A 114808-nucleotide genomic window follows, 5' to 3' on the forward strand; every position below is an offset into this window, starting at 1 on the left:
GATAAAGTACTCTACGCCCACGCATCGCGCATCTTACACCATGAAACCAACCCCGGCTGCGCGCGAGCGCTGATGCAAAAGCACGGCGAGCGCTATATCTGGGTTAACCCGCCGGCGATCCCGCTCTCTACCGAAGAGATGGACAGTGTCTTTGCCCTGCCGTACAAGCGTGTGCCGCATCCGTCATATGGCAACAGCCGCATTCCGGCGTATGAGATGATCCGTTTCTCAATCAACATCATGCGCGGCTGCTTCGGTGGGTGCTCCTTCTGTTCGATCACCGAACACGAAGGCCGTATTATTCAGAGCCGTTCCGAAGAGTCGATTGTTAATGAGATCGAAGCGATTCGCGACACGGTGCCAGGCTTTACTGGCGTAATCTCCGATCTGGGTGGTCCAACGGCCAACATGTACATGCTGCGCTGTAAATCGCCGCGCGCCGAGCAGACCTGCCGTCGTCTCTCCTGCGTCTATCCGAGCATTTGCGAGCATATGGACACCAACCACGAGCCGACGATCAATCTTTACCGTCGCGCCCGCGATCTGAAAGGCATCAAGAAGATCCTGATCGCCTCCGGCGTGCGTTACGACATTGCGGTGGAAGATCCGCGCTACATCAAAGAGCTGGCGACGCACCACGTTGGCGGTTATCTGAAGATCGCCCCGGAGCACACCGAAGAAGGCCCGCTGTCCAAAATGATGAAGCCGGGCATGGGCAGCTATGACCGCTTTAAACAGCTGTTTGATACTTATTCAAAACAGGCGGGGAAAGAGCAGTATCTGATCCCATACTTCATCTCCGCACACCCCGGCACCCGGGATGAAGACATGGTGAACCTGGCGCTGTGGCTGAAGCAGCGTCGATTCCGTCTGGATCAGGTGCAGAACTTCTACCCGTCGCCGCTCGCCAACTCGACGACCATGTATTACACCGGCAAAAACCCGCTGAGTAAGATTGGTTATAAGAGCGAAGACGTGGTGGTGCCGAAAGGGGATAAACAGCGCCGTCTGCACAAAGCGCTGCTGCGTTATCACGATCCGAAAAACTGGCCGCTGATCCGTCAGGCGCTGGAAGAGATGGGGAAAAAGCACCTGATCGGCTCGCGTCGTGATTGCCTGGTGCCTGCGCCAACGCTGGAAGAGATGCGCGAAGCGCGCCGCCAGAACCGTAACACGCGCCCGGCGCTGACCAAGCACACGCCGATTGCGCATCAGCGTTCGAACGGTGGTACGGGAACGAAGAAGAACGTAAAACGTAAGACCGGTTAAACCTGTAACAATGCCCGGTGGCGCTGCGCTTACCGGGCCTACAGGTCTAACCCTCTCCCCACCGGGGAGAGGGCAGGGTGAGGGGATCACCCGCCAAACTGATCCGGGTCCGGCCCAAGCCGTTTGCCCTGATCCAGCTTCGCAATTTCACCCAGCTCGTCTTTATCCAGGCGGAAATCCCAGACGTCGAAGTTCTCGGCGATACGCGATGGCGTGACCGATTTCGGGATCACCACCAGACCGCTATCCAGATGCCAACGAATGACGATCTGCGCCGGGGTTTTACCGTACTTATCCGCCAGTTCACGGATGATTTTCTGGTCAAACACCCCTTCGCCGCCCTGGGCCAACGGGCTCCAGGATTCGGTCTGGATCTTGTGCGTGGCGTTCCATGAATGAAGCTGGCGCTGCTGCATCAGCGGATGCAGCTCAATCTGGTTAATCACCGGCGCGACGCCCGTTTCATCAATCAGGCGTTGCAGATGATGAACCTGGAAATTACAGACGCCGATGCTTTTTATCAGCCCCTCTTTTTGCAGTTCAATCATCCCCTTCCAGGCATCAACGTAATGGTCGATAGCCGGTACCGGCCAGTGCATGAGATAAAGATCGACGAAATCGAGCTGGAGTTTCTCCAGACTCTCCTGCAACGCTTCGCGGGGACGCTTTTGATCGTCGTTCCACAGCTTGGTGGTGATGAACAGCTCATCCCGGGGAACGCCAGCGCTGGCAAGCGCTTTTCCCACGCCGTCCTCGTTTTTATAGGCGGCGGCGGTATCGATAGACCGATAACCGACTTCCAGAGCTTTATGAATGGCGGAGACGACCTCGTCGTTACCGGCTTTCCATACACCTAGCCCCAGCTGGGGCATCACGTTGCCGTCCTGTAGCTTGATTACGGTTTGGTTTGCCATTTTTCCTCCTTCAGGTGCTCATCGCCGGAGGGAACCTCCGACGATGTGATGTGCATTAAGTCTGGACGAAATGTCAAAAAACGAAAGTCAGGAACCTAAAAACGCTTAACGTGCCGCTTCGTAAATACGACGGCTGACGTCCAGGGTGATGTCGCCATGCTCGCCGATCTGCGTCATGCCGTGTGCTTCCAGTTTCGCCAGCAGGGCAGGGATGGAACTGCCGTCCAGGCCGTAGCCAGAGAGACGCGTTGGCACGCCCAGGCTTTCAAAGAAGTGACGGGTGGCTTCAATCGCGGCATCGATACGCGCATCGTCGGAACCGTCGGTGATGTTCCACACGCGTTCGGCGTACTGGAGCAGTTTGGCGCGTTTAGCGTCACGTTTTTCGTTCCACAGCGCAGGCAGAACCACCGCCAGCGTCTGGGCGTGATCCAGACCGTGCATCGCCGTCAGCTCGTGGCCGAGCATGTGGGTAGCCCAGTCCTGCGGCACGCCTGCGCCGATCAGGCCGTTCAGCGCCTGGGTGGCAGCCCACATCACGTTGGCACGCACGTCGTAATTTTCAGGCTCTTTCAGCGCTTTTGGACCTTCTTCAATCAGCGTCAGCAGAATGCCTTCCGCGAAACGATCCTGAATTTTGGCGTTTACCGGGTAAGTAACGTACTGCTCAACGGTGTGAACAAAGGCGTCGACCACGCCATTCGCCACCTGACGCGCAGGCAGGGTATAGGTGTAAACCGGATCGAGGATCGCGAACACGGGCTGAACGTGTTCGTTCATAAAGGCCTGCTTGTCACCGGTGGTTTTACGGGAGATGACCGCGCCTTTGTTGGACTCTGATCCGGTGGCCGGCAGCGTCAGCACGGAGCCCATCGGGATCGCACTGCTGATGTCGCTGCCGCCCGTTTCCAGAATATGCCACGGGTCGATGCCGTCAGCGTAATGGGCCGCCGCCGCGATGAATTTGGTGCCGTCCAGCACGGAACCGCCGCCCACCGCCAGCAGGAAGGTGATTTGCTCATCACGGGCGATTTTTACCGCGTTCATCAGCGTTTCATAAGACGGGTTAGGCTCGATACCGCCGAACTCGCGCACGTCCAGACCTTCCAGAGCGCTGTACACCTGATCCAGTACGCCGGTTTTTTTCACGCTGCCGCCGCCGTAGGTAATCAGGACGCGGGCGTCCGTCGGGATTTGCGCGCGCAGGTCAGCGATAGCGTTTTTACCAAACAGAATGCGGGTTGGAGTGTGAAGATTAAAGTTGTTCATGGCTTGTTCCCTGTAGTGGGTAAAAAATCGTGGTGGCGCAGAAGGCAACCTGATGCTGCTCATTGTGGCGGGCAGGCGCTATCCTCTCAATGCACATTCCTGCCGATGTCTTGCCCATTTCTACAGCGCGCTGGAGAAACGGTAAGAAAATGCGCACACTGTCAGCGTCGTAAACCGTACCCGGAGTAACTGAAAATGAACCGTGATGCCATCTGCCGCCAGCTAACGTCGCAGATTAAAAGACTGATAGATAACGGAAATGATTCGGCTGAGCTGCTGCCGGATATCCGATTGCTCTACGGTACCCAGCCCGGAACGCGCACCCCGGTGATGTATCAGCCCGGCATCGTGTTTCTCTTTTCTGGCCATAAGATTGGCTATATCAATGAGCGCGTGTTCCGTTACGACACCAATGAATATCTGCTTCTGACAGTACCTTTACCCTTCGAATGTGAAACTTTCGCGACAGAGGAGGTACCGCTGGCCGGGATCCGCGTCAACGTCGACATCCTCCAGTTGCAGGAGCTGCTGATGGAGATTGGGGAGGACGAGCTTTTCCGGCCGTCGATGGCGGCAAGCGGTATCAACTCCGCGACCCTGTCGGAGGAAATTCTCTGCGCGATTGAACGCCTGTTAGACGTGATGGAAAGGCCGCTGGATGCGCGTATTCTCGGAAAACAGATTATCCGCGAAATTCTTTACCATGTGCTGCTGGGACCGGGCGGCGGGGCGCTGCTGGCGCTGGTAAGCCGACAAACGCACTTCAGCCTGATTAGCCGCGTGCTGAAGCGCATCGAGAGCCAGTACACGGAAAACCTCAGCGTTGACCAGCTGGCGGCGGAAGCCAATATGAGCGTCTCGGCGTTTCACCATAACTTTAAATCCGTCACCAGCACGTCGCCGTTGCAGTACCTCAAAACCTACCGTCTGCATAAGGCGCGGATGCTGATGATCCACGATGGCATGAAGGCCAGCGCCGCGGCGATGCGGGTCGGGTATGAAAGCGCGTCGCAGTTTAGTCGGGAGTTTAAGCGTTACTTCGGCGTCACGCCGGGGGAAGATGCGTCACGTATAAGAACCATACAGGGAGCGTGAGGGGAAACGGAGGCCGGGTAAGCGGTAGCGTCACCCGGCTTTTGTTTATGCGCTGCAATACTTTTTCTTAATCACCACCGCAATGGTACCCACCAGCCCTGCAACCAGCAGGAAAATCGGCAGGATCATCAGGAAAGTCATCACCTGGTCTTCATGGTGCTTAACGAAGGGGATCATATTCAGCGCGTAGCCGAGCGTGGTGACCACGCCCACCCAGAGCAGGGCGCTCAGCCAGTTGAAGAACTGGAAGCGGCGGTTAGAGAGGCCTGAAATACCCGCCATGGTAGGCAACAGGGTACGAACAAACGCCAGAAAACGCCCGGCAAGTAACGCCAGCAGGCCGTGGCGGTCAAACATGCAGGTCGCGCGCTGATGATATTTATGCGGCAGCTGCGCCAGCCAGCCTTTCACCACGCGGGTGTTTCCAAGCCAGCGCCCTTGCAGGTAGCTCAGCCAACAGCCGAGACTGGCCGCAGAGGTGAGGATCACCATTGTCGGTGCGAAGTCCATCACGCCCTTGCCGATTAACGCCCCCGCGAGCAGGAGCAGGCTGTCACCGGGTAAAAATGAGGCTGGCAGTAATCCATTTTCCAGAAACAGCGTCGCGAACATCACGAAATAGACAATCCCGACGACATGCGGGTCCGCCAGCGCGGCAAAATCGTGTTGCCAGAGCGCCGTGATGATATTTTGAATAACAGCCATGGACTTTCCTGTGGAACAGCAGATATAACGCTATTGTACTCCCAATTTTGCCTGTCGGGGTTGATCGCAGGCGCATCTCATACAGACTTTTCTGCTTGCGGTGTTCAGAATTGCGTCCGGGGAGTACATTTCAGCCAGCACTTTACACGATGCGCTCAAATCCTGCCGATAAATCCGCAATTAAATCGTCCACATTTTCCAGCCCGATATGCAGGCGGATTAAGGTCCCCTCGAAGTCCACCTCGCCGCCCGGGCGCAGGGCCGCAATCTGCTCCGGCTGGTTGGGCAGGATCAGCGATTCAAACCCACCCCATGAATAGGCCATGCTGAAGAGGGTAAAGTTATCCAGATAGCTTGCCAGTTCGGCGTCATTCAGGCGCTTTTTAAGAACGAATGAGAACAGCCCGCTGCTGCCCGTAAAGTCACGTTGCCAGTATTCGTGGCCCTTGCTGCCCGGCAGCGCCGGATGGTTAACGCGCTCCACCTGCGGATGCAGCGCCAGCCACTGTGCAATTTGCAGGCTGCTTTCGTGATGCTGACGCAGACGCACGCCGAGTGTACGGATGCCCCGGCTGGTCATGTAGGCGGTATCGGCATCCACCATCTGGCCCATCAGGTAGGCGTTTTCACGCAATTGATCCCAGCAGCGGGCGTTAGATACCGCCGTACCGATCATGCCGTCGGAATGGCCAATCAGGTATTTGGTCGCCGCCTGAATGGAGATATCGATGTCAAATTCCAGGGCTTTAAATAGCACACCTGCCGCCCAGGTGTTGTCGATCATGATGATCGCTTCCGGCGCTATGCTGCGCACCGCCTTCACGATGGCCGGGACGTCATGCACTTCCATGGTGATGGAGCCGGGAGATTCCAGGAACACAACGCGCGTGTTGGGCTGAATAAGCCCGGCAATACCGGCCCCAATCAGCGGATCGAACCAGCTGGTGGTGACGCCGAGCTTGCTGAGTATTTTGGTGCAGAAGTCCTGGCTTGGCTCGTAGGCGGTATTGGTCATCAGGACGTGGTCACCCTGTTCCACAAACGCCAGAATGGTATTGGCGACCGCCGCCGCGCCGCACGGGAACAGCGCGCAGCCCGCGCCGCCCTCCAGTTCGCACATGGCTTCCTGCAACGAGAAATGGGTTAACGTGCCACGACGACCGTAAAACAGCCCGCCCTTCGCGCGATTACGCGTAGCGATTTTTTTATCTTCAACGGTATCAAACACCAGCGAGGAGGCGCGCTGGATCACGCTGTTGACCGAGCCCTGTGTGTATTTCTTACTGCGTCCTGCCTGCACCAGCGTGGTCTCAAGCTGCTTTTTAGTCATGTTCGCTAACCCTATTTTTATACGTCTGGACGTCCAGACTACCACGATTGTCAGAATGTGCATCCGGATGCTTATCGAATAAGCAGAAAATATTATCAAAAATTCGCATAAGAAATTTTTACTGCGTAAGCGCAAGGAAAGTGAGCGAAAATTACGGCACTATGTAAATACTAATGAGAACTACTATCAATTCGACGACGTTTTGATATTATTACGTTCAGATTTTGTGATTTGCGTCCTGGAGATACAGAGTGGGTAATAATTTGATGCAGACGGATCTCTCCGTTTGGGGCATGTATCAACATGCTGACATCGTAGTTAAGATTGTGATGATCGGCCTGATTCTGGCGTCCGTGATCACCTGGGCTATCTTCTTCAGCAAGAGCGCCGAACTTCTTTCACAAAAACGCCGCCTCAAGCGTGAGCAGAAGCAGCTGGCGGAAGCCCGCTCTCTGGATCAGGCTTCTGATATCACCTCATCCTTCCATGCGAAAAGCCTGACTACCCTGTTAGTGAACGAAGCGCAGAACGAGCTGGAACTCTCCGCAGGCAGTGAAGATAACGAAGGCATTAAAGAGCGTACCGGCTTCCGTCTGGAGCGTCGCGTTGCGGCCGTGGGTCGTCATATGGGCCGCGGTAACGGCTACCTGGCAACTATCGGCGCCATCTCCCCGTTCGTCGGCCTGTTCGGTACCGTCTGGGGCATCATGAACAGCTTTATCGGTATCGCCCAGACGCAGACCACTAATCTTGCGGTCGTCGCGCCGGGTATCGCAGAAGCGCTGCTGGCCACGGCTATCGGTCTGGTTGCCGCTATCCCGGCGGTTGTTATCTATAACATCTTCGCGCGCATGATTGGCAGTTACAAAGCCACACTGGGTGACGTTGCCGCGCAGGTTCTGCTGCTGCAAAGCCGCGATCTGGACCTGAACGCCAGCGCCGTTAAACCGGTTCATGCGGCGTCCAAACTGCGCGTAGGTTGATTGTATGGCAATGCGTCTTAATGAAAATCTGGACGATAACGGTGAAATGCATGAGATCAACGTGACGCCGTTTATCGACGTCATGCTGGTTCTGCTGATTATCTTTATGGTTGCCGCACCGCTGGCGACGGTGGACGTGAAGGTGAATCTGCCTGCGTCCTCCAGCCAGCCGCAGCCGCGTCCGGAAAAACCTATCTACCTGTCCGTGAAGGCCGATAAGTCCATGTTCCTGGGCAACGATCCGGTAACGGATGCCTCGGTTATTCCGGCGCTGGACCAGCTGACCGGCGGCAAGAAAGACACCACCGTCTTCTTCCGCGCGGATAAAACCGTCGATTATGAAACCATGATGAAGGTAATGGACACGCTGCATCAGGCGGGATACCTGAAGATTGGTCTGGTCGGCGAAGAGAAAGCGGCCGCGAAGTAAAACGAAGGCTTTTGGCGTCTTCCCTGCCGGGGGGCGGCGTCGCCTTACCCGGCCTGCATTCCGCAACAATCATTGTTGACTCACACTGAAGGCGCCGTCGGCGCCTCTTCATCAAGCGCTACACAGGTCACGTTTGAAGTACGGTAATGACCTTCCGAGAGTTTTCGGGTCAGGCGCAGGGTGGCTGTCTCGCGTGCCAGCAGGTACTGATAGTTCGCCTCCAGTCGCCCGAGGATCTTCTCTTTAAGCTCAGGGCGCTGTTCAATAATGGCGTTCATCACCGCGCCGTAAATCTCCTCCTTGGCCTGCAAGGCGTAAATCTCCCGACGATTCTGCCATTTCAGGCGCACCAACGTGGCCGGAATCGAAACCAAATCCTGCGTAATTCGCGTCATCTCGTCATTTTTTATCTTTTTCAGGGCGTCGAGATTCTGCTTTAAGATAAATTCATCGCTTTTCTTATCATCTAAAGTCAAATAAACGTTATTACCGCTATCATCATTCACGTTAATCTTCCCCCAGGTTATAAAAAATGGGATTGTTTTTTTCACGCGTAATTAAATTAAGCCAAATTTCATTGCCGGCTTCATTTATTTGCTGCGTTTTCTCGGCCATTATTTGACTTAGCGTCTGGGCGTCTATTTCTCCTTCGGCCTGTAAATCATTCAGCAGATGAACTAAGGCTTCAATCTTGATGGCGCGAAATAAACGCTCTTTTAAATGGCGATCATGCTCTTCCAGCACCATATTACGGGATTTGCCGGTGCGCGAAACACCAATTAATATATCGGCTTCATAGTCGGAGAGTTTTCTTTTTCCTTGAGTGAAATTCGCCTCTTTATCTGCTTCCGTCGAAGGCTGTTCCACAGGCGTAATGTGGTACTTTGCCGGGACAATATTGTCGGGCAGCATTTTAATTTCCTTTAATTTCAAAAGGGTGGGGTTGGAAAAAGGGTGAGATTCGTTGACAATATCATGAGGCAATTTTAAAATCAAAAAAAATGGAGCCTACCCATGAACAGCATTTTCTTCACGGTCATAACGTTACTATTACTGACCGCTGGCGTGCTTTTATTGATGCAAGAGTTCAATAAAACGAAAGTGTCAAAAGACGCCAGTGAACCGCCGCAGCCTCAATTGATGTCGAAAGAGGAGGGGGAAGATCATTTTTCCGTATTGATGAACGCCGTGACGCCGGTCTGGTACTGGCGAGTGAATCACGAATATATCGATTTTCTCCATGCGACAATTAAGCGAATGAAAATGGCTGAAATTAATGATACGCCCGGCCTGTTCGACGCGCAGCGCCGTTGTAGCGACCTTAATTCGGCGGTCTATAAATATTACGACAATATCAAAAAGCGCTGTCTGAATGGCGAGAAGGTGTCGTACTCCGATTTAGACGTATTAAATCTGCGTCAGTGTTTTCGTGAGTTTAGCCTGGAAGCCTACCCGGAACTGGTCGCGCTGGTCTGGCCGGAGTATGCGCGTCCGGATGTGGATCCCAACGAGGTATAGTTGAGATATACTCAGCGCTGGTTTCGTTTGCAGACAGGATTTTATGGAACGCTTCTTTGAAAACGCAATGTATGCCTCTCGCTGGCTGCTCGCACCCGTCTATTTTGGTCTCTCCCTGGCGCTGATCGCCCTGACGATCAAGTTCTTCCAGGAGATATTCCACGTCCTGCCAAACATTTTCTCCGTGGCAGAAGCCGATTTGATTCTGGTTCTGCTGTCGCTGGTGGATATGACGCTGGTGGGGGGATTACTGGTGATGGTGATGTTCTCCGGTTATGAGAATTTTGTCTCTCAGCTTGATATCGCCGAGCACAAAGAAAAGCTCAACTGGCTGGGGAAAATGGACGCCTCATCGCTGAAGAATAAAGTCGCGGCGTCGATTGTGGCAATTTCGTCTATTCACCTGTTACGCGTCTTTATGGACGCTAAAAACGTCCCGGATAATAAGCTGATGTGGTATGTGATTATCCACCTGACGTTTGTGCTGTCGGCGTTTGTGATGGGGTATCTGGATAAGATCAGTAAGAAATAAATTCACCATGCCCCTCACCCTAACCCACTCCCACAGGGAGAGGGAATATCAATCTCCCTCTCCCTGTGGGAGAGGGCCGGGGTGAGGGCAGCAGGCCGCACTATTTATTTATCCGACGACGCCTGCCACAAATTCAGCTCACCATCCGCAACGTGCTGGTCAATCCGCGTCAGTTCATCTTCGCTAAAGCGCAGGTTATTCAGCGCCTGAACGTTCTCTTCCAGCTGCTCCGGGCGGCTCGCGCCAATCAGCACCGACGTTACACGCTCATCTTTCAACAGCCAGCTTAGCGCCATCTGCGCCATCGTCTGCCCGCGCGCGTGCGCCATCTCGTTCAGCAGACGAAGGCTGCTCAGGTTGGCTTCCGTCAGCATTTTCTCCGTCAGGCCGCGCACTTTTTTCCCTTCGCGCTGCATACGTGAACCGTCCGGAATACCGTTCAGGTATTTTCCGGTGAGCAGGCCCTGTGCCAGCGGGGTAAAGGCGATACAGCCCGTTCCGTTTTTCTCCAGCGCGTCCAGCAGGCCGGTCTTGTCGACCCAGCGGTTAAGCAGGTTGTAAGACGGCTGGTGGATCAAAAGCGGGATCTTCCACTCGCGCAGCAATTCGGCCATTACCGCCGTGCGTTCCGTGGAGTAGGACGAAATGCCGACGTACAGCGCTTTTCCGCTCTGCACCGCGTGCGCCAGCGCGGCGGCGGTCTCTTCCATCGGCGTGTTTTCGTCTACGCGGTGAGAATAGAAAATATCCACATACTCCACACCCATGCGTTTCAGGCTCTGGTCGAGGCTGGCGAGCAGGTATTTACGTGAACCGCCCGAACCATACGGTCCTGGCCACATGTCGTAGCCCGCTTTGGTGGAGATGATCAGCTCGTCGCGATACCCGGCAAAATCCTCCCGCAGCAGGCGGCCAAAATTCTCTTCAGCGCTGCCCGGAGGGGGGCCGTAGTTGTTGGCAAGGTCAAAGTGGGTAATGCCGAGATCGAAGGCCTTACGCAGCAGCGCGCGCTGGGAATCGAGCGGCTGAACGTGACCGAAGCTGTGCCACAGGCCCAGCGACAGTGCCGGTAAGCGCAGGCCGCTTTTGCCGCAGTATCGGTACTGCATGTTTTCGTATCGGCCGGTGTAAGGGTGCCAGGACATGATGTCTCCTTTCTTGTCGGTGAATTTTCGAAACAACGTTTTCATTCTATGCCGACTCGATAACAAAAAAGTATATTTTCTGCGGTATCTGCCGATAACGAGGGAAGTACTCGCCTCTGGGCGAATTCACCCTCACGGCAAGGAATACTCAATGAAGATGCTTCGTAATTTCACCATCCGTTTCGTCATGCTGACGATACTGGGGATCTTTTGTGTCATGTGGGCAGGCGTGGGGCTTTACAGCACCTGGTCTCTGTCTCGTGTTTCTGATGGTAATGACGTTGACCGCCAGCTGGTCCGGCAAATGACGGTGCTGAGCCAGGGCAACGATCAGTATTTCCGTTTCGTCACCCGCCTGAGCCGGGCAATGGAAGTTAAAGCGGCGGGCGGCACGCCGGACCTGGCTCCTGCTCAGCAGGCGCTGGATAACATGAGTAAAAAGCTGGCAGAGATGAAAGCTATCTCCCCCGGCCCGATGGATGAAAAGGTATCTGCACAGGTGATTTCCACCTGGCAGGCGCTGCTCGATCAGGGCGTGACGCCGCAGATGGCGCAGGCGAAGCAGGCGACGCTCGAAGGCTATCGTCAGCATGCCAACAACGTCACGCCGCCGCTAAGCCGTGCATTCGGGTCAGCGGCTGAGAACTTTAACAACACCGCGGCGAAGGCGCTCGACAGCACTCGCGTGGTGGTCGACGGCCTCACCAGCATGACCCGGACGGTGATTATCACCGCCACGATCGTGGGTCTGTTGATCCTGCTGTTCACCGACCGCTACCTGGTGGCGATACTGGTAAAACCGCTGGATCGTATCCGTCAGCAGTTCCGCCAGATTGCACAGGGCGATCTCAGCCAGCCGATTGAATCTTTGGGCCGCAACTGCGTGGGGCAACTGGTGCCGCTGCTGAGCGCCATGCAGGACAGCCTGCGGGAAGCGGTCAGCACGATTCGTTCCGGCAGCGAGAATATCTGGCGCGGGGCAACGGAGATCTCCAGCGGGAATAACGATCTCTCTTCGCGTACCGAAGAGCAGGCCGCCGCGCTGGAAGAGACCGCGGCCAGCATGGAGCAGCTAACCGCAACGGTGAAGCTGAACGCTGAAAGCGCGCGTCAGGCCAGCCAGCTTGCGGATGTCGCCTCCAGTACGGCCAGCCGCGGCGGGTCGCTGGTGGAAGATGTGGTCACAACCATGAGCGGTATTTCGGACAGCTCGAAAAAAATCGCTGAAATCACTACCGTCATCAACAGCATCGCCTTCCAGACCAATATTCTGGCGCTGAACGCCGCGGTGGAAGCGGCCCGGGCCGGGGAGCAGGGGCGTGGCTTTGCGGTCGTGGCGGGTGAGGTGCGTAATCTGGCCAGCCGCAGCGCGAATGCGGCAAAAGAGATCGAAGGGCTGATTGCAGATTCCGTTGCCCGCGTGGAGCAGGGGGCGCAGCTGGTGAACGATACCGGCACCACGATGGAAGCGATCCTGCGCGACGTGACGGAAGTGACCGTCATTATGAAGCAGATCGCCACCGCGTCAGAGGAGCAGAGCAAAGGTATTTCTCAGGTCGGCGTTGCCATCACGCAGATGGACGGCGTGACCCAGCAGAACGCCTCGCTGGTGGAGCAGGTTTCCGCCGCCGCCGCCGCACTTGAACGGCAGACCGAAGAACTCCAGCGCTCAGTGCAGAAATTCCGTCTCACCGCGTAACCTCATCGTGTCAGGCCGTCTCTGGCGGCCTGACGTTTATCGCTCTGAATAATCTGTGTCACCTGCGACAGCTGACCAATTTTAACTTCACTTGCCCGCATAAATTTACTTTTGTCGATCAGCAGCAGCGACTGGCTGGCGCGGTTTAACAGCAGCGCCTTAAAGCCCGCGTTGTGCTCGGATGGATCCCAGAGGACGCCATGCTCATCGACCCCTTCACACGAGAAGATGAACAGATCGATCTCCAGCCCTTTTAGCTGCGCCACCAGCGCCGGATTAACATAGCAGCGATACTTACGCTCAAGCGTTCCGCCGGAGCAGATAAGCGTGATCCGCTCGCGCTTTGCCATCTCGTGGCAGATAGGCAGGCTGTTGGTAAATACGGTGAGGTCGATGTCCGGCAACTGGCGCGCCAGATGAAAGCAGGTGGAGCTGGCGTCGAGGGCGATGGTCATCCCTTCGCTGATCCAGCCCAGCGCGTGGCGGGCAATATCGGCTTTGTCGGCATAATGGCTTTTCAGGCGTGCGCCAAAGGGTTCACCGCTGTCGCGGCTGTCCGGGTGAATCAGACGCGCGCGCCCGTGCTGGCGCAGAAGCTTCCCCTGCTGCTGTAACGACTTCAGATCCCGGCGGATGGTCTCTTTGCTGACGGAGAGCTTTTCAGCCAGCACCTCGGTAGTCAGCCAGTCGCTTTGACTCAGCAGGGTGATAAGGCTCTGCTGTCGGGTCGCTTTTAGCGTCTGGTCTGACATACGAGGCTCCTTGCGCACGCGTGCTGACGCATTTTTCTCATCGCGGAAGAAGGGCGGCGAACCGCCCGGTCATGGATCACCCCTGACGTTTATCTTCCGTCTGGGTATCGAAGTCGCTCGCTGAATGACGCTCATGCAACTGCTCGTTCAGCTCGCCGTTGGTACGGTTAACAATACGCCCGCGTTTAACGGCCGGACGATTCGCCACATCTTTTGCCCAGCGCTGCACGTTGGTGTACTTCCCGGCATCCAGGAACTCGGCGGCGTTATACACGCTGCCCAGCGCCACGCAGCCAAACCATGGCCAGACCGCCATATCCGCAATGGTATATTCCTCACCCGCTACGTAACGACCGCGCGCCAGCTGTTTGTCCAGCACGTCGAACAGGCGTTTAGCTTCCATGGTGAAGCGATCGATAGCGTACTCAATCTTCACTGGTGCGTAGTTATAGAAGTGGCCAAAACCGCCGCCGAGGAACGGGGCCGCGCCCTGTAACCAGAACAGCCAGTTCAGGGTTTCCGTTCGTCCTGCCGGATCTTTTGGCAGGAAGTGACCAAATTTCTCGGCCAGGTAGAGCAGGATATTGCCGGATTCAAAGACGCGCGTCGGCGGGGTGGTGGAGTGGTCACGCAGGGCCGGGATCTTCGAGTTCGGGTTCACGTCGACAAAACCGCTGGAGAACTGATCGCCCTCACCAATGCGGATTAACCATGCGTCGTATTCCGCGCCCGTCACGCCCAGCGCCAGCAGCTCTTCCAGCATGATGGTAACTTTCTGTCCATTCGGCGTGCCGAGAGAGTACAGCTGGAGCGGGTGCGCGCCCACCGGTAGCTCTTTCTCGTGCGTCGCGCCCGAGACGGGACGGTTGATATTGGCGAACGCGCCGCCGTTATTCTGTTTCCATTCCCACACTTTCGGTGGCTGATAGGTGTTATCTGACATGTTGGCCTGCCTTTTTGGTGTTGTGTTGAGGCAGTGTAGCAGGAGATGCAGGAACCGTTTAACGATGCGAGCGTAATGGGCAGGGCGGGTGTATGATAACGCCACCTCTGTCAGTTAATTACAACGTGCAGACGACGACAACCCCACAAAAAAATTGCCGCCTGCCTGTTTTAGGTTGGACACATGCGTAAAGGAACGTTAAGCAGTGACGCACCCTTCGGGACGTTATTAGGTTATGCGCCGGGTGGCGTGGCGATTTACTCTTCAAATTACGGCAGCCTCGATCCGCGTTGCTACCCGGAAGACGCGGAATTTCGCAGCTATATCGGCAATGAATACATGGGCCATAAATGGCAGTGCGTTGAGTTTGCGCGCCGTTTCCTGTTTCTCAATCACGGGTTTGTCTTTACCGACGTCGGGATGGCGTGGGAGATCTTCTCCCTGCGTTTTTTGCGCCAGGTGGTAAACGACAATATTCTGCCGCTACAGGCCTTTGCCAATGGCTCAAAACGCGCGCCGCAGGCCGGTGCGCTGCTCATCTGGCAAAAGGGCGGTGAGTTTCATGAGACCGGCCACGTCGCCGTCATTACCCAGCTGCTGGATGACAGAGTGCGCATTGCCGAGCAGAACGTTATTCACTCCCCGCTGCCGATGGGGCAGCAGTGGACCCGCGAGCTGCGTCTGAGCGTGGAGGACGGTTGTTATACGCTTCATGACACGTTCAACGATACCGAGATCCTCGGCTGGATGATCCAGACGGAGGAGACGGAACACAGTATTCCTCAGCCGGAGATCGACGGTGAACTATTGAAAATCAGCGGCGCGCGGTTGAAAAATAACCGTCAGTTCGACGGAAAATGGCTCAATGAAAACGACGCCCTGCAACAGGCGTACGTTCGCGCCAACGGCCACGTTATCAACAATGATCCCTGCCAGTACTTCACCATTACCGAAAGCGCCGAGCAGGAGCTGATCAAAGCCACCAACGAACTGCACCTGATGTACCTCCACGCTACCGACAAGGTGCTGAAAGACGACAGCTTACTCGCGCTTTTCGACATCCCGAAAATTCTCTGGCCGCGTCTGCGTCTTTCATGGCAGTGGCGTCGTCACCATATGATCACCGGTCGTATGGATTTCTGCATGGATGAACGCGGCATCAAGGTTTACGAGTACAACGCGGATTCCGCCTCCTGCCATACCGAGGGCGGGCTCATTCTTGAAGAGTGGGTGAAAAACGGCTATCGCGGCACCGGCCACAATCCGGCGGAAGGCTTGCTGGAGGAGTTGACCGGCGCATGGAAGCACAGCCACGCGCGGCCGTTCGTCCATATCATGCAGGACAACGATATCGAAGAGGATTACCACGCGCTCTTTATTCAGCGCTCGCTGATCCAGGCCGGGTTTGAAACCAAAATCCTGCATGGACTGGGGGCGCTGAGCTGGGATGCCGCCGGGCAATTGATTGATGATGAAGGCCGTCACGTCAACTGCGTATGGAAAACCTGGGCGTGGGAAACGGCGATTGAGCAGATCCGCGAGGTGAGCGAAACCGAGTACGCCGCCGTGCCTATCCGCACTGGTCACCCGCAAGGTGAAGTGCGCCTGATTGACGTCCTGCTGCGCCCGGAAGTGCTGGTCTTTGAACCGCTGTGGACGGTGATCCCAGGTAACAAGGCGATCCTGCCGGTGCTGTGGCAGCTGTTCCCGAACCACCGTTACCTGCTGGATACCGATTTTGAGGTCAACGATCTGCTCAAACGGACCGGTTATGCCGTTAAACCGATCGCCGGACGCTGCGGGAGCAATATCGATCTGATCGGCGCCCAGGACGAACTGCTGGACCAGTCCAGCGGCAAGTTTGTTGACCGCAAAAATATCTACCAGCAGCTATGGTGCCTGCCGAAGGTTGACGGCAGATACATTCAGGTCTGCACCTTTACCGTGGGCGGGAACTATGGCGGAACCTGTCTGCGCGGGGATGATTCGCTGGTGGTGAAGAAAGAGAGCGATATTGAACCGCTGATTGTGGTGAAAGATAAGTAACTCATACCTGCAATAAAAAAGCCCCCGCAGGATCTCCTGCCGGGGCTTTTTGTTACTGCTCTTCCTCTTCCTGCTGCTCGCTGATCTTCAAATCAATGATCCGGCCAATCTGGTCATGGTAAACCGTCAGCAGGTTGTACTGGCTCATCTCGGACATAATTTGCGGCGTGACGTTAAAACTTTGGGCAAGCTCGTCATGGCGCAACATTTCCGGATGACGCCGCCGCACATGCGCGCGGCGGCGATTGTACTGATACCACAGGATCAGCAGCCAGCCGTTGAACGCCGCAATCAGCAGATAGACCAGCACCGTATTAAAGGAGGCGATAATTACGTTCCAGCGGTGATCGCTCTCCTCGGTTAACTGCATCCACAGCCTGGCGTACAGGAAAAACAGGAATCCTCCCCAGGCTATCAGCGTTAATGCAGCATCGAAAAGACGCGGCGCCAGCCGATGCTCAGTCAAAATTAACGTATTCTCGTTCATTGAATGCTCCCTTTACCCCGGTCCGGACTGATCCAGCGCGCGCGGGCGCGTTTACGTTTAAGCATGACTTTCGGAAATGCCACGAGGGTGGTAAACAGGCCAATCATCCAGTACACCATCGGGAACCAGATCACCCAGAACAGCGAGCCTGCCACTTTCCGCTCGTAGCGCCGCTCGATATACAAACTGACGAGGAATTGCAGCAGGCACATCACGCCCAGCAGCAGCCCGGTAAACGCCGGGGGAAACAGGCTCGCAACGGCCAGGTTCGCGGGAAGAGGGATAATATGGCTGAGAATGAACAACACCACGGTCGCCCCATAGGCAAACGCCCACAGCGTTGATAGCGCGTACTCAAGAAACAGGGGCCACATGCGATGATGCTCCCAGCGGGCCATCTTGCGCAGGTTAACCAGAAACACCTCTGCACCCCCCTGCGCCCAGCGCAGACGCTGTTTCCACAGCCCCTTTAGCGTCTCCGGCATCAGGATCCAGCACAGTGCCCGCGGCTCGAAAAAGATATCCCAGTGGCGAAGCTGAAGCTTCCAGCTTATGTCGATATCCTCTGTGATCATGTCCGGGCTCCAGTACCCGACATCCGCCAGCGCCTGTCGGCGAAAGGCGGCGATGACGCCGGAGACGGTAAAGACCCGGCCATAGATCCGCTGCGTTCGCTTGATAAGGCCAATAATGGAAGAAAACTCGCCCACCTGAATGCGGCCAATCAGCGTTGAGCGCGTGCGAATACGCGGATTCCCGGTGACGGCCCCAACGTGGGGATACTGAATCAGCGGTGCCACCAGATACGCTGCGGTGTCGCGGTCGAGCAGGGCGTCGCCGTCAATGCAGACCAGCAGATCCCCCCGGGCCGCCGCAGCGCCGGCCTTGAGCGCCACGGCTTTCCCCTGGTTCTCCGCGAGATTAATCACCCGCAGGCGCGGCTGCTCCCGCGCCAGCTGTTGCAGTACCTCCGCCGTGTTATCAGAAGAACCGTCGTTGATGGCGATAACTTCCACATTCCAGTACCGCTGACCCAGCGCGGCGCTTATGGTCTCCCGTGCGTTGCGTTCCTCATTGAAGCAGGGAATAAGAATCGATATTAACGGCTCACCGGCTAAGGCGGGGGCGGGTGTTGCGTTATCCCACGACCAGTGCCGTTCAAGCTGAAACCAGAAATAGAGGCCGCCGGTTACCCAGAGCACGGACATAAACAGCGGCCAGAAAAAGACAAAGTCCAGAATCAGTTCGCCGGTAAACAGCGCGGCTACGCCTAACGGCAGCCCGAATACCAGACACAAAATAGAGAAGGCGATAATGCGATCAGTCATTGTCAGGATACCAGTACGAAGAAAATTCAGGCCTGATACGCGAAATATCAGGTTGGTTGTTGAGGAAGTCGTCGGGGTAATAACCGTAATTTTTGATGCCGTTCAGCTGGAGCACCCGCATCCACTCCACCAGACGTTCATCGGCTACGGCACGCTGCGGTTTCTGCGCCCAGTCCCTGGCCTGTAGCTCAAAAATCGTTTTATTCAGCGCGCCGGGGCGTGCGGCGACGGCTTTGACTAAACGCGTCAGCCAGGCATTGCTCTCTTCTGCCGGGACGGACTCCATCAGCGGCATTGCCATCGGCACCGTCCAGTCGTAGGCCGCCAGAAAATCATCGAGATTTTGCGCAAACCATGCCTCGCTTTCCGGCTCGAGAATGGGTAACGCGAACATGTTCCGCGCGGTTTTGATCTGCGGGCCACGGATGTTTTTCACCGCCTGGCTCAGGGTGCGGGTAAAGCCGATAAGCCGCTGACTCTTCTGCCGGGTCGTGTCCTGCCCGGCATCGTCAACGTCCGTCAGCACCGCATCGTCATGAAATAAGATCCCATTGAAGCTGGCATAGCGGGCCAGATCTTCATAGATCTCCGTCACCTGCTGGCGAACCTGCGGACTCCAGGGGGAGAGCCTGATATAGGGCTCGGCGGCCACGGTCAACGCTCCCGTTTGACGCTCCCGGCGCTGCACGCGCGGCAAGGCTGGACTGAGATCGAAAGAGAGAACCGGCATCCACGCGAAGACTTTCACTCCCGCGCGGGTTTGTAGCTGCCAGGCGACAAAATTGAAGAGATCGGCCCGGACCGGAAGCTGGCGGTTGGGGAAATAGAGTGCGCCGATCCTGCCGTCGCCCCGCGGATCCGAAAACGCCTGGAGAAACACATGGCTGATTTTCATGTCGTAGACCCGCTGAACGAGTTTGTTGATGTTTTTCGTCTGCTGGGCCGGATCGGGATCGTAGACATAATCGAGATCAACATGCATGACGCGCACCGGGTCAAACTCCTGAACGCGGCTAACCGTGTTGGCAAAGGTTTTTATCGACGGATTTCCGGCGATCAGCAGGCGCGGGATGTTGCCGAGGTCGCCCACGTTTCCCAGACCGTCCTCCAGGGTAAAGGCCAGCTGATAGCCCTGTTTCTGGGCGATAGCGAGCGACGTACCGTTGGCAGCCCCATAGGGCCACACCCAGGCACGCGGCGCTTTTCCCGTCACCTGGGTGATTTTATCGGTGACTTTGCGTACGTCTGCGGCGATCCGCTGGTTGAAGTGTTCATCGGTTTCGTAATGCCCCGTCGCGTTATCATAAAAACGGCTGGCGATGGCGGGTTCACGGCTTCTCTGCGGGTTGGCCGGAATGCCGTAATGCGAGGCCCAGGTATGCGAGCCAATCTCAACCAGCGGGGACTGGCTGAGCTCGCGAACCATATCCCAGGTGGCAAAGCGATCGCGGGGCGTCATCAGACCGCCGAAGTTAACTTTTTGATTTTCCGGCGTATCCACCCAGCTGCCCACCGGCGCCCACAGCGCAGGAACGTTCCAGGCCTGAAGCAGGGGCCAGACCCGGGTGTAAAAGCTGCTGTAGCCGTCATCAAAGCTGAGCAAAACGGCTTTCGGCGGCAGCGCTTTTTTCCCTTCATGCGCATCCAGAATGTCCTGCACGCTGATGGCGTGATAGCCGTTGTGCAAAAGCCAGCTTATCTGCTCGTTTAAGGCGCTGGTGCGAACGGAGAGGTAGCGCTGATCGGCGGCATCATCTTCGACGTCGTGGTAGGCCAGAACCAGAAACTGATTCTCCGGCCAGGGTTTGCTGGCCTCCAGCTGCGGCCTCTCTTCAGGGACCATAAAGGAGAGCGGCTGCGCGCAGAGGCTCGCGCTGAGGCAGAGCCAGCCGATGACGATCAGGCTTACAGAAAAACGTGTGTTCAGCATATTCATCCTTAAAAGCGTAAAGTCGCATCTAACGTGACGGAGAGATTGCTCTCGCGTTTGCCGTCGTAAGGGCGCTTATCCCAGTTCAGCATCACGCCAGTATCGACAACGTTGTTCCACTGGATGCGTTGCCCGTAACCCATCAGGGTAATGGCGCCAGGTGACTGATTTTTCTGCCAGTAGCTGCCGCCGCCTGCCACGAACTGCTGGCTCCAGAGGGTCTCGTAGTGGCGGTACATCTCATGGTCAACGGACAGGGCAGCCGTCACGGACAGATCCCGTGCCGGGTTGTAATAGAGCGTATTCCGCAGGCTGTTTTTACTGGCGGCGATCCCCGGTTCGAGATCCATCGTCAGGGTCGGGGTCTGCCAGAGACGCTCTTTCCCAGAGAGGGTGTATTCCTGACGGCGGTTGTGGTCTGAGAAGCGGCTGACGGCGGCGTTGAACTGGTATTCGCGTCGCTCGTTTTGATACCAGCGCACCCCCCCTTCACCCCGGTTGGCGCTGATCCCATTGCGTAATGCCCGTAAGGGTGTCGCGCGTGACAAGCGTTCGAGGTTACCGCTGACCTGCCAGTTATCACTCAGGCTATAGGTTGTTGAGAGCCGTGCGCCCGGCCTGTTTGTGCCGTGATAGCGGTTGCTGGAGAGCTCGGCTTCGAGCGTGAGGTCACGGGGGCGCCACTCAACGCCGCCCAGCAGGTGGCGGCTGATGCCTTTACCTTCGTCGAAATTCCCCTGGGCATAGCGGGTGCCAGCAAACAGCCGCCAGTTATCCGCCACGGGCGGGCCATAGAGCGTGGCGTCCCAGCTCATGTCGTGGCTACCGCTGACGGGGTTATCTGAGTGCAATCCTTTACCCGCGTTCAGACGCAGCTCAGACATATGGTGGACCGCTCTGAGTCTGTCCAGGCGACGGGCGCTGCGATCGGCGGGGGCGCGAGCAATTACGTCATCAGCCAGTAAATCCATCTGGCGCCACTCCTGAAGGTCCATTGCGACGTAAGCCTGCTGTTTTTCAAGCTCCAGATTCGCGGGTTCAAGCGCCTCTGCTTGTTTAAGCTTTTGCTCGGCCGCGCGCGGCAGGCCTCTGGCCTGAAGCAGGGCGGCATAATCAATCTGTAATCCCTGATTTCCCGGCGCCGTTGACGCCAGACGATACGACAGCTTTTCGGCCTCCGGCAGGGCGTTGGTCGCCAGCAAATAGTTAAGTTTGAGGGACTGTCCGGTGAGCCACCGATCGTTCGGCTGAGCGGTCGGGGACCCGAAATCGTAGCGGGTCCAGGGAACGCTGCGGGTCTCGCGCTCAACGTAGCGGCGGGCGGTCTGATACTGCCCCGTATCCAGCCAGGCGTAGAAAAGCGCATGCTCCTCATCCTGCGGATCGGAGGCGTAGTGTGGATAGCGTTGCACAAGCGAGAAGGCGGCGACGGCATTTTTCTCCTGCAAATATGCAGAGATCACCCAGCCGATGGCCCAGTCCGGCACCGGATGCTGGGCGGCCGTCAGCGACTCGTATTCGCTAATGACCTGCCGGTAATCACCCTTCGCATACAGCGCGCCAAGCCGATCGATACGGGCAAGGATGACGTCTTCAGCCGCCTGCGGTTCGTTTTGCCAGCGGGAAAGCAGGGCGTGATAGCGATCTAATGCGTTTTGTGCCAGCCGCAGGCGCTCTTTCTCCGTTCTGCCAGGCACATCCGCCAGGCGTACCCTTTCAGCCGCGGCGTTACGCTCAAGGCGGCGACGCTCCGCGGGAGACATCGCCGCGCTTTGCGACAGCCAGAGTGCGGGCGTGCTTACCCGGTTCTCCGTTAACGCCTCGATCGTCTCGCGAAGAAGGGCATTATTCCCGGGTGCGGCGTTCAGCGCGCGCATGTCCGCCAGCAGCCGGTCCCCGTTTTTTCCCTGGCGCATCCAGACATAGGAGAGCGTCTCAAGGTGCGCAGGAGAAGGATCGTCCTTAACCAGCCGCCGGGCTTCCGAAAGCGCGAGGCGATCTCTGCGGGCATCGGCCAGAGTCTTAACATAGCCGATGCGGTAATCGTCGTTATCCGGCGCAAGGCTGAGCGCCTCTTCCCACAGCGATAAGGCGGATGGCCAGGCTTTTTGGTTTCTTCTGGACTGGGCGACGGCAGCGATGGCGCGAGCGGGCAGCGGCATATAAATACCATAACGCTGCCAGACCCGAATAACCTCGTCATCGCGTCCTGCCCAGGAGGCTACCTGTAACCAGTCCGCAACCTGTCCGGGTGTTAAAGCATGTTGTTGCTCATAGCGCTGTAGGTAATCAAGAAACAGCGCGTAATTACCGTTACGTGCCTGTTGTATCTGATGCTCATAAACGGATTCATCAGCCTGAACCAGAACAGGAAAGAGTAAAAGCAGGAACAATAATATTGTGGTGCGATAAAAGAATAACGTAGTGAAGCTAAGCGATCTTTCCATATCTATTTGCCATTTGTTTATCGTGAATCCATTGCATAACACGGCCGCCTTTTAACTCTGCGTTAAAGGGCATAAAGAAGAACATTAAATCTGAATGATGCTACGTTATGGGGTACTTACTTAAAGGTAATTATGAGTCCTCATCTCAGTGGTCTGATTGGGCTTAATGTACACCCGATGTGTTGGGGGATAAATAAGTTGAAAAGCGGCTGGGAGGTTTTGAGATAATTCTGGAAGAAGTAAGTTTTTTAGATAATTCAGTGCAGGTTTGTTGTTTTTAATTAATTGATATTAAATGATTTTTCTTTCTCTGTTTCCTGTTTTGTTATATTCGAAATGAAGTTCTGCTGAGTTAATTAAAGTACTTTCTGGTGCATGTTTGGGAAGTTTCATGACAAAAATTCTTAATGTTCAGAGAAGTGACTTTTCTGAAATTCTTTTTTATTTATAATTAACGACAGACATTGAGTGATAGTCTGCAAAAAGTCTAGCTCACCAATGTCATATTGAGGGATGATCAAAGCCAGAAAACATTTGCCGTAAATGTAAAGCGCTATAAACGAAAGCGTTCTTGTTTCTTAAGAGGCGGGCTTGCTTTAATCTAAAAGGGATGGTTAGTGGCGACTTCAATAGTGTTAGTGACTCAGGATTGTTTCCTTGTCAGGGGGATGCGGCTATTTTTCCCGGATATAATTTGCCTCAGTTCGATAGACAGAAACATATTTGATACCGACGCAAATGAATATACTGTACTGATTGATAGCCGTACGCCGCTCCGTTTATATGATTACCTGATACGCCATCCGGCCAGAACGAGAAAAACGATCTGCTGCGTTATGCTGGATATGCGTCCTCGAGAGGAGGATCTTCTCAGTATGAAGCTGTTTATGAACACGTCGCTTACGGCTCCGGATATGGCGTCGTTATTCAATCTGGTGCTTGATATGAAAGGCAGGCGTCTGACAACCAAATGGCTGCTTAACTTACGGCTGAGTCGACACGAAGCGATAATGATCCGGTTGCTGAAGGCAGGGAGGTCAATGGAAGAGATTGCAGATAAGCTGAATATGTCGGTTAAAAGCCTCTATCGCAAGCGAACAGTGCTGTCGGAGCGGTTAGGGGCAGGGAACTTCAACGAGGCGTGTTTGTTTATCTTTAAAAACAAACTGCTGGACGCGGTTGGGAACGATCCCTAGCTTCGTCAGAAGCCAAAAGCAGAAACCCGCCACGAGGGCGGGTTCTTTTAATGGAAATAATTCAGAACGACCAGCGCAGATTGGCGTTAACCGAGTTGACGCGGGTATCCGCACCATATTGTCCCTGGTAACCCACATCCAGCGTCGCAGCACGCGACAGCTGTACGCTCACGCCGATATCACCGACCATCACATCCTCATCCACGGCCTGTCCCTGAGTAATGAACGCGTCGCTGCCCGCAAACGCCATGCGCGAAGAGGTATTCTTATCGCCATAGGCGTGCTGCCAGCCCAATGAACCGTAGAGGTTAACGTGCTTCGGCAGCTCGGTCACACCGCGCAACCCGAGTGTCGTGTAGAAGGTGTTCATCGTTTCGTTACGGACGCTCAGCGCAGCGGCACCGCCATCTTCCCTGAAGCTGTCGGTATGAAGCCGGATGTACGATAAATTGACGAACGGCTCAATATTCCTGTCTGGCTGGCCGAAACGGTAGCCCGCTTCGGTGAACGCCAGCAGGGAGTTCGCATCGTAATCTGACTTCAGCCGATCCGAGAAACCGCTGAAATCAACATTGCGCTCGCCTTCGATCTTGTGCCAGGTGTACCCCAGCGCGCCGCGAAGGGAGAACGCATCCTGTTGACCCGCCGCATACAGGCCAAGGTGATAGTTGTCGGTATCCGTTGAGGAGCGACGGCTGTCGACGTCGTAATCACCCCGGCTGTAGCCGAAGTAGCCGCCGACACGCACGTTATGGTCCGCCAGCTTGCGATCTGCCCCCAGCAGGAAGCCGGTGGTGTTGCCGTCCAGCTTGCCCACGTTACCGTCGCCGCTGTTTCGGCTCCATGAACTGAAGGTCTGGCCCCAGACGCCATTGTTTTGCGGCTCCGGCTGCTGCACCAGCGACATGGCTAACGGTGGTATCGGCAGGCTGTCGTTATCAAACGCGCGCTGCATCCGCTGGTTTAACACGTTAAACACCTGCGTGCTGCCAGCGATCAGGTTGGACTGCATTGACGGATAAACTTCCCCAGAAAGCTGGTTGAACGCCTCGCGCGCTTCCGGTGCGCTCAGCAGAAGCAGCGAGTTATACAGCGCCAGCGACGGGCCGCTTTGCGTCAGCGTGGAAAGCGCGCCCGCGGTATTCCACTGGTTGCTGCTTTGGGCCACGGTCTGGAAAATGCCCGGCTTGCCGCTGCCCGGGTTTTCACCGCCAGGATTCTCACCGCCCGGGTTTTCACCTCCGGGGTTTTCACCACCAGGATTCTCACCGCCCGGGTTTTCGCCTCCGGGATTTTCTCCTCCAGGATTCTCGCCACCGGTCTCTTTCTGCGCGATGGTCAGATCGACGGCGTTGGTGCTTTGCTTAAGCGCCACGTCGAGGAAGGCGGATTTGGAGATCGCTCCGGCGAACCCACCGTCGATTCCCCCGTCGGAGGTCAAAATGCGGTAGCTTTGGCCCGTTTTATAGCTGGTTTGCGGATCCAGCGCGGTGACCTGTACCTTAGCCTGATTGCTGATGGTGGTTTTGCCCGATACCAGTAGCTGGTCGCTGCGGCCATCTCCTGCGATATCCACGTCATAGAAGGATTCGCCGATAAAGTTCAGATAGCGTTTCAGCGTCAACGTACCGATATTACCGTCGCCGGGCGAGATATGTCCGCCGGACAGGATCTCGGTCTGGCCCAGCGTCCCGTTGCCGCCCAGCGTGCCGCCGGACTTGATTGACGCGGCACTGCTGTAACCCACCCCGTTGCTGACGTCTGAACCCGCCGTCGCGTTGAGGATCAGCGTACCGCCGTTCTCCGCGCTAAGCGTCTGGACGTCAAAGATATCGTCTTCTGGCTGGGTATTAATATTGCTGGCAATGATGACTTTACCGCCCCGCGCGGTTACGTTCGCCTTGAGTGCGGAAAGATCGCCGTTCAGCGTCGTCTGCCCGGAGGTATTGATCACATCACCTTCACCGCTCATCGTGTTGCTGAAGAGGTAATTTCCGTCGGTATGGTTGAAGTAGACATAGCTGCCGAACAGTCCGCCACGCAGGCTGATTGCCGTCTTGGCATCGAGGGTACCTGCGCCCCCCGCCGTGCCTAGCGTTGGCTCAGTTAAACCCGTGCCGGTGTCCATATTGCCGCGGCTGCCGATAATGAGCGCACCCCGGTTCGAGCCGGAACCCGATGTCCCCACGATCAGCGCATTGCTGCCAGCGGAAAATGAACCGCCGTCAATCACAGACAGCACGCCATTGCCGTAATCGCCCACGCTCACGCTGCTGCCGCTGGTAAAGCGCGAGTCCTTGCCTGCAATAACCAGTTCGGCGGTTTTCCCTGCGCCGGAGACGCCCGCCACCTGCACGCCGCCAACGTTAACCGTTCCGCCGTTCAGCACGTCCAGGTCGCCATAAAGCGTCAACGTACGGCCAACGTTCCACTGTGACCCGCTCCCCGTGACGGTGGCTTTCGGGCTCAGCGTGTCGGTTTCACCCGGTCCGGTACCGTTGCCGATGCGTGCATCGTAAGCGGTGCTGAGCGCCGCGCCGTCTTCAATCGCAAGCGTAGAGCGTGCGCCCAGATCGGTGCCTACGCTGAGAAAATTACTGGTTACACGAGAGCCTGCACCCGTGGCGATAAGGTGGCTGTCGTAGCCGCGGGTGGTGCCGACAACGATCTCCTTTGCGCTCGCCAGCGCGCCCTCTTCGACTCGCAGGGTGCCGAGGCCAAGATTCAGGTCGCCGCGCAGGACGTACCGATCGTTCACCGCGTTAAGCTCAGCGTCTGGCCCACGGACCGTGACCACGCTTTCATAAATTTTGCCGTCGAACAGCCGACCGATATTGATGTTATAGGCGGTGATTTTGCCATTATCGATCAGCAGGTTTCCGCGTTGGTTACGTCCAACATAAACATCTCCGGTGTAACCCAGCGTTTCGGTAATACGCGAGTCGCCATCAAAAAAGGCATCGGCTGCCCGCGCGACATCGGCAGGTAAAAACAGTAACAGCGGCGCGGAAAATAGAGCGAGGTAAAGTCTGGAAAGCGGCGTCTTAACCGCTAAAGAATGCGATGTAGAGTTATTCACGGGCTATCTCCGTACTCATTAGCATGATGTCAGGAACATGGTTTTTATATGAAAACTCAGATACGTCAGATAATGTAAAAGGCGTTATTTATGTACGCCTTTTGATGTGGCGTTAATTATTTATGTGTGACAACTGGTGTACAGGTTGGCGCGCTCAGCGTCGGTGCAGATCCTAAAATTCCCGGCATCATCATTGATGAACAATCGAAAATACGCCCTTTTTCTGTCGTGGCGCGATAAGAGAGTTTTTGTCCTCCCAGTGCGTCCGGCTGGGCGCCATTAACGTTGGATACGGTTATTTCATCCGATGAGCCCAGTCCCAGCATTTTAGCGGTCTCCGCCTGTAGGAGAGGAATAGCCTGATCGGTTTTCAACGTGGAACAACCGGCTAGCATCAACGTAACGGTTAAAACGATTAGTGGTTTTTTCATAAATTATCCTTGATATCCAACCAGTTAATTTCACTGATTGTATTTATGTTTTCTTTTACCCAAATCAGCGAATAATATATTTCTCTTTCCTAATCGAAAAAACCCTCCTAAAGTAGGGTGGGTAGATAATAATTCATCTGTACTCTAAGATATGCGAAGGTAAAAGGAGGCTCCTTTGGGACAGAATTATGCGTTAGTCGTTGATGACCATCCATTGTAGCAAGCGGCATCGCCAATTTTCTGATTACACATTGCCAGTTTAAACAGGCGTGTGTGGTGACGAATGAGGATGATTGCTACCGCCAAATTAGGGATCATGGCCCGCCACGTTTGCTGGTAATCGATTTTTGGCTCTCTTCCGGAACGGCCCTGAAATTACTCAAAGAAGTAAAGCAACTTTACCCACAGGTACGACTCCTGGTGGTCAGCGGGGATGACAATAATGATATCTGGCGCAAAGTTAATGCCGCCGGGGGGCACGGTTTTGTATTGAAAAGCGAGCCACCTGAGATGTTCTCTCGGGCCGTTTTCGCACTCACTGATAATCAGACCTGGTTCCCTGAGGGAAACGAAATTTCCGTTAAGACGAATAATGAGAAGTTAAGTAAATTTAACTTAACGCCGCGACAAATAGACGTGTTAAATATGATTATGCGCGGCCTGCCAAATAAGCGCATCGCCGCGCAGCTTTCAATTTCTGAGCCCACGGTCAAAGAACACATCAGCAATATATTGAAAAAGATAGGCGTTAACAGCCGGGTCGAAGCCATCACGCTTCTGCATGGCAAGCAGGAACCGTCGGAATGAGGTTTTTCCAGAGCTTACAAAATGATGGTATCTCTGCTCCGGCGCAGATCCGTTTGCTAAACAACACCTTTCTGCGGCTGGTATTTAGCTTTAGTGCGGTGCCCTTTGTTGGTATTCCTTTCGCTATCTGGATTTATATGCTTGGGGACGAACTCGGCCCAACGATTATCTGGATAATTATTTATCTGCTATGTGCCGTGGCGATACGACTATTGCACCGACGCTATCAGCGTGAAGCGAAAGAAAACGGTGAAAGGGACGTTCTGCGACGCTGGCTTCCGCGTATTAATAATATCGCCTTTATTCACGGGCTGGGAATTTCATCACTCTATTTAATTACGCCACAGACGCAGAATTTTGACTTTTTCCTGTTACTTAATATCAGCATCGCCGCCATCGTCGCCGCCAATGCGACGCATCTGACGCCTGTCATCAGTACCTTTACGCGTTTTTTCTTCGCCTCCTGGGGGGTGCTGAACCTCGGTATTATCTGGCGGCTGGATGAGTTGATGTTCATCGTGCTCATGCTGAATCTGCTTTACGGCTTCGCAATTTACCGCCATGCGTTAACTTCCCATGCGTTCTTTATTCAGCAAGCGCTGCTTGAGGAAAAAAGCTCACGCCTTGCGGAACAGTTTCGTCAGGCCAAAGAGGACGCGGAGCAGGCACTGCTGGATAAAAATCAGTTTCTGACCACCGCCAGCCACGATCTGCGCCAGCCCGTACACGCAATGGGCTTTCTGATCGAAGCCATCCTCCACCGAAACCGGGACGACAGCCTGACGCCGCAACTCCTTGACCTTCAGCAGAGCGTGCGCTCGGTGCATTTAATGTTCAATTCTCTGCTCGATCTCAGCAAAATAGAATCCGGGAATGTCCTCTCTGCCCCGACCAAAGTGGATATCGGTGCTCTGCTCGACTCGGTCATCACGCTGTTTCGCGAAGAGGCCAACAGCCGCGCGCTTAGGCTGTGCATCCGGCGGCCTAAACGCCATATCTACGTGATGGGCGATCCGCTGCTGGTGCGACAGTCCCTGATTAACCTGATTCAAAACGCCCTTCGCTACACGCTCCAGGGCGGGGTGCTGGTCGCCATCCGACCGCGCGGTGATGAGTGTATGGTGGAGGTGTGGGACACGGGAGTCGGTATCGCCGATGAAGAGAAGGGCAAAATCTTCTCACCTTACTACCGCCCCGAGCTGGCATGGAAGATCGACAGCGCCGGACACGGGCTGGGACTGGCCGTCGTTGCCCGTTGTGCCAAGCTGATGAAGGTGAAATACGGGATGCAATCCATTGAAGGTAAAGGCTCACGCTTCTGGATGCGCTTTACCCAATATGCTGGCGAAGACATCGTGCTGGACACCCCGCCCGCCGCTGATAACACCGCCACGCCGGTACGCTATGCGCCGCTGCACGGTTCCTGCCTGGTCGTCGATGACGACCCGCTGGTGACTTCTGCCTGGGAGAGCCTGATGAGCGTCTGGGGAATCGACGTACGCTGTGCGGCCTCCGCTGAAGAAGCGTTTGCCATCATAGACGACGGCTTTACGCCGTTCGCCGTGCTGTGCGACCAGCGCCTGCGATCCGGCGAAAGCGGCTTCGATATCCTGAAAGCGCTTTTTGAACGTCTGCCGGATATGAGCGGCGCGATAGTCAGCGGCGAATTTAATTCACCGGTTCTGCTGGAGGCGGAGCAGGAGGGGTACCTGGTGCTCCGCAAGCCTCTTGAGCCAGCTAAACTGCATGCGCTGCTGACGCAGTGGTCGGGGTGTCGTTAAGGGAATGCAGAAGTAGTGATTCTGGCGGGCTCAGAAAGCAAAAACCCCCGCCAAAGGCGAGGGTTACAAATAAGTGGTGCCCGGACTCGGAATCGAACCAAGGACACGGGGATTTTCAATCCCCTGCTCTACCGACTGAGCTATCCGGGCAACGGGGCGCATTAAACCCGATCCTCCTTCCGGCGTCAACGAAATTTGTTGCTTTCGGTGCAGACTGCACACTCTCTCACCATTTCGTCGCAAACTTAAGCGAAAAAGTGCGTCCAGAGCGCGGAAAGCGGCATCGCGAGCAGCAGGGCAGGGAGCATGTTCACCACTGCAAACATCTTAATGCCACAGATGCGCAGCCCTGTCGCCAGCAGCAACAGGCCGCCGACGGCGGTAAAGTCTGCCATCATCGCTGGCGTTGTCAGCGGCAGGATCAGCGTGGCGCAGGTGGCCAGCGCCAGCTGAATAAGCAACATCGGCACACAAATCGCGGCGACGGCGATGCCGAGGGTGGTGGCAAAAATGGTGGCAGTAAAGAAATCCAGAAACGCTTTCGCAATCAATATGCTGGGATCGCCGGTCATCCCTTCCTGCATCGAACCGAATATCCCCGTGCCGCTGGCGCAGAACAGAATAATGATCGCAACGTAGTTCTGAATAAACGACTCGTGCGTGCCGTGCTTCGCCTTGCCCGGTCGGGCAATCAGATTTTTGGCTTTGCCTACCGCGTGATTAATGCCTTTTTCCAGATAGCAAAACTCGCCGATCAGCGCGCCGAGCAGCGTCGCCAGTACCATCACCGGCAGGTTGGCGCATTTCACCACTAAAAGGATACCAATCCCTAATGACGCCAGGCCAAATATAGAGGGCATAGAGACGCGAATACGCTCTGGCAAGCGCTGACTTAATACTGCCCCAAGTACACCGCCCAGCAATACGGCTCCCGCATTGATAAAGGGTCCAATCACCACGTTTAACTCCTGTTATTTAAGCACTGGCATTGCATGATTATGACACGTCCGTCCCTGATTATGCTTAGCTTTGGGAGGCGTAACGCATACTGATTCCTTCTTGCACCTGAAAATAAAAGGTGACATGATTGCGCGAATTTTCTCCTTCCTGTCTCACCGTTCGGTGAGGGTATTTGCGCTTATGAAAACCATGAAAATTGCCGTCAGCCGTGAGCTGGTATCCAAAGTTTCTACGCATCGCGAAAAAGTTATGCTGGATAACACCGATTTCACCGATGTGGCGGCAGTCGTCATTACGGTTGTTGAAAGCTACAGCGGCATTCTTGCGTTGCTGAAGCGTACGGGCTTTCAGCTACCGGTATTTATGTTCTCAACAGAGCCAGGAGAGGTGCCAGAGGGTGTCACAGCGATCATCTCAGGTAAAGCACAGGAATTGCTGGAACTGGAATCTGCCGCCTGCCGGTATGAAGAGAACCTGCTGCCACCCTTTTTTGACACCCTGAGCCAGTATGTGGCGATGGGAAACAGCACCTTTGCCTGTCCGGGTCACCAGCACGGTGCCTTTTTCAAAAAACACCCGGCGGGGCGGCAGTTTTACGACTTCTTCGGTGAAAACGTGTTTCGTGCCGATATGTGCAATGCCGACGTGAAGCTCGGTGATTTGCTGATCCACGAAGGCTCCGCCAAGCACGCGCAAAAGTTCGCGGCGAAAGTGTTCAACGCGGATAAAACCTACTTCGTGCTGAACGGCACGTCGGCGGCCAATAAAGTGGTGACCAATGCGCTGCTGACCCGTGGCGATCTGGTGCTGTTCGATCGTAACAACCATAAGTCCAACCATCATGGGGCGCTGATCCAGGCCGGGGCAACGCCTGTCTATCTTGAGGCAGCCCGTAATCCGTTTGGTTTTATCGGCGGGATTGATGAACACTGCTTTGATGAGGCCTGGCTGCGGGAACTGATCCGTGACGTCGCGCCGCAGAAAGCCGCCGAGGCGCGCCCGTTCCGTCTGGCGATCATTCAGCTCGGCACCTACGATGGCACGATCTACAACGCCCGTCAGGTGATCGACAAGATCGGTCACCTTTGCGACTACATCCTCTTTGACTCCGCCTGGGTCGGCTACGAGCAATTTATCCCGATGATGGCGGAAACGTCTCCGCTTCTGCTGGAACTGAACGAGAACGATCCGGGAATTTTCGTGACCCAGTCGGTGCATAAGCAGCAGGCCGGGTTCTCGCAAACCTCGCAGATCCATAAAAAGGATAACCATATTCGCGGTCAGTCGCGCTTCTGCCCGCACAAGCGGCTGAACAACGCGTTCATGCTGCATGCCTCCACCAGCCCGTTTTACCCGCTGTTTGCGGCGCTGGACGTGAACGCCAAGATCCACGAGGGCGAGAGCGGACGCAGGCTGTGGGCGGAGTGCGTCGAGCTTGGCATTGAAGCGCGCAAGGCCATCATCGCTAACTGCCATATGATCAAACCGTTTATCCCGCCGGTGGTGGCGGGGCGGCCATGGCAGGATCACCCCACGCAGGCTATTGCCAGCGAGCGTCGCTTCTTTAGTTTTGAACCGGGTGCAAAATGGCACGGTTTTGAAGGCTATGCCCGCGAGCAGTATTTCGTCGATCCGTGCAAGCTGCTGCTGACCACGCCGGGCATTGATGCTGAAACAGGGCACTATACCGATTTCGGCATTCCGGCGACCATTCTCGCCCACTACCTGCGCGAAAACGGCATTGTGCCGGAGAAGTGCGATCTCAACTCCATCCTGTTCCTGCTGACACCAGCCGAGAGCGCGGAGAAGCTGATGCAGCTGGTGGCGATGCTGGGGCAGTTTGAGCAGCATATTGAAGACGACACGCCGCTCGCGGATATGCTTCCGACTATCTATCAGAAATACCCGGTGCGTTACCGCGACTACACGATCCGTCAGCTGTGCCAGGAGATGCACGATCTCTACGTCAGCTTTAACGTGAAGGATTTACAGAAGGCGATGTTCCGTCAGGAGAGCCTGCCTGCCGTGGTGATGAACCCGCAGGATGCCAACCAGGAGTACATTCGCGGGAACGTCGAACTGGTGCGTATTCGTGACGCCGAAGGACGCATTGCCGCCGAAGGTGCGCTGCCATACCCGCCGGGCGTGCTGTGTGTGGTGCCTGGGGAAGTCTGGGGTGGAGCAGTACAGCGCTACTTCCTGGCGCTGGAAGAGGGCATAAATATGCTGCCGGGTTTCTCGCCAGAGTTGCAGGGCGTTTACAGCGAGAAAGATGCGGACGGGATTAAGCGGCTGTATGGATACGTATTGAATGTCTGAACGTAGGCCGGGTAAGCGTTAGCGCCACCCGGCGAGTTGCCCGGTGGCGCAAGCTTACCGGGCCTACAATACTGCGTCAGGCTTCTGCGCGGCGGTACATCCTTCTCGGATGCCCGATCTTTCCGTACAGCATCTCCACTGTCAGAAAACCCACCTCCACGCAGTGTTCCAGATAGCGCCGGGTGGTGGTTTTACTCAGGCCCGTCTCGCTCACCACCTCATCCACCGTAAAACAGTGCGCCGCCTTGTTGTTAAACAGCGTTTGCACCCGCGCCAGCGTGTTCTCCTCTATCCCTTTGCTGCCGTTGTCCAGGCGATAGTTTTTCGCCTGCAATTGATAGAGTGAATCCACGTTCTGCTGGTCGACAATCTTCCAGACGCGCTGCTGTTCGGCAAACTGCACAAAACGTTCCAGCGACTGGCTCAGGCGCTTCCAGGAAACCGGCTTGAGGATGTAGTCGAACGCGCCGTTACGAATTGCCTGGCTACAGGTGTCCATATCGCTGGCGGCGGTGATGAAAATCACCGAGCAGTTGGCGCGGGTGAGCATCGGGTTGCTGATAAGGGTGATGCCTTTGCCGTCCGGCAGGTAGTTATCCAGCAGCATCAGCTTCGGCTGTTTGCTCTCCAGTTGTACCTGCGCGTCGGCCAGCGACGCGGCAATCCCCACCAGCCTCAGGCGCGGATGTTTTCCGATAAGCTCCGCGTGCAGTTGCGCCAGTTCGTTCTCGTCTTCAACAATCAGTACGTCGATAAGTTCATGTTGCATAGTCGGTATCTTCCAGTTCCTGTACGGGGTGCCGGGCCGTTCCCGTGGCGGGAATAAACAGTGAGAAAATGGCACCGCGTGGGGTGTTATCGGCAACTTCAATTGCACCGCCAGCCTGTGTGACATAGCTTTCAATCAGATACAGGCCAATACCATGATCGCCGCGCGTTTTGGTGGTGATGCCGCGCTCAAAGATCCGGTCGCGGATCTCCGGTGTGATGCCGACGCCCTGGTCGGCGACTTCAATAATCAGTTCCTGCTCGTTCAGCTTTATCAGCACGTCCACCGGGGCATGCGGGAGCGGTGCACGCTGGGTCGCTTCAATGGCGTTATCCAGCAAGTTCCCGATGATCGAGATAAGTTCTGATTCGAGCAGCGGCAGGAACGGTTTATCCACCCGGCAGGCCGGGTCGAAACTCAGCTCAACGCCTTTTTCACGCGCGCGGGCGGCCTTTCCAAGCAGCAAACCACACAGCGTCGGGGAGCTAAAGCGGGACGAGATAAAGTCCAGCAGCTCCTGAGCATGTTCCGACTGCGCCTGTATGTAGCGAATTGCCTCGTCATAACGGCCCATATGCAGCAGGCCAGACAGCGTAGTCATGCGGTTCAGCTGTTCATGGCGCATGATGCGCAGGTTATCAACATAGCGCTTCACCTGGCTGAGCTGGGCGCTGAGCGAGTCGATCTCGTTGCGATCGCGAAAGGTGATCACCCATCCCTGCAATGCATCTTCCAGCATGATCCGCACCCGGCTGGCAATGACCGTGAGATCGTTAAAGCGACAGATCTCATCGTGGGTGTCTTTCGCAAGCATGGTTTGCGCATTGAAGAACGGGACGGGCGCGATCACCTGGCTGATGAGCTGACCCCGCAGTTCGCGGGCGGGCTGGCGTAAGCCTAATAATTTACGCGCCGCCTGGTTGATCACCTCAATGCGAAGATCGTCGTCGATGGCAATCACCCCTTCGTAAATGGATTCCATCATCGCCTTTTGCTGGCGCACCAGCAGGCCGATTTCGCGCGGCTCCAGAGAGAATATCTGCTTCTTGATGCTGCGGGTGAAGAACCAGGAGAAAATAAACAGGGCGATAAGCAGCAGCACGGCAGCAATCAGGATATTAACCACCTTGCTGACGGTGATGGTGTCCATATAGCTCGTGAGATAGCCTACCGAAACAATCCCCACCACCTGCCCGGCATCATTAAAAATGGGCGCTTTGCTGCGCAGCGAAATGCCTAACCCGCCCTTGCGGATGGTGATGGTGCTTTTGCCGCGTAATACCTCGTCGTTATCTCCGCCAACCAGCGTTTTGCCTACCCGGTCGGCAAACACGGAATGGAAAAGATGCAGCCCTTTATTGTCACCAATCACAATAAAACTGGCGTCGCTGTGGGCGGCTATTTTCTGCATGAAATCATGGATGCCCTGGATATCCTTTTGTTCGACTTCTTTTCGCAGGGTAGGAATAAGCGCAATTTCTTCGGCCTGTATTTTTGCACGCGCGCTCATTTCCTGATAAAGCTGCCTGCCGACATCGACATAATAATATCCCCCCAGTAATGCGAACAGCACTGAGAAAAAGGCGACCAGCGAAATAAACAGCTTGATCTGAAACGATACTTTCATAACTATCACGCGAGATATCAACAGGTCGGCTGAATATATCATCTTTTAAGGCCAGGATGCCCGCTTTGCCGAAAACTTGTGATCCCTTGCACAGCGCAGCCTGTAAAAGATTTTTCCGAAAGTCTCATCCTCTTAAGGTTAAATGAATAAATGTTATTTCTTTGTTCGGTTAAGAAAAGAAACCATAAAAACCACGGTAATAAATAAGGCATAAATCACATTAAATAAAAGAAACCATTAAAACCATAGCGGCCATTAAAACTTCGCTTTTAATATGCCTTCCCTCACATAAAGTAAGCCTTTGTGACTCTAAGCTGAACGCACAAAATAACTAAGGGGCTTATTATGAGCACAACTGACGATTCATTCTCTGTTACCCACGACCCGATTGATATTCAGCGGCCATCGCTCAAAGAGCGCTGGTGGCATATTATGGATACCTGGAAAATCGGCATTATTCCTCTGCCGCTGTTCGTTCTGGCGGGCGCGCTGATTGCGATTGATTGCCTGGGCGGAAAACTGCCGAGCGACATCGTGGTCATGGTGGCTACGCTGGCCTTCTTCGGCTTTGCCTGCGGCGAGTTTGGCAAACGCCTGCCGATTGTCGGCAAGCTCGGCGCGGCGGCAATTTGCGCCACCTTTATCCCTTCCGCGCTGGTCTATTACGGCCTGCTGCCGGACGTGGTGGTTGAGTCCACGACCAAATTCTATAAATCCACCAATATTCTCTACCTCTATATCTGCTGCATTATCGTCGGCAGCATCATGAGTATGAACCGCACCGTGCTGATCCAGGGCTTCCTGCGCATCTTCTTCCCGATGCTGTGCGGTGAAATCGTCGGCATGATTGTCGGCATGGGTGTTGGGCTGGCGCTGGGCCTCGAGCCGTTCCAGATCTTCTTCTTTATCATTCTGCCTATCATGGCGGGCGGCGTCGGGGAAGGGGCGATCCCGCTCTCCATCGGCTATGCCACCCTGCTGCACATGGATCAGGGCGTGGCGCTGGGTCGCGTACTGCCGATGGTGATGCTCGGCGGCCTGACGGCGATCATTATCTCCGGCTGCCTCAACCAGCTCGGGAAACGCTACCCGCACCTGACCGGTGAAGGCCAGCTGATGCCGAATCGCGCCAACGCCGATGCCACTGTTTCCCAACCTGCGTTCTCCGGCAAAGCGGACGTGACGACCATCGCCTCGGGCGCGCTGCTGGCGGTGCTGCTGTACATGCTGGGCATGCTCGGTCACAAGCTGATTGGTCTGCCAGCGCCGGTGGGCATGTTGTTTATGGCGGTGCTGGTGAAGCTCTGCAACGGCGCCTCTCCACGTCTGCTGGAGGGTTCCCAGGTGGTGTACAAATTCTTCCAGACCTCCGTGACCTACCCAATCCTCTTCGCTGTCGGCGTGGCGATTACCCCATGGCATGAACTGGTGGCGGCGTTCACCGTCAGCAACCTGCTGGTTATTGTCAGCACCGTTTCCGCGCTGGTGGCGACCGGATTCTTCGTTGGCAAAAAGATTGGTATGCACCCGATTGATGTCGCCATCGTCTCCTGCTGTCAGAGCGGGCAGGGCGGCACCGGTGACGTGGCGATCCTGACCGCAGGCAACCGCATGAGCCTGATGCCATTCGCCCAGATTGCTACCCGTATCGGCGGCGCGATTAACGTCTCTGTCTCACTGCTGATTCTGGGCAACTTCCTCGTTTAAGTTTTCAGGAAAGAACAATGAAACTCGCAAGCTTTTTATACCAGGGAAAACGCAGCTACGGCATCGTACAGGCCGAAGGCGTGATTGATTTGGGCCGCCGCCTGGGCGACCGCTATGGCGACCTTAAAGCGCTGTTGCAGGGGAACGGGCTGGCGCAGGCCACCCGTTTTCTGAACGACGCGGTGGATGTACCGCTGAACGCCATCACCTTCTTACCGGTGATTGTCCAGCCGGAAAAAATCCTCTGCGTGGGCATGAACTATGCCGACAAGCGCAAGGAGTTTGACCAGCACAACCCGGCCCCGACGCTGTTTGTCCGCTTCCCGGATTCACAGACCGGCCACAACGAGCCGGTGCTGAAGCCGCGCCACTCCAGCGAGTTCGACTACGAAGGCGAGCTGGCGGTGATCATCGGCAAAGGCGGGGAGAACATCAGCCGCGACGACGCCCTGCGCCACGTGGCGGGCTACAGCTGCTACATGGACGGCTCCGCCCGCGACTGGCAGCACACCTGGTTCACCGCCGGGAAAAACTGGCGCCAGACCGGGGCGTTCGGCCCGTGGATGGCGACGGCGGATGAGATCCCGGACCCGCACAGCCTGGCGATCCGCACCTGGCTGAACGGCCGCATGGTGCAGGAGGACAACACCAGCAGCATGATCCACAAGGTGGCGGAGCTGATCGAGTACATCAGCACCTTCACCCGTCTCAGCCCGGGCGACGTGATCATCACCGGCTCCCCTGGCGGCGTGGGTAAAAAGCGCAACCCGCCGCTGTTTATGAAGGAGGGGGATCGCATTGAGGTGGAGATCGAGCATATCGGTCATCTGAGCAACGTGATCGTGGAAGCGCCAGCCGTCGGGCTCGCGGCAGCGCACTGAGTAAGGCGGCAGCATGCAATCGCAACCCATTGATTTTCGGCACACCGTTGTGGCGAAACACCCGGAACGCTTAAGCCAGATCCGCTACCTGCTGGCAGACAGCGGCCTTGGCCTGGACAACGACATCACGCTGTTTGTCGAAGCCTGGTCCGGCGCGCAGCTGGTGGGTTGCGCCGGGCTGGCTGCCAACGTCATCAAATGCGTGGCGGTCAACGAGCAGCTTCGTGGGGAAAACCTCAGCGCGCGTCTGCTGGCAGAGGTGGAAAATGCGGCGCTGGAGCGCGGCCATTTTCACCTCTTCCTCTGCACCCGTCCGTGCAATAAGGAGCGCTTTGCCCGCAGCGGTTTCTGGCCGATTGCCCAGAGCGGGAACAACGCGGTGCTAATGGAGAACACTCCGCAGGGGATCGAACGCTACTGCCGTTCCCTGCGAGCTAAGCGCAGGTGTGGGGAAAAAATGGGCGCGATCGTGATGAACGCCAATCCCTTCACCCTCGGCCACCGTCATCTGGTGGAGCAGGCGGCGGCGCAGTGCGATGCCCTGCATCTGTTTGTGGTGCGTGAAGACGCCTCGTTCTTCCCGTTCAGCGCGCGCATTGAGATGGTGCGTGCGGGCGTGGCGCATCTGCCGAACGTGGTGGTGCATGAAGGCTCGCAGTACATCATCTCCCGCGCCACGTTTCCGGCCTACTTCCTGAAGGAGACCGGCAAAGTGCAGCAGGCGTGGAGCGAGATCGACGTGCTGATCTTTCGGGACTATATCGCCCCGGCGCTGGGCATCACGCACCGCTTCATCGGCTCGGAGCCGTTCTGCGACATCACCCGCCAGTACAACCAGACGCTGCACGACCTGCTGGCCTCGCATATTGAGGTGGTGGAGATGCCGCGCATCAAGGCCACCGGCAACGCCATTTCGGCCTCGGAAGTGCGCCGTTTACTCAAGACACAGCAGTTTTCCCGGATCCGGGAGATTGTCCCGGACTCCACCTTCGCGCACCTCGAAGCACATTATCGCGCGAGTGCGGAAGTCGCATAACTATCAGGAATTTATCATGAATATTGTAAGGGAGGCGCTGGCCGGAACGCAGGAGTCCAGCGACCTGATGGTGAAAATCGCCCCCGCTCACGGTGAGCTGGAGATTGTCATCCACAGTGAAGTGATTAAGCAGTTTGGCGAGCAGATACGCCAGGTGGTCAACGACACATTGCGCGCCATGAACGTGCACCAGGGATTAATCATTATTGAAGACAAAGGGGCGCTGGACTGTGTGATCCGCGCCCGCCTGCAAAGCGCGCTTCTGCGTGCCGCAGATGAACAGGCCATCAACTGGGGGGCGCTGAAATGAGTAAACTCCGCCGCAGTATGCTGTTCCTGCCGGGCGCCAATGCCGCCATGCTCTCTACCGCCTTTATTTACCGCCCCGACTCCATCATGTTTGACCTTGAGGACGCCGTGGCCCTGCGCGAGAAAGACACCGCACGCATGCTGGTGTTCCACGCGTTGCAGCACCCAATGTATCAGGATATCGAAACCGTGGTGCGCATTAACCCGCTGAGCACGCCGTTTGGCCTGCTGGATCTGGAGGCCGCCGTGCGCGCGGGCGTGGACGTGATTCGCCTGCCGAAAACCGACACCCCGGATGACATCTACGAGCTGGAAGGCCACCTCGAGCGCATTGAGCAGGCGTGCGGGCGTGAGGTGGGTTCTACCCGCGTGATGGCGGCGATTGAATCGGCCATTGGCGTCATCAACGCCGTGGCGATTGCCCGCAGCTCCCCGCGCCTGATCGGCATCGCGCTGGCCGCCTTTGACTACGTGATGGACATGCAGACCGAGCGCGGCGACGGCACCGAGCTGTTCTACGCCCGCTGCGCCGTGCTGCACGCCGCCCGCGCCGCCGGTATCGATGCCTTCGACGTGGTGTGGTCAGACGTTAACGACGAAGCCGGGTTCCTGCGCGAGGTCGACCTGATCCGCAAGATGGGCTTCAACGGCAAATCGCTGATTAACCCGCGCCAGATAGACCTGCTGCACAACGCCTACGCCCCGACTCAGGAAGAGGTGGATCACGCCAAAAGGGTGATTGAGGCGGCAGAAGAGGGCGAGCGTAACGGCCTGGGCGTGGTGTCGCTCAACGGCAAAATGGTGGATGCACCGATTATTAACCACGCGCAGGTGGTGCTGGAGCGCGCGGCGGCCTCCGGCGTGCGTCGGTAAGGATGACATAATGAATCAGACAGAACTTCTCCATGTAAATTTCCCCCATCTGCGGGACTTAAAACCCTTTGATACCGCCCACAGCGCGACGCCGTGGCTGGCGGACAGCGAGGCGAAGCACAGCCGCAAGCTCTGCGCCTCTGTTGAAGAGGCGGTTAAGCGCTGCGGCTTGCAGGACGGGATGACCATCTCCTTCCACCATGCCTTTCGCGAAGGCGACCGGGTGATCAACACCGTCGTGGCGCTGCTGGCGCGGATGGGCTTCAAAAATCTGACCCTGGCTTCCAGCTCGCTGATGACCTGCAATGACGCGCTGATCGAACATATCGAGAGTGGCGTCATCACCCGGATTTACACCTCCGGCATGCGCGGCAGGCTGGCGGATGCCATCTCCCACGGGCTGATGGACGAGCCGGTACAAATTCACTCCCACGGCGGGCGCGTGAAGCTGCTCCAGGACGGCGAACTGAACATCGACGTGGCGTTTCTTGGCGTGCCGTGCAGCGATGAGTTTGGCAACGCCAACGGCACGCACGGCAAATCGTGCTGCGGTTCGCTGGGCTACGCCATGGTGGATGCGCACTTTGCCCGTAAGGTGGTGCTGCTTACGGAAGAACTGGTGCCGTTTCCGAATATGCCCGCCAGCCTGGTGCAGGATCAGGTGGACTACATCGTGCAGGTGGAGAGCGTGGGCGACCCGGCGAAAATCAGCGTCGGCGCGGCGCGCGTCACCAGCAACCCGCGCGAGCTGATGATCGCCCGCTATGCGGCGGACGTGATTGAATACTCAGGCTATTTCAAACCAGGCTTCTCGATGCAGACCGGCTCCGGCGCGGCGGCCACCGCCTGCACCCGTTTTATGGAAGAGAAGATGGAGCGCAGCGGCGTGAAGGCGCGCTTCGCCCTTGGCGGCATCACCGGCAGCCTGGTGGATCTGCACGAGAAGGGGCTCATCGAAACGCTGCTCGACACCCAGTGCTTTGACGGCCAGGCAGCGGCCTCGCTGGCGCGCAACCCGAACCACGTGGAGATCTCCACCAACGTCTACGCCAACCCCGGCAGCAAGGCGGCAAGCTGCGACCAGCTCGACGTGGTGATCCTCAGCGCCCTGGAAATCGACGTCGACTTTAACGTCAATGTCATCACCGGATCCGACGGCGTGATGCGCGGCGCATCCGGCGGACATTGCGACGTGGCGGCGGCAGCCAACCTGACCATTGTGGTCGCGCCGCTGCTGCGAAGCCGCATCCCGACGGTGGTGAAGCGCGTTACCACCCGCCTCACGCCGGGGGAGAGCATTGACGTGCTGGTAACCGATCACGGCATCGCGGTCAACCCGGCGCGCCCGGAGATCCGCGAACGACTCATGGAAGCAGGGCTGAAGGTTGTAGATATCAACGCGCTGTATGAGCGAGCGATTTCGTTGACAGGCGTACCGAAACCGATTGAGTTCACAGACAAAATCGTCGGGGTGATCCGCTACCGTGACGGCAGCGTGATCGACACCGTACGACAGGTAAAGGAGGAAGTGTGACGATTGCGACACCCGTGCGGAGGGGTGTCAGCCTGGACGAACTGCTGGCGGCGAAAGAGCGCCGCGCAGCGCGCCAGGCTGACATGCTTGAGCACTATCAACAACCGGTGATCTCCCTCACGCTGGTTACGCCCGGGGAAATCAAAGACAGCCTTCGCTATCGCAACACCATGGGCGTGGCGCTGCAAATGTGCGACCAGCTGCTGTGGGAAAACCGCTGGCAGGTGCTGGACCGCCGGGTGCTGTGGCTACCCACCGGAGCTGAAGCCTTGTGGTGCGTCGCCCATCCGGCGGCGGAAATTAAAGCGCACTGTGCAGAACTGGAGCAGACGCACCCGCTCGGCAGGCTGTGGGATCTGGATGTGATCTGCCCTCAGCACGGCCACGTCGGGCGTCAGTCGCTGGGGGCGAATCTCAGACGCTGCCTGATCTGTGACGAGCCCGCTCATGCCTGTTCCCGTTCGCGGCACCATCCCGTTGAGCAGGTGGTTTCCCGCGTAGAGAAGATGATCGATGACTGGTTTGCTCGCGGCTGAACCGCGCCCGGTTGACGTGCCTGCGCTTGCCGCAGAGGCGCTGTGGCAGGAGCTGGAGCTGACGCCAAAACCGGGGCTGGTGGACCGGCTCAATAACGGCTCCCATCGCGATATGGACCATGCCTTGTTTGTCCGCAGCATTATGGCGATTACGCCGTGGTTTGCCCGGTTTGCGGAACTGGGTGAAGCACATGCGGCCAAACCTGCCGATCGGCAGTTGCGGATTCTCCGCCCAATGGGAATGGCCTGCGAGCAGGCAATGTACGCCGCCACAGGCGGGGTAAATACCCACAAGGGCGGTATTTTTGCCCTCGGTTTGCTCTGCTTCGCCGCCGGGCGTGTGAAAAATATCTCTGTGGATAGCCTCTGTGGTGAGGTAAGTAACATCTGTCGTGGGCTGGTGGCGCGGGAGCTGGCCGGGCGCAGCGGGCAGGCAACGGCGGGGGAGCGGCAGTTTCAGCTGTACGGTTTAACCGGCGCGCGCGGCGAGGCGGAAAGCGGCTTTGCCACGGTGCGTAAGGCTTTGGATGCGTGGAACGGTCAGTCGCTTCACGGCCTGCTGTTGCGCCTGATGGCGGTAAATCAGGACAGTAATCTCGTTTCGCGCGGCGGCACTGAAGGGCTGCGCTACGTTCAGGGCTACGCGCGGGAACTGCTGGCTAACGGCTGGGACTGCGAGGCGTTGCTGAAGATGGATAAAGCATTGATTGAACGCAATCTGAGCCCGGGCGGCAGCGCAGATTTGCTGTCGGTGGGGTGGGTGCTGTCTGCTATAAAATAGCCGGGTGGCGGCTACGCCTTACCCAGCCTACGATCTGGTTTTCCAGGCCCGGTAAGCGCAGCGCCACCGGGCACAACAATCAATGCGCGATCGGCTGCGCACCGTGCGGTTCGCGCACGTGCTTGTACTTGAACAGCGCGATGAACGCGAAGAACAGCACCAGCGAGTACCCGGCGAAGATCAGCCATACTGGCTGCCAGTTGGTGATGCCGTTGGTGGTGTACATCTCAACCACTTTGCCGCTCACCACGCCGCCCAGAATACAGCCGAAGCCGTTGGTCATCATCAGGAACATGCCCTGCGCACTGGCGCGGATTTCAGGCTTCACCTCTTTTTCCACAAACACCGAGCCGGAGATGTTGAAGAAGTCGAAGGCACAGCCGTAAACAATCATCGACAGAACCAGCAGCACGGTGCCGAACGCGCTTGGGTCGCCATAGGCGAACAGACCGAAGCGCAACATCCAGGCGGCGATACTGATCAGCATGACGTTCTTGATACCGTAGCGGCTCAGGAAGAACGGGATGGTCAGGATGAACAGCGTCTCGGAGATCTGCGAGATGGACATCATCACCGACGCGTGTTCGACGATAAAGCTCCCGGCAAACAGCGGATCGTTATCGAAGCTGTGCAGGAAGGTATTACCGAACATGTTGGTGATTTGCAGTTCCGCGCCCAGCAGCATGGAGAAGATAAAGAAGATCGCCATGCGCTTGTTTTTGAACAGCGCGAAGGCGTCCAGGCCAAGCATGGTGCTCCAGCTCTGGTTTTTCTGCTGGTTAGACACCGGAATGGTGGGCAGCGTCAGGGTGAACAGCGCCAGCAGCACGGAGAGCGCTGCGCCGATGTAGAGCTGCATATGGCTCAGCTCGAAGCCCGCGAAGCTCACGCCCCACATCGCCATGATAAAGCCGATGGTGCCCCAGATACGGATTGGCGGGAAGTCGGTGACGATATCCAGACCGGCAGATTTCAGGCGATAGTAGGAGATGGTGTTGATCAGGCCAAGCGTTGGCATATAGGCCAGCGAGTTAAGCAGGATCACCATGAACATCGCCCCCGGCGTGGTCACTTCGGCCGCCATAAACAGCGTCCCCGCACCCACCAGGTGGCAAAGCATATACAGCCATTTCGCGCTTAGCCATTTATCCGCCACGATACCGAGCAGCGTTGGCATGAAGACAGCCGCAATACCCAGCGAGCTGTAAACGGCACCGATCGACGCACCATCGAACTTGAGCGTCACAAACATATAGGAGCCGAGTGTAGTCAGCCAGCTACCCCACAGGCAGAACTGCAGAAACGACAAGATTTTAAGCTGCAGCTTAAGGTTCATGTTACTTTCCTCACAAGTGAGCGGGAGATATGTTGTTTTGGGAACATTCAGGGTTGTTATTTGATGCAATTCTATCAGTTGGCAACGATATGTTTTGTTACCTCCCGCAAAAAAATGCAATCCACATTAATTTGCAGTCTGGATTGTGATGCAAATAGCATTTTCGTATGGGTGGGGGAGATGGGGGCGGCCTGATGCCCTCACCCTGGCCCTCTCCCACGGGGAGAGGGAACTTGAACACCCTCTCCCCTTTGGGGAGAGGGCAGGGTGAGGGGAATGTCGGTTTTAGCGGCGACGATAGTTCTTCTGCGCCGTATTCACCTTATACAGATAGCGGCGGGATTCCGCAGACGGGTGGCGGGTGGTGAGGGTAGCGTACACATCCCCCGGCGCCATGCTGTTGATGATGTTCGCGGCCTGCACTTTGTCATTTGAGAAGACGCGCAGCACGCTGCCCGCGCCACCGTTATAGGCGGTGATCACCGCATAGCGGCGTGAGGTTGGGTTATCAATCCCGCCCAGGTAGACATTGTTCAGCATCGCCAGGTAGGCCGTACCGGTATCAATGTTGCTTTGCGGATCGAACAGGTAGCTGCGGCTCGGCGTGCCGGATTTCCCCTGCGCGCGGAACACGTCTTTACCGGCGCTGTGCTGCACAACCTGCATCAGCCCCAGGGCGTCGGAACGGCTTACCGCGTAGGGGTTGAACGAGGACTCGGTCTGCATAATCGCCAGGATCAGCGACTCATCCACGCCATACTTACGCGACGCCTGACGCACCATGCCCAGATACTTATGCGCACGCTTGTCGAGGTGGTTCGGCACCAGGTTGATCGTGACGCTGTAGATCACTTTCAGGCCGTTGGTGCGGCTTTTCAGGCGCGTTTGCAGCAGGTAGTCGGCGAATTTCGTGGCGCGGCCTTCCCAGCGGATCGGCTGACCGGTCTGGTCAACGACCTGGCCATACAGGAATGGCTCTTTGGAGATGGTGATGTCATCGGCATCAGAGTAGAGGTCGATAGACCCCGGATCGTCGCCCATCAGCAGGGTTTTGATGATGGCCTGACGTAAATGCGCCGCAGGTTCAGTCCCCGCGATGGTTTCAACCGTAATCGTACCGTCATCGAAGTTGATGTGGCTACGGGTCTGATAGGCGTCGGTGTACTTAACGTAGTCCTTCGGTCCGGCAATAAGAACTTCGTTAAATCCCCATATGTTCTCGATGTTGTGGGCAAACTGCCCCATCAAAATGTCAAAACCGTTGGTGTCCTTGACCCAGGCTTCGTTGTATTCATCGCCTTTTTTGGAAGAACAAGACACAAGCAACGGCGCAACAAGGGCTAGCGCTAAAAGTTTTTTCATCATTCCGGGAGTGCGTGTTGTGTTTGCTTTGGGGTTGCTGTTGCCGGGTGGCGCTGCGCTTACCCGGCCTACAAAACCGTAGGCCCGTGCAAGCGCAGCGCCGCCGGGCAGCAGCCGCAGAGTATTATTTTTCCGGTGGCGTATAGCCTTCGATGTGGACGTCTTTACCCTCGAACAGGAAGTTCACCATCTCCTGCTCCAGCAGTTTGCGGTGTTCCGGGTTCATCATGCTGAGCTTTTTCTCGTTGATCAGCATGGTCTGCTTCTTCTGCCACTGTCCCCAGGCTTCTTTGGAGATCTCGTTGTAAATGCGCTTACCCAGATCGCCCGGGTAGAGCTGGAAATCCTGGCCTTCAGCGTCGCGCTGTAGGAAAGTACAAAAAATGGTTCTGGCCATACTCATTCCTCTTTGTCTTGCCGATGCTAAACCATTGCACCGACACGTAATTGCTGTAACAGGCGCTCCACGGGAGCCGCCAGCCCGACTGATGGCGGTTGCGCTAAGTTATACCAGAGAGCGGTGCCTTCATCCATGCACGACGTGAATGAGGACACGGGAAGCCACATCGGCACAATGTCCAGATGAAAATGGCTGAAGGTATGACGGAACGCGTTGAGTTGCGTCAGGGTATCGGCCGCAATGCCGCGCTGTTCAAGCCATGCCCGAAGTGAGGCTTCATCCTCAAACTGTGGGAAGCAGTATAGACCACCCCACAGGCCACTCGGCGGGCGCTGAGCGAGAAACACCTCGTCGCCATGCTGCATCAGCAGCATATAGCCGGTACGCTCCGGCAGCGTCTGCCTGGGTTTTTTACCTGGATACTGCGCCCACGAATGGTTGGCATACGCCACGCAGAGGTTGTTCACCGGGCAGAGTTCGCATTTCGGTTTGGAGCGCGTGCAGACCATCGCGCCGAGATCCATCATTGCCTGGTTAAAACGCTCGACGCCTTTCGCCGGAGTGACCGCGTCGCTGATCTCCCACAGGCGTTTTTCTACGTCCTTCTTCCCCGGCCAGCCGTCAACGGCATAGCAGCGCGCGAGCACGCGCTTGACGTTGCCGTCGAGGATCGGGAAATGTTTGCCTAAGGACAGGGAGAGAATGGCGCCTGCGGTTGAACGTCCGACGCCGGGTAAATCGGCCACTTCGTCAAAGGTTTCCGGGAATTTACCGTTGTGGCGGGTGGCGACCTGCTGTGCGGCTTTGTGCAGGTTGCGCGCGCGGGCGTAATAGCCGAGGCCTGTCCACAGGTGCAGTACCTCGTCCAGCGGCGCGTTGGCCAGATCGGTGATTGTCGGGAAGCGCGCCATAAAACGCTCGAAGTAAGGAATGACCGTCGCGACCTGCGTTTGTTGCAACATCACCTCGGAGAGCCATACTTTGTACGGCGTCTTTTCAATTTGCCAGGGCAGGGTTTTACGCCCGTATTTGTCGTACCAGTCCAGCACCTGGGCTGAAAATTGAGAGGCTTGCATGGTCATCGATTCGCTTAATCAGGGACGCAGATTGCAGCACAGCGTCAATCTGCTGTAAACCGGATCTTTCCCATGCTTGCATAGAAGCCTTAACTTTGGATAATGCCCGTTTCCCGAACACTCTCACAAGCAGACAACTCTTTTATGAAAAACGACGTCATTTCACCGGAATTTGATGAAAACGGTCGCCCGCTGCGCCGTATTCGCAGCTTTGTCCGCCGTCAGGGGCGCCTGACAAAAGGGCAGCAACACGCGCTGGACAACTACTGGCCGGTGATGGGCGTTGAGTTCAGCGAGCAGCCGCTCGACTTCACCGACCTGTTTGGCCGCGACGCGCCAGTGACGCTGGAGATTGGTTTTGGCATGGGCACCTCGCTGGTGACTATGGCGAAAGCGCGCCCGGAGCAGAACTTCCTCGGTATTGAAGTACACTCGCCGGGCGTCGGTGCGTGCCTGGCAACGGCCCACGAAGAGGGCGTTGAGAACCTGCGCGTTATGTGTCACGACGCGGTGGAAGTGCTGCACAAAATGATTCCTGACAATTCTTTGAACATGGTTCAGCTCTTTTTCCCTGACCCATGGCACAAAGCGCGTCATAATAAACGCCGTATCGTTCAGGCACCGTTTGCCGAGCTGGTGAAAAGCAAGCTTAAGCTGGGCGGCGTCTTCCACATGGCGACCGACTGGGAACCTTATGCGGAACATATGCTGGAAGTGATGTCGTCGCTGGACGGGTATAAAAATCAGTCTGAAAGCAACGACTACGTACCGCGTCCGGATTCACGTCCGGTGACAAAATTTGAACAGCGTGGCCATCGTCTTGGTCACGGCGTATGGGACTTAATGTTCGAGAGGGTGAAATAATGGCAAAGAATCGTAGCCGTCGTCTGCGTAAAAAGATGCACATCGAAGAATTCCAGGAAGTGGGTTTCTCCGTTGCCTGGCGTTTCCCGGAAGGCACCAGCGTTGAGCAGATCGATCAGGACGTTGATGCGTTCATCAACGAGGTGATCGAACCAAACAAGCTGGCCTTCGACGGTAGCGGCTATCTGGCGTGGGAAGGTCTGATTTGCACCCAGGAAGTGGGGAAATGCACCGAAGAGCATCAGGCGCTGGTACGCAAATGGCTTGAAGACCACAAACTGGAAGATGTCCGCGTTAGCGAACTTTTCGACGTTTGGTGGGACTAATAAAGCAAGAACGGGGCCAGCATTAGCTGGCCCATTTTGTCTGAGGGAGTGTTTAAGATGCGCAAAACGTTGCTGGCTGTTGCTTTACTGGCAATCGGATCCACCGCCCATGCGGAGTATAAATGTAGCGTCACCCCGCGTGATGACGTGGTGCTGAGTCCGCAAACCGTGCAGGTTAAGGGCGAGAATGGCAATCTGGTGATTACGCCGGATGGCAACGTGACCTTTAACGGCAAACCGCAAAACCTGACGGCCGCCCAGCGCGAGCAGGCGATGGACTACCAGGCCGAGTTGCGTACCGCGCTGCCCTGGATCAACGATGGCGCGCTGACCCGCGTTGAAAAGAGCCGCGTGGCGCTGGATAAAATCATCACCAAAGAGGTGGGGGAGAGCAGCAATATGCGCACCCGCCTGACAAAGCTGGATAAACAGCTGAAAGAGCAGATGAACCGTATTATCGAGACGCGCTCTGATGGCCTGACGTTCCACTATAAGGCGATCGATCAGGTGCGTGCCGACGGTCAGCAGCTGGTGAACCAGGCGATGGGCGGCATTCTCCAGGACAGCATCAACGAGATGGGCGCCAAAGCGGTGCTGAAGGGCGGCGGTAATCCGTTGCAGGGTGTACTGGGTAGCCTGGGCGGACTGCAAACCTCGATTCAGAACGAGTGGAAGAATCAGGAAGCCGATTTCCAGCAGTTCGGCAAAGACGTGTGTAAACGCGTGGTGTCTCTGGAAGACAGCCGGAAGGCGCTGGTGGGGACGTTGAAGTAATGCACTTCGCCCCTCACCCTAACCCTCTCCCCAAAGGGGCGAGGGAATAGTTTGCTCCCTCACTTTAACCCTTTCCCTCAGGGGCGAGGGAATGGTTTGCCCCCTCACTTTCACCCTTTCCCCAACGGGGCGAGGGAATAGTTTGCGCCCTCACATTAACCCTTTTCCTAAAGGGGCGAGGGGGGTGGTTTGCCCCCTCTCCCTTTCAGGGAGAGGGCCGGGGTGAGGGTTGCAGCGCTTGCAGCGTTTCAAGGATCCTTTCTAACACCGCCTCTTCGTTATTCCAGAGTTCGTTGTTCCAGAATCGAATAACGTGCCAGCCCTTATGGTTTAACCACAATGTCCTTTGTCGATCGTATTCCTGATTTTCATCATGTTGTCCGCCATCCAGCTCAACGGCCAGCCGAGCCGCGCAACAGGCGAAATCCAGAATGTAGTGACCTACCGGGTGCTGTCGGCGAAATTTATAATTTTCGAAACGGCGGCTGCGCAGTAAATACCAAAGCCGTCTTTCTTCCTGTGTCAGCTCGCGTCTGAGCTGTTTTGCATAAGAACAAGTAATTTCCATCCCCACACTCTGCCAGCCTTTCCTTCAGCCAGCAGAACGGGATGTAAAATCCTGAATCAGCCTTCAGGATTTTCAGCGAGGAACAGCTCAAGAAGGGAGTTTAAGAACAGCTTGCCTTGCTCGGTGATCTGCCAGGACTCATCACACTCGGTCAGATACCCTTGCGCCAGCGCCTCGTCAATCTGCGGACGAATCACCGACTCCGACAACCCGGTGTAGAGCGCAAACTCCGCGCGCGGGGCGGCTTCCAGCAGACGGAAGCGGTTCATAAAGAACTCAAACGGCTTATCCGCCGCCTCGACGTCGTGCTGACGCTCCAGATAGCGGCCTTCCATATACCCGCGCGGGTGACGCGTTTTAGCGGTACGCAGAATGCGTCCGTCCGGGAAGGTCACTTTGCCATGTGCGCCGCAGCCAATTCCCAGATAATCACCAAAACGCCAGTAGTTCAGATTGTGCTGACACTGATAGCCCGGCTTCGCATACGCCGACGTTTCATATTGCTGATACCCCGCTGCGGTCAAAAGCTGGTGGCCCTGCTCGAAGATATCCCACAGCGCGTCGTCGTCCGGCAGCACCGGCGGGCGCGAGCCAAACAGGGTGTTCGGCTCAATGGTCAGCTGATACCACGACAGATGCGGCGGGTTCAGTTCAATCGCCTGACGCAAATCGTCCAGTGCTTCTTCGAGCGACTGATCCGGCAGGCCGTGCATCAGGTCGAGGTTAAAGCTGCGCAGCCCAAGCCCGGTTGCCAGGTTTGCCGCGCGCTTTGCTTCTTCCGGGCCGTGGATACGCCCCAGACGCTTCAGCTTTGGCTCGCTAAAGCTCTGCACGCCGATAGAGATACGGTTCACGCCCGCGCGTTGATACTCGACAAAACGATCGGCCTCAACGGTGCCGGGGTTGGCTTCCATCGTAATTTCAGCGTCCGCTGCCAGGTTCAGGCGCGCACGCACGCCGTCCAGCAGCGTCTGCATCGCCGGGCCTGACAGCAGGCTCGGCGTACCGCCACCAATAAAAATGGTCTTCACTTCACGTCCCTGTGCGTACGGTACATCAGCATCCAGATCGGCCAGCAGATGCGCGACGTAATCATCGTGCGGCACTTCGCCCTTCAGCGCGTGCGAGTTGAAATCGCAGTACGGGCATTTCTGCACGCACCATGGGATGTGAATATAAAGACTCAGAGGCGGCAAATTAGCCATTACGCAGTGCTTCCAGTAACAGTTTCAGGGCGCGTCCACGGTGGGAGATCGCGCTTTTCTCTTCGCGGGTGAGTTCCGCAGCGGTTTTTCCCTCGGTCGGGACAAAGAAAATCGGGTCGTAACCAAAGCCGCCGTTGCCCGCCGCTTCACGGGTGATCACGCCCGGCCAGCTGCCGTGACAGACAATCGGCGTGGGATCTTCCGCGTGACGCATGTAGACCAGCACGCAGTGGAACTGCGCGGTACGCTGTTCGTCAGGGACGTCTTTCAGGGCCACAAGCAGCTTTTCCAGATTCTGCTGGTCGGTGGCGTCCACCCCGGAATAGCGGGCGGAGTAAATCCCCGGCGCACCGCCCAGAAAATCTACGGCCAGACCGGAGTCATCGGCTATCGCGGGCAGTCCGGTGATCTGCGCCGCATGGCGCGCTTTCAGAATGGCGTTTTCGATAAACGTCAGGCCGGTCTCTTCGGCGGAGTCCACGCCCAGCTCGGTCTGAGCGACCACGTCCAGCCCAAAATCATTTAATAGCGAGGCCAGCTCGCGCACTTTACCGGCGTTACCGGTGGCGAGAACAACTTTCTGCATGGTCTAGTCCTGTTCTGTCAGAGCCGCGACTTCCGTCGGGATAGATTGCGGGTTAAGGATTTTTACCTGTTTATGCCGGCCAAGTTCACCTTTCTCAATGACGACCTGGCTTTTAGCGACGCGAAACTGTTTAGCCAGATATTTGGTCAGATGCGCATTCGCCTGGCCGTCAACCGGCGGGGCAGTGATGGCGACTTTTAGCTCGTCGCCATGCAGCCCAACAATACTGTCGCGGCTGGCTTTCGGCTGAATGTACAGCCGTAAAACCAGCCCGTCGGCGCAGGGGCTAACTGCACTCATAACGCCATCCACAGCCCCGGCAGCAGCATATTACCCGTCGCCTGTAACAGTTCCGCGATACCCATATTCAGCACGTACAGCAGCAGAACGAGAAGCATCGGGGAGAAGTCGATTCCGCCCATTGCAGGCAGCAGGCTACGAATCGGACGCAGCAACGGTTCAGTCAGCTGAATCAACGCGTACTCCACCGGGCTACGGCCCCGGCTTACCCAGCTCATGATCGCCATCACCAGCAGGACCCAGAAGATCAGCGAGCCGACGGTTTTAACCAGGATCAGAACGGCTGAAATCCAGATAATCGGCTGGAAAGTGATGACCATAAACAGCACGATCGCTTTGATAACGCTCAGAATAAACGCCATCAGCAGAGATGAACTGTCAATTGGCCCCATTGCCGGAATGACGCGGCGAAGCGGCCCCACAACGGGCTGCGTGATTTTCACGATAAATTGTGAGAATGGATTGTAAAAATCACAACGGGCCCACTGCATCCAGACGCGCAACAGCAGCGCCATCGTATACAGTTCAATGACCGTTGAAAGCAGGAAAGTCAACGTCTTCATGGCGTTCCTCAGGTTTCCTTATTATTGGGTGTAATCGCGCGCACCGAAAATTGCCGTGCCGATGCGCACCATGGTGCTGCCTGCCGCGATGGCGGCTTCCATATCGTCCGACATGCCCAGAGAAAGCGTGTCTACCGTGTCATAGCGCGCCTTAAGCGCCTCAAATGCTACAGCCATTTGCTGTGCCACGGCAAACTGCCTTTCATAACTTGACTCTGGCGCCGGGATAGCCATCAGCCCGCGCAGGGTTAAACGCGGCAGCGCCGCCACGTCCGCCGCCAGCGCATCCAGTTCGCCCAGCGTAATGCCGGACTTGCTGTTTTCATCGCTGATGTTGATTTGAATCAGCACGTTAAGCGCTGGCATATCCATAGGGCGCTGGTCGCTAAGACGGGTGGCGATGCGCAGACGATCGATCGTGTGGCACCAGTCAAAGTGCTCTGCTACCAGACGGCTTTTGTTCGACTGTAGCGGACCGATAAAGTGCCATTGCAGGTCTGTATTTCCCCGTTCCCGGAAAGCGCGAATTTTATCCACGCCTTCCTGCACATAGTTTTCGCCAAAGGCACGATGACCGGCGGCTATCGCTTCTGCGATGGCGCTCGCAGGCTTGGTTTTGCTGACTGCAAGCAACGTAATTTCTTCTGGAGCACGGCCGCAACGCGTTGCCGCGGCTGAGATTTTGTCCCGGACCTGTGCCAGGTTATGCGCAATGTCGTTCATTTTCCGAGGAGTAGTCTATGGATGTGGAAGAAATTGTGGCCCTTAGTGTAAAGCATAACGTCTCCGATCTACACCTGTGCAGTGATTCGCCACCGCGCTGGCGCAGGTCAGGCCGTCTTGAACCTGCGCCGTTTCCGCCCCCGGATGTGGAGGCATTATTAAAAGCGTGGCTCAACGATGAACAGCAGGGCGCATGGTGGGCAAACGGGCAGGTGGATTTTGCCGTTACCCTCGCAGACGGTCAGCGGCTGCGCGGCAGTGCGTTTAAGCATATGCACGGCGTTTCGATTGCGCTGCGGCTGTTGCCGCTGACGTGCCCGCAGCTCTCTGCGTTAGGTGTGCCGCGAGCGATCCCGGAACTGCTGTCTAATGACAATGGCCTGATTTTGGTCACCGGCGCCACCGGCAGCGGAAAATCGACCACCCTGGCCGCGATGGTCGATTTCCTCAATCATCAGACAGACGGGCATATTCTGACCCTGGAAGATCCGGTGGAGTTTATGTACGAGAGCGAACGTTGCCTGATCCAGCAGCGGGAGATAGGCCAGCACAGCCCGTCCTTTGCCGAGGCGCTACGCAGCGCGCTGCGTGAAGATCCGGATGTGATTCTGCTTGGTGAGCTGCGCGACAGCGAGACGATACGCCTGGCGCTGACGGCGGCGGAAACCGGCCATCTGGTGTTAGCCACGCTGCATACGCGCGGCGCGGCGCAGGCGATTGAGCGCCTGGTCGATACCTTTCCGGCGCAGGAGAAAGATCCGGTGCGTAATCAGCTGGCGGGAAGCCTGCGTGCGGTCCTGGCGCAGAAGCTACGTCAGGATGTCCAGGGCGGGCGCGTGGCGCTGTATGAGCTGCTGGTGAATACGTCGGCGGCGGCCAACCTGATCCGCGAAGGCAAAACCTGGCAACTGCCGGGCATTATTCAAACGGGGCAGCAGGCGGGAATGCAGAACTTTGAGCAGAGTCTGGCGGAGCGACGGGCGCAGGGGCGGCTGTAGGCCCCGGCGCTCAGTAACCCTGTTCGAAATAGCTTTCGAGGATAATGACGGCTGAAGCGGAATCCACGCTGCCTTTGTTCAGCGCCCGGAAGCCACCGTGCTCGAACAGGCCAGCGCGTGCCTCGACGGTGCTTAAACGTTCATCGTGCAGCTTAACGGAGACGCCAAAGCGGCCATGGATTTTGTTCGCGAACTTGCGCGCGCGGGCGGTAAGCGGCTGCTCGGTGCCGTCCATGTTTAGCGGCAGGCCGACAATCACGTCGTCCGGTTGCCACTCTTTGAGCAAGCGCTCAATAAGGTTCCAGTCCGGCGTGCCGTCGTTAGCTTTCAGCGCCGTGAGCGGGCGAGCGGTGCCGGTGATCCGTTGACCCACAGCGACGCCGATGCTTTTGGTGCCGAAGTCGAAGGCGAGAAGGGTGCCGCTCATTACGCGTGCCCCGCAACGCCAGGCATGGTCAGAATATCAATGCCAATCAGTTTTGCCGCGTCACGCCAGCGATCGGCGATAGGGGTTTTAAACAGGATATTCATATCCGCAGGGGCTGTCAGCCAGGCGTTGTCCAGAATTTCTTGTTCCAACTGCCCTTTTTCCCAGGAGGCGTAGCCGAGCGCAACCAGCACCTCAGAAGGCTGACTGGCAGTGCCCAGCGTTTCAAGCACATCGCGAGAGGTGGTGACGACGGTGTTATCGGAGATACGAATGCTGGACGAGAAAACCGGCGGGGTATGCAGGATAAAGCCACGATCTTCTGCAAGCGGGCCGCCGAGCATCACCGGTTTATCGAGACGGATTTCCGGCAGCCGCGCTTCAGCAGGGATTTTCAGCTTGTCCAGAATGCCTTCCACCTGGAGGTTTTCCAGCGGCTTATTGATGATAATCCCCATCGCGCCGTCTTCGTTGTATTCGCAGATATAGACCACGGAGCGGCGGAAAATCGGATCCTGGAGAGCAGGCATGGCAATAAGAAAGTGATGCTGTAAATTCATTGTCAGAGGTACTGTTTCCTGGTTTAAAAAGCGACAGCGCCCAGTATGGGGATAAACACAGGCGCTGTCACAGGTTATTTCTGTAAACGTTTTTCGATAGCGTCCATCAGCATTCCGGTGATCGAGATCGGGAATTCCGCTTCGATTTCACGAATGCAGGTCGGGCTGGTGACGTTCACTTCGGTCAGGCGATCGCCGATGATATCGAGGCCGACGAAGATCAGGCCTTTGGCTTTCAGCGTAGGGCCGACGCGGCGGGCAATTTCCCAGTCGCTTTCGCTTAACGGACGCGGTTCGCCACGGCCGCCAGCCGCCAGGTTGCCACGGGTTTCCCCTCCCTGCGGGATACGCGCCAGGCAGTAAGGCACCGGCTCGCCGTCCACGACCAGCACACGCTTGTCGCCGTCTTTAATGGCCGGCAGATAGTTCTGCGCCATGCAGTAGCGGGTTCCCAGCTCGGTCAGCGTTTCGGCAATCACGCCAATGTTTGGATCGCCCTCTTTCACGCGGAAGATCGACGCGCCGCCCATGCCGTCCAGCGGCTTCATGATGATGTCGCCGTGCTTCTGCCAGAATTCTTTCAGCTGCGTTTTGCTGCGGGTGACGAGCGTTTCCGGCGTCAGGTCAGAGAACCATGCGGTATAGAGCTTCTCGTTGCAGTCGCGCAGGCTCTGCGGCTTATTGACGATCAGCGTTCCTTTCTCTTCAGCACGCTCAAGGATATAGGTGGCGTAAATGTATTCGGTGTCGAACGGTGGATCTTTACGCATCAGGATCACGTTAAGGTCGGCCAGGGCAATATCCTGCTCGGTACCGAATTCGTACCATTTTTCGTAGTTCTGCTCGACGTTAACGATGCGGGTGCGTGCGCGGGCTTCACCGTTGATCAGGTAAAGATCGTTCATCTCCATATAGTGGAGTTCATAGCCGCGACGCTGCGCTTCCAGCAGCATAGCGAAGCTGGAGTCTTTCTTGATGTTAATGTTTGCGATGGGGTCCATCACGATGCCGAGCTTAATCATCTTCTTCTCCGGTTATGGGTCAGGCTTTGCTTCAACCCAGATCGCCAAATCGCACCTGTAGCGCGGTAATGGCGGTGAGTGCCGTTGTCTCAGTGCGCAGAACGCGAGGTCCCAACAGAATATCAGTAAACTGGTAACGCGCCGTCATGGCAATTTCGTCAGCCGACAGGCCGCCTTCCGGGCCAATCAGCAGGCGTACACGCTCAACGGGCAGCGGCAGCGTATTGATGCTGGCGCTGGCGCGCGGATGAAGATTGAGCTTAAGCCCGCTCTCCTCTTCTGCACACCAGTCCTCCAGATCCATCGCCGGGCGGATCTCCGGGATACGGTTGCGGCCGCTCTGTTCGCAGGCCGCAATGGCAATTTTTTGCCACTGCTGGATCTTTTTGTTCAGACGTTCCGCATCCAGTTTAACGCCGCAGCGCTCAGAAAAAAGTGGCGTAATGAGGCTTACACCCAGTTCAATGGATTTCTGAATGGTGAACTCCATCTTTTCCCCACGCGACATCACCTGGCCCAGGTGAATGTGCAGCGGGGATTCCCGGTCGTCCACGTCGCCACGCAGCACCTTCACGTGCACGCTTTTTTTATCGGCGCGCGTAATTTCAGCGTCGAAAACCTGATTAGAGCCGTCAAAGAGCTGAATCGCCTGGCCTGCCCCCATGCGCAGCACGCGGCCTACATGGTTTGCGGCATCATCAGACAGGGCGATTTCGCCGCCTGGGGTAATCAGTTCAGGGTGATAGATGCGAGGGATGCGCATAGTCAGAAATTCCATGTGTCATGCGATATAAGCGAATTGCCGTAGTGTAGGTTAGCTCTTTTGCGCCTGGCAAGCCCGCTGGACGTAAGGGTTATGATTCCCCTGGACTTTGGCGATACGTTCGTCGCGCTGGCATTCCCAGTCTGTCACCGGGTAGAGCTTGTCCCAGGCATTGAAGAGCTGCGTCTGCTGGCGGGAAAGGTTGAGATCGTAGCGGTCGCGCATATAGAAGTAAGTGCGGGCGATGCTGCCGCGTGCGCGGGCAGGCGGTTCGGCGACTTTCTCTTTGAAATCGACCTTCATGGCGCACTGACCGTACTGGCCTTCGCCACCGTTCCACTGGCTGTACATGAAGTTTCCGCGGTCGCCATTGACCTCACCCACGGCGGGTTGCAGGTTGTGCATATCGCTTTCCATCTGGCGGTAGACCGGATCTTTTGCGCAATTTTTACGTCCACCGTCCTGCCAGCACTGGCGCTGGTGACCAAACTGCCAGGCCGGAACAACGTGTTCCCATTCGATTCGGCTGGCGCGGTTCTCGTTCTTGCGCACCTTATAGCCGCAGGATCCCAGATCCACGACCCCTTTTTTACCCTGCCAGTTAATTTTACAGCCGCAGTAGAAATCACCCGGTACGTCGGCGTTAATCTTTACGCCCGCGGTTTTTGCCTGAGAGAAACTGTGAATACCGTCGGCCAGAGCATGGCCGGAGAGCGCTGTCGCCAGAAAAGCGACCGCGAGAGAAACATTACGGGACATCTTACACTCCGTGTCAAAACGAGCCCGCAACGTAACGAATGTTGTTCCCGTATGCAATCAGTCAGATCAGGAAAGTTCCTGAAAGTTCGCGTGATTATTCCGCAACCAGCGGTTCGCCGCACTTTACGCAGCGGTAGGTGGCCTCGCCGCGCACCACACGGTTGTGACGGCGGACGGTAAGCTGGTGCTGCTGACACTGGCAGCGGTAGGGGAAGGTATTGCGGCGCACCGATTCCAGCTCGAACTGATGAGTGCGGCGGGCCGGAACCCCGAGCACCGCCTCCATCATCCATTTCCACTCTTTGCCGTGCGGCGCGACGCGGCCAAAGTGCTTCCACACCAGCAGGTGCGCCAGTTCGTGCGGGACGACTTCGTCGATAAACGCCTGCTGGTTTTCCATCATCAGTACCGGATTCAGGCGGATCTCGTAGGCTTCCAGCCAGGCGGTGCCTGCCGCAGTGCCACGCTGCTGATAGACCAGCTTCGGTTCAGGATAATTGCGGCCGAGCTTCAGGTTGGCCTGGGCGAGTTTTTCCCGCAGGCTGCGCATGACGGCTTGCTGAATGGCGATGGGGAGACGGGGAGCTTTCATAGGGGCAGAGCATAAAGCGGGAAGCGGGGAGGCGCAAGAGGCGCCTCCCGCAGGAGGATCAGTCGTGTGCGCCGATTTCGCGCAGAGGACGACCTTTCATCAGGTTACGTTCAATGTGTTCCAGTGAAACATGTTTGGTTTCAGGAACCAGCCAGATAGTGAGAACAATAAAGAACAGGTTCAGACCGGCGTAGACCCAGAAGGTATTGGCGTTACCCAGGGTATTGAGCATGGTCAGGAACGTTGCGCCGACGATCATGTTGGCAATCCAGTTGGTCGCGGTAGAGCAGGTGATGCCAAAATCACGCCCTTTCAGCGGCTGGATCTCAGAGCACAGCACCCAAATCAGCGGACCGGCGCTCATCGCAAACCCAATGATAAACATCAGCAGCATCGCCACGGCGAAGTACTGTGCCGTTGGAGAGTGAATGCCCATGTGCATCATGGTACCCAGCACGCCCATCCCGACGGCCATCACCAGGAAGCCCAGCGTCAGCGTGGGCTTACGTCCCCAGCGGTCCACCAGACCGATAGCGATAAAGGTCGCCAGCACGTTGGTCAGGCCGACGATCACGGTGCCCCACATCTGCTCGGTGGTGTTGGTGTAGCCCGCCAGTTCGAAGATTTTCGGCGCGTAATACATGATGACGTTCATCCCGGTGAACTGTTGCATGATCTGTAACAGCACACCGAGGAACACCGCGCGGCGGAAGTTGCTGTTCTCTTTGAACAGCGCCCAGCCGGACTGTTTGACCTTCAGGCTTTCGCGGATCTCTTCCAGCTCGTTTTTGGCTTCGGCGCTGGTATCACGCAGGCGTAAGAGCACGCGTTCGGCATCATGGAAGCGGCGTTTAGCGGCAAACCAGCGCGGACTGTCCGGCAGGAAGAAGACGCCAATCAGCAGCAGGACGGCAGGAATGATGATGACGCCCAGCATCCAGCGCCATGCGCCGCTGTAGCTGAATGCGGTATCCGAGAGATAAGCCCCCAGAATCCCGATGGTGATCATCAGCTGATACATGGAAATCATGCTGCCGCGGATTTTTTCCGGAGCGATCTCAGACAGGTACAGCGGGGCAGTATAAGACGCCACGCCCACTGCCAGACCGAGCAGCACGCGGGAGATGATCAGCACTTCAACGTTAGGCGCAGCCGCAGAGAACAGTGAGCCGGCAACGAACAGGATCGCGCCGATCATCAGGCTCTTTTTACGCCCGAGCTTAAAGGAGAGCCAGCCGCTGCCGACCGCGCCGACGGCGGCACCGAACATCATGGAGCTAACCACCCATTCCTGAGTGTGTGCGCTAATCTGGAACTCATCGGTGATGAAAGGTAATGCACCGGCAATTACGCCAATATCCAGGCCAAAGAGTAATCCTGCCAGAGCGGCGAGGAAGCAGACGAAGAACGTCATTGCCTTATTGGACGTACGCCCCTGTTTATTATTGTCAGGCATTATGCCCTCCAGTTGGGTTATCAGTTTTTACGATATTAAGAGTAGGTGAGCGGCTCATAAAAATATGTGAGTCAAATCACAACGGTGTAATCGGTTACACTGGTTTGCAACCGTAAAAATAATTAAAGCTTTGAAAATATAGAGGTAAATTAATTGATGTGCATCGCGTTTGCACAAATTTCAGACTTAACTGAAAGGGAATGTAACAGCAGAAGAAATGCGATCATGCAAAGAGAATATTCTGAAAGCGGGGTATAGAGAGTGAGGTGTAAACGGTTCCAAACATTGCCGGGTGGCGGCTGTGCCTTATCCGGCCTACAAAAACTCACGACCCGTAGGTCGGGTAAGGCATAGCCGCCACCCGACATAAAAAAGGCCAGCACAAAGGCTGGCCTGTTTAAGCTACTGGCAGTCGATTACTTCAGACCGGCAGCATCACGCAGCAGAGCGGCTTTGTCGGTTTTTTCCCATGGGAAATGTTCGCGACCAAAGTGACCGTACGCTGCGGTTTCCTGGTAGATTGGGTGCAGCAGATCCAGCATCTGAATCAGACCGTATGGACGCAGGTCGAAGAACTCACGCACCAGCAGGGTCAACTGTTCAGAAGGCACTTTTTCAGTACCGAAGGTTTCCACCATGATGGAGGTTGGCTCAGCCACGCCGATGGCGTAGGAAACCTGGATCTCACAGCGGTCAGCCAGACCGGCAGCAACGATGTTTTTCGCTACATAACGTGCAGCGTACGCCGCAGAACGGTCAACTTTAGACGGATCTTTACCGGAGAATGCGCCGCCGCCGTGACGTGCCATGCCGCCGTAGGTATCTACGATGATTTTACGACCGGTCAGACCGCAGTCACCCATTGGGCCGCCGATAACAAAGCGTCCGGTTGGGTTGATGAAGAATTTGGTCGCAGAGCTCAGCCATTCAGTTGGCAGAACCGGCTTGATGATCTCTTCCATCACCGCTTCTTGCAGGGATTTCTGGTCAATCTCTTCAGCATGCTGCGTGGAAAGAACCACTGCATCGATACCGACGATTTTCCCGTCGTCATACTGGAAGGTCACCTGGCTTTTCGCATCCGGACGCAGCCACGGCAGGGTGCCGTTTTTACGTACTTCAGCCTGACGCTGCACCAGGCGGTGGGCGTAGGTCACCGGCGCTGGCATCAGCACGTCGGTTTCGTTGGTTGCGTAGCCGAACATCAGGCCCTGGTCACCCGCGCCCTGTTCCAGCGGATCGGCACGGTCAACGCCCTGGTTGATGTCCGGAGACTGTTTGCCAATCGCGCTCAGTACGGCGCAGGAGTTGGCATCAAAGCCCATATCAGAATGTACATAGCCGATCTCACGCACCGTGTTACGGGTGATCTCTTCGATATCAACCCATGCGCTGGTGGTGATCTCACCGCCAACCAGAACCATGCCGGTTTTGACATAGGTTTCACACGCTACGCGCGCCTTTGGATCCTGCGCGAGGATCGCATCCAGCACCGCATCGGAGATTTGGTCAGCAATTTTATCAGGATGTCCTTCTGATACGGACTCGGACGTAAACAGGTGTTTTGCCATGTTTTATTTCACCTAAGAGGAATTTGGTTAGCTCAAGCTGCTGTGTGGAATAGCCATAGGAGATAATTCTACCAAGGCCTACAGGATTTTGACACTGGCAGTCTGAGTGTTAATCGGTATGGATGGATTAACATCTGGACGTCTATTTTAGGTCACTTCTTCACCCGATTTCCAGTTTTTTTTGACTCACCTCTCACTGCGTTGAAAACACGGCTGGAAATTTTTCCTGACGACGCTGGCAACCTGCGCATTTTTGTTTTGCTTTTTAGCGACCTTCTCGGTATAAAACGCGGCGCGCGGCTCATATAAAATAAGCGCTCGATGAACACATCGTGTCGCCACTTCCAGCCGGGTTAAGCAGTGAACTTTTAGCTTTGGCTTGTGGTCCGTTTCAGCAGAGGCGGCCGTGGAGGTGATACCAGATAATGAACCATTGTTTTCCGCTCATTCAGCGCAGCCGTTCTGGCGCGCATTTGATTCCCACCCGCACTTCTGGTCTAAACACCTGCCGATGTTATACCCATCTCGGTGCTTCTCAGGATTCCAGAGCCGGTCACGCTTTGTGAAAACTGAACAAGGGCGCTCTTGTTAATACAGGAGTTTTCTCGTGGTTTCGCCGAACCTTGTCATACAGAGTTCGGATACGTGTTTTACAATGATATGAATAAGAAACCGGTCGCACGGTCTGGATTTCAGCATACTCTGCTGGGAAATGGAGCCGTTAATGGGTTGTTATCGCCGTATAACGCTGCGATAGTAGTCAACTGTTTTACACTTAATACAAAGAGTTGAGGTTCGCTATGTCTGACGACATGTCTTCGCTTTCGCCTTCGTCAGCAGGCGAACAGGGTGTACTACGTTCTATGCAGGAGGTTGCGATGAGCTCCCAGGAAGCCAGCAAGATGCTGCGCACTTACAATATTGCCTGGTGGGGCAATAACTACTACGACGTTAACGAGCTGGGCCACATCAGTGTCTGCCCGGATCCGGACGTCCCGGAAGCGCGCGTGGATCTCGCTAAACTGGTGAAAACCCGTGAAGCGCAGGGTCAGCGCTTGCCTGCACTGTTCTGCTTCCCGCAGATCCTGCAACATCGCCTGCGTTCTATTAACGCCGCGTTCAAACGCGCGCGGGAATCGTATGGTTATAACGGCGACTATTTCCTCGTTTACCCGATCAAGGTCAACCAGCACCGTCGCGTGATTGAGTCCCTGATCCACTCCGGCGAGCCGCTGGGCCTGGAAGCAGGCTCTAAAGCGGAGCTGATGGCGGTTCTGGCGCACGCGGGCATGACCCGGTCGGTGATCGTCTGTAACGGCTATAAAGACCGCGAATACATTCGTCTGGCGCTGATTGGCGAGAAGATGGGCCACAAGGTCTATCTGGTGATCGAGAAGATGACCGAAATCGCGATCGTGCTGGAAGAGGCCGAGCGTCTGAACGTGATCCCACGCCTTGGCGTGCGTGCGCGACTGGCGTCGCAGGGTTCCGGTAAATGGCAGTCTTCCGGCGGTGAAAAATCCAAGTTCGGCCTCGCGGCGAACCAGGTGCTTCAGCTGGTGGAAATTCTGCGCGAGCGCGGTCGTCTGGACAGCATTCAGCTGCTGCACTTCCACCTCGGCTCGCAGATGGCCAATATTCGCGACATCGCCACTGGTGTGCGTGAATCCGCGCGTTTCTACGTTGAGCTGCATAAGCTCGGCGTGAATATTCAGTGCTTTGACGTGGGCGGCGGCCTGGGCGTGGACTACGAAGGGACCCGCTCGCAGTCTGACTGCTCGGTAAACTACGGCCTGAACGAATATGCCAACAACATCATCTGGGCGATTGGCGATGCCTGCGAAGAGCACGGCCTGCCGCACCCGACGGTGATCACCGAATCCGGCCGCGCGGTCACCGCGCACCATACGGTATTGGTCTCTAACATCATTGGCGTTGAGCGTAGCGAAATCACCGAAGCCACGCCTCCGGCAGACGATGCCCCACGTTCCCTGCAAAGCATGTGGGAAACCTGGCAGGAGATGCACGAGCCGGGCACGCGTCGTTCCCTGCGCGAATGGCTGCACGACAGCCAGATGGACCTGCACGATATTCACGTCGGCTACTCGTCAGGCACCTTCAGCCTGCAAGAGCGCGCGTGGGCGGAGCAGCTCTATCTGAATATGTGCCACGAAGTGCAGAAACAGCTCGACCCGAGCAACCGCGCGCACCGTCCAATTATCGACGAGTTGCAGGAGCGTATGGCGGACAAAATGTACGTCAACTTCTCCCTGTTCCAGTCGATGCCGGATGCCTGGGGTATCGACCAGCTGTTCCCGGTTCTGCCGCTGGAAGGGCTGAACCACGCCCCGGAACGCCGCGCCGTGCTGCTGGACATCACCTGTGACTCCGACGGCGCGATTGACCACTACGTCGACGGCGACGGTATCGCAACGACGATGCCAATGCCGGAGTACGATCCGGAGAACCCGCCAATGCTGGGCTTCTTTATGGTGGGTGCGTATCAGGAGATCCTCGGCAACATGCACAACCTGTTCGGTGATACCGAAGCGGTTGACGTGTTTGTCTTCCCTGACGGCAGCGTGGAGGTTGAGCTGTCCGATGAAGGGGACACCGTGGCGGACATGCTCGAATACGTTCAGCTCGATCCGAAAAAACTGCTCACCCAGTTCCGCGATCAGGTGAAAAACACCGGTCTGGACGATGCCTTGCAGCAGCAGTTCCTGGAAGAGTTTGAAGCGGGTCTGTACGGGTACACCTACCTGGAAGACGAGTAAGAAAACCTCCCTCTCCCTGTGGGAGAGGGGCGGGGTGAGGGCATCAGGCCGCTGTGCCGCCGATGCCCGGTGGCGCTGCGCTTACCGGGCCTACGAATGTAGGCCGGAGAAGGCGAAGCCGCCATCCGGCAGAATGCTATACTCACTTGAACCCGTATGAATTAACGGCGATAATTCGCCCCAATATGCGATTTACGAATCAATCCCTTCCTCGTCGGGTTTAACGACGCGGAGGGGATTTTTTTTCATCTGTTTTTAATGTATCGACTTTATAAGAGGTCAGGACATGAGCACTTTAGGTAATCAGTACGATAACTCTCTGGTATCTAACGCGTTTGGTTTTTTACGCCTTCCGATGAACTTTCAGCCGTACGACAGCGATGCGGACTGGGTGATCACCGGCGTACCGTTCGACATGGCAACGTCCGGTCGTGCGGGTGGACGTCATGGCCCGGCGGCGATCCGTCAGGTTTCCACCAACCTGGCCTGGGAGCACAACCGCTTCCCGTGGAACTTCGACATGCGCGAGCGCCTGAACGTGGTGGACTGCGGCGATCTGGTGTACGCCTTTGGCGATGCGCGTGAAATGAGCGAAAAATTGCAGGCGCACGCCGAGAAGCTGCTGGCGGCCGGTAAACGCATGCTCTCCTTCGGCGGTGACCACTTCGTGACCCTGCCGCTGCTGCGCGCCCACGCGAAGCACTTCGGCAAAATGGCGCTGGTACACTTCGATGCGCACACCGACACCTACGCGAACGGCTGTGAATTCGACCACGGCACCATGTTCTATACCGCGCCGAAAGAAGGCCTGATCGATCCGAACCACTCCGTGCAGATCGGCATCCGCACCGAGTTCGACAAAGACAACGGCTTCACCGTACTCGACGCGGGCCAGGTGAACGATCGCGGCGTGGACGATATTCTGGCTCAGGTTAAGCAGATCGTCGGCGACATGCCTGTCTATCTGACCTTCGACATTGACTGCCTTGATCCGGCATTCGCACCGGGTACCGGTACGCCGGTGATCGGCGGCCTGACATCAGACCGCGCCATCAAGCTGGTGCGCGGCCTGAAGGATCTGAACATCGTCGGGATGGACGTGGTGGAAGTAGCTCCGGCCTATGACCAGTCCGAGATCACCGCGCTGGCCGCGGCGACCCTGGCGCTGGAAATGCTCTACATCCAGGCGGCGAAAAAAGGCGAATAAGCCTTACGCGCTGATTGCTGCTGCGCGACGCATGCGCAGCAGCAACATTCCCCCGGCAAGCAGGGTGACAACCTGCGAGACGATCAGCACCGAAAAGCCTGAACTGACCGACCCCACCGATCTCATCACCATCCCCATCAGCAGCGGAATAAACGCCGCGCAGATATTGCCGATCCCATTGATAATGCCGTAAGCGCTGCCCACCGCTTCCCGCGCGGCGTGATGCTGGATCACCGCCGGAATAGCCGCCCCCTGAAGCCCCCAGAAGACGTTAGCCGAAAGCATAAACAGCGCCAGCCAGGCAGGCTGATGGCTGAGCATCAGCGCGACCACGGACAGCGCCGTCATCGCCCCGCCCACCACGAACAGCACCGGCGCCTGTTCCGGACGCATTTTGTCGAGCAGCACGCCGCCCAGAAACTTTGACCCCAGGCTGAGCAGGAAGGGGATCGCCGCAAGCCAGCCCGTGGCATGCAGCGAGAAGTGGTGCTCGTCACGCAGCCACGCGGGTAGCCAGGCGCTGCTCCCCCAGAGATAGCTCAGGGTGGCGATTTCAACCACCATGATCCAGCCCAGCAGCGGCGTCTGCCAGGCCAGCGTGAAGGTGTGGACAAACCCTGGTTTTTTCGCGGTCGGGAGCTTGCGCGGCGCGGGCAGAAAACGCCAGATTAAGCCGCCGCCGAGGAGAAGGTTGATTGCCGCCAGTGCATAAAACGATCCGGCCCAGCCCAGATGCGACATCAGCCAGGTCACCAGCGGAAAGCCCACGGCCAGCCCGAGCGAGACGCCCAGCGCGGTCGCGGCGTTGGGTTTGCCGATCTCTTGCGCGCTAAAGTTATCGCTGATAAAGCGCGTTTTCAGCGAAAATAGCGGACCCTCCGCGATCCCCAGAATCACGCGGGCGATGAGCATTCCCGTCAGCGAGCCAAGCAAAGGCGAAACCGCGCAAACCGCGGCCCAAACCGCAATGCTGCTTAATAATCCCTGCCGATAATGAAGTTTGCTTTCAATAACCGGTGTTAATAATAAAGCGGAAAAACCATAACCCAGCAGAAAGCAGGTCATGAGCAGACCCTGTAACATTCTGTTTTCATTTAACTGAAAATGTTCGGCAAATTCCGGGTTTAAAATCATTACCGAGATATTTACCCGATCGACGTAGGAAATAATAATGAGTAATAAAAGCGCAATCGTGCCTTGCCATCTTGCCGTCATCATGTCCGCCTTACGTTTTTTGTAACTTATATTTTTCATCAATGTGATTGTCACGGAACTAAAATGGTTCACCTGTGAAACTCTTTGTTTATTAAAGATAAATTAAAAATTCGTTTCACAGGTGAAACGCGATAGAGGTAACGTTCATTTATTTTTAGAGAGTAAAAAGAAAAGAAGTCAATCTGTTTTATTCAAAATAAGAGACCATTAAAAAAACCTATTTCTCACGCTGCAATAATGAAAATTTCATATCGCTGCATTTTTTCGTGATCCCTTGCACACTTAGTTAATTAATTGCCCATCGATTAACAAATTCGTCACATTGTCGCTTGACGAAACATTCATCGCTTTTATATTGACCGTATTAAATAAGAAACAGAGTTTCATATATGAAACAAAAGCCTGGAGGATCGTGATGAGCTGGATAGGCGTATGTGACGCAGAGCAAGTACAGGAAGATTTCCCTTTTAGCGGCAACGTCGACGGTAAAGAGATCGGCGTTTACCTGATCGACGGTGAATATTACGCGCTGGAGGACGTATGCCCGCACGCCTATGCCCTGCTGAGTCAGGGCTTCGTGGAAGACGGCAAGGTGGAATGCCCGCTGCACGAGGCGGTGTTCGACGTCAAAACCGGCCAGTGTCTGCACGGCCCCGGAGGACGCAACCTCAACCGATACCCGGTTCGGGTCTTTGAAAACCAGATTCAGATTACCTTCGTTGAGGAGACCGTGGCATGAGCGACACGCTGAACTACAACCCGGCGCTGCCGGAAAGCCGCCAGTTTACCCCGCCGGCAGAGGGCGGTAATGGCGCCATTCACAAGCCGGGTGATTACACCAACCTGATCTGGCAGACCCGCAGCCGCGAGCCGGAAAGCTGGGAAGTGAAGCTGATTGCGACGCTGGAAGATCTCTTCGAGCAGGGCGTTGAAACCTTGCCGGAGCTGGTAAGCGGGCTGAACGCGGTGCGTATGCACGACCAGCAGGGCGAGCCGTGGAGCGACGCCAGTTTCCAGGCATTCTTACAGGTTAACGGCTACTGAGGGCAACGTGATGACGACGACCGTACAACATTATCTGGATAAAGGTCTGCGCGGCCTCTGGTATCCGGTGCTGGCGAGCTGGGAAGTGCAGTCTGCGCCGGTGGGCATCACCCGCCTGGGCGAGCAGATTGTGGTCTGGCGCAATAAAGATGGCCAGGTGCAGGCGCTGGAGGACCGCTGCCCACATCGCGGTGCGCGCCTGTCGATGGGCTGGAACCTCGGGGACCGCATTGCCTGCTGGTATCACGGCGTAGAGGTGGCGGGCAACGGCGAGGTGAAAGACGTGCCCGCCGTGGATAAATGTCCGCTGGTCGGCCAGCAGTGCGTGCGCAGCTATAACGTACAGGAGGCGCACGGCGCCATCTTCCTCTGGTTTGGCGTCACCGCGGACCAGCAGCCGGACGAACTGACCTTCCCGGATGAACTCGCCGACACGGAAAACTTCAGCAACTTCCTCTGCACCGCCGCGTGGAAATGCAATTACCAGTACGCGCTGGAAAACGTGATGGACCCGATGCACGGCACCTATCTGCACTCCTCGTCGCACTCGATGGCAGAAGGGGATCGCAAGGCCGACATGGTGCTCCAGCCGACCAAAACCGGTTTTATTTTCGAGAAGAAAGGGCAGAGCGGCGTCAATTTTGACTGGGTGGAGCTGGGCAACAGCGGCACCTGCTGGATGCGCCTCTCCATTCCGTACAAGAAGCGCTTCGGACCGGGCGGCCACTTCTTTATCGTCGGCATGGTGGTGCCGGAAGATAACGACAACTGCCGCGTCTTCTTCTGGCGCATCCGCCGCGTACAGGGCTGGCAGCGCGATATGTGGCGCTTCATGTACCGCAACCGGCTGGAAAAACTGCACTGGGAAGTGCTGGAGCAGGACCGCGTGGTGCTGGAGAGCCTGGCGCCAAACGCGCGCGATCATGAATACCTGTATCAGCACGACGTTGGCCTCTCGCGCCTGCGCCGCATGATGCAAAAGGCCGCCAAAGAGCAGCTGGCGATGCGTGAAGCACAGCAGGGAGCCGCCTGATGAACGGGCTGCTGAGCGGAAAGCGCATCGTGGTGACCGGCGCCGCGCGCGGGCTGGGCTACCATTTTGCCCAGGCCTGCGCGGAGCAGGGCGCGGCGGTGGTGATGTGCGACATCCTCAAAGGCGAGCTGACCGAGAGTGCCCACCGGCTGCGCGAGCAGGGCTATGCGATCGAATCGCACGTTATCGATCTGGCCGATCAGCACTCCATCGACCAGGTGTTCAGCGCCATTGGCGAGCAGGGGCAGATTGACGGCCTGGTGAACAACGCGGCGATGGCGACGGGCGTCGGCGGCAAAAACATGCTTGATTACGATCCGGATCTCTGGGATCGGGTGATGAGCGTCAATGTCAAAGGCACCTGGCTGGTGACGCGCGCCGCCGTGCCGCTGCTGCGCGAAGGGGCAGGCATTGTGAACGTGGCGTCCGACACCGCGCTGTGGGGCGCGCCGCGCCTGATGGCCTACGTCGCCAGCAAGGGGGCCGTGATTGCCATGACCCGCTCAATGGCGCGCGAGCTGGGGGAAAAACGTATCCGTATCAACGCCATCGCACCGGGGTTAACCCGCGTCGAGGCGACGGAATATGTCCCCGCCGAACGGCATCAGCTCTACGAAAACGGACGCGCATTAACGGGCGCGCAGCAGCCGGAAGATGTCACCGGCAGCGTGGTCTGGCTGTTAAGCGATCTGGCGCGGTTTATCACCGGACAGCTGATCCCGGTCAACGGCGGTTTTGTCTTTAACTAAGGTAGGGCGATGATGGCAAACGATCAGGAAGTGAAGTATCTGGTGCCGGGGCTGGAGCGCGGTTTACAGCTGCTGTTGGCCTTTGGCGAGCAGCATCGCGATCTGACCTTTGCCGAACTGCACCGGCTGGTGGATATGCCGAAGGCCACCGCCTATCGCGTGGTACAGACGCTGGAGTACATGGGATTTCTGGAGCGCAACACGCGCACCAATACCTTTTCGCTGGGCATGAACGTGCTGCGTCTTGGCTTTGAGTACATCGCCTCGCTGGACGTGGCGCAGGTCGGCCAGCCGGTGATCGAGCAACTGCGCGACGTGAGCCAGTGCAGCAGCCATCTGGCGATCCGCGACGGGCGCGACATTATCTACATCGCCCGCGTCAGCGCCGCCGGGTCGCGCATCAACCAGGTCAGCATTGGTACCCGCCTGCCGGTGCACTGCACCTCGCTGGGCCGCATGCTGTTGACCGATATTTCCCGCGCTGATTTCGAACAGCTGTTCCCGCATGAGCGTCTGCCGGGCAACACGCCGGGGCAGCTTCACGACCGAGAAGCCCTGTGGCAGATGGTGCAGCAGGACAAAGCTCGCGGGTATGTCATCGGCGAATCCTTCTTCCGCCACGGCATCTCTTCCATCGTCTACCCGGTGTATGACCGAAGCGGCCGCGTGGCGGCGGTGGTCAGCATTCTGGTGCCGTCGGAGGAGATCCCGCAGAGCGACCGCGAGCGCCTGCAAAACGAGGTTCGCCTCGCGGCGGATAAAATTTCTGGCTTCTTAGGGTATTTGTCGCAGGCCAGTTAAATCAGTGAGTTAACGTCAGGCGCTTGACTGCGTCGGGCATGTTTTACGCCCAATCTGGGCCAGATGAGGCAACGAACGATGAGTGTAACCGGAATTGAAAAGCTGGAATTTGGTGTGGAAGACCTGTCGCACTGCGCCAAATTTATGCGTGATTTTGGCCTGACGGGCGATGCCAGCGGCCAGCGTTTCACCACCCTGAGCGGCGCGCGCGTGGAGCTTAACCCGATCGACAGCCCCGACCTGCCGCCCGCGTTTGAAGCGGGCAACACCCTGCGCCGCATGACCTGGGCGGTTGCCAGCCAGTCAGATCTGGATGCGCTGCGCCCGAAGCTGGCGCAACAGCCAGGTTTTCGTGAAGTGGGCGACGCGCTGGAGTGCCTGGACCCGAACGGCATGACGCTGCGCGTGCAGGTCAGCCAGCAGACCGACGTAGAGCTTAACGTCGAGCCAATAAACCAGTGGGGCGACGCCCGTCGTATCGACACCCCCAGCCCGGTTTACGATCGCGCCCAGCCGATCAACGTGGGGCATGTGGTGTTCTTCGTGGAAGAGCTGGCGGCAGTGGAGAAATTCTACCGCGAAGTGCTCGGCTTCCAGGTCTCGGACCGCTATATCAACCGCGCCGTGTTCCTGCGCTGCGGCGTGCGCGGCGGCCATCACAACCTGTTCCTGCTGCAACTTCCGAACCGCAAGCGCGGCCTTAACCACGTGGCCTTCACTGTGCGCGACATCCACGAGGTGATCGGCGGCGGTATCGCGATGAATAAACATGACTGGAGCACCTTTATCGGGCCGGGCCGTCATCCTGTGTCCTCGGCGTACTTCTGGTACGTCAACAGCCCGACCGGCGGGGCGTTTGAGTATTACACCAACGATGATTACCTGACGGAAAACTGGCAGCCGCGCGAGCTGGAGCATTCCCTGGTCTCCTTTACCGAGTGGGCGGTGGAAGGCGGGATTGACCACGACACGCGCCGTCAGCAGAAAAAGCCGGAGGCGGTATGACGTCGCGCATTGTCATTATCGGCGGCGGTCAGGCGGGCGGCTGGGCGGCGAAAACCCTGCGCGATGAGGGCTTCGACGGTGAAATTTGCGTGGTGGCAGAAGAGGAGTGGGATTTTTATGAGCGCCCGCCGCTGTCAAAAGCGTCTCTGCTGGAGCCGGACGCGGGGCTTCCGCGTCTGTTTAGCGACGAGGCGCAGCAGGCCCTGAACCTGACCTGGTACCGGCCGCTGCGCGCTGAAGCGGTCGATCGCGATGAGAAAAAAGTCGTTCTTAGCAACGGCGAGCAGCTTAGTTACAACATCCTTTTAATCGCTACCGGCGGTCGGGCGCGCCTGCCTTCGCAGGCGTGGGCCAGCCATCCGCAGGTCTATACCCTGCGCCACTGGCAGGACGCGCAGCGCCTGAAAAGTCGTCTGGCGGAAAGTAAAAAACTGGCGATCGTCGGCGGCGGCTGGATCGGCCTTGAGATTGCTGCCTCGGCGCGGAAAAGCGGCGTGGCGGTCACCCTGTTCGAGCAGCAGCCAGCGCTCTGCATGCGCTCGGTGAGCGGCGAGGTATCGCAGCGCTTAGAGGCCCTTCACCGCGAGCAGGGCGTGGATATCCGTACCGGCTGCGGTGCGCTGGAGCTGGAGGACGACGGCGGCCTGCCGGTCATCCACTGCGACGGCCAGCGTGAAACCTTTGATGCGGTGGTGGTCGGGATCGGCGTCGATCTCAATCTGGAACTGGCGCGCGATGCGGGGCTGAAAACCGGGCGCGGGATCGTGGTGGATGCCCAGGGGCGCACCTCGGATCCGTTCATCTTTGCCGCAGGCGATGTCGCCCAGCACCATCACTACGGCCTGTGCATCCAGTCCTGGGCCTTCGCCCAGAATCAGGCGGTGGCGACGGCGAAAGCGATGCTCAACCCCGATGCGCCAGGCTACGACGATGCGCCGTGGCTGTGGTCGGATCAATACCAGCACAACATTCAGATCCTCGGCATTCCGCAGCCAGCGAGTAAAACGATAGTGCGTGAAGAGGCGCTGTACTTCTCGCTGGATGAAAATGGACGGCTGACGCAGCTGGTGGCGTTCGACGATGCGCGTACCGTCAAGCTGGCGAAGCGCTGGATGGCGGCGGGGCGGGATCTGTCCGACGTGCCGCTCGCCGACCCGACCTTTTCACTGATGTCACTGCGATAGCTAACCCGCACCCGTAGGGGGAGAGATGACCACACTAGAGACTAACACCGCGCCGGTTGAGGCGAGCGGTGAGGGGACCCGCACGCCCGAAAAAGCGGTGCGCTGGGCCATCCCGCTGTCGCTGCTGGCCTGCGTGCTGCTGGCGTTTTTCGACAAAATCAGCATCGCGGCGCTCTTTTCGGATACCCATTTCCAGCAGGCGATGGGCATTGATTTCGACACCACGCGCCTCGGCATTTTGATGAGCGCTTTCCTGCTGAGCTATGGCTTCTCATCGGTGTTTTTAAGCGGTTTAGGCGACAAAATCGCGCCGCTGCGCCTGCTCACCGGGATGATGGCGGTGTGGTGCGTGCTGATGGTGGCGATGGGCTTTACCCATAACTACACGCTGATGATCGTCCTGCGTATTCTGCTGGGCGTGGCGGAAGGACCGCTGTTCCCGCTGGCCTTCGCCATTGTGCGTCACAACTTCCCGCAGCATTTGCAGGCGCGCGCCACCATGCTGTGGCTGCTGGGCACCCCGGTGGGCGCGGCGATTGGTTTCCCGCTTTCCCTCTGGCTGCTGAACACCTTCGGCTGGCAGAGCACTTTCTTTGTGATGGCCATGCTTACCGTGCCGGTGCTTATCTTTGTGCGCATTGGTCTGCGCGGGATCCGCCTGGAGGCAAAACCCGGCACCTCGCAGGCGTCCCGGGACGAGCGGCGCGCGGCGCGGCGCGAGCTGTTTGTCAGCCCGCACTTCTGGATCATCTGCATCTTTAACATCGCTTTCCTGACCTACCTGTGGGGCATCAACGGCTGGCTGCCGGGCTACCTGATCAAAGGCAAAGGCATTCATCTGGAGCATGCAGGCTGGCTGTCGTCGATGCCGTTCATCGCCATGCTGGCGGGGGAAGTGATTGGCGCGTGGCTCTCGGACAGGGTCGATAAGCGCGCGGCGGCCTGCTTTATCTCGATGGCGGGGGCGGCAGTGGGGCTGGCGGCGGTGATGCACCTCGATACCCCGCTCGCCATCATTGCGGCGATGAGCTTCAGCACCTTCATGTGGGGCACCGGCGCACCCAACATTTTCGCCCTGCTGGCGAAGGCCACCCATCCCCGGGTGAGCGCCACGGCGGGCGGTATCTTCAACGGGCTGGGAAACTTTGCGGGCGCGCTGTCGCCGGCGGTGATGGGCGCGCTTATCGCCTTCACCCACAGCATGGATTCCGGGCTGATTTTTCTGGCGGTGATGGCGGCGGTGGGCTGCGTCCTGTTACTGCCGCTGCTGAGACGTTACTGAGGAGAGTGTCATGACTGATTCAACCGTAACCAAGACATCTGGCATCAAGCCTGACCACCTGACGATGGAAGAGTGGGTCGAGTCGCGCATCGCGCGCTTCGAAGGCCGTAAATACGACTGGAACGCGCTGAAGTTCCAGGCCGATTTTGACCCGAAATACCGCCGGGCGCAGATGCGCTACATCGGCACCGGCGCAACCGGCGTGGCGAACGACACCAATACCGTACAGGCGGACCATTTCACCTTCTCCACCATGGTGCTGCCGTCGAAGTGCGAGGGGCCGCTGCACCTGCACGACGACGTGGAAGAGGTGTTCTTCATGCTTAAAGGGCAGATCACGCTGATGATCCAGGACGGCGACAACTACACCGAAACCGTGCTGCGCGAGCGTGACCTGATCTCCGTTCCGCCAGGCATCTATCGCGGCCTGTTTAACCACGGCGAAGAAGAAGCGCTGATGTGCGTCATGCTGGGGACCAACAAGCCGGAAATCCCAACCTATCCGTCCTACCATCCGCTTTCAAAAGTGAAGCGGAACTAAGGGGGGCATGATGACGGGTTTTCGTGAACAGGGAAGCGGCATTCCGCTGATGCTGCTGCACGGGATCAGCTCCGGCGCCGCCTCCTGGCACAAGCAGATGGCGCTGAACGGTTTTCGCGTACTGGCGTGGGACATGCCCGGTTACGGCGAAAGCCCGATGCTGGCCGTAGCGCGGGCGAACGCGGGGGATTACGCCGACGCGCTGGCGGCCATGCTGGATCGCGCCGGTGTCTGGCAGACAGTGCTGGTCGGCCATTCCCTGGGGGCGCTGGTGGCCAGCGCCTTTGCCGCGAAGTTCCCTGAGCGCGTCATCCATCTGGTGCTGGCCGACGCCGCGCAGGGGTACGGCAATGCCGCGCCGGAGCAGCGGGAGCAGGTCTGGCGTAACCGCGAGCAGCAGATGGCGCTGGGGGGCGACATCCTCGCCCAGACCCGCGCCGCGAAGCTGCTGCGCCCCGGCGCGCGCGCGGAAGATATCGCCACCGTCGCGGCGGGCATGCGGGCGCTGCGCCCGGAAGGCTATCTCGCTGCCGCGTGGATGCTGGCACATGACGACATTCACGGCTGGCTTAAACGCTACTCCGGCACGTTTGAAGTCTGGTGCGGCGAGCAGGATGCCATCACCCAGCCGGAACTGGTTCAGGGTCTGGCGCTGCGCTACGGCATGCCGTTTATCGCCATTCCGCTGGCCGGGCACGCCAGCTATCTCGATAACGACGCGTTTTTCAACCAACAGCTTTTACGCATTAACGAAGAGGTGCGCGATGAATGCACAAATTGACGGGCGCGTAGCGGTCGTTACCGGCGGTTCTTCCGGCATTGGCTTTGAAACGCTGCGCCTGCTGCTGGGTGAAGGGGCGAAAGTCGCCTTCTGCGGCCGTGACGCGGACCGGCTCGCCAGCGCCCATGCGACGCTGCAAAACGAATTTCCTCACGGGGAGATTTTCGCTTACCGCTGCGACGTGCTGAATGCAGACGAAGTACAGGCCTTCGCGGATGCGGTGCAGGCGCGCTTTGGCGCGGCGGATATGCTGATCAACAACGCCGGGCAGGGCTACGTGGCGCACTTCCATGACACCCCGCGCGCGGCGTGGCTGCACGAAGCCGAACTCAAACTGTTCGGGGTGATTAACCCGGTGCAGGCGTTTCAGCCTCTGCTGGAGCAGTCCGACATCGCCTCTGTTACCTGCGTCAACTCCCTGCTGGCGCTACAGCCGGAGGAGCACATGATCGCCACCTCCGCCGCTCGTGCCGCGCTGCTGAACATGACGCTGACGCTCTCGAAAGAGCTGGTGGGCAAAGGTATTCGCGTCAATTCCATTCTGCTCGGCATGGTGGAATCCGGCCAGTGGCAGCGCCGCTATGAAAACCGGGCGGACAAAAGCCAGAGCTGGCCGGAATGGACGGCGGATATCGCGCGCAAGCGCGGCATTCCGATGGCGCGCCTCGGCAAGCCGCAGGAGCCCGCGCAGGCGCTGCTGTTCCTCGCTTCGCCGCTGGCCTCGTTTACCACCGGCGCGGCGCTGGACGTTTCCGGCGGCTTCTGCCGCCATCTGTAAGGACACATCATGAAAAAGGTAATGTTGATTGGTTTTGGCGCCATGGCGCAGGCGGTGATTGAGCGCCTGCCCGCCGGCGTGGCTATCGGCTGGATCGTGGCGCGCGCGTCTCACCATGCCGCCATTCACGACCAGTTTGGCAATGCGGTCGAGGCGCTGACGTCGCCGATGGCGTGCGCACAAACGCCGGATCTGGTGCTGGAATGCGCCAGCCAGCAGGCGGTGGCCCAGTACGGGGAAGAGATCCTGCGTCGCGGCTGGCATCTGGCCGTCATTTCCACCGGCGCGCTGGCGGACAGCGCGCTGGAGCAGCGTCTGCTCGCTGCGAGCGGAAAACTGACCCTGCTTTCCGGTGCGGTGGCCGGTATCGACGGGCTGGCGGCGGCGAAAGAGGGCGGCCTTGAGCGCGTCACCTATCAGTCGCGCAAAAGCCCGGCCAGCTGGCGCGGCAGCTATGCCGAGCAGCTTATCGATCTGAATACGGTGTCAGAGGCAAAGGTTTTCTTCGAGGGCAGCGCCCGAGAGGCGGCGCGCCTGTTCCCGGCGAACGCCAACGTGGCGGCGACCGTGGCGCTCGGCGGCGTCGGGATGGACGACACCCGCGTGCAGCTGATGGTTGACCCGGCAACGAAACGCAATACCCACACGCTCCACGTGGAAGGATTGTTCGGCGAGTTCCATCTGGAGCTGAGCGGACAGCCGCTGGCTTCTAATCCTAAAACCTCCACCCTGGCGGCACTGAGCGCGGTGCGCGCCTGCCGCGAGCTGGCCCTGAGCTGAGGAGTGACGATGGACGATCTGAAGATTTTTATCGGCGGCCAGTGGCGACACGGCGGCGGCAACCCGATGCAGAGCCACTTTCCGGCAGATGGGTCGATCAACGCGACGCTGAATGCCGCCAGTCTGGATGACCTGGAAGAGGCGGTAGACGCCGGAGAACGCGCCTGGCGCGATCCCGCATGGCGTAACAGCCTGCCGCACATGCGCGCGAAGATCCTGCATAAGGTTGCCGATCTCATTGAATCCCGCGTCGACGCGCTGGCGCAGATGCAGAGCCGCGATAACGGCAAGCCGCTGGCGGAAGCGCGCGGGCTGGTGATGAGCGCGGCGGGAACGGCGCGCTACTTTGCCGCTGCCTGCGAGCTGCTGGAAGGGGAACTGCCCACGCCGCGCCAGCCGGATCTGCTGACGCTGAGCCGCTACGAGCCCCTTGGCGTGGTGGCGGCCATCACGCCGTGGAACTCGCCGATTGCCAGCGAAATGCAGAAGGTCGCACCGGCGATTGCCGCCGGGAACGCGGTGATCCTCAAGCCCGCCGAAGCCACGCCGCTGATGGCGCTGGAGCTGGCGCGGATTTTTGAACAGGCCGGGCTGCCCGCCGGGCTGCTGAGCGTCCTGCCGGGCAAAGGTTCGGTAATTGGCGATGCGCTGGCGCGTCATCCTCGCGTGCGCAAAATTTCCTTTACCGGCGGAACCACCACGGGCCGTCATCTGGCGCACGTGGCGGCGGAAAAACTGATCCCGGCCTCGCTGGAGCTGGGCGGCAAATCGCCGACCATCGTGCTGGAGGATGCCGATATCGAACAGGCCGCGCGCGGGATCTGCTACGGCATTTTCAGCTCGGCGGGGCAGGCGTGTATCGCCGGGTCGCGGCTGTTTATCCACGAGAGTATTTACGCCCCGCTGATGTCGAGGCTGCTGGAATTAACTCGCGGGCTGCGCGTCGGACATCCATTTACCGACGGCGTGCATGTCGGGCCGCTGATCGGCGAAAAACATCGCCAGAGCGTGATCCAGTACGTCGAACTGGCGAAGCGTGAAGGGGGGCGGGTGCTGTGCGGCGGTGAGATACCCGCCGATCCCGCTCTGGCAAACGGCAGCTTTTTCCAGCCCACGATTATTGAAGGGTTGAGCAACAGCGCCCGCGCCTGTCAGGAAGAGATCTTCGGCCCGGTGCTGGTGGCGATGCCGTTTGCCGATGAAGCCACGCTTATCCGCGAGGCGAACGACTCGGTTTACGGCCTGGCGGCGGGGATCTGGACGCGCGATACCGGACGCGCCCTGCGTCTCAGCGAGCAGCTGGAGGCAGGCACGGTGTGGATCAACACCTACAAGGTTTTTGCGATTTCGACCCCGTTCGGGGGCTTTAAAGAGAGCGGTCTGGGTCGCGAGAAGGGTATTCAGGGGCTGAAAGCCTGGATGCAACAAAAGAGCATTTATCTGGCGACGGGTAACAGCGTCAACCACTGGTGCGACTGAGAAAGGGTGAGCAATGAGCGAAATGATAACCGTCGGCGACGCCATCGCCAGAACGCTGGAGCAGTATCAGGTTGAGGCCATCTACGGCGTCATCTCCATTCACAACCTGCCGATCGCGGATGCGGTTGGGCAGCGGGGCAATATCCGCTTTGTGCCCGCGCGCGGTGAAGCCGGTTCCGTCACCATGGCCGATGCCCACGGGCGCTTTTCCGGCCTCGGCGTGGCGCTGACCAGCACCGGCGCGGGGGCGGGTAATGCGGTAGGCGCGCTGGTGGAAGCCATGAATGCCTGCACGCCGCTGCTGCATTTAACCGGGCAGGTTGAAAAAGCCTGGCTGGACGCCGACACCGGGTTTATCCATGAAACCCGTGACCAACTGACCTTCCTGAAGGCCAGCTCAAAACGGGCGTACCGCATCAGCAATGCGAATCAGGCGATAGCCATTCTGCATAAAGCCATCCAGGACGCGCAGACCCCGCCGTGTGGACCGGTCTCGGTGGAAATCCCGATTGATATTCAGGGCGCCAAAATTCCGCTGTCGCTGGTAACCGCTCCGACCAAACCGGTATCGGCTCCTGCCGTGGATACCGGAATGGTTGACGTGCTGTGGGCGCAGCTCAAACAGGCCAAACAGCCGCTGCTGTGGCTGGGGGGCGGGGCGCTGGGCAGCGCTGAGGCGGTGAAAACGCTGGCGGATGCGGGCATCACCGTGATTTCCAGCACCCACGCGCGCGGCGTGCTGCCGGACAGTCACCGCGCCAGCCTTCGCGCGTTCCACAACTCGCCGTCGGTTGAGGCGCTGATTGCGCAGTGTGATTTTACGCTGGTGGCCGGTTCTCGCCTGCGCAGCAACGAAACCCGATCCTGGACGCTTGAGCTGCCTTCCCCGCGGGTGCAGATCGATATCGACCCGGCGGCAGCAAGCCGTAACTATCTGATGGATAACACGCTGGGAGCCGATTGTTCAGCGGTGCTTGGCGCGCTGGCTGAAAAAGTGCAGGGCCGCGAGTGGGGCAACGCCCAGTGGGATATGCAGGTGCAGCAGGCGGTCGGGCAAGCTGAGCAGGGGCTGCGCGAGCAGTGCGGCGCCTATGCGAAGCTTAACGACGCCATAGAGAAAGCCCTGCCGAAAGACGGCCTGCTGGTGCGCGATATCACCGTGTCCGGCAGCCTGTGGGGTAGCCGCCTGTTCAGGGCTAACGGTCCGCTGATGAACATTCACTCCCTCGCCGGGGCGATTGGTATGGGGCTGCCGATGGCTATCGGCACCGCGATTGCCAACCCGCAGCGCAAAGTGGTGGGGCTGGTGGGCGACGGCGGCCTGAGCCTCAATTTAGGCGAGCTGGCGACGCTGGCGCAGGAGAAAGCCAACGTGACGCTGCTGGTCATGAACGACGGGGGGTACGGGGTGATGCGCGGTATTCAGGATAAATATTTTGGCGGGCGTCAGTATTATAACGCGCTGCATACGCCGGACTTTACCCTGCTGGCGCAGGCGATTGGCCTACAGGCCTGGAGCGTTGAGCGGGCTGAGGATTTTGACGCGGTGATGACGGAAGCGCTGGCGATGCCGGGACCGTCGGTGGTGGAAGTGCGGATGGGGCAGATTGGCGCCCTTAAGTTTGCCGGGCCGCCACAGAAAACGCTGTACTGATTGAGCCTTGTTGCCCGGTAGCGCGGCGCGCACCGGGCCAGAGTTTTATTTAATTCCGTCTGCCGCCATACGGTCGCGAATATGCTGTGCACGCTCTTCCGAAGCCGGGTGATCGTCAAACATGGAGCTTTGACGGCCCTCCTCCAGTTTCGCCAGTTTTTCGAAGCTGGTAGCTAAACCCGATGGATTGATGCCGCGTTTGCGCAACAGATCGTAAGAGTAGTCATCCGCTTCCGACTCCTGACGCTGGGAGAACTGCGAGTTCACCAGTTTTTCGCCCACGTCGCCCAGCTGCGACTGGGACAGGCTGCCGACGATGCCGCCCGCAGAGGCCGCCGCTGCGCGCACGGCATTGGTGCCCAGCGCAACCTGCATCCCTTTCTTCACGTGACCCAGTGCAACGTGACCCATTTCATGGCCGATCACCGCTTCCACTTCGTTGTCGGTCATCATGTCCATCAGGCCGCTGTAAACGCGGATACAGCCGTTCGCCATCGCAAAGGCGTTGACGTCTTTCGCCATATACACCTTGTAGTTCACCGGCTGACCGTTAATGTTGTCGCCCAGCGCGGAAGCAATCTTGTTCAGACGCTGCGTGTAGGTGCTGTTTGCCGGGGCAAGCGTAGCTTTTCCATCCATATCCTTACAGGCCTCGTCGCTCAGCGCTTTCACTTGGGCATCGCTCAATGAGTAAGCCTGAAAAGCTTCTGCGCCTGAGGTCATCAGGCCGTTAGAATCCATATTCTGACAGCCGCTTAGCAGGAGCGTTGTTCCCACAGCCAGCCCGATTGCACGCATTTTCATGATGTTGCTTCCGTACTCGTTAATCTGAATTAATTCCGAAAAATGCACCGTCAACGAAGCCGGTGTCGGGCTAAGTATAAGGAATATCTACAGGGGCGGGCGAGCAGATTGCGCAACATGCGAGCATGATCCAGAGATTTCTTAAGCTGCAAAAGAATGGTCCATGTACATGCCCTGCGGCTTGGGTTACATTGTTGGCACTTTTTTCCGGCGTAGCCCAAAACGCGCTGTCGTCAAGGGCATGGCCTTTAACAGTCCGATCTGGAGTTAAAATGTCCTCACGTAAAGAGCTTGCTAATGCTATTCGTGCGCTGAGCATGGACGCAGTACAGAAAGCCAAATCCGGCCACCCGGGCGCCCCTATGGGCATGGCTGACATCGCCGAAGTCCTGTGGCGTGATTTCCTTAACCACAACCCGCAGAACCCGGCATGGGCAGACCGCGACCGTTTCGTGCTGTCTAACGGCCACGGCTCTATGCTGATCTACAGCCTGCTGCACCTCACTGGCTACGATCTGCCAATCGAAGAGCTGAAAAACTTCCGTCAGCTGCACTCCAAAACTCCAGGTCACCCGGAAGTGGGCTACACCGCTGGCGTTGAAACCACTACCGGTCCGCTGGGTCAGGGCATCGCTAACGCTGTAGGGATGGCGATTGCAGAGAAGACCCTGGCGGCGCAGTTCAACCGTCCTGGCCACGACATCGTTGACCACTTCACCTACGCCTTCCTGGGCGACGGCTGCATGATGGAAGGCATTTCTCACGAAGTGTGCTCCCTGGCAGGCACCCTGAAGCTGAGTAAACTGGTTGCGTTCTACGACGACAACGGCATCTCCATCGACGGTCATGTTGAAGGCTGGTTCACTGACGACACCGCCGCACGTTTCGAAGCCTACGGCTGGCACGTTGTGCGCGGCGTTGATGGCCACGATGCTGACTCGATTAAACGTGCCGTAGAAGAAGCGCGCGCCGTGACCGACAAACCGTCCCTGCTGATGTGCAAAACCATCATCGGCTTCGGTTCTCCGAACAAAGCGGGCACTCACGACTCCCACGGCGCACCGCTGGGCGACGCGGAAATTGCACTGACCCGTGAAGCACTTGGCTGGAAACACCCTGCCTTTGAAATCCCGTCTGAAATCTACGCTCAGTGGGATGCGAAAGAAGTGGGTCAGGCGAAAGAAGCGGCCTGGAACGAGAAGTTCGCGGCATACGCGAAAGCCTTCCCACAGGAAGCGGCTGAATTCACCCGTCGTATGAAAGGTGACATGCCGTCTGACTTCGACGCGAAAGCGAACGAGTTCATCGCGAAGTTGCAGGCGAACCCAGCCAAGATCGCCAGCCGTAAAGCATCTCAGAATGCGATCGAAGCGTTTGGCCCTCTGCTTCCAGAATTCCTCGGTGGCTCCGCTGACCTGGCGCCATCTAACCTGACCCTGTGGTCCGGATCTAAGCCAATCAACGAAGATACTGCCGGTAACTACATCCATTACGGTGTACGTGAGTTCGGTATGACCGCGATTGCCAACGGTATCGCTCTGCACGGTGGTTTCCTGCCGTACACCTCTACCTTCCTGATGTTTGTGGAATATGCACGTAACGCCGTGCGTATGGCTGCACTGATGAAACAGCGTCAGGTGATGGTCTACACCCACGACTCCATTGGTCTGGGCGAAGATGGTCCAACTCACCAGCCGGTAGAGCAGGTGGCTTCCCTGCGCGTGACCCCGAACATGAGCACATGGCGTCCATGTGACCAGGTTGAATCTGCGGTGGCGTGGAAATACGGCGTTGAGCGTCAGGATGGCCCGACCGCGCTGATCCTCTCCCGTCAAAACCTGGCGCAGCAGGAGCGTACCCCAGAGCAGCTGGCAAACATCGCGCGCGGTGGTTACGTGCTGAAAGATTGCGCAGGCCAGCCTGAGCTGATCTTCATCGCGACCGGTTCTGAAGTTGAACTGGCCGTTGCCGCATGGGAAAAACTGACTGCTGAAGGCGTGAAAGCGCGTGTGGTTTCTATGCCATCCACCGATGCGTTCGACAAGCAGGACGCCGCGTACCGCGAATCCGTACTGCCTAAAGCGGTCTCCGCTCGCGTGGCAGTGGAAGCGGGTATCGCTGACTACTGGTTCAAATACGTAGGCCTGAACGGCGCTATCGTCGGTATGACCACGTTCGGTGAGTCTGCGCCAGCTGAACAGCTGTTTGAAGAGTTTGGCTTCACCGTTGAGAACGTTGTCGCTAAGGCGAAAGAACTGCTGTAACTCTCCCAGTGAGGCAAAACGGGTCGCTCAGGCGGCCCGTTTTTATTTCGATTGTATTTTTTTTGTGTTAACAACATATATTTGGTGATTCCCATCACAAATACGTAAAGTCACAACATGTGTAATTTGCAATGGATATCACATATATAGGCTTGCTTTTTTATTTTTCGTTTTTAACGATCTGTTTTTATTCATTTTATTAAAGTGCGCTCTGACACGCTCGCTATTTTCTTCCCGTTTGATTTCATTTTACCGCAGGCGTATTTTGTTTTTAGCGATACGTTGTACCCTAAAAATAAAATAAGGATGATATATGCGGTTAATTGATTATTTCCCTGAATCCTCAATATCAATAAAATCCGCAGCAAAGGACTGGCAGGAAGCCATTGATTTTTCCATGTCGTCTTTGCTGCAAAATCATTATATTAACGCTGATTATATTGAAGCAATTAAAACCTCGACGCTCACTAATGGTCCTTATTACATTCTCGCTCCGGGTGTAGCGATGCCTCATGCCCGTCCGGAATGCGGTGCCTTAAAAACAGGTATGTCATTAACGCTTCTTAAACAGGAAGTGCAGTTTGCCGACGACGATGAGCCCGTAAAATTACTCATTGGGTTATCGGCGGCGGATGCGGATTCACATATCGGCGCTATCCAGGCATTAAGCGAATTATTATGTGAAGAAGATAAACTGTCGGCGTTGTTAACCGCTAAGTCAGAAAAGCAGTTGGCGGATATTATCGCTCACGCATAATTATTCTCTCCTTTACAGGATATTATTATGGAACACAAGTCTGCTCGTGCAAAGGTCCAGGCTTTTGGGGGCTTTTTGACTGCAATGGTCATCCCGAATATTGGTGCATTTATTGCCTGGGGATTTATTACCGCTTTATTTATTCCAACCGGCTGGATGCCTAATGAGCATTTCGCCAAAATTGTCGGTCCGATGATCACCTATTTATTGCCGGTGATGATTGGCTCTACCGGTGGACACCTGGTTGGCGGCAAACGTGGGGCGGTGATGGGGGGGATCGGCACTATCGGCGTGATTATCGGCGCGGATATTCCTATGTTCCTCGGCTCAATGATCATGGGGCCTCTCGGCGGTCTGGTGATTAAGCACATCGATCGGCTGCTGGATAAACGCATTCCCGCTGGTTTTGAGATGGTCATCAACAACTTCTCGCTGGGTATTGCGGGCATGCTCCTCTGCCTGCTGGGATTTGAAGTGATCGGTCCTGCGGTGTCGATTGCCAATAACTTTATTAAAGAATGTATTGAATCCCTGGTACATGCGGGCTACCTGCCGCTGCTGTCGTTGATTAACGAACCGGCAAAAATCCTGTTTTTAAATAACGCTATCGATCAGGGTGTTTATTATCCGCTGGGGATGCAGCAGGCTTCCGAGACGGGTAAATCCATCTTCTTTATGGTGGCCTCCAACCCCGGGCCGGGTTTAGGTCTGCTGCTGGCTTTTGCTTTTTTCGGCAAAGGAATGGCGAAGAAGTCAGCCCCCGGCGCGATGATTATCCACTTCCTGGGCGGCATTCATGAGCTCTATTTCCCTTACGTACTGATGAAACCGCTGACGCTGATTGCGATGATTGCTGGCGGCATGAGCGGGACGTGGGTGTTTAACCTGTTAGGCGGTGGTCTGGTGGCTGGCCCAAGTCCGGGGTCGATTTTCGCCTACCTCGCGTTAACGCCTAAAGGCGCATTCCTCGCCACGATTGCTGGCGTAACGGCAGGCACGCTGGTCACCTTTGCGGTCGCCTCTTTTATCCTGAAGATGGATAAAAATAGCGAAGCTGAAACGGAAGATACTTTCAATGATTCTGCCAACGCCGTTAAAGCCATGAAGCAGGAAGGCAAGTTTTCTTACCAGGATGTTAAGCATATCGCTTTTGTCTGCGATGCCGGAATGGGCTCCAGCGCTATGGGCGCGACGACATTCCGGAAGCGCCTGGAAAAAGCCGGACAAATTATCGAAGTAAAACATTATGCCATCGAAAATGTACCTGACGACGCGGACATTATTGTTACCCATGCCAGCCTGGAGGGGCGCGCTAAACGGGTCAGTGACAAACCGTTAGTGTTGATAAAAAACTATCTCGGCGATCCGAAGCTTGACGAATTATTTAAGCATCTAACGGCGAATTAATCTATCTGGTTCCTGGAGTCATTATGAAAACGAAAGTGGCTGCCATTTATGGCAAGCAGGATGTTCGTATCCGCGAATTCGAACTGCCCGAAATAAGCGACAATGAACTGCTGGTGAGCGTAATTTCCGACAGCGTTTGTTTATCCACCTGGAAGGCAGCCAAATTAGGCAGTGAACATAAACGTGTGCCGGACGATCTGGAAAATCATCCGGTCATCACCGGACATGAATGCGCCGGGGTGATTGTTGAGGTCGGGAAAAATCTGACCGAAAAATATAAAAAAGGTCAGCGATTTGTTTTACAACCGGCAATGGGATTACCGACCGGTTATTCTGCTGGCTACAGCTATGAATATTTTGGCGGCAATGCGACGTATATGATTATTCCAGAAGTTGCGATTAATCTGGGCTGCGTTTTACCTTATCACGGCTCCTATTTTGCGGCGGCTTCGCTGGCGGAACCCATGTGCTGCATTATCGGCGCGTATAACGCCAATTATCATACGACGCAATATGTCTATGAGCACCGGATGGGTGTGAAACCGGGAGGTAATATTGCGCTTCTGGCCTGCGCCGGGCCGATGGGAATTGGCGCTATTGATTATGCGATTAACGGCGGGATTCAGCCGTCGCGCGTTGTGGTGGTGGATATCGATGAGGCTCGTCTTGCGCAGGCGGAAAAACTCCTGCCGGTTGAGCTGGCGGCACAAAAGAGTATTGAGCTTATCTATGTCAATACCTCTGAACTGGAGAACCCGGCCGCTACGTTACGCGCATTAACTGACAATGTCGGCTTTGACGACGTGTTTGTCTATGCCGCGGTTCCGGCGGTCATTGAACTGGCAGACGATCTTCTCGCCGAGGACGGGTGCCTGAATTTCTTCGCCGGACCAACGGACAGCAATTTCAAGGTGCCGTTTAATTTTTACAACGTCCATTACAACAGTACCCACGTGGTGGGCACCTCCGGCGGCTCGACGGAGGACATGAAAGAGGCGATTGCGCTGAGTGCGACGGGCCAGCTTCAGCCGTCGTTTATGGTGACCCACATCGGCGGCCTTGATGCGGTGCCGCATACGGTACTCAACCTGCCGGACATTCCTGGAGGCAAGAAGCTTATCTATAACGGTGTCACCATGCCGTTAACGGCCATTGCCGATTTTGCCGAAAAGGGTAAAACCGATCCGCTTTTCCGGGAGCTGGCAAGGCTTGTGGAAGAGACTCACGGCATCTGGAATGAAAAAGCAGAGCGCTATTTGCTGGCGAAGTTTGGGGTGGATATTGGGGAGGCGGCAGCATGATGTCTCTGGCATGGCCGCTCTTTCGCGTTACGGAACAGGCGGCGCTGGCCGCCTGGCCGCAAACCGGATGCGGCGATAAAAACCGAATCGACGGGCTGGCGGTAACCGCCATGCGCGAGGCGCTAAACGCGATAGCGATTCGCGGGCGTATCGTCATCGGCGAAGGTGAGATTGACCATGCGCCAATGCTGTGGATTGGTGAGGAGGTTGGAAGCGGCGTCGGCCCGGCGGTAGATATTGCCGTCGACCCCATAGAGGGCACCCGCATGGTGGCGATGGGGCAAAGCAATGCTCTGGCAGTGATGGCGTTTGCGCCTGAGGGCAGCCTGTTTCATGCCCCTGATATGTACATGAAAAAACTGGTGGTTAACGCAGCGGCCGCCGGGGCAATCAGCGTCGATCTCCCGCTGGCAGAAAACCTTCGCAACGTTGCCCGGGCGCTGGGCAAGCCGCTGGAGCATCTGCGGATGGTGACGCTGGACAAACCGCGCCTGCAAAATGCAATTGCCGAGGCGACGCAGCTGGGCGTGAAAGTGTTTGCGCTGCCCGATGGCGATGTCGCTGCCAGCGTACTGACCTGCTTACAGGATAACCCTTATGATCTGATGTACACCACAGGCGGCGCGCCGGAAGGGGTGATCTCCGCCTGCGCGGTGAAAGCGCTGGGCGGCGATATGCAGGCGGAACTGATCGATTTCTGTGAAGCGAAAGGGGAGAGTCCTGAGAACCGACGGGTCGCCATGCAGGAGCACCGCCGCTGTGCGGAGATGAAAGTGGAAGTCAATCGTATCTATACCCTTAGCGAACTGGTAAAGGGCAATGACATCCTGTTCAGCGCGACGGGCGTGACGGGCGGCGAACTGGTTAAAGGTATTCAACAGGTTGCGAAGGGTGTGCGCACGCAAACTTTACTGATCGGCGGCGCAGATCGAACGTGTAATATAATAGACTCTCTGCATTCACGGTGATTTATCGAGATACAAATGACGACGCTGACAGAAGACGATGTGCTTGAGCAACTGGATGCTCAGAATAACCTCCTCGCATTCATGACGACGGCACAGTCTTTTTTGCTCCAGGGCATTAAATGTTTTCTGCCGTCGCTGTTTGTCGATAACGATGAAGAGATCGTGGAATATGCAGTGAAGCCGTTACTCGCCCGGAGTGGGCCGCTTGATGACATCGACGTGGCGTTACGCCTGATCTATGCGCTGGGGAAAATGGAAAAATGGCTCTACGCCGACATTACGCATTTTTCGCAGTTTTATCAGTATCTGAAAGAGCAGGATACCCTCCCTGGCTTCGCCGATGACATCACCTGGGATTTTATCAGCAATGTTAATTGCATCACCCGTAACGCGACGTTATTCAGCGCGCTGGAGTCGATGAAATTTGCTGACTTTGCCACATGGTCTGAGGTGCGCTTTACCGCAATGATCAAGACGGCGCTCACCCTGGCGGTAACGACAATTTTAAAGGAACTTACGCCGTGAAAATTGGGCTAACGGTTAACGGGCTACATGTAGAAGCACATTATCCTGACGACGAAATTGAAAATGTTCATAAGCCTTTGCTGCGGCAACTGGCGAAACGGCATTTCGCCAGCGCCAGCAGACGTACGATTGTTTTTCTCAGCGCCCCGCCCGGTACGGGCAAGTCCACGCTGACCGCCTTCTGGGAATATCTCTCTCGTCAGACGGAGGGGCTCGCTCCGATTCAGACGTTGCCAATGGATGGATTTCATCACTACAACGTCTGGCTGGAAGCGCATAACCTGCGCGCGTACAAAGGCGCCCCGGAGACCTTTGATGTCGACAGGCTGGCGCAACATCTGCGGCAGATAAAAGAGGGCGACGGTACCTGGCCGCAGTATGACCGGCAAACGCACGACCCTGTCGAAGATGCAATCGTGGTAACGGCCCCGGTCGTGATTGTTGAGGGTAACTGGCTGCTGCTTGATGACGAACGATGGCGAACGCTGATGGAATACTGTGATTTTTCATTGTTTATTCGCGCCCCCGCCGAAGCCTTACGTACGCGCCTGGTTGGACGTAAGCTGGCCGGCGGACTCTCTCAGGCCGACGCCGACGCGTTTTATGCGCGCACCGACGGGCCAAACGTGGAGCGTGTTTTGCGTCACAGCCGTCCTGCCAATGTTGAACTGATGATGTCGGCAAATGGCGAATACCGACTCGTCTGATCCTCAGCGGCTTTCAGTAGGGGCTCCGGTCGACCCGCCGCGTTTTTACGTGGCGGGATGAAAAGGGATTATTCCGGAAAAATGTGATGGAGATCAGATAAAATCGCTCTTAATCTGGACAGAGATTCCTTTTATTCCCCGATTCGCTTATTCTTGCTGAAGCGTTTCAGTCGATTAAATGTTCGACAATTGACCAATCAATCGCAGTTTGTGACAGCAAGGATTCCCCTTCGGGCGTCGCTGGATTACTCTTTCAGCCACCTCAAACTCAGGGATAGCTTTGCAGGAGATCTATGACCGTACGCGTAGCGATTAATGGCTTCGGTCGCATCGGGCGCAACGTGGTTCGTGCTTTATATGAATCCGGGCGTCGTGCGGAAATCACCGTGGTGGCAATCAATGAACTGGCGGATGCTGCGGGCATGGCGCATTTGTTGAAATATGACACCAGCCACGGTCGCTTTGCCTGGGACGTTCGCCAGGAAAGGGAACAGCTGTTCGTCGGTGACGATGCCATCCGCGTGCTGCATGAGAACAGTATTGAAGGGCTGCCCTGGCGCGAACTGGGTGTGGATGTGGTGCTGGACTGTACCGGCGTGTACGGTAACCGTGAACATGGCGAAGCGCATCTGAATGCTGGCGCGAAAAAAGTGCTGTTCTCCCATCCCGGCAGTAACGACCTCGACGCCACCGTCGTGTTTGGCGTCAACCAACACGAGCTGCAAGCTGAACACCGCATTGTCTCCAACGCCTCCTGCACCACCAACTGCATTATTCCGGTCATTAAACTGTTAGACGATGCGTATGGCATTGAATCCGGCACCGTGACCACGATTCACTCCGCCATGCACGATCAGCAGGTAATCGACGCCTACCATCCGGATTTACGACGCACTCGCGCGGCGAGCCAGTCCATCATTCCGGTGGATACGAAACTGGCTGCCGGGATCACCCGTATTTTCCCGCAGTTTAACGACCGTTTCGAAGCGATTGCCGTGCGCGTGCCGACGATAAACGTCACCGCAATCGATCTTAGCGTGACGGTGAAAAAACCGGTAAAAGCCTGTGAAGTCAACCTGTTGCTGCAAAAAGCGGCACAGGGAGCATTTCATGGTATAGTTGACTATACGGAATTACCGTTGGTCTCAGTAGATTTTAACCACGACCCGCACAGCGCCATCGTGGATGGCACGCAGACGCGAGTCAGTGGTGCGCACCTCATCAAGACGCTGGTCTGGTGTGATAACGAATGGGGCTTTGCTAACCGAATGCTCGACACCACGTTAGCCATGGCCGCAAAAGGTTTCAGGTAGAGCGCACCTTGCGCTTGCAAAACTTTAAGAATCAACGAGAGGATTCACCATGTCTGTAATTAAGATGACCGATCTGGATCTGGCAGGTAAACGCGTTTTCATCCGTGCCGATCTGAACGTACCGGTTAAAGATGGCAAAGTGACCAGCGACGCGCGTATCCGTGCATCTCTGCCAACCATTGAACTGGCTCTGAAGCAGGGCGCTAAAGTGATGGTCACCTCCCACCTGGGCCGTCCAACTGAAGGCGAGTACAACGAAGAGTTCTCTCTGCTGCCGGTTGTTAATTACCTGAAAGACAAACTGTCCAGCCCGGTTCGCCTGGTGAAAGATTACCTGGACGGCGTAGACGTTGCCGAAGGTGAGCTGGTTGTTCTGGAAAACGTTCGCTTCAACAAAGGCGAAAAGAAAGACGACGAAACTCTGTCCAAAAAATACGCTGCGCTGTGTGACGTATTCGTGATGGATGCATTCGGTACGGCTCACCGTGCGCAGGCATCTACCCACGGTATCGGTAAATTCGCAGACGTCGCCTGTGCAGGTCCGCTGCTGGCTGACGAACTGGAAGCGCTGGGTAAAGCACTGAAAGAACCTGCTCGTCCAATGGTCGCTATCGTTGGTGGTTCTAAAGTGTCTACCAAACTGACCGTACTGGATTCCCTGTCCAAAATCGCTGACCAGCTGATCGTTGGCGGTGGTATCGCGAACACCTTCGTTGCTGCGCAAGGCCACAACGTAGGTAAATCCCTGTACGAAGCGGATCTGGTTGACGAAGCCAAACGCCTGCTGGGTACCTGTGATATCCCGGTTCCAACTGATGTTCGCGTGGCAACTGAGTTCTCCGAAACTGCTACCGCAACCCTGAAATCTGTTAACGACATCAAAGATGAAGAGCAGATTCTGGATCTGGGCGACGTTTCTGCACAGAAACTGGCTGAAATCCTGAAAAACGCAAAAACTATCCTGTGGAACGGTCCTGTCGGCGTGTTCGAATTCCCGAACTTCCGTAAAGGGACTGAGATCGTGGCTAACGCTATCGCAGACAGCGAAGCGTTCTCTATCGCAGGCGGTGGTGACACCCTGGCAGCTATCGATCTGTTCGGTATCGCTGACAAGATCTCCTACATCTCCACTGGTGGCGGCGCATTCCTCGAATTCGTGGAAGGTAAAGTCCTGCCAGCAGTAGCAATGCTCGAAGAGCGCGCTAAGAAGTAAGCCATTCAGGGGCAGGGAAACCTGCCCAATTTTCAGCGCGCTTATCAGAGCTCGCACCTTTTCTAACGGCCGAAGATACAGGACTAAGCAACATGTCTAAAATTTTTGATTTCGTAAAACCTGGCGTTATCACTGGTGATGACGTACAGAAAGTGTTCCAGGTAGCTAAAGAAAACAACTTCGCTCTGCCAGCAGTCAACTGCGTAGGTACCGACTCCATCAACGCCGTACTGGAAACCGCTGCAAAAGTTAAAGCACCGGTTATCGTTCAGTTCTCTAACGGCGGCGCTGCGTTCATCGCAGGTAAAGGCGTGAAAACTGACGTTCCTCAGGGCGCTGCTATCCTGGGTGCTATCTCTGGCGCACATCACGTTCACCAGATGGCTGAGCACTACGGTGTTCCGGTTATCCTGCACACTGACCACTGCGCGAAAAAACTGCTGCCGTGGATCGACGGTCTGCTGGACGCAGGTGAAAAACACTTCGCAGCAACCGGTAAGCCACTGTTCTCTTCTCACATGATCGACCTGTCCGAAGAGTCTCTGGAAGAAAACATCGAGATCTGCTCTAAGTACCTGGCGCGTATGTCCAAAATGGGCATGACCCTGGAAATCGAACTGGGTTGCACCGGCGGTGAAGAAGACGGTGTGGACAACAGCCACATGGACGCTTCTGCTCTGTACACTCAGCCAGAAGATGTTGATTACGCTTACACCGAGCTGAGCAAAATCAGCCCACGCTTCACCATCGCAGCGTCCTTCGGTAACGTACACGGCGTATACAAACCAGGTAACGTGGTTCTGACCCCGACCATCCTGCGTGATTCTCAGGAATACGTGTCTAAGAAACACAACCTGCCGCACAACAGCCTGAACTTCGTCTTCCACGGCGGTTCCGGTTCTTCTGCTCAGGAAATCAAAGACTCCGTAAGCTACGGCGTAGTGAAAATGAACATCGATACCGACACCCAATGGGCAACCTGGGACGGTATCCTGCAATACTACAAAACCAACGAAGCTTACCTGCAAGGTCAGCTGGGCAACCCGAAAGGCGAAGACCAGCCGAACAAGAAATACTACGATCCACGCGTATGGCTGCGCGCTGCCCAGACTTCTATGATTACTCGTCTGGAGCAGGCATTCAAAGAACTGAACGCGGTTGACGTTCTGTAATTTGAGCTGTTCATAGCGTCAAGAGGTCCGCATATGCGGGCCTTTTTTTATGCTTTTTCAATATCCTGCAATACCCGATTTTGTGATCTGTTTGGCATTACCCGCTCTTTTTGTTTACCCTTTACTGACCTGCCTGTCCCCTTAAGGGACAGATTTTGTGTTTTGGTTTAGCAAAAGGAAGAATAAATGGAACAACTTGATGTTGTAGACAGCATCAATAACGCGGGTAACTGGCTGGTGCGCAACCAGGCGCTACTGCTGAGCTACGCCGTGAATATTGTTGCCGCTATTGCCATCATCATTGTCGGGATGATCGTGGCGCGTATCGTATCGAACGCTGTCAACCGGGTGATGGTCGCACGACACATTGATGCCACAGTCGCCGATTTCCTCTCCGCGCTGGTCCGTTACGGTATCATCGCCTTTACGCTGATTGCTGCGCTGGGGCGTGTCGGCGTGCAGACGGCATCCGTCATCGCTGTGCTCGGTGCTGCCGGTCTGGCCATTGGTCTGGCATTGCAGGGTTCGCTGTCGAACCTGGCGGCGGGCGTACTGCTGGTGACCTTCCGTCCGTTCCGTTCCGGTGAGTATGTGGATCTGGGCGGTATTGCCGGTACCGTGTTGCAGGTACAGATTTTCTCTACGACCCTGCGTACCGTGGATGGTCGCATTGTGGTAGTCCCGAACGGGAAAATCATTGCGGGCAATATCATTAACTTCTCCCGCGAGCCGGTGCGTCGTAACGAGCTGATCATCAGCGTGGCGTACGATTCCGATATCGATCAGGTGAAGTCGCTGATCGCCAACATCATCGCCTCTGACGATCGCATTCTGAAGGATCGCGAGCAGACCGTTCGTCTGAACGAGCTGGGTGCGTCATCCATTAATTTTGTGGTGCGCATCTGGAGCAAAAGCAGCGATCTGCAAAACGTTTACTGGGACGTGCTGGAGCGCATTAAGCGTGATTTCGATGCCAACGGTATCAGCTTCCCTTATCCGCAGATGGATGTAAATCTCAAACGCGAGAAAGCAGCCGAATAATTTGCTTTAACGTAGGCCCGGTAAGCGTCAGCGACACCGGGCTTTTCTTTTATTAGCCCGGCTAATCCCCAATTAATATTATCCATTTCCTCTAATGTCGTTCCCGCAGTATAGTCTGCCTTCAGGACAACTCTGCGAGAATTACGTCATGTTATCTTATTATTTTCAGGGGCTTGCGTTAGGCGCGGCCATGATCCTCCCCCTTGGCCCACAAAATGCGTTCGTGATGAACCAGGGCATCCGCCGTCAGTATCATCTGATGATTGCCCTGCTGTGCGCGGTGAGCGATCTGCTGCTGATTTGCGCCGGGATTTTTGGCGGCAGCGCCCTGTTGATGCAGTCGCCGTGGCTGCTGGCGCTGGTTACCTGGGGCGGCGTAGCATTTCTGCTGTGGTACGGGTTTGGCGCCCTGAAAACGGCCATGAGCAGCAATCTTGAGCTGGCGAGCGCCGAAGTGAGGAAGCAGGGGCGCTGGAAGATTATCGTCACCATGCTCGCCGTGACGTGGCTTAACCCGCACGTTTATCTTGATACGTTCGTGGTGCTCGGCAGCCTGGGCGGACAGCTGGACGTTGAGCCCAAGCGCTGGTTTGCGCTCGGTACGGTCAGCGCCTCCTTCCTCTGGTTCTTTGGTCTTGCGATCCTGGCGGCATGGCTGGCGCCACGACTGCGTACCGCCAAAGCGCAGCGCATTATCAATACCCTGGTGGGGCTGGTGATGTGGTTTATTGCCTTCCAGCTGGCGAAAGAGGGCATTCATCACGTACAGGGATTGTTCAACTAAGCGTTGTCTTATGGACATCTGAACAAGACCCGCTAAGCTTGCTGGCATGAGCCCTGTTAACAGGGCACTCTTCGCAACATGGAGGAATGACAGTGAAGTTTAAGGTGATGGCCCTGGCGGCATTAGTAAGTTTAGGTGCGGTGTCGGTGCAGGCGAATGAACTGCCAAACGGCCCGCACATTGTCACTTCAGGCACGGCAAGCGTAGATGCGGTACCGGATGTTGCAACCCTGGCAATTGAAGTGAACGTGGCGGCGAAAGATGCCGCTTCCGCCAAGAAACAGGCAGACGATCGTGTTGCGCAATACCTCTCTTTCCTGGAACAGAACGGTGTCGCGAAAAAAGACATCAGCTCTGCGAACCTGCGTACTCAACCGGATTACGACTACCAGAACGGCAAAAGCATCCTGAAAGGCTATCGCGCCGTGCGTACTGTGGAAGTGACTGTACGCCAGCTTGATAAGCTCAACGGATTGCTGGATGGTGCGCTGAAGGCAGGGCTGAACGAAATTCGTTCCGTCTCGCTGGGCGTTGCGCAACCGGAGAAATATAAAGACGAAGCGCGTAAAGCGGCGATTGATGATGCCATTCATCAGGCGCAGCAGTTGGCTTCCGGCTTCAAGACCAAGCTCGGTCCGGTTTACAGCGTGCGTTACCACGTTTCAAACTACCAGCCAAGCCCGATGGTGCGGATGATGAAGGCGGACGCCGCGCCGGTTTCTGCTCAGGAAACCTACGAGCAGCCAACCATTCAGTTCGACGATCAGGTTGATGTGGTGTTCCTGCTGGAGCCGACTGAAAAGCCCGCTCAGTAACCCGTAGGCCGGGTAAGGCGAAGCCGCCACCCGGCTAGTTTTTCAATCCTGTCTTAACACCTTGTGCCCAAACGCCAGCAGCGCATCGGTGACGTTGCGCATCATGCGGCTTTCCGGGGCAAAACGGTGCCAGTACAGCATCCGGCGCTGATACAGCCCCGGGGTTAAATCAATCAGCTCACCGCTTTTCAACTCTTTCTCAATCTGCAAATGCGGGATCATGCAGCAGGTGGTTCCCTGACGCGCGAGCTGTACGAAGGCTTCTGACGAGTTAACGATATGACACGGCACGCTGCCCGGCGGCAGATCGAAGTTTTGTTGCAGGAAAGCCTGATGCATATCGTCCAGATGGTCGAACGCAACGGCAGGCGCTTTCAGCAGCGCGGCGCGGGTCACGCCGTTCGGGAAGTAGCGCTCGGCAAAGGCTTTTGAACCGACAAACAGGTAATCCAGCGCGCCCAGCTGATCCACCAGACAGCTTGGCAGCGCCTGAGGCTGAATACTGACCGCACCAACCACTTCGCCGCGACGCAGGCGTTCCTGGGTGCGGGTTTCGTCTTCAACCTGGAGATTCAGGCGGATAGGGGAGTCGGCCAGCACCGGCGCAAGGGCCGGCAGTAACCAGGTTGCCAGACTGTCGGCGTTCACCGCCAGCGACAGCAGCAGCGGAGTGGAGCCGGTCTGTTCATCGCCCAGCCACTCATCTTCCAGCAGTTCAACCTGACGCAGCAGGGCGAGGAGCTTTTGTCCTTGCTCCGTCGGACGCGGCGGCACGGTACGCACCAGCAGCGGCTGCCCGAACATGTTTTCAAGCTGTTTGATACGCTGTGATACGGCGGACTGGGTGATGCACAGCTTTTGCGCCGCGCGCTCAAAACCGCGTTCACGAATAACTGCATCAAGTGCCTGTAGTGTTCTGTAGTCCGGACGTTTCATTGCTCTGGCTGACTCCTTAATTTTGCTTAATCTGCACTATGACACAATTTTCCCTTCGTGGCAGACGAAATCCATTCGACGTGTTCTATAATGCGCCCTGAGTTTTCACACCACAGGCAAAACGATCATGACGCAGGATGAACTGAAAAAAGCAGTAGGATGGGCCGCTCTCCAGTACGTACAGCCGGGTACCATTGTCGGTGTTGGTACGGGGTCGACGGCGGCGCACTTTATCGATGCGCTGGGCACGATGAAGGGGCAGATCGAGGGCGCGGTTTCCAGCTCCGATGCTTCCACGGAAAAGCTGAAAAGCCTCGGCATCACCGTTTTCGACCTCAACGAAGTGGACCGTCTGGGCATTTACGTTGATGGCGCGGATGAAATCAACGGCCACATGCAGATGATCAAAGGCGGCGGCGCGGCGCTGACCCGCGAAAAAATCATCGCTTCCGTGGCGGATAAGTTCATCTGCATCGCGGACGCCTCCAAGCAGGTCGACATTCTGGGGAATTTCCCGCTGCCGGTCGAAGTGATCCCGATGGCGCGCAGCGCCGTGGCACGTCAACTGGTGAAGCTGGGTGGTCGTCCGGAATACCGTCAGGGTGTGGTGACCGACAACGGTAACGTGATCCTCGACGTTCACGGCCTTGAGATCCTCGATGCCATTGCGCTGGAAAATGCGATCAACGGCATTCCAGGCGTCGTTACCGTAGGGTTATTTGCCAACCGTGGCGCGGACGTGGCGCTGATCGGCACGGCTGACGGTGTAAAAACCATCGTAAAATGATCTGACGGGGGGAGCGCTCCCCCCGCTAAAAAAATTTTGAAAAGCTAAATTCGGTGACTTGTGTCACGTTTTTCCACCTCTTTTGCCGATCCTGCCACGTTCGTAATTATCCGCAGCATTTTCCTCTGCCATTTTGCCCTGTATGACTTTTCTTCAGAGTGCCGACGCAAACGTTCATATTGCTGCAATAGTTTTTTTTGATATGTTGGCTGCACGGGATTTATATCCAGCACAACATCAGTTCAGATAAAAACAGGGTCGGGTAAATGGCAAAGGTATCACTGGAGAAAGACAAGATTAAATTCCTGCTGGTTGAAGGCGTGCACCAGAAAGCGCTCGATAGCCTTCGCGCAGCAGGCTACACCAACATCGAATTTCACAAAGGCGCGCTGGACACTGAAGAGCTGAAAGCGTCCATCCGTGATGCCCATTTCATTGGCCTGCGATCCCGTACCCAACTGACTGAAGACGTTATTGCTGCGGCGGAAAAGCTGGTGGCGATTGGCTGTTTCTGCATCGGCACCAATCAGGTTGATCTGAATGCCGCCGCAAAACGTGGTATCCCGGTCTTTAACGCGCCGTTCTCTAACACCCGTTCCGTGGCGGAGCTGGTGATTGGCGAACTGCTGCTGCTCCTTCGCGGCATTCCGGAAGCTAACGCCAAAGCGCACCGCGGCGTGTGGAATAAGCTGGCTGCGGGCTCCTACGAAGCGCGTGGTAAAAAGCTCGGGATTATCGGTTACGGCCACATCGGTACGCAGCTCGGTATTCTGGCGGAATCCCTCGGCATGCACGTGTTTTTCTACGATATCGAAAGCAAGCTGCCGCTGGGTAACGCGACGCAGGTGCAGCATCTCTCTGATCTGCTGAATATGAGCGACGTGGTCAGCCTGCACGTGCCGGAAAATGCGTCCACCAAAAACATGATGGGGGCGGAGGAGCTGGCGCTGATGAAGCCGGGCGCTCTGCTGATCAACGCCGCGCGCGGTACGGTGGTTGACATTCCTGCGCTGTGCGACGCGCTGAAGCGTAAACATCTGGCGGGTGCGGCGATTGACGTGTTCCCGACGGAACCGGCCACCAACAGCGATCCGTTCACCTCTCCGCTGTGCGAATTCGACAACGTGATCCTGACGCCGCACATCGGCGGTTCTACTCAGGAAGCGCAGGAGAATATCGGCCTGGAAGTGGCGGGTAAGCTGAGCAAATATTCCGACAACGGTTCAACGCTCTCTGCGGTGAACTTCCCGGAGGTGTCTCTGCCGCTGCACGGTGGGCGTCGTCTGCTGCACATCCACGAAAACCGTCCTGGCGTGCTGACCGCCATCAACCAGATCTTTGCCGAGCAGGGCGTTAACATTGCCGCGCAGTATCTGCAAACTAACTCGCAGATGGGTTATGTGGTGATTGATATCGAAGCGGATGAAGACATCGCCGAGAAAGCATTGCAGAGCATGAAGGCCATTCCGGGGACGATTCGCGCGCGCCTGTTGTACTGATGGTACGGTCTGTGGTGTCGGGTGGCGCTTACGCTTACCCGACCTACAGTTGTCGTGCGGTTTGTGTGTCGGGTGGCGCTTACGCTTACCCGACCTACAATGGTCGTGCGGTCTGTGTGTCGGGTGGCGCTTACGCTTACCCGACCTACAACGGTCGTGCGGTCTGTGTGTCGGGTAAGGCGTAGCCGCCACCCGGCTTTGTTCTACCAGGTCCAGGTTTTACTGGGCGTCACTACCGCCGGTAACGGCACATCCCATTTTTCTACGGGTAATGCCTCCACGCCCTGGCAATCATGCGCATAGCCCACCGGCTGCAATCCATACTGCTGCCAGTTTTGCAGGGTCCTGTCATAGAATCCCCCGCCCATGCCTAATCGCTGGCCCTGCTCGTCAAACGCCACCAGCGGCGTAATCAGCACATCCAGCCCGGAAAGCGGGAGCACGTCGCGCACGTCGAGTTTGGGTTCGGTGATTTTCAGACGATTCACCACCAGCTCGCTGTGCGGATGGTAGTGCAGAAACAGCAGATTGCCCGGGCTAAAAGGATGCAGCACCGGCAGGTAAACTTTTTTCCCGGCGCGCCAGAGCTGGTCGATAAGCGGTTGGGTATCCAGCTCACCGTCAAACGAGAGAAACAGGGCGACGGTGTTGGCCATCACTACAGGCGGATAGGCCATCATGCGGGCGGCGGCCTGCTGGGCAAACTGTGCCTGTTGCTCGGCGCTTAAGGCGCGACGACGCTGGCGAATAAGCTGACGGATGTCCTGGCGTGAAGCAGAGACTTCAGGGAATTGAGTCATGGTAGTTGGTAGAAGAAAAGAGAGGGAATCTCCGAGATGCCGCCGCAGGCTGTAACCCTTGAACCCTTGGTTCAAGGTGAATGTGTCGTCATAGTTTTAAGGCTTCTCGGACGAACCGAGCATGCTCACCAACCATGGAGCGCCACATTCTTGTGGTATGAAATATCGGCTCAGGGGACTGGCCCGCTTGCGAACATCTCAGAGAAATTTTGTCTTCACAGTTACTCTACCATAGTCAACTGAGAAGTGTTATTCAAACTTTGGTCCCGGTCTTTCGGGACTGCGACCTTGATCAAGCAATGCCTGTTCTATGGTCTGCTGGAGCATTTTAATGCGCTGCTCCATGCTTGCCGCGTAATCGCGGGTCTTCGCTTTTTCCTGAGTCAGTTCATAGCTGATGTTCAACGCGGCGATGAAAACCAGCTGCTCAGTATTTGTGACTCTAGTGCGTTCTTTTAGATCTTGCAACCGCTGATTCAAATCGTCCGCAGCCTGATTCAAGGCATCCCTTTGTTCAGGCGGACAATTCACTCGCAGTGAACGGCCAAAAATCTGGAGATCGACGGGTTGTGCAGACATGCCACCTTCCTGCTGATTGACTGCGCTGCCTTCGCTTACTGCCCCGGGGCTGCGAAGGGGCGACACTATAGCTACCCTGATGTGAAGATACAAGCCCTTTTCTGGTATCACCAGGGTCCAAAGTGGTAGCATATCATGAATATCCTCCCTTTGATGACGAATGCGTATGTCTATACAGAACGAAATGCCTGGTTACAAGGATTTAAACCAGTTACTGAACCAGCAGGGAGTCGGTCTGACCCCTGCCGAAATGCACGGTCTGATCAGCGGCATACTGTGCGGCGGAAACAGCGACAGCTCATGGCAGCCGCTGATCCACGACCTCACCAACGAAGGGCTGGCGTTTGGCCACGAACTGGCGGAAGCGCTGCGTAAAATGCACGCCGCAACCAGCGATTCCCTGGAAGACGATGGCTTTCTTTTTCAGCTTTATCTGCCTGAAGGCGACAATGTCAGCGTCTTCGATCGCGCTGATGCGCTTGCGGGTTGGGTAAACCATTATCTGCTTGGCCTGGGCGTAACCCAGCCTAAACTGGATAAAGTGACCGGCGAAGCGGGTGAAGCGATCGACGATCTGCGTAACATCGCCCAGCTCGGCTACGATGAAGACGAAGACCAGGAAGAGCTGGAAATGTCTCTTGAAGAGATTATCGAGTACGTGCGCGTGGCGTCTCTGCTGTGTCACGACAACTTTACGCGCTCGCAGCCGACCGCGCCGGAAGTTCGCAAGCCAACATTACACTAAGAAAAATAACGCACAGGAGGGTGTCATGGTTATCTCCAGTCAAGAGTATTCTCGCCGTCGTCAGGCGCTGCTGGCAAAAATGCAGCCGGGAAGCGCTGCCCTGATTTTCGCCGCGCCGGAAGTGACGCGCAGCGCCGACAGCGAATACCCCTATCGCCAGAGCAGTGATTTCTGGTACTTCACCGGGTTTAACGAGCCGGAAGCGGTACTGGTGCTGATTAAAAGCAATGACACCCACAACCACAGCGTGATTTTCAACCGCGTGCGCGATCTGACCGCGGAAATCTGGTTTGGCCGCCGCTTAGGGCAGGAGGCGGCGCCGGAAAAACTGGGCGTGGACCGCGCGCTGGCCTACAGCGAAATCAACCAGCAGCTCTACCAACTGCTGAACGGCCTGGACGTGCTCTATCACGCGCAGGGCGAATACGCGTATGCGGATGACATTGTTTTCACCGCGCTGGATAAGCTGCGTAAAGGCTCACGTCAGAATTTGTCTGCACCCGCCACCCTGACGGACTGGCGACCGATGGTGCATGAGATGCGCCTGTTTAAGTCTGACGAAGAGCTGAACGTGATGCGCCGCGCGGGCGAAATCAGCGCCCTGGCGCATACCCGCGCCATGGAAAAGTGCCGTCCCGGTATGTTCGAGTACCAGCTTGAAGGGGAAATTCACCATGAATTTAACCGTCACGGCGCGCGCTTCCCGTCCTATAACACCATCGTAGGCGGCGGTGAAAACGGCTGCATTCTGCACTACACCGAAAACGAAAGTGAACTGCGCGACGGCGATCTGGTACTGATTGACGCCGGCTGTGAATATCAGGGTTACGCGGGCGACATCACCCGTACCTTCCCGGTGAGCGGTAAATTCACCACCGCGCAGCGTGAAATCTATGACATCGTGCTTGAGTCTCTGGAGACCGCGCTGACGCTGTTCCGCCCTGGCACCTCCATTCAGGAGGTTACGGGCGAGGTGGTGCGCATCATGATTACCGGGCTGGTGAAGCTCGGCATTCTGAAAGGCGATGTGGACACCCTTATAACCGAAAACGCCCATCGTCCGTACTTTATGCACGGCCTGAGCCACTGGCTGGGGCTGGATGTGCATGACGTCGGGGCATACGGTCCGGAACGTTCGCGCGTGCTGGAGCCTGGCATGGTGCTGACCGTTGAGCCGGGGCTGTACATCGCGCCGGATGCCGACGTGCCGGAACAGTACCGCGGGATCGGCATTCGTATTGAAGATGACATCGTCATCACCGAAACCGGTAACGAAAACCTGACCGCGACCGTGGTGAAAAAAGCCGACGACATCGAGGCGCTGATGGCGGCGGCACGCGAATGAGCGTAATCATCGTTGGCGGAGGCATGACCGGCGCTACTCTGGCGCTGGCTATTTCGCAGTTAACCCAGGGCCAGCTTCCGGTGCATCTCGTCGAGGCGGTCGCGCCGCAGGCGGCCGATCATCCCGGTTTCGACGCCCGCGCTATCGCGCTGGCGCAGGGAACCTGTCAGCAGCTTGCGCGTATTGGGATCTGGCAGGCGATAGCGGATTGCGCAACGGCGATCGGCACCGTTCACGTCAGCGATCGCGGGCATGCCGGGTTTGTGACGCTGGATGCTCACGATTACCGGATCGAGGCGCTGGGGCAGGTTGTCGAGCTGCATGACGTAGGGCTACGGCTGTTCCGTCTGTTACAGGACGCGCCTGGCGTCACGCTGCACTGTCCGGCGCGCGTCGCCAGCTTCAGCCGCCGTGACGAGGCCGTCAGCGTGACGCTGGACAACGGCACCACGCTGGAGGGGCAACTGCTGGTGGCGGCAGATGGTTCACGCTCCGCGATCGCCACGCAGTGCGGCGTCGAATGGCGCTCTGAACCTTATGGGCAGGCGGCGGTCATCGCTAACGTCTCCACGGCTGGCGCGCATAACGGCAGGGCATTTGAGCGCTTCACGGAGCACGGCCCGCTGGCCATGCTGCCGATGTCGAACGGGCGCTGCTCGCTGGTATGGTGCCATGCGCAGGATCGGGCCGATGAGGTTCTCTCCTGGTCCGACGAACGTTTTTGTTCCGAGCTGCAAAAGGCCTTCGGCTGGCGGCTTGGGCGCATCACCCACGCCGGAAAACGCGTGGCCTATCCGCTCGCGCTGACGACCGCATCGCAGACTGTCTCCCATCGTGTCGCTCTGGTCGGCAACGCCGCGCAGACGCTGCACCCCATCGCCGGGCAAGGCTTCAACCTTGGCCTCCGTGACGTGATGAGCCTGGCCGAGCTACTGGCCCGGACGTGGAGCGAACAACAGGATTGTGGCGCATACTCAGTGCTGAGCCATTACCAGAAACGACGCCAGGCGGACAAAGCGGCGACCATTGGCGTCACCGACGGTTTAGTCCACCTGTTTGCCAATCGCTGGGCACCGCTGGTTGCGGGACGCAACCTTGGGCTGATGGCGATGGAACTGTTCATTCCGGCACGTGACGTGCTGGCGCAGCGGACCCTGGGTTGGGTCGCGCGTTAAGGAGTATTGACCGTGCAAAATGTTGATGTCGCCATTGTGGGCGGCGGAATGGTAGGACTGGCGCTGGCCTGTGGTTTACAGGGCAGCGGCCTGCGCGTGGCCGTGCTTGAGCAAAAAGCGCCGCAGCCTGTGGCGCAGGATGCACCGCCGGAGCTGCGCGTCTCGGCGATCAATGCCGCCAGCGAAAAGCTACTGACGCACCTTGGCGTCTGGTCTGAAATCGTGGCGATGCGTGCCAGCTGTTACCATGGCATGGAAGTGTGGGATAAAGACAGCTTCGGCCGTATCGCGTTTGACGATGAAAGCATGGGCTACAGCCACCTTGGACACATCGTTGAAAACGCGGTGATCCACCACGCGCTGTGGCAGAAAGCACAGCAGTGCAGCGACGTCACGCTGATCGCACCGGCGAAACTCCAGCAGGTGGCGTGGGGCGAAAACGACGCGTTTATCACTCTTGAAAGTGGCGACATGCTGACCGCGCGTCTGGTGGTGGGTGCCGACGGCGCCAATTCCTGGCTGCGTAACAAAGCGGATATTCCGCTGACCTTCTGGGATTACCGCCATCACGCGTTGGTGGCCACAATCCGCACCGAAGAGCCGCACGGCGGCGTGGCGCGGCAGATTTTCCACAACGACGGCATTCTGGCCTTCCTGCCGCTTGCCGATCCGCATCTCTGCTCCATCGTCTGGTCCTTAGAGCCGGAGAAAGCGCAGCAGATGCAGGAGGCGACGCCGGATGCCTTCAGTCAGGCGCTATGCGTGGCGTTTGATAACCGTCTGGGCCTGTGCACGCTTGAAAGCGAACGCCAGACGTTTCCGTTAACCGGTCGCTACGCGCGTCAGTTTGCCGCGCACCGTCTGGCGCTGGTGGGGGATGCGGCGCATACCATTCATCCGCTGGCCGGGCAGGGGGTGAACCTCGGCTTTATGGACGCGGCTGAGCTGGTTGAAGAGCTGCGTCGTCTGCATCGGGAAGGCAAAGATATTGGTCAGCATCTGTATCTGCGTCGCTACGAGCGCAGCCGCAAACACAGCGCGGCGATGATGCTGGCGGGGATGCAGGGCTTCCGCGAGCTGTTTGCCGGAGCGAATCCGGCGAAAAAACTGCTGCGCGATATTGGCCTCAAACTGGCCGACACCCTTCCCGGCGTAAAACCGCAGCTTCTTCGTCAGGCAATGGGCCTCAACGATCTTCCCGACTGGTTACGTTAATCTCGATCCCCGTCACACTTTATTTTCCCGGCCTCCGCGCCGGGGAAATTTCCTCGTTTGAAATAATCTAATTTCACGTCATTTTTCGCATTAGAAAATCTAATCTTACTATTTTTATGTTACGGAAATTCGGCCCGTTTTTCCGCACGAAATATCACCATCTGCTAAATCCTGTTAGATCATTGTTAATTTTATGCGGGTTTAATCGCATTTTCCTAGTGAATAACTCTGTAGGCTTTTCAGCGATTTTTGGTCATAAGCTAATGTGATGACCTGTTTTACCTTATGGTTAACCGCCGGTTTCGGTGGTAAGTTCAGGTAAAAGAGAACGTTTGCGTCGGCCCCCGATCGCGAGGCCGACACCGGGTTTCACGGTGAATTTTTCAACGAGGAAAAGATGGCTCAACAGACTCCTTTGTACGAACAGCACGTGTTGTGCGGCGCCCGCATGGTGGACTTCCACGGCTGGATGATGCCGCTGCACTACGGCTCGCAGATTGATGAGCACCACGCGGTGCGCACCGATGCCGGTATGTTCGACGTGTCTCATATGACGATTGTCGACCTGCGCGGTAGCCGCACCCGGGAGTTTTTGCGTTATCTGCTGGCAAACGACGTCGCCAAACTGAAAACGCCGGGCAAAGCGCTCTATACCGGCATGCTCAATGCCTCTGGCGGCGTGATTGACGACCTCATCGTCTACTACTTCACCGAAGATTTCTTCCGCCTCGTTGTAAACTCCGCCACCCGCGAAAAAGACCTCTCCTGGATTTCCCAACACGCTGAACCTTACGCCATTGATATCACCGTCCGTGACGATCTGTCGCTGATTGCCGTGCAGGGGCCAAACGCCCAGGCGAAAGCCGCATCTCTGTTCAGCGACGAGCAGCGCAAAGCCACCGAGGGCATGAAGCCGTTCTTCGGCGTGCAGGCGGGGGATCTGTTTATCGCCACCACCGGCTACACCGGTGAAGCGGGCTACGAAATTGCCATGCCAAACGAGAAAGCCGCTGATTTCTGGCGTGCGCTGGTGGAGGCGGGCGTGAAGCCTGCGGGCCTGGGCGCGCGCGATACGCTGCGTCTGGAAGCGGGGATGAACCTCTACGGTCAGGAGATGGACGAAGGCGTCTCTCCGCTGGCCGCCAACATGGGCTGGACCATCGCATGGGAACCGGCCGACCGTGATTTTATTGGTCGTGAAGCGCTGGAAATGCAGCGCGAGAAGGGCACTGAACAGCTGGTTGGCCTGGTGATGAAGGAAAAAGGCGTGCTGCGCGGCGAGCTGCCGGTGCGCTTCACCGATGCCGATGGCAATCATCGCGAAGGCGTGATCACCAGCGGAACGTTCTCCCCGACGCTCGGCTACAGTATTGCCCTGGCACGCGTGCCGGCGGGGATTGGCGAAACGGCGGTGGTGCAGATCCGCAACCGCGAAATGCCGGTCAACGTGACCAAACCGATTTTTGTTCGCGCCGGTAAGCCGGTCGCCTAACTATTTTTATCAGGAGAACTTCAATGAGCAATGTGCCAGCAGAACTGAAATACAGTAAAGAACACGAGTGGCTGCGCAAAGAGGCGGACGGCACTTACACCGTTGGGATCACCGAGCACGCGCAGGAGCTGCTGGGCGACATGGTGTTTGTTGACCTGCCGGAAGTGGGCGCAACCGTGAGCGCAGGCGACGACTGCGCGGTGGCGGAATCCGTTAAAGCGGCCTCTGACATCTACGCCCCGGTAAGCGGTGAAATTGTTGCCGTGAACGACGCGCTGAGCGACTCCCCGGAGCTGGTCAACAGCGAACCGTATGAAGGCGGCTGGATCTTCAAGATCAAAGCCAGCGACGAAGCGCAGGTTGCCGCGCTGCTGGATGCGACCGCGTACGAAGCACTACTGGAAGACGAATAACGTTGTGCCGGATGGCGCTGCGCTTATCCGGCCTACAGGTCAACGTAGGCCCGGTAAGCGTTAGCTCCACCGGGCAACAGCGTTACAGATAACTACGATTCACTGCACGTTTCAGGAACCATCGCTCATGACACAGACTTTAAGCCAGCTTGAAAACCGTGGCGCTTTCATTGAACGTCACATTGGGCCGGATGCTCAGCAACAGCAGGAGATGCTGAAAACAGTTGGCGCGGATTCATTAAACGCACTGATCGGCCAGATCGTGCCAAAAGACATCCAGCTTGCTACGCCGCCGCAGGTAGGCGAGTCCACGACGGAGTTCGCCGCGCTGGCGGAGCTGAAGGCCATCGCCGGCCTTAACAAGCGCTATAAGTCTTACATTGGCATGGGCTACACCAACGTGCAGTTACCGCCGGTGATCCTGCGTAACATGCTGGAAAACCCGGGCTGGTACACCGCTTACACCCCGTATCAGCCAGAAGTCTCCCAGGGCCGTCTGGAAGCGCTGCTGAACTTCCAGCAGGTGACGCTGGATCTGACCGGTATGGATATCGCCTCTGCCTCGCTGCTGGATGAAGCGACCGCCGCCGCCGAAGCGATGGCGATGGCGAAGCGCGTGAGCAAGCTGAAAAACGCCAACCGCTTCTTCGTCGCGGCGGACGTGCATCCCCAGACGCTGGACGTGGTGCGCACCCGTGCGGAAACCTTCGGCTTTGAGGTGATTGTCGACGACGCTGAAAAAGTGCTGGATCACCAGGACGTCTTCGGCGTGCTGTTGCAGCAGGTGGGCACCACCGGGGAAGTACACGACTACGGCGCACTGATCGCCGAGCTGAAATCCCGTAAGGTTATTGTTAGCGTCGCCGCTGATTTTATGGCGCTGGTGCTGCTGACGGCGCCAGGCAAACAGGGCGCGGATATAGTCTTTGGCTCAGCCCAGCGTTTCGGCGTGCCGATGGGCTACGGCGGCCCGCACGCGGCGTTCTTTGGCGCGAAAGATGAATTTAAACGTTCCATGCCAGGCCGTATTATCGGCGTATCGAAAGATGCCGCCGGTAACACCGCGCTGCGCATGGCGATGCAGACCCGCGAGCAGCATATCCGCCGCGAGAAAGCGAACTCCAACATCTGTACCTCGCAGGTGCTGCTGGCTAACATTGCCAGCCTGTACGCGGTGTTCCACGGTCCGGCTGGCCTGAAGCGCATTGCCAGCCGCATCCACCGTCTGGCCGATATCCTGGCCTGCGGTCTGCAACAGAAAGGTCTCAGACTGCGTCATGAACACTACTTCGACACCCTGTGCGTCGAGGTGGCAGACAAAGCGGCCGTGCTGGCGCGCGCCGAGGCAGCGCAAATCAACCTGCGCAGCGACATTCACAATGCGGTCGGCATTACGCTGGACGAAAGCACCACCCGTGACGATATCCTCACCCTGTTCAACGTATTGCTGGGTGACGCACACGGTCTGGACGTTGATACGCTCGACAAAGAGGTTGCGCTCGACAGCCGCTCCATTCAGGAAAGCATGCTGCGCGACGACGCGATCCTGACTCACCCGGTGTTCAACCGCTATCACAGCGAAACCGAGATGATGCGTTACATGCACTCTCTGGAACGTAAAGATCTGGCGCTGAACCAGGCGATGATCCCGCTGGGCTCCTGCACCATGAAGCTGAACGCCGCGGCTGAGATGATCCCAATTACCTGGCCTGAATTCTCTGAGTTGCACCCGTTCTGCCCGGCTGAGCAGGCGGAAGGATATCACATGATGATCAACCAGCTCTCCGACTGGCTGGTGAAGCTGACCGGGTACGACGCGCTCTGCATGCAGCCGAACTCCGGTGCGCAGGGTGAATACGCTGGTCTGCTGGCGATCCGTCACTATCACGAAAGCCGCAATGAAGGCCACCGCGATATCTGTCTGATCCCAAGCTCTGCCCACGGTACCAACCCGGCTTCTGCCCAGATGGCAGGAATGGAAGTGGTGGTTGTGGCGTGCGACAAAAACGGCAACATCGATCTGGCCGACCTGCGTGCCAAAGCAGAGCAGGCGGGCGACAAACTCTCCTGCATTATGGTGACCTACCCGTCCACCCACGGCGTGTACGAAGAAACTATCCGTGAAGTGTGTGAAGTGGTGCATCAGTTCGGCGGCCAGGTTTACCTCGACGGCGCAAACATGAACGCCCAGGTGGGCATCACCTCTCCGGGCTTTATTGGCGCGGATGTGTCGCACCTGAACCTGCATAAAACGTTCTGCATTCCGCACGGCGGTGGCGGCCCGGGCATGGGTCCTATCGGCGTGAAAGCGCACCTGGCACCGTTTGTGCCGGGCCACAGCGTGGTGCAGATCGAAGGCATGCTCACCCGTCAGGGCGCGGTCTCCGCGGCACCGTTCGGCAGCGCCTCTATCCTGCCAATCAGCTGGATGTACATCCGCATGATGGGCGCGGAAGGGCTGAAGCAGGCCAGTCAGGTGGCGATCCTCAACGCCAACTACATCGCAACGCGTCTGAAGGACGCCTATCCGGTGCTCTATACCGGCCGCGACGGTCGCGTGGCGCACGAATGCATCCTCGATATTCGTCCTCTGAAAGAAGAGACGGGCATCAGCGAGCTGGATATTGCCAAGCGCCTGATCGACTATGGCTTCCACGCGCCAACCATGTCCTTCCCGGTTGCGGGAACGCTGATGGTTGAGCCGACCGAATCTGAAAGCAAGGTGGAGCTGGATCGCTTTATCGACGCGATGCTGGCGATCCGCAGCGAAATCGACCGCGTGAAAGGCGGGGAGTGGACGCTGGAAGATAACCCGCTGGTGAACGCGCCGCATACCCAGAACGAACTGGTGGCAGAGTGGAACCACGGTTATACCCGCGAGCTGGCTGTCTTCCCGGCAGGTGTGGCAAACAAATACTGGCCAACCGTGAAACGTCTTGATGATGTTTACGGCGACCGTAACCTGTTCTGCTCCTGCGTACCGATGAGCGAATACCAGTAACGTTGTTCCTGTAGTAACGTAGGCCGGGTAAGGCGAAGCCGCCACCCGGCTTTTTTATTGGGAGAAGAGAATGGCAATTGCACTGGTCACCGGCGCCAGCCGGGGTATTGGTAAAGCCACCGCGCTACAGCTGGCAAGCGAAGGCTACACCGTTGCGGTGAATTTTCATCACAACATCAAAGCCGCGACGGACGTCATTAATCAGATCGTGGACGCGGGCGGTAAAGCCTTTGCCGTGCGCGCGGACATCAGCGATGAAGCACAGGTAATGGCGATGTTCGACAGCATCGATCGCGAAGGTGAGCCGCTCGCCGCACTGGTGAACAACGCCGGAATTTTGTTTGAACAATCCACCATCGAAAACCTCTCCGCTGAACGTATTAACCGCGTGCTGGCTACCAACGTCACCGGCTATTTTCTCTGCTGCCGTGAAGCGGTTAAGCGCATGTCGCATAAACACGGCGGCAAGGGCGGCGCGATTGTGAATGTCTCCTCGGCGGCCTCACGGCTGGGCGCGCCGGGGGAATATGTGGATTATGCCGCCTCAAAAGGGGCGGTGGATTCCCTGACTACCGGCCTCGCGCTGGAGGTGGCGGCGCAGGGCATTCGCGTTAACGGCGTGCGGCCAGGCCTGATTTATACCGATATTCACGCCTCCGGCGGCGAGCCGGGGCGTGTGGATCGGGTGAAGTCGATGTTACCGATGCAGCGTGGCGGTCAGCCGGAGGAGGTCGCCCAGGCCATTGTCTGGCTGCTGAGCGACAAAGCCTCCTATGTCACCGGTAGCTTCCTGGAGCTGGCTGGCGGGAAGTAACGCTACGACGCCAGCCACAGCCGCAGGCGCATTCCCCAGCCGCTGGTGATCGACTTTACCTCGCCGTGAGAGATCACCACCAGCGTTGGCGTCACCTTAACATCCCACTCACGCGCCAGTTCTCCGCTGGCGTCGTTGACCGTGGGCATCATCGCCTTCTTCTTCCTCATCCATGTTTCGAGCGTCGCGTTATCGCCCGAGCGCAGCGCAACCGACATCACGTTACCCCCGTCCGCGGCAAGCGCCGCCACCGACGGCGTGGTGTAGCGGCAGACGCCGCACCATGTCGCCCAGACGTAGACCAGCAGCGGTCGCTCCTTACTCATGGCGATAAGATCGACGGGCTGACCGTCGAGGGTGTGCAGTGCCGTCGTGGAGAAATTCTGCGGCAGCGCGGGCTGGCGGAAATAGTCCACCGCCAGGCTCACGGCTACGCCAATCAGCAGCCATACGCCCAGCTCGCGCAGCAGGCGCGGAAGCTTACTTGCCACGGGCGTTTGCCAGCTGTTCTTTGACCAGCCCCTCCAGGTCGTCATACGGAATTGCGCCCGCCACCATCTGGTCGCCGATAATGGTCGCCGGGGTACCCTGAATATTCAGCACCTGCGCCAGGATGAGGTTCATCTTTAGGCTGTCCATGGTTTTATCATCCGTTTTAATGCTGTCCGTTCCGGTCTTTACCTGCGCGGCGGCGATGCTGGCGTCATCGTGATAGCCCTTTTTCATCATCAGCCGCTGGTGCAGCGCCCAGAATTTATCCGGCGCCTGCTGCCACGTTGAGAGTGCCGCTTTCGCGGCATTTACCGAGCTTTGTCCCTTGAACGGCAGCAGTTTGACGATGAGCTGCACGTCGGGATTTTCCTGCACGATTTTCTCCAGCATTGGGTCGAACTGCTTGCAATACGGGCAGTTGTAGTCCGTGAAGGAGACGATGGTCAGCTTCGGCGATGCCGCGCCGGTTCGCGGGCTGTTGGGGTCGTTAAACAGCAGTTTTGCCAGCTGGTCGCTGGAAGCGTCATCAGAAGGTGCGGCGTAACCGAACGTTGATAACGACAGCAGAAGTAAGGCAACGAAGGCTCTCATGTTATTTTCCTTTTGCATCGGACAGGGTGCTCAGCACCGCTTCGCGGCTTAACAACGCAGGCAGCACGTGGCCCTGCGGTAATCCCGGTCCGTAGATCTGGTTGAACGGCACGGCGGCGCTGCCGCGCGTGGTTAAGAACTGGCTGATGGTATCTGAGGGGCGGCTCCAGTCGCCGCGCAGGGCGACAACGTCCGGGGCGGAGAGCGCATCCTGCACGTCGTCGCGCAGCAGCACGTTGTATTTATTGGCTTTACAGGTCACGCACCAGTCGGCGGTCACGTCGACGAACACCCGTTTGTTCTCCGCCAGCGCGCGGGCAATGGCCTGCTCGCTGAGCGGCTGCCAGTGGATACGATCGCGGCGGGACCCCTCGCCGCCGGAGCCGGATACAAACGCGACCGCCCCGGCCACCACGACAGCTAATACCCCGGCGCGCAGTGCCGTTTGCCAGCGGTAGCGCCAGGCGGTGACCAGCAGCAGCGCAAGGATCAGGAGCACGCCCAGCGTGATGACGGGCAGGCTGCCAATGTGCACCGTCAGCAGGCTCAGCAGCCACAGCGATGAGCCGAGCATCATCATCCCCAGCACTACGCGTACGACGTTCATCCAGCGCCCCGGACGCGGCAAGCGCTGGGCCAGCCCCGGCCAGGCCGCCACCAGCAGCCACGGCAGGCTCATGCCGATACCCATCGCCAGGAAGATCCCCCACAGCAGGGGAAGCCGCGCCGCCAGCGCGACCGAGACCGCCGTCCCCAGGAACGGCGCGGTGCAGGGCGTTGCCAGCAGTGTGGCAAACGCGCCTTGCCAGAAATGACCCGCAAGCCCGTTGCCGCCGCGCGTGGCGAGGAAGGTGCTGGCGCCGGAAGGGAGACGGATTTCAAACAACCCCAGCAGGCTGGCGCTGAAAAGCACCATCACCAGCGTCATCGCGCCAATAAACCACGGGTTCTGGAACTGGATCCCCCAGCCGAGCGCCTGATTGCCTAAACGTAATACCGTCATCATCAGCGCCAGCGCGAGGAACGAGATCACGATCCCTGCTACCGATGCAAGAAACTGCCGGCGTACCTGACCCCGCACCTGCCGTTCGGTTTGCATCAGCGTGCCCAGCTTCATGGCCAGCACGGGCAGTACGCAGGGCATGACGTTAAGGATCAGACCGCCCGCCAGCGCCATCAGCAGCACCCAGCCTAACGAGAGCGTCGGCGCGGCGTTCCCCGGCTGAATGCTCAGGCTGGACTCCTGCGCCTGCCCGCTATCGGCCAGAACCAGCGACAGGGTTTTGCCGCTGAGGTTGGGCGCGGCCTCGCCCCAGCTGTCGGTCACGGGCACAGTGGCGACCAGCGAATCACCGCGCACGGTGAGGGCCGGTTTGCCGAAATCAACATCATCCATACCGTCGATAAACAGGGACGGCGCCTGCCAGCCTGCGTCACGCTGCGCCGTTACGATCAGCTTGCCGGGGGCATAGGTGGCGTTAAGCGTTGAGGTCAACCCGCCGGTGAGCGGAAGGGTGCCCATGGCCCGACTGAAATCGTAATCAAAACCGGCGCCTGCGGATGCGGTCATGTTCAGCGAAAACGGGTAGTCGGTAAGAATACAGACGTTGCTACAGGTGGAGAGCGTCAGCACGCCGCTCAGGATCTTCGGGACGTCGCCCCGCAGAGTGATGGGAAAGCTGACATCGCCGTGATAGCCCTGCGTGGTGATGCCCGCAACGTCGAAACGCTGCGGCACAGGCCAGCGCCAGTTCACCTCGACGGGCTGATGCCATTTAATCGTGGGTGCGACGCCGCCTTCGCCCGGCGAGCGCCAGTAGGTTTTCCAGCCTTTTTGCAGGGCGACGTCCAGCAGCAGGCGGGTTTCGCCAGTGCTTTCGGGTTGCGCACGCAGCCTGACGCTGGCGTGCTGATTATCGGCGGCGCGCAGCCAGCCGCTGTCGGCAGCCTGGCTGAGGGGCAGCCATAGCCAAAGCAGGCAGACCAGCAGTCGCCTGAATACAGTAAACATAAATTTTCTCCGTAAATGATGAATTAACCTGAAGTAACAGGCGAAGGCTCATTCACGGAAGACGCATAATCGCAGATGCACCCTTAACCGGGGCGGGGAGATAACGCGGGGAGGCCACTGCCGTTCGCGGCACGGCGGGCTGGCTGCCAGCAACGCCAGCAGCAGGGTGACGGCGAGCAGGGCGCCTTCAAACAAAACAGGCGGGACCGACATCAGCGACTTGGCGCTAAGCTCACACGGGGTTACCGGTGCGTCGGCACTCTCCTGCCCCTGCTGGACAGACTGGCTCGTGGCGTTGACGTTCATGACAAGCGCGTGCATCCCGGCCATCCGCTGGGCGGTGCATATCAGCACCACCAGGCAGGCCAGGGCTACAAGCAGGATAGCGTTGCGTTGTCGCTTGATCATGTTCGCCTCAAATATTCAGGACGCCTATATTATCGGGCGAACATATTTTGGCAACGCAAAAGCTGTAAAGAAGTGTCTGGAAGATAAGCGGTTTGCCCTCTCCGCTTGCAGAGAGGGCGAGCCATTACAGCGTTTCGCCGTTGCTGGCAATGACGGTTTTATACCACTCAAAGCTCTTCTTACGGGAGCGGGACATGTCGCCGGTACCGTCGTCGTGCTTGTTGACGTAGATAAAGCCGTAGCGCTTACTGTACTGGCCGGTGGTGAAGGAGACGCAGTCGATGCAGCCCCACGGCGTGTAGCCCATCAGATCCACCCCATCCCAGGTCACCGCCTTCATCATCTCTTCCACGTGGGCGCGCAGGTAGTCGATGCGATAGTCATCGTTGATGCTGCCGTCCTCTTCCACAGTGTCGTAGGCGCCGAAACCATTTTCCACGATAAACAGCGGCTTCTGATAACGCTCGTACAGTTCACACAGCGAATAGCGCAGGCCTACCGGATCAATCTGCCAGCCCCAGTCGGACGCCTTGACGTGTGGGTTCGGCACGCTGCCCTCGAAGCCGGAAATGGCGTCACCGGTGCCGCCTTCCGCTTTGACCGCGTTGGTCATGTAGTAGCTGAAACCTAAGTAGTCGCAGGTGCCCTCACGCAGGATCTGCTCGTCGCCCGCTTCCATTTTGATGGAGAAGCCACGGCGTTCCCACTCGTTCAGCACGTAAGTCGGGTAGTAGCCGCGCAGCTGCACGTCGGTAAAGACGTAGCGCTCGCGCATGGATTCCTGAGCGAACATCACATCTTCTGGCTTGCAGGAGTACGGATAGAGCGCGACCATCGCCAGCATGCAGCCGACTTTCATCTCCGGGTTAATGCGGCGTGCGGCTTTCACCGCCAGCGCGCTGGCCACGAACTGGTGATGCAGCACCTGGTACATGGTCTCTTCCGGGTTGTCGTGCTCGGTATAGACCACGCCAGAGCAGCAGTAGCCGAACAGCGGCGCACGCCAGTTGCGCTGGTTGTTGATTTCGTTGAAGGTCATCCAGTATTTGACCTTATTTTTGTAGCGCTCAAATACCACTTCCGAGAAACGCACAAAGAAATCGACCACTTTACGGTTGGTCCATCCGCCATATTCCTGAACGAGGTGCAGCGGCATTTCAAAGTGGGAGAGGGTGATAACCGGCTCGATGTTGTACTTCAGCAGTTCATCGAACATGTCGTCGTAAAACTTCAGCCCCTCTTCGTTTGGCTGAGTTTCGTCGCCTTTCGGGAAGATGCGCGTCCAGGCGATGGAGGTACGGAAACATTTGAAGCCCATCTCGGCAAACAGCCTGATGTCTTCTTTGTAATGGCCGTAGAAGTCGACGGCTTCGTGGTTCGGGTAATATTTGCCTTCAATCACTTCCTGCGTGATTTCTCGCGGAACGCCGTGTGCGCCGCCGGTG

The 114808-nt window shown here is 57.1% G+C and carries 111 protein-coding genes, 1 tRNA gene, 1 other RNA gene and 1 pseudogene (2 of these 114 cut by a window edge); 66 read left to right on the top strand and 48 right to left on the bottom strand.

What is annotated here, in order from left to right:
* A protein-coding gene (locus ACOTW6_RS07960; RefSeq protein WP_090280448.1) for a YgiQ family radical SAM protein crosses the window boundary here: on the top strand, positions 1-1269 show its 3' portion. It extends 906 nt beyond the left edge of the window; 1269 of the gene's 2175 nt are visible here — the last part of the coding sequence; its start codon lies off the left edge, out of view; its stop codon occupies positions 1267-1269.
* An 86-nt stretch (positions 1270-1355) separates the two neighbouring features.
* Here the strand turns inward: ACOTW6_RS07960 and dkgA are convergent, their stop codons facing one another.
* On the bottom strand, positions 1356-2183 hold the full coding sequence (dkgA, locus tag ACOTW6_RS07965; protein ID WP_003862493.1) for a 2,5-didehydrogluconate reductase DkgA: 828 nt from the start codon (positions 2181-2183) through the stop codon (positions 1356-1358).
* A 105-nt stretch (positions 2184-2288) separates the two neighbouring features.
* Positions 2289-3452: an alcohol dehydrogenase gene (yqhD, locus tag ACOTW6_RS07970; RefSeq protein ID WP_023323745.1), complete on the bottom strand. Its 1164-nt coding sequence runs from the start codon at positions 3450-3452 to the stop codon at positions 2289-2291.
* Positions 3453-3647: 195 nt separating this feature from the next.
* On the opposite strand from yqhD, the gene ACOTW6_RS07975 reads away from it, so the two are divergent.
* Positions 3648-4547: an AraC family transcriptional regulator gene (locus ACOTW6_RS07975; protein WP_017692668.1), complete on the top strand. Its 900-nt coding sequence runs from the start codon at positions 3648-3650 to the stop codon at positions 4545-4547.
* Positions 4548-4592: 45 nt separating this feature from the next.
* Here the strand turns inward: ACOTW6_RS07975 and yghB are convergent, their stop codons facing one another.
* On the bottom strand, positions 4593-5252 hold the full coding sequence (yghB, locus tag ACOTW6_RS07980; RefSeq protein WP_006811961.1) for a DedA family general envelope maintenance protein YghB: 660 nt from the start codon (positions 5250-5252) through the stop codon (positions 4593-4595).
* Between the two features lie 142 nt (positions 5253-5394).
* On the bottom strand, positions 5395-6582 hold the full coding sequence (metC, locus tag ACOTW6_RS07985) for a cystathionine beta-lyase (protein ID WP_003862484.1): 1188 nt from the start codon (positions 6580-6582) through the stop codon (positions 5395-5397).
* A 251-nt stretch (positions 6583-6833) separates the two neighbouring features.
* Here metC and exbB point away from each other — a divergent pair, with 251 nt between their 5' ends.
* Both exbB and exbD read left to right on the top strand, forming a co-directional pair.
* Positions 6834-7565 (top strand): tol-pal system-associated acyl-CoA thioesterase, encoded by a 732-nt coding sequence (gene exbB / locus ACOTW6_RS07990; protein ID WP_003862482.1) that lies wholly within the window; start codon positions 6834-6836, stop codon positions 7563-7565.
* Positions 7566-7569: 4 nt separating this feature from the next.
* Positions 7570-7995, top strand: coding sequence for a TonB system transport protein ExbD (gene exbD / locus ACOTW6_RS07995; protein ID WP_001251472.1), 426 nt, complete (start codon positions 7570-7572; stop codon positions 7993-7995).
* 80 nt (positions 7996-8075) lie between these two features.
* Here exbD and ACOTW6_RS08000 read toward each other — a convergent pair whose 3' ends face one another.
* Positions 8076-8501 carry a hypothetical protein gene (locus ACOTW6_RS08000; RefSeq protein ID WP_017382748.1) on the bottom strand — a complete coding sequence of 142 codons (426 nt, stop codon included), beginning with the start codon at positions 8499-8501 and terminating at the stop codon, positions 8076-8078.
* A 1-nt stretch (position 8502) separates the two neighbouring features.
* Positions 8503-8907 carry a hypothetical protein gene (locus ACOTW6_RS08005; protein ID WP_045340560.1) on the bottom strand — a complete coding sequence of 135 codons (405 nt, stop codon included), beginning with the start codon at positions 8905-8907 and terminating at the stop codon, positions 8503-8505.
* A gap of 102 nt (positions 8908-9009) precedes the next feature.
* Between ACOTW6_RS08005 and ACOTW6_RS08010 the strand changes: the two genes are divergently transcribed.
* Positions 9010-9513 (top strand): ESA_00282 family adhesion-associated protein, encoded by a 504-nt coding sequence (locus ACOTW6_RS08010; RefSeq protein ID WP_213788973.1) that lies wholly within the window; start codon positions 9010-9012, stop codon positions 9511-9513.
* A gap of 43 nt (positions 9514-9556) precedes the next feature.
* Entirely contained in the window at positions 9557-10045 is a 489-nt protein-coding gene (locus ACOTW6_RS08015; protein WP_040118109.1) for a TIGR00645 family protein, read from the top strand.
* A gap of 104 nt (positions 10046-10149) precedes the next feature.
* On the opposite strand, the gene ACOTW6_RS08020 is transcribed toward ACOTW6_RS08015, so the two are convergent.
* Positions 10150-11190 carry an aldo/keto reductase gene (locus ACOTW6_RS08020; RefSeq protein ID WP_017382745.1) on the bottom strand — a complete coding sequence of 347 codons (1041 nt, stop codon included), beginning with the start codon at positions 11188-11190 and terminating at the stop codon, positions 10150-10152.
* A gap of 151 nt (positions 11191-11341) precedes the next feature.
* Here ACOTW6_RS08020 and ACOTW6_RS08025 point away from each other — a divergent pair, with 151 nt between their 5' ends.
* Positions 11342-12889, top strand: coding sequence for a methyl-accepting chemotaxis protein (locus tag ACOTW6_RS08025; protein ID WP_003862469.1), 1548 nt, complete (start codon positions 11342-11344; stop codon positions 12887-12889).
* Positions 12890-12891: 2 nt separating this feature from the next.
* On the opposite strand, the gene fucR is transcribed toward ACOTW6_RS08025, so the two are convergent.
* On the bottom strand, positions 12892-13641 hold the full coding sequence (gene fucR, locus ACOTW6_RS08030; protein WP_213788974.1) for an L-fucose operon activator: 750 nt from the start codon (positions 13639-13641) through the stop codon (positions 12892-12894).
* Positions 13642-13717: 76 nt separating this feature from the next.
* A complete protein-coding gene (gene yghU / locus ACOTW6_RS08035; protein WP_003862465.1) occupies positions 13718-14584 on the bottom strand; it encodes a glutathione-dependent disulfide-bond oxidoreductase in 867 nt (288 codons plus the stop codon).
* Between the two features lie 183 nt (positions 14585-14767).
* Between yghU and gss the strand changes: the two genes are divergently transcribed.
* A complete protein-coding gene (gene gss, locus ACOTW6_RS08040; RefSeq protein WP_219240992.1) occupies positions 14768-16630 on the top strand; it encodes a bifunctional glutathionylspermidine amidase/synthase in 1863 nt (620 codons plus the stop codon).
* 52 nt (positions 16631-16682) lie between these two features.
* On the opposite strand, the gene pgaD is transcribed toward gss, so the two are convergent.
* Genes pgaD through pgaA form a run of 4 tightly spaced genes read right to left on the bottom strand, consistent with a single transcriptional unit; the run spans position 16683 to position 22822 of the window.
* Complete coding sequence (gene pgaD / locus ACOTW6_RS08045) at positions 16683-17117, bottom strand: poly-beta-1,6-N-acetyl-D-glucosamine biosynthesis protein PgaD (protein WP_121478577.1); 435 nt, start codon at positions 17115-17117, stop codon at positions 16683-16685.
* Complete coding sequence (gene pgaC / locus ACOTW6_RS08050; RefSeq protein ID WP_015571860.1) at positions 17114-18445, bottom strand: poly-beta-1,6-N-acetyl-D-glucosamine synthase; 1332 nt, start codon at positions 18443-18445, stop codon at positions 17114-17116. The genes pgaD and pgaC overlap by 4 nt, the downstream gene beginning before the upstream one ends.
* A complete protein-coding gene (pgaB, locus tag ACOTW6_RS08055) occupies positions 18438-20375 on the bottom strand; it encodes a poly-beta-1,6-N-acetyl-D-glucosamine N-deacetylase PgaB (RefSeq protein ID WP_121478578.1) in 1938 nt (645 codons plus the stop codon). The genes pgaC and pgaB overlap by 8 nt, the downstream gene beginning before the upstream one ends.
* Positions 20376-20383: 8 nt before the next feature.
* Positions 20384-22822 carry a poly-beta-1,6 N-acetyl-D-glucosamine export porin PgaA gene (pgaA, locus tag ACOTW6_RS08060; protein WP_121478579.1) on the bottom strand — a complete coding sequence of 813 codons (2439 nt, stop codon included), beginning with the start codon at positions 22820-22822 and terminating at the stop codon, positions 20384-20386.
* A gap of 668 nt (positions 22823-23490) precedes the next feature.
* Here pgaA and ACOTW6_RS08065 point away from each other — a divergent pair.
* A complete protein-coding gene (locus tag ACOTW6_RS08065) occupies positions 23491-24018 on the top strand; it encodes a helix-turn-helix transcriptional regulator (protein ID WP_003862459.1) in 528 nt (175 codons plus the stop codon).
* A 61-nt stretch (positions 24019-24079) separates the two neighbouring features.
* On the opposite strand, the gene ACOTW6_RS08070 is transcribed toward ACOTW6_RS08065, so the two are convergent.
* Together ACOTW6_RS08070 and ACOTW6_RS08075 are read right to left on the bottom strand one after the other, a co-directional pair.
* Entirely contained in the window at positions 24080-27097 is a 3018-nt protein-coding gene (locus ACOTW6_RS08070; protein ID WP_421766240.1) for an autotransporter outer membrane beta-barrel domain-containing protein, read from the bottom strand.
* 116 nt (positions 27098-27213) lie between these two features.
* Complete coding sequence (locus tag ACOTW6_RS08075; protein WP_017382737.1) at positions 27214-27528, bottom strand: lipoprotein; 315 nt, start codon at positions 27526-27528, stop codon at positions 27214-27216.
* Positions 27529-27703: 175 nt separating this feature from the next.
* Between ACOTW6_RS08075 and ACOTW6_RS08080 the strand changes: the two are divergent.
* Positions 27704-28335 (top strand): annotated as a pseudogene (locus ACOTW6_RS08080) (LuxR C-terminal-related transcriptional regulator).
* Positions 28332-30116, top strand: coding sequence for a hybrid sensor histidine kinase/response regulator (locus ACOTW6_RS08085; protein ID WP_213788978.1), 1785 nt, complete (start codon positions 28332-28334; stop codon positions 30114-30116). Before ACOTW6_RS08080 ends, ACOTW6_RS08085 begins: the two are co-directional and overlap by 4 nt.
* 74 nt (positions 30117-30190) lie before the next feature.
* On the opposite strand, the gene ACOTW6_RS08090 is transcribed toward ACOTW6_RS08085, so the two are convergent.
* Both ACOTW6_RS08090 and ACOTW6_RS08095 read right to left on the bottom strand, forming a co-directional pair.
* Positions 30191-30266 (bottom strand) — tRNA-Phe (locus ACOTW6_RS08090).
* Between the two features lie 95 nt (positions 30267-30361).
* Positions 30362-31075: a DUF554 domain-containing protein gene (locus ACOTW6_RS08095; RefSeq protein ID WP_003862452.1), complete on the bottom strand. Its 714-nt coding sequence runs from the start codon at positions 31073-31075 to the stop codon at positions 30362-30364.
* Between the two features lie 181 nt (positions 31076-31256).
* Between ACOTW6_RS08095 and ACOTW6_RS08100 the strand changes: the two genes are divergently transcribed.
* Positions 31257-33395 carry an ornithine decarboxylase gene (locus ACOTW6_RS08100; RefSeq protein ID WP_213788979.1) on the top strand — a complete coding sequence of 713 codons (2139 nt, stop codon included), beginning with the start codon at positions 31257-31259 and terminating at the stop codon, positions 33393-33395.
* 76 nt (positions 33396-33471) lie between these two features.
* Here the strand turns inward: ACOTW6_RS08100 and ACOTW6_RS08105 are convergent, their stop codons facing one another.
* Both ACOTW6_RS08105 and ACOTW6_RS08110 read right to left on the bottom strand, forming a co-directional pair.
* Complete coding sequence (locus ACOTW6_RS08105) at positions 33472-34164, bottom strand: response regulator (protein ID WP_062933235.1); 693 nt, start codon at positions 34162-34164, stop codon at positions 33472-33474.
* Positions 34154-35791, bottom strand: a complete 1638-nt coding sequence (locus ACOTW6_RS08110) for an ATP-binding protein (RefSeq protein WP_421766241.1) — start codon at positions 35789-35791, stop codon at positions 34154-34156. The genes ACOTW6_RS08105 and ACOTW6_RS08110 overlap by 11 nt, the downstream gene beginning before the upstream one ends.
* Positions 35792-36136: 345 nt before the next feature.
* On the opposite strand from ACOTW6_RS08110, the gene ACOTW6_RS08115 reads away from it, so the two are divergent.
* From ACOTW6_RS08115 to citG, 8 genes are read left to right on the top strand one after another with little or no spacing between them, the layout of a single operon-like run.
* On the top strand, positions 36137-37498 hold the full coding sequence (locus ACOTW6_RS08115) for a 2-hydroxycarboxylate transporter family protein (protein WP_015571852.1): 1362 nt from the start codon (positions 36137-36139) through the stop codon (positions 37496-37498).
* Positions 37499-37515: 17 nt separating this feature from the next.
* Entirely contained in the window at positions 37516-38379 is an 864-nt protein-coding gene (locus tag ACOTW6_RS08120) for a fumarylacetoacetate hydrolase family protein (protein WP_015571851.1), read from the top strand.
* 13 nt (positions 38380-38392) lie between these two features.
* Positions 38393-39415: a [citrate (pro-3S)-lyase] ligase gene (citC, locus tag ACOTW6_RS08125; protein WP_121478582.1), complete on the top strand. Its 1023-nt coding sequence runs from the start codon at positions 38393-38395 to the stop codon at positions 39413-39415.
* Between the two features lie 16 nt (positions 39416-39431).
* Entirely contained in the window at positions 39432-39725 is a 294-nt protein-coding gene (citD, locus tag ACOTW6_RS08130) for a citrate lyase acyl carrier protein (protein ID WP_017382935.1), read from the top strand.
* Positions 39722-40597 (top strand): citrate (pro-3S)-lyase subunit beta, encoded by an 876-nt coding sequence (gene citE / locus ACOTW6_RS08135; protein ID WP_045349722.1) that lies wholly within the window; start codon positions 39722-39724, stop codon positions 40595-40597. The genes citD and citE overlap by 4 nt, the downstream gene beginning before the upstream one ends.
* A 10-nt stretch (positions 40598-40607) precedes the next feature.
* Positions 40608-42131 (top strand): citrate lyase subunit alpha, encoded by a 1524-nt coding sequence (gene citF / locus ACOTW6_RS08140; protein ID WP_213788981.1) that lies wholly within the window; start codon positions 40608-40610, stop codon positions 42129-42131.
* Positions 42128-42667: a citrate lyase holo-[acyl-carrier protein] synthase gene (citX, locus tag ACOTW6_RS08145; RefSeq protein ID WP_213788982.1), complete on the top strand. Its 540-nt coding sequence runs from the start codon at positions 42128-42130 to the stop codon at positions 42665-42667. Before citF ends, citX begins: the two co-directional genes overlap by 4 nt.
* Positions 42645-43448: a triphosphoribosyl-dephospho-CoA synthase CitG gene (gene citG / locus ACOTW6_RS08150; protein ID WP_121478585.1), complete on the top strand. Its 804-nt coding sequence runs from the start codon at positions 42645-42647 to the stop codon at positions 43446-43448. The genes citX and citG overlap by 23 nt, the downstream gene beginning before the upstream one ends.
* 79 nt (positions 43449-43527) lie before the next feature.
* Here the strand turns inward: citG and ACOTW6_RS08155 are convergent, their stop codons facing one another.
* From ACOTW6_RS08155 to mutY, 4 genes are all read right to left on the bottom strand, one after another.
* Positions 43528-44784 carry a nucleoside permease gene (locus tag ACOTW6_RS08155; protein ID WP_015571846.1) on the bottom strand — a complete coding sequence of 419 codons (1257 nt, stop codon included), beginning with the start codon at positions 44782-44784 and terminating at the stop codon, positions 43528-43530.
* A 285-nt stretch (positions 44785-45069) separates the two neighbouring features.
* Positions 45070-46146, bottom strand: coding sequence for a membrane-bound lytic murein transglycosylase MltC (gene mltC / locus ACOTW6_RS08160; RefSeq protein ID WP_003862427.1), 1077 nt, complete (start codon positions 46144-46146; stop codon positions 45070-45072).
* Between the two features lie 124 nt (positions 46147-46270).
* Positions 46271-46543, bottom strand: a complete 273-nt coding sequence (locus ACOTW6_RS08165; protein WP_003862425.1) for an oxidative damage protection protein — start codon at positions 46541-46543, stop codon at positions 46271-46273.
* Between the two features lie 26 nt (positions 46544-46569).
* The gene (gene mutY, locus ACOTW6_RS08170) at positions 46570-47622 is read right to left on the bottom strand and encodes an A/G-specific adenine glycosylase (protein ID WP_213788983.1); all 1053 of its coding nucleotides are present in this window, start codon (positions 47620-47622) and stop codon (positions 46570-46572) included.
* 144 nt (positions 47623-47766) lie between these two features.
* Here mutY and trmB point away from each other — a divergent pair, with 144 nt between their 5' ends.
* Genes trmB through ACOTW6_RS08185 form a run of 3 tightly spaced genes read left to right on the top strand, consistent with a single transcriptional unit; the run spans position 47767 to position 49586 of the window.
* Positions 47767-48486: a tRNA (guanosine(46)-N7)-methyltransferase TrmB gene (trmB, locus tag ACOTW6_RS08175; protein ID WP_015571843.1), complete on the top strand. Its 720-nt coding sequence runs from the start codon at positions 47767-47769 to the stop codon at positions 48484-48486.
* Positions 48486-48812, top strand: coding sequence for a YggL family protein (locus tag ACOTW6_RS08180; RefSeq protein WP_003862421.1), 327 nt, complete (start codon positions 48486-48488; stop codon positions 48810-48812). Before trmB ends, ACOTW6_RS08180 begins: the two co-directional genes overlap by 1 nt.
* 57 nt (positions 48813-48869) lie before the next feature.
* A complete protein-coding gene (locus ACOTW6_RS08185; protein ID WP_003862419.1) occupies positions 48870-49586 on the top strand; it encodes a DUF2884 domain-containing protein in 717 nt (238 codons plus the stop codon).
* 205 nt (positions 49587-49791) lie between these two features.
* On the opposite strand, the gene ACOTW6_RS08190 is transcribed toward ACOTW6_RS08185, so the two are convergent.
* From ACOTW6_RS08190 to ACOTW6_RS08215, 6 genes are read right to left on the bottom strand one after another with little or no spacing between them, the layout of a single operon-like run.
* Positions 49792-50154, bottom strand: a complete 363-nt coding sequence (locus ACOTW6_RS08190) for an endonuclease domain-containing protein (RefSeq protein ID WP_213788984.1) — start codon at positions 50152-50154, stop codon at positions 49792-49794.
* Between the two features lie 56 nt (positions 50155-50210).
* Positions 50211-51359, bottom strand: a complete 1149-nt coding sequence (gene hemW / locus ACOTW6_RS08195; RefSeq protein ID WP_213788985.1) for a radical SAM family heme chaperone HemW — start codon at positions 51357-51359, stop codon at positions 50211-50213.
* Positions 51352-51945: an XTP/dITP diphosphatase gene (locus ACOTW6_RS08200; protein ID WP_015571839.1), complete on the bottom strand. Its 594-nt coding sequence runs from the start codon at positions 51943-51945 to the stop codon at positions 51352-51354. Before ACOTW6_RS08200 ends, hemW begins: the two co-directional genes overlap by 8 nt.
* A 3-nt stretch (positions 51946-51948) precedes the next feature.
* Positions 51949-52245 carry a DUF167 family protein YggU gene (gene yggU, locus ACOTW6_RS08205; protein ID WP_062933226.1) on the bottom strand — a complete coding sequence of 99 codons (297 nt, stop codon included), beginning with the start codon at positions 52243-52245 and terminating at the stop codon, positions 51949-51951.
* Positions 52242-52808 (bottom strand): YggT family protein, encoded by a 567-nt coding sequence (locus tag ACOTW6_RS08210; RefSeq protein ID WP_015571838.1) that lies wholly within the window; start codon positions 52806-52808, stop codon positions 52242-52244. Before ACOTW6_RS08210 ends, yggU begins: the two co-directional genes overlap by 4 nt.
* 21 nt (positions 52809-52829) lie before the next feature.
* Positions 52830-53531, bottom strand: a complete 702-nt coding sequence (locus ACOTW6_RS08215; RefSeq protein ID WP_213788986.1) for a YggS family pyridoxal phosphate-dependent enzyme — start codon at positions 53529-53531, stop codon at positions 52830-52832.
* 17 nt (positions 53532-53548) lie between these two features.
* Here ACOTW6_RS08215 and ACOTW6_RS08220 point away from each other — a divergent pair, with 17 nt between their 5' ends.
* Positions 53549-54529 carry a type IV pilus twitching motility protein PilT gene (locus ACOTW6_RS08220; protein ID WP_213788987.1) on the top strand — a complete coding sequence of 327 codons (981 nt, stop codon included), beginning with the start codon at positions 53549-53551 and terminating at the stop codon, positions 54527-54529.
* Between the two features lie 10 nt (positions 54530-54539).
* Here the strand turns inward: ACOTW6_RS08220 and ruvX are convergent, their stop codons facing one another.
* The 8 genes from ruvX to metK all read right to left on the bottom strand — a co-directional run bounded on the left by ruvX (position 54540) and on the right by metK (position 61679).
* Complete coding sequence (gene ruvX / locus ACOTW6_RS08225) at positions 54540-54956, bottom strand: Holliday junction resolvase RuvX (RefSeq protein WP_006811925.1); 417 nt, start codon at positions 54954-54956, stop codon at positions 54540-54542.
* Positions 54956-55516, bottom strand: a complete 561-nt coding sequence (locus tag ACOTW6_RS08230) for a YqgE/AlgH family protein (protein WP_006811924.1) — start codon at positions 55514-55516, stop codon at positions 54956-54958. Before ACOTW6_RS08230 ends, ruvX begins: the two co-directional genes overlap by 1 nt.
* 74 nt (positions 55517-55590) lie before the next feature.
* On the bottom strand, positions 55591-56538 hold the full coding sequence (gshB, locus tag ACOTW6_RS08235) for a glutathione synthase (protein ID WP_015571835.1): 948 nt from the start codon (positions 56536-56538) through the stop codon (positions 55591-55593).
* 31 nt (positions 56539-56569) lie between these two features.
* Positions 56570-57301, bottom strand: coding sequence for a 16S rRNA (uracil(1498)-N(3))-methyltransferase (gene rsmE / locus ACOTW6_RS08240; RefSeq protein WP_017382923.1), 732 nt, complete (start codon positions 57299-57301; stop codon positions 56570-56572).
* 51 nt (positions 57302-57352) lie between these two features.
* On the bottom strand, positions 57353-58060 hold the full coding sequence (endA, locus tag ACOTW6_RS08245; protein WP_003860034.1) for a deoxyribonuclease I: 708 nt from the start codon (positions 58058-58060) through the stop codon (positions 57353-57355).
* 94 nt (positions 58061-58154) lie between these two features.
* Positions 58155-58652 (bottom strand): SprT family zinc-dependent metalloprotease, encoded by a 498-nt coding sequence (locus tag ACOTW6_RS08250; protein WP_017692693.1) that lies wholly within the window; start codon positions 58650-58652, stop codon positions 58155-58157.
* A 58-nt stretch (positions 58653-58710) separates the two neighbouring features.
* Complete coding sequence (galP, locus tag ACOTW6_RS08255) at positions 58711-60108, bottom strand: galactose/proton symporter (protein WP_193135395.1); 1398 nt, start codon at positions 60106-60108, stop codon at positions 58711-58713.
* Between the two features lie 416 nt (positions 60109-60524).
* On the bottom strand, positions 60525-61679 hold the full coding sequence (gene metK, locus ACOTW6_RS08260; protein ID WP_003860037.1) for a methionine adenosyltransferase: 1155 nt from the start codon (positions 61677-61679) through the stop codon (positions 60525-60527).
* Positions 61680-62104: 425 nt separating this feature from the next.
* On the opposite strand from metK, the gene ACOTW6_RS08265 reads away from it, so the two are divergent.
* The 4 genes from ACOTW6_RS08265 to speB all read left to right on the top strand — a co-directional run bounded on the left by ACOTW6_RS08265 (position 62105) and on the right by speB (position 65663).
* The gene (locus tag ACOTW6_RS08265; RefSeq protein WP_418251239.1) at positions 62105-62245 is read left to right on the top strand and encodes a hypothetical protein; all 141 of its coding nucleotides are present in this window, start codon (positions 62105-62107) and stop codon (positions 62243-62245) included.
* A 94-nt stretch (positions 62246-62339) separates the two neighbouring features.
* Positions 62340-62471 (top strand): acid stress response protein YqgB, encoded by a 132-nt coding sequence (gene yqgB / locus ACOTW6_RS08270; protein ID WP_057979949.1) that lies wholly within the window; start codon positions 62340-62342, stop codon positions 62469-62471.
* A gap of 8 nt (positions 62472-62479) precedes the next feature.
* The gene (gene speA / locus ACOTW6_RS08275) at positions 62480-64456 is read left to right on the top strand and encodes a biosynthetic arginine decarboxylase (protein WP_017382922.1); all 1977 of its coding nucleotides are present in this window, start codon (positions 62480-62482) and stop codon (positions 64454-64456) included.
* Between the two features lie 286 nt (positions 64457-64742).
* The gene (gene speB / locus ACOTW6_RS08280; protein WP_213788988.1) at positions 64743-65663 is read left to right on the top strand and encodes an agmatinase; all 921 of its coding nucleotides are present in this window, start codon (positions 64743-64745) and stop codon (positions 65661-65663) included.
* A 3-nt stretch (positions 65664-65666) separates the two neighbouring features.
* Here the strand turns inward: speB and ACOTW6_RS08285 are convergent, their stop codons facing one another.
* Entirely contained in the window at positions 65667-66878 is a 1212-nt protein-coding gene (locus ACOTW6_RS08285; RefSeq protein ID WP_213789028.1) for an MFS transporter, read from the bottom strand.
* Positions 66879-67293: 415 nt separating this feature from the next.
* Between ACOTW6_RS08285 and ACOTW6_RS08290 the strand changes: the two genes are divergently transcribed.
* The 14 genes from ACOTW6_RS08290 (at position 67294) to ACOTW6_RS08355 (ending at position 79989) form a co-directional block, all read left to right on the top strand.
* Positions 67294-67617, top strand: coding sequence for a Rieske (2Fe-2S) protein (locus ACOTW6_RS08290; protein WP_003860044.1), 324 nt, complete (start codon positions 67294-67296; stop codon positions 67615-67617).
* Positions 67614-67922: a recombinase-like helix-turn-helix domain-containing protein gene (locus tag ACOTW6_RS08295; RefSeq protein WP_017382919.1), complete on the top strand. Its 309-nt coding sequence runs from the start codon at positions 67614-67616 to the stop codon at positions 67920-67922. The genes ACOTW6_RS08290 and ACOTW6_RS08295 overlap by 4 nt, the downstream gene beginning before the upstream one ends.
* Positions 67923-67932: 10 nt before the next feature.
* The gene (locus ACOTW6_RS08300; protein ID WP_017692695.1) at positions 67933-68955 is read left to right on the top strand and encodes an aromatic ring-hydroxylating oxygenase subunit alpha; all 1023 of its coding nucleotides are present in this window, start codon (positions 67933-67935) and stop codon (positions 68953-68955) included.
* Positions 68955-69704 carry an SDR family oxidoreductase gene (locus ACOTW6_RS08305; protein WP_213788989.1) on the top strand — a complete coding sequence of 250 codons (750 nt, stop codon included), beginning with the start codon at positions 68955-68957 and terminating at the stop codon, positions 69702-69704. Before ACOTW6_RS08300 ends, ACOTW6_RS08305 begins: the two co-directional genes overlap by 1 nt.
* A gap of 12 nt (positions 69705-69716) precedes the next feature.
* Positions 69717-70505 carry an IclR family transcriptional regulator gene (locus tag ACOTW6_RS08310; RefSeq protein ID WP_003860053.1) on the top strand — a complete coding sequence of 263 codons (789 nt, stop codon included), beginning with the start codon at positions 69717-69719 and terminating at the stop codon, positions 70503-70505.
* 78 nt (positions 70506-70583) lie between these two features.
* Complete coding sequence (locus tag ACOTW6_RS08315) at positions 70584-71510, top strand: VOC family protein (RefSeq protein WP_213788990.1); 927 nt, start codon at positions 70584-70586, stop codon at positions 71508-71510.
* A complete protein-coding gene (locus ACOTW6_RS08320) occupies positions 71507-72694 on the top strand; it encodes an NAD(P)/FAD-dependent oxidoreductase (RefSeq protein ID WP_213788991.1) in 1188 nt (395 codons plus the stop codon). The genes ACOTW6_RS08315 and ACOTW6_RS08320 overlap by 4 nt, the downstream gene beginning before the upstream one ends.
* Before the next feature lie 25 nt (positions 72695-72719).
* Entirely contained in the window at positions 72720-73976 is a 1257-nt protein-coding gene (locus ACOTW6_RS08325) for an MFS transporter (RefSeq protein WP_023314815.1), read from the top strand.
* Between the two features lie 10 nt (positions 73977-73986).
* Complete coding sequence (locus ACOTW6_RS08330; RefSeq protein WP_421766242.1) at positions 73987-74517, top strand: cupin domain-containing protein; 531 nt, start codon at positions 73987-73989, stop codon at positions 74515-74517.
* A 10-nt stretch (positions 74518-74527) separates the two neighbouring features.
* On the top strand, positions 74528-75298 hold the full coding sequence (locus ACOTW6_RS08335; RefSeq protein ID WP_213789029.1) for an alpha/beta fold hydrolase: 771 nt from the start codon (positions 74528-74530) through the stop codon (positions 75296-75298).
* On the top strand, positions 75282-76076 hold the full coding sequence (locus tag ACOTW6_RS08340) for an SDR family oxidoreductase (RefSeq protein ID WP_121478597.1): 795 nt from the start codon (positions 75282-75284) through the stop codon (positions 76074-76076). The genes ACOTW6_RS08335 and ACOTW6_RS08340 overlap by 17 nt, the downstream gene beginning before the upstream one ends.
* 9 nt (positions 76077-76085) lie before the next feature.
* Complete coding sequence (locus ACOTW6_RS08345; RefSeq protein WP_213788992.1) at positions 76086-76856, top strand: aspartate dehydrogenase; 771 nt, start codon at positions 76086-76088, stop codon at positions 76854-76856.
* A 9-nt stretch (positions 76857-76865) separates the two neighbouring features.
* The gene (locus ACOTW6_RS08350) at positions 76866-78335 is read left to right on the top strand and encodes an aldehyde dehydrogenase (RefSeq protein WP_196357099.1); all 1470 of its coding nucleotides are present in this window, start codon (positions 76866-76868) and stop codon (positions 78333-78335) included.
* Between the two features lie 13 nt (positions 78336-78348).
* Positions 78349-79989: a thiamine pyrophosphate-binding protein gene (locus ACOTW6_RS08355; protein ID WP_063133021.1), complete on the top strand. Its 1641-nt coding sequence runs from the start codon at positions 78349-78351 to the stop codon at positions 79987-79989.
* A 45-nt stretch (positions 79990-80034) separates the two neighbouring features.
* Here the strand turns inward: ACOTW6_RS08355 and ACOTW6_RS08360 are convergent, their stop codons facing one another.
* A complete protein-coding gene (locus tag ACOTW6_RS08360; protein ID WP_017382909.1) occupies positions 80035-80793 on the bottom strand; it encodes a M48 family metallopeptidase in 759 nt (252 codons plus the stop codon).
* 272 nt (positions 80794-81065) lie between these two features.
* On the opposite strand from ACOTW6_RS08360, the gene tkt reads away from it, so the two are divergent.
* The 13 genes from tkt to ACOTW6_RS08425 all read left to right on the top strand — a co-directional run bounded on the left by tkt (position 81066) and on the right by ACOTW6_RS08425 (position 95060).
* A complete protein-coding gene (tkt, locus tag ACOTW6_RS08365; protein WP_121478600.1) occupies positions 81066-83057 on the top strand; it encodes a transketolase in 1992 nt (663 codons plus the stop codon).
* Positions 83058-83370: 313 nt separating this feature from the next.
* Positions 83371-83814, top strand: a complete 444-nt coding sequence (cmtB, locus tag ACOTW6_RS08370) for a PTS mannitol transporter subunit IIA (protein ID WP_047050772.1) — start codon at positions 83371-83373, stop codon at positions 83812-83814.
* 27 nt (positions 83815-83841) lie between these two features.
* Positions 83842-85221: a PTS mannitol transporter subunit IICB gene (locus tag ACOTW6_RS08375; RefSeq protein ID WP_121478601.1), complete on the top strand. Its 1380-nt coding sequence runs from the start codon at positions 83842-83844 to the stop codon at positions 85219-85221.
* Positions 85222-85244: 23 nt separating this feature from the next.
* Positions 85245-86522: a zinc-binding dehydrogenase gene (locus tag ACOTW6_RS08380; protein ID WP_121478602.1), complete on the top strand. Its 1278-nt coding sequence runs from the start codon at positions 85245-85247 to the stop codon at positions 86520-86522.
* Positions 86519-87490 carry a class II fructose-bisphosphatase gene (gene glpX / locus ACOTW6_RS08385; RefSeq protein WP_121478603.1) on the top strand — a complete coding sequence of 324 codons (972 nt, stop codon included), beginning with the start codon at positions 86519-86521 and terminating at the stop codon, positions 87488-87490. Before ACOTW6_RS08380 ends, glpX begins: the two co-directional genes overlap by 4 nt.
* Before the next feature lie 15 nt (positions 87491-87505).
* The gene (locus ACOTW6_RS08390; protein WP_045907071.1) at positions 87506-88015 is read left to right on the top strand and encodes an MltR family transcriptional regulator; all 510 of its coding nucleotides are present in this window, start codon (positions 87506-87508) and stop codon (positions 88013-88015) included.
* Positions 88012-88722 carry a nucleoside/nucleotide kinase family protein gene (locus ACOTW6_RS08395; protein ID WP_121478604.1) on the top strand — a complete coding sequence of 237 codons (711 nt, stop codon included), beginning with the start codon at positions 88012-88014 and terminating at the stop codon, positions 88720-88722. Before ACOTW6_RS08390 ends, ACOTW6_RS08395 begins: the two co-directional genes overlap by 4 nt.
* 293 nt (positions 88723-89015) lie before the next feature.
* Positions 89016-90035 carry an erythrose-4-phosphate dehydrogenase gene (gene epd / locus ACOTW6_RS08400; protein ID WP_015571810.1) on the top strand — a complete coding sequence of 340 codons (1020 nt, stop codon included), beginning with the start codon at positions 89016-89018 and terminating at the stop codon, positions 90033-90035.
* A 49-nt stretch (positions 90036-90084) separates the two neighbouring features.
* Positions 90085-91248, top strand: a complete 1164-nt coding sequence (pgk, locus tag ACOTW6_RS08405; RefSeq protein ID WP_047050781.1) for a phosphoglycerate kinase — start codon at positions 90085-90087, stop codon at positions 91246-91248.
* Positions 91249-91340: 92 nt separating this feature from the next.
* Complete coding sequence (fbaA, locus tag ACOTW6_RS08410; protein WP_017692704.1) at positions 91341-92420, top strand: class II fructose-bisphosphate aldolase; 1080 nt, start codon at positions 91341-91343, stop codon at positions 92418-92420.
* Positions 92421-92606: 186 nt separating this feature from the next.
* Entirely contained in the window at positions 92607-93461 is an 855-nt protein-coding gene (gene mscS, locus ACOTW6_RS08415) for a small-conductance mechanosensitive channel MscS (protein ID WP_023295393.1), read from the top strand.
* 148 nt (positions 93462-93609) lie between these two features.
* On the top strand, positions 93610-94245 hold the full coding sequence (gene argO / locus ACOTW6_RS08420) for an arginine exporter ArgO (RefSeq protein WP_121478605.1): 636 nt from the start codon (positions 93610-93612) through the stop codon (positions 94243-94245).
* Between the two features lie 92 nt (positions 94246-94337).
* Entirely contained in the window at positions 94338-95060 is a 723-nt protein-coding gene (locus ACOTW6_RS08425) for an oxidative stress defense protein (RefSeq protein ID WP_213789030.1), read from the top strand.
* 42 nt (positions 95061-95102) lie between these two features.
* Here ACOTW6_RS08425 and argP read toward each other — a convergent pair whose 3' ends face one another.
* On the bottom strand, positions 95103-95996 hold the full coding sequence (gene argP / locus ACOTW6_RS08430) for a DNA-binding transcriptional regulator ArgP (RefSeq protein WP_003860089.1): 894 nt from the start codon (positions 95994-95996) through the stop codon (positions 95103-95105).
* 127 nt (positions 95997-96123) lie between these two features.
* On the opposite strand from argP, the gene rpiA reads away from it, so the two are divergent.
* The 3 genes from rpiA (at position 96124) to ACOTW6_RS08445 (ending at position 98467) form a co-directional block, all read left to right on the top strand.
* Complete coding sequence (gene rpiA, locus ACOTW6_RS08435; RefSeq protein ID WP_003860091.1) at positions 96124-96783, top strand: ribose-5-phosphate isomerase RpiA; 660 nt, start codon at positions 96124-96126, stop codon at positions 96781-96783.
* A 266-nt stretch (positions 96784-97049) separates the two neighbouring features.
* Positions 97050-98282: a phosphoglycerate dehydrogenase gene (gene serA, locus ACOTW6_RS08440; protein ID WP_015571805.1), complete on the top strand. Its 1233-nt coding sequence runs from the start codon at positions 97050-97052 to the stop codon at positions 98280-98282.
* Positions 98282-98467 carry a hypothetical protein gene (locus ACOTW6_RS08445; protein WP_213788993.1) on the top strand — a complete coding sequence of 62 codons (186 nt, stop codon included), beginning with the start codon at positions 98282-98284 and terminating at the stop codon, positions 98465-98467. Before serA ends, ACOTW6_RS08445 begins: the two co-directional genes overlap by 1 nt.
* 18 nt (positions 98468-98485) lie before the next feature.
* On the opposite strand, the gene ACOTW6_RS08450 is transcribed toward ACOTW6_RS08445, so the two are convergent.
* The 3 genes from ACOTW6_RS08450 to zapA form a co-directional block, all read right to left on the bottom strand.
* Positions 98486-99082 (bottom strand): 5-formyltetrahydrofolate cyclo-ligase, encoded by a 597-nt coding sequence (locus ACOTW6_RS08450; protein ID WP_033487635.1) that lies wholly within the window; start codon positions 99080-99082, stop codon positions 98486-98488.
* 24 nt (positions 99083-99106) lie between these two features.
* Positions 99107-99290, bottom strand: a non-coding RNA gene (gene ssrS, locus ACOTW6_RS08455) — 6S RNA.
* Positions 99291-99331: 41 nt separating this feature from the next.
* Entirely contained in the window at positions 99332-99661 is a 330-nt protein-coding gene (gene zapA, locus ACOTW6_RS08460) for a cell division protein ZapA (protein WP_003860096.1), read from the bottom strand.
* 166 nt (positions 99662-99827) lie between these two features.
* Between zapA and ACOTW6_RS08465 the strand changes: the two genes are divergently transcribed.
* The 8 genes from ACOTW6_RS08465 to ACOTW6_RS08500 all read left to right on the top strand — a co-directional run bounded on the left by ACOTW6_RS08465 (position 99828) and on the right by ACOTW6_RS08500 (position 109861).
* Positions 99828-100406 (top strand): YecA family protein, encoded by a 579-nt coding sequence (locus ACOTW6_RS08465; RefSeq protein WP_213788994.1) that lies wholly within the window; start codon positions 99828-99830, stop codon positions 100404-100406.
* A gap of 31 nt (positions 100407-100437) precedes the next feature.
* Entirely contained in the window at positions 100438-101751 is a 1314-nt protein-coding gene (gene pepP / locus ACOTW6_RS08470) for a Xaa-Pro aminopeptidase (protein ID WP_213789031.1), read from the top strand.
* Positions 101748-102926 (top strand): 2-octaprenyl-6-methoxyphenyl hydroxylase, encoded by a 1179-nt coding sequence (gene ubiH / locus ACOTW6_RS08475; protein ID WP_062938551.1) that lies wholly within the window; start codon positions 101748-101750, stop codon positions 102924-102926. The genes pepP and ubiH overlap by 4 nt, the downstream gene beginning before the upstream one ends.
* 12 nt (positions 102927-102938) lie before the next feature.
* Positions 102939-104141, top strand: a complete 1203-nt coding sequence (gene ubiI / locus ACOTW6_RS08480; protein ID WP_213788995.1) for an FAD-dependent 2-octaprenylphenol hydroxylase — start codon at positions 102939-102941, stop codon at positions 104139-104141.
* A 397-nt stretch (positions 104142-104538) separates the two neighbouring features.
* Positions 104539-105633, top strand: a complete 1095-nt coding sequence (gcvT, locus tag ACOTW6_RS08485; protein ID WP_003860107.1) for a glycine cleavage system aminomethyltransferase GcvT — start codon at positions 104539-104541, stop codon at positions 105631-105633.
* A 23-nt stretch (positions 105634-105656) separates the two neighbouring features.
* The gene (gcvH, locus tag ACOTW6_RS08490) at positions 105657-106046 is read left to right on the top strand and encodes a glycine cleavage system protein GcvH (protein ID WP_006811885.1); all 390 of its coding nucleotides are present in this window, start codon (positions 105657-105659) and stop codon (positions 106044-106046) included.
* Between the two features lie 127 nt (positions 106047-106173).
* The gene (gene gcvP / locus ACOTW6_RS08495) at positions 106174-109047 is read left to right on the top strand and encodes an aminomethyl-transferring glycine dehydrogenase (protein WP_017692709.1); all 2874 of its coding nucleotides are present in this window, start codon (positions 106174-106176) and stop codon (positions 109045-109047) included.
* 70 nt (positions 109048-109117) lie between these two features.
* On the top strand, positions 109118-109861 hold the full coding sequence (locus tag ACOTW6_RS08500; protein WP_015571798.1) for an SDR family oxidoreductase: 744 nt from the start codon (positions 109118-109120) through the stop codon (positions 109859-109861).
* A 2-nt stretch (positions 109862-109863) separates the two neighbouring features.
* Here the strand turns inward: ACOTW6_RS08500 and ACOTW6_RS08505 are convergent, their stop codons facing one another.
* The 5 genes from ACOTW6_RS08505 to ACOTW6_RS08525 form a co-directional block, all read right to left on the bottom strand.
* Entirely contained in the window at positions 109864-110352 is a 489-nt protein-coding gene (locus tag ACOTW6_RS08505) for a protein disulfide oxidoreductase (protein ID WP_213788996.1), read from the bottom strand.
* The gene (locus ACOTW6_RS08510; RefSeq protein ID WP_213788997.1) at positions 110342-110944 is read right to left on the bottom strand and encodes a DsbA family protein; all 603 of its coding nucleotides are present in this window, start codon (positions 110942-110944) and stop codon (positions 110342-110344) included. The genes ACOTW6_RS08505 and ACOTW6_RS08510 overlap by 11 nt, the downstream gene beginning before the upstream one ends.
* A gap of 1 nt (position 110945) precedes the next feature.
* Complete coding sequence (locus tag ACOTW6_RS08515; protein ID WP_213788998.1) at positions 110946-112955, bottom strand: protein-disulfide reductase DsbD family protein; 2010 nt, start codon at positions 112953-112955, stop codon at positions 110946-110948.
* A 48-nt stretch (positions 112956-113003) separates the two neighbouring features.
* Positions 113004-113363: a copper resistance protein gene (locus ACOTW6_RS08520; protein ID WP_213788999.1), complete on the bottom strand. Its 360-nt coding sequence runs from the start codon at positions 113361-113363 to the stop codon at positions 113004-113006.
* A gap of 124 nt (positions 113364-113487) precedes the next feature.
* On the bottom strand, positions 113488-114808 hold the 3' portion of the coding sequence (locus ACOTW6_RS08525; protein ID WP_032660252.1) for a 6-phospho-beta-glucosidase. It continues 113 nt past the right edge of the window; the window shows 1321 of its 1434 coding nt (coding positions 114-1434); the start codon falls outside the window, past its right edge — the gene reads right to left on this strand; its stop codon occupies positions 113488-113490.

Origin of the sequence: Enterobacter cloacae complex sp. IR5403 (genome assembly GCF_049238705.1) — a bacterium.
Taxonomy (GTDB): domain Bacteria; phylum Pseudomonadota; class Gammaproteobacteria; order Enterobacterales; family Enterobacteriaceae; genus Enterobacter; species Enterobacter hormaechei_C.

Coding starts and splice junctions, on each gene's coding strand:
- ACOTW6_RS08010 (WP_213788973.1), top strand. CDS start 9,010: ATGAACAGCATTTTCTTCACGGTCATAACGTTACTATTACTGACCGCT.
- ACOTW6_RS08250 (WP_017692693.1), bottom strand. CDS start 58,652: ATGAAAGCTCCCCGTCTCCCCATCGCCATTCAGCAAGCCGTCATGCGC.
- citG (WP_121478585.1), top strand. CDS start 42,645: ATGACTGGTTTGCTCGCGGCTGAACCGCGCCCGGTTGACGTGCCTGCG.
- pgaA (WP_121478579.1), bottom strand. CDS start 22,822: ATGGAAAGATCGCTTAGCTTCACTACGTTATTCTTTTATCGCACCACA.
- ACOTW6_RS08450 (WP_033487635.1), bottom strand. CDS start 99,082: ATGACTCAATTCCCTGAAGTCTCTGCTTCACGCCAGGACATCCGTCAG.
- ACOTW6_RS08025 (WP_003862469.1), top strand. CDS start 11,342: ATGAAGATGCTTCGTAATTTCACCATCCGTTTCGTCATGCTGACGATA.
- ACOTW6_RS08155 (WP_015571846.1), bottom strand. CDS start 44,784: ATGAACCTTAAGCTGCAGCTTAAAATCTTGTCGTTTCTGCAGTTCTGC.
- serA (WP_015571805.1), top strand. CDS start 97,050: ATGGCAAAGGTATCACTGGAGAAAGACAAGATTAAATTCCTGCTGGTT.
- gshB (WP_015571835.1), bottom strand. CDS start 56,538: ATGATTAAGCTCGGCATCGTGATGGACCCCATCGCAAACATTAACATC.
- ruvX (WP_006811925.1), bottom strand. CDS start 54,956: ATGAGCGGCACCCTTCTCGCCTTCGACTTCGGCACCAAAAGCATCGGC.
- ACOTW6_RS08110 (WP_421766241.1), bottom strand. CDS start 35,791: ATGAAAGTATCGTTTCAGATCAAGCTGTTTATTTCGCTGGTCGCCTTT.
- ACOTW6_RS08335 (WP_213789029.1), top strand. CDS start 74,528: ATGACGGGTTTTCGTGAACAGGGAAGCGGCATTCCGCTGATGCTGCTG.
- rsmE (WP_017382923.1), bottom strand. CDS start 57,301: ATGCGCATCCCTCGCATCTATCACCCTGAACTGATTACCCCAGGCGGC.
- ACOTW6_RS08190 (WP_213788984.1), bottom strand. CDS start 50,154: ATGGAAATTACTTGTTCTTATGCAAAACAGCTCAGACGCGAGCTGACA.
- tkt (WP_121478600.1), top strand. CDS start 81,066: ATGTCCTCACGTAAAGAGCTTGCTAATGCTATTCGTGCGCTGAGCATG.
- ACOTW6_RS08120 (WP_015571851.1), top strand. CDS start 37,516: ATGAAACTCGCAAGCTTTTTATACCAGGGAAAACGCAGCTACGGCATC.
- ACOTW6_RS08500 (WP_015571798.1), top strand. CDS start 109,118: ATGGCAATTGCACTGGTCACCGGCGCCAGCCGGGGTATTGGTAAAGCC.
- pgaB (WP_121478578.1), bottom strand. CDS start 20,375: ATGCTGAACACACGTTTTTCTGTAAGCCTGATCGTCATCGGCTGGCTC.
- ACOTW6_RS08390 (WP_045907071.1), top strand. CDS start 87,506: ATGACGACGCTGACAGAAGACGATGTGCTTGAGCAACTGGATGCTCAG.
- rpiA (WP_003860091.1), top strand. CDS start 96,124: ATGACGCAGGATGAACTGAAAAAAGCAGTAGGATGGGCCGCTCTCCAG.
- mutY (WP_213788983.1), bottom strand. CDS start 47,622: ATGCAAGCCTCTCAATTTTCAGCCCAGGTGCTGGACTGGTACGACAAA.
- ACOTW6_RS08465 (WP_213788994.1), top strand. CDS start 99,828: ATGTCTATACAGAACGAAATGCCTGGTTACAAGGATTTAAACCAGTTA.
- ACOTW6_RS08445 (WP_213788993.1), top strand. CDS start 98,282: ATGGTACGGTCTGTGGTGTCGGGTGGCGCTTACGCTTACCCGACCTAC.
- endA (WP_003860034.1), bottom strand. CDS start 58,060: ATGTCCCGTAATGTTTCTCTCGCGGTCGCTTTTCTGGCGACAGCGCTC.
- galP (WP_193135395.1), bottom strand. CDS start 60,108: ATGCCTGACAATAATAAACAGGGGCGTACGTCCAATAAGGCAATGACG.
- pgaD (WP_121478577.1), bottom strand. CDS start 17,117: ATGAACGAGAATACGTTAATTTTGACTGAGCATCGGCTGGCGCCGCGT.
- ACOTW6_RS08295 (WP_017382919.1), top strand. CDS start 67,614: ATGAGCGACACGCTGAACTACAACCCGGCGCTGCCGGAAAGCCGCCAG.
- ACOTW6_RS08165 (WP_003862425.1), bottom strand. CDS start 46,543: ATGGCCAGAACCATTTTTTGTACTTTCCTACAGCGCGACGCTGAAGGC.
- yggU (WP_062933226.1), bottom strand. CDS start 52,245: ATGAGTGCAGTTAGCCCCTGCGCCGACGGGCTGGTTTTACGGCTGTAC.
- metK (WP_003860037.1), bottom strand. CDS start 61,679: ATGGCAAAACACCTGTTTACGTCCGAGTCCGTATCAGAAGGACATCCT.
- mltC (WP_003862427.1), bottom strand. CDS start 46,146: ATGAAAAAACTTTTAGCGCTAGCCCTTGTTGCGCCGTTGCTTGTGTCT.
- ACOTW6_RS08105 (WP_062933235.1), bottom strand. CDS start 34,164: ATGCAACATGAACTTATCGACGTACTGATTGTTGAAGACGAGAACGAA.
- gcvP (WP_017692709.1), top strand. CDS start 106,174: ATGACACAGACTTTAAGCCAGCTTGAAAACCGTGGCGCTTTCATTGAA.
- ACOTW6_RS08265 (WP_418251239.1), top strand. CDS start 62,105: ATGAACCATTGTTTTCCGCTCATTCAGCGCAGCCGTTCTGGCGCGCAT.
- ACOTW6_RS08015 (WP_040118109.1), top strand. CDS start 9,557: ATGGAACGCTTCTTTGAAAACGCAATGTATGCCTCTCGCTGGCTGCTC.
- ACOTW6_RS08210 (WP_015571838.1), bottom strand. CDS start 52,808: ATGAAGACGTTGACTTTCCTGCTTTCAACGGTCATTGAACTGTATACG.
- yqhD (WP_023323745.1), bottom strand. CDS start 3,452: ATGAACAACTTTAATCTTCACACTCCAACCCGCATTCTGTTTGGTAAA.
- ACOTW6_RS08075 (WP_017382737.1), bottom strand. CDS start 27,528: ATGAAAAAACCACTAATCGTTTTAACCGTTACGTTGATGCTAGCCGGT.
- ACOTW6_RS08320 (WP_213788991.1), top strand. CDS start 71,507: ATGACGTCGCGCATTGTCATTATCGGCGGCGGTCAGGCGGGCGGCTGG.
- gss (WP_219240992.1), top strand. CDS start 14,768: ATGCGTAAAGGAACGTTAAGCAGTGACGCACCCTTCGGGACGTTATTA.
- glpX (WP_121478603.1), top strand. CDS start 86,519: ATGATGTCTCTGGCATGGCCGCTCTTTCGCGTTACGGAACAGGCGGCG.
- epd (WP_015571810.1), top strand. CDS start 89,016: ATGACCGTACGCGTAGCGATTAATGGCTTCGGTCGCATCGGGCGCAAC.
- speB (WP_213788988.1), top strand. CDS start 64,743: ATGAGCACTTTAGGTAATCAGTACGATAACTCTCTGGTATCTAACGCG.
- citD (WP_017382935.1), top strand. CDS start 39,432: ATGAATATTGTAAGGGAGGCGCTGGCCGGAACGCAGGAGTCCAGCGAC.
- ACOTW6_RS08375 (WP_121478601.1), top strand. CDS start 83,842: ATGGAACACAAGTCTGCTCGTGCAAAGGTCCAGGCTTTTGGGGGCTTT.
- pgaC (WP_015571860.1), bottom strand. CDS start 18,445: ATGACTGATCGCATTATCGCCTTCTCTATTTTGTGTCTGGTATTCGGG.
- ACOTW6_RS08005 (WP_045340560.1), bottom strand. CDS start 8,907: ATGCTGCCCGACAATATTGTCCCGGCAAAGTACCACATTACGCCTGTG.
- speA (WP_017382922.1), top strand. CDS start 62,480: ATGTCTGACGACATGTCTTCGCTTTCGCCTTCGTCAGCAGGCGAACAG.
- cmtB (WP_047050772.1), top strand. CDS start 83,371: ATGCGGTTAATTGATTATTTCCCTGAATCCTCAATATCAATAAAATCC.
- ACOTW6_RS08100 (WP_213788979.1), top strand. CDS start 31,257: ATGAAAACCATGAAAATTGCCGTCAGCCGTGAGCTGGTATCCAAAGTT.
- ACOTW6_RS08520 (WP_213788999.1), bottom strand. CDS start 113,363: ATGATCAAGCGACAACGCAACGCTATCCTGCTTGTAGCCCTGGCCTGC.
- ACOTW6_RS08185 (WP_003862419.1), top strand. CDS start 48,870: ATGCGCAAAACGTTGCTGGCTGTTGCTTTACTGGCAATCGGATCCACC.
- ACOTW6_RS08310 (WP_003860053.1), top strand. CDS start 69,717: ATGGCAAACGATCAGGAAGTGAAGTATCTGGTGCCGGGGCTGGAGCGC.
- ACOTW6_RS08315 (WP_213788990.1), top strand. CDS start 70,584: ATGAGTGTAACCGGAATTGAAAAGCTGGAATTTGGTGTGGAAGACCTG.
- fucR (WP_213788974.1), bottom strand. CDS start 13,641: ATGTCAGACCAGACGCTAAAAGCGACCCGACAGCAGAGCCTTATCACC.
- ACOTW6_RS08360 (WP_017382909.1), bottom strand. CDS start 80,793: ATGAAAATGCGTGCAATCGGGCTGGCTGTGGGAACAACGCTCCTGCTA.
- ACOTW6_RS08290 (WP_003860044.1), top strand. CDS start 67,294: ATGAGCTGGATAGGCGTATGTGACGCAGAGCAAGTACAGGAAGATTTC.
- citC (WP_121478582.1), top strand. CDS start 38,393: ATGCAATCGCAACCCATTGATTTTCGGCACACCGTTGTGGCGAAACAC.
- argP (WP_003860089.1), bottom strand. CDS start 95,996: ATGAAACGTCCGGACTACAGAACACTACAGGCACTTGATGCAGTTATT.
- ACOTW6_RS08200 (WP_015571839.1), bottom strand. CDS start 51,945: ATGCAGAAAGTTGTTCTCGCCACCGGTAACGCCGGTAAAGTGCGCGAG.
- ACOTW6_RS08510 (WP_213788997.1), bottom strand. CDS start 110,944: ATGAGAGCCTTCGTTGCCTTACTTCTGCTGTCGTTATCAACGTTCGGT.
- ACOTW6_RS08330 (WP_421766242.1), top strand. CDS start 73,987: ATGACTGATTCAACCGTAACCAAGACATCTGGCATCAAGCCTGACCAC.
- citF (WP_213788981.1), top strand. CDS start 40,608: ATGAATCAGACAGAACTTCTCCATGTAAATTTCCCCCATCTGCGGGAC.
- ubiH (WP_062938551.1), top strand. CDS start 101,748: ATGAGCGTAATCATCGTTGGCGGAGGCATGACCGGCGCTACTCTGGCG.
- ACOTW6_RS08115 (WP_015571852.1), top strand. CDS start 36,137: ATGAGCACAACTGACGATTCATTCTCTGTTACCCACGACCCGATTGAT.
- ACOTW6_RS08215 (WP_213788986.1), bottom strand. CDS start 53,531: ATGAACGACATTGCGCATAACCTGGCACAGGTCCGGGACAAAATCTCA.
- yghB (WP_006811961.1), bottom strand. CDS start 5,252: ATGGCTGTTATTCAAAATATCATCACGGCGCTCTGGCAACACGATTTT.
- exbD (WP_001251472.1), top strand. CDS start 7,570: ATGGCAATGCGTCTTAATGAAAATCTGGACGATAACGGTGAAATGCAT.
- ACOTW6_RS08285 (WP_213789028.1), bottom strand. CDS start 66,878: ATGACGGCAAGATGGCAAGGCACGATTGCGCTTTTATTACTCATTATT.
- ACOTW6_RS08350 (WP_196357099.1), top strand. CDS start 76,866: ATGGACGATCTGAAGATTTTTATCGGCGGCCAGTGGCGACACGGCGGC.
- yqgB (WP_057979949.1), top strand. CDS start 62,340: ATGAATAAGAAACCGGTCGCACGGTCTGGATTTCAGCATACTCTGCTG.
- zapA (WP_003860096.1), bottom strand. CDS start 99,661: ATGTCTGCACAACCCGTCGATCTCCAGATTTTTGGCCGTTCACTGCGA.
- metC (WP_003862484.1), bottom strand. CDS start 6,582: ATGACTAAAAAGCAGCTTGAGACCACGCTGGTGCAGGCAGGACGCAGT.
- ACOTW6_RS08340 (WP_121478597.1), top strand. CDS start 75,282: ATGAATGCACAAATTGACGGGCGCGTAGCGGTCGTTACCGGCGGTTCT.
- ACOTW6_RS08085 (WP_213788978.1), top strand. CDS start 28,332: ATGAGGTTTTTCCAGAGCTTACAAAATGATGGTATCTCTGCTCCGGCG.
- ACOTW6_RS08355 (WP_063133021.1), top strand. CDS start 78,349: ATGAGCGAAATGATAACCGTCGGCGACGCCATCGCCAGAACGCTGGAG.
- ACOTW6_RS08220 (WP_213788987.1), top strand. CDS start 53,549: ATGGATGTGGAAGAAATTGTGGCCCTTAGTGTAAAGCATAACGTCTCC.
- ACOTW6_RS08380 (WP_121478602.1), top strand. CDS start 85,245: ATGAAAACGAAAGTGGCTGCCATTTATGGCAAGCAGGATGTTCGTATC.
- gcvT (WP_003860107.1), top strand. CDS start 104,539: ATGGCTCAACAGACTCCTTTGTACGAACAGCACGTGTTGTGCGGCGCC.
- pgk (WP_047050781.1), top strand. CDS start 90,085: ATGTCTGTAATTAAGATGACCGATCTGGATCTGGCAGGTAAACGCGTT.
- ACOTW6_RS08065 (WP_003862459.1), top strand. CDS start 23,491: ATGCGGCTATTTTTCCCGGATATAATTTGCCTCAGTTCGATAGACAGA.
- ACOTW6_RS08230 (WP_006811924.1), bottom strand. CDS start 55,516: ATGAATTTACAGCATCACTTTCTTATTGCCATGCCTGCTCTCCAGGAT.
- ACOTW6_RS08345 (WP_213788992.1), top strand. CDS start 76,086: ATGAAAAAGGTAATGTTGATTGGTTTTGGCGCCATGGCGCAGGCGGTG.
- fbaA (WP_017692704.1), top strand. CDS start 91,341: ATGTCTAAAATTTTTGATTTCGTAAAACCTGGCGTTATCACTGGTGAT.
- ACOTW6_RS08325 (WP_023314815.1), top strand. CDS start 72,720: ATGACCACACTAGAGACTAACACCGCGCCGGTTGAGGCGAGCGGTGAG.
- ACOTW6_RS07975 (WP_017692668.1), top strand. CDS start 3,648: ATGAACCGTGATGCCATCTGCCGCCAGCTAACGTCGCAGATTAAAAGA.
- ACOTW6_RS08305 (WP_213788989.1), top strand. CDS start 68,955: ATGAACGGGCTGCTGAGCGGAAAGCGCATCGTGGTGACCGGCGCCGCG.
- trmB (WP_015571843.1), top strand. CDS start 47,767: ATGAAAAACGACGTCATTTCACCGGAATTTGATGAAAACGGTCGCCCG.
- ACOTW6_RS08300 (WP_017692695.1), top strand. CDS start 67,933: ATGACGACGACCGTACAACATTATCTGGATAAAGGTCTGCGCGGCCTC.
- gcvH (WP_006811885.1), top strand. CDS start 105,657: ATGAGCAATGTGCCAGCAGAACTGAAATACAGTAAAGAACACGAGTGG.
- hemW (WP_213788985.1), bottom strand. CDS start 51,359: ATGGCTAATTTGCCGCCTCTGAGTCTTTATATTCACATCCCATGGTGC.
- ACOTW6_RS08515 (WP_213788998.1), bottom strand. CDS start 112,955: ATGTTTACTGTATTCAGGCGACTGCTGGTCTGCCTGCTTTGGCTATGG.
- ACOTW6_RS08020 (WP_017382745.1), bottom strand. CDS start 11,190: ATGTCCTGGCACCCTTACACCGGCCGATACGAAAACATGCAGTACCGA.
- citE (WP_045349722.1), top strand. CDS start 39,722: ATGAGTAAACTCCGCCGCAGTATGCTGTTCCTGCCGGGCGCCAATGCC.
- argO (WP_121478605.1), top strand. CDS start 93,610: ATGTTATCTTATTATTTTCAGGGGCTTGCGTTAGGCGCGGCCATGATC.
- dkgA (WP_003862493.1), bottom strand. CDS start 2,183: ATGGCAAACCAAACCGTAATCAAGCTACAGGACGGCAACGTGATGCCC.
- ACOTW6_RS08180 (WP_003862421.1), top strand. CDS start 48,486: ATGGCAAAGAATCGTAGCCGTCGTCTGCGTAAAAAGATGCACATCGAA.
- mscS (WP_023295393.1), top strand. CDS start 92,607: ATGGAACAACTTGATGTTGTAGACAGCATCAATAACGCGGGTAACTGG.
- yghU (WP_003862465.1), bottom strand. CDS start 14,584: ATGTCAGATAACACCTATCAGCCACCGAAAGTGTGGGAATGGAAACAG.